Here is a 95,741-nt window from a genome sequence, read left to right as displayed (position 1 = left end):
CGGCCCGAGCGACTCGGCCAACTCCACGGCTTGGTGCTTGAACTCATCGGTGTAGCTACGACGGGTGATACGGGACATAAGGGGCCTCCAAGTGCGATCAAAGTATCGCTTCTTGGCGTCCGCTGACGGGGGGCCAGATCACATGGGCTCTAGGAAAGCGGCCCTTCAAGATGATCCAGTTCTGCGTGCATGACCAAGAGGGCGTGGATCGGTTCAAGCAGACCCTCAGCTCTATCGCCAAGGACGAAGGAATGCAGTTCTTTGATGGCAGCGCTGAATTGGATCGCCAGCTTGCCAGGGCAAAGGTGGACATGAAGCGCCCCGTCATCTACGTCGGAGTGAAGCGGGAAGATGGCTCTGGACTGGAGGCGGGGAATCTCGGATTGGATCGCTTCGAGATAGCTGTCGGCTTTTCTGAAGGGAAGATGCGCGCCCAGGCACGGTCATTTTCTGTCCGCGTCGAACGCGCTTTGGCAGATCGCTGGAATGTACATGTGGTTCCCCCGGACAAGGGCGCTGCGCCGACGGCGTGTCGGGCGGGAAGCGATCCTCGCTGAATGGCATGGCAGATGGCCGTTACCCTTCGGGCTGCAACCGCACCACCGCCTGCGCGCACAACGACTGGCAGGCCATGACCAACCCCTCCATCACCCGGTCGCCCACGTACTCTTCCGGTTCGCCGTTCTGGCGGGTGCGTTCCGCTGCCAGTAGCATTTCCAGCACTACCCGCAACCCGGTCAACGCGCAATCGGCGTCGGCCAGGGCGAGGCAGCGGCCGGGCAGCTGGTGACGCTCCGGCCAGGGTTGTCCGTCGGCCGCCGCACCGGAGCCGATGCGGTGGAGATTGGCAATGAAGGTGTTCCTGTCCACAGCAGGCGCAGCCGGTGGCGAACCGTCGTCGCCGGCGGTGTTGCGATAAGCGTGCAGATGCGGGAAGTCCGATTCGTTCATGGCAAGGCTCCGTGCAGGGCAATCGGTAGCCGCCACCCATAAAAGTGGCGGACGGTACGTGGTTCGAATCCGGGTTGGTCCCAAGCCGGTGGGCGCGAACGCCCCCACGCACCGCCCGCCATAGCCGGCAGACGGATTGCCAGCCGGCGCCACGGAATGTGGACGCCGACTGGCAAGCGCAATCACTCAGGACCAACTCGGGATTCGAAACCCGGCCACCCTTTTCCGGTGGCACGCCATCTGAGCCCCTGGCGCTGTGCAATGCCAATCAGAAGAGTTGCAAACATCACTCGATTGGAGACGCTTTCGGCATTCTCCCACGCTGTTAAGCACCGCCAGTGCTGGCTGGCGCGGTGATCCGCCCGCACCGTGCAATCTGCGACAGATGTCGAGGTTGGGGGACGTTAGGGAGCAAGGGGCGAGGGGCGATGACGACAGGCTCTGAAGGGAAGGGCCTGAGTCGAGCATGGCCCGCCGCTACAGGCGTCAAAGCGTGACGTGCGACTCGGGTTGACGTTCCCAGCCACCAAGCGCAGGCTTGTTCAGCACGTTTCCTAACCAGAAGGAGACTTATGACCGCGACCGCTTCGCTGCACCCCACCCCCGACACCCAGGGCCGTTCCCGCCTGTGGAGTGTGTTCTGGCTGCAGGGCGTCATTCCCAGCAACATTCTGTGGGCGGTAGCCCTCTGGGCCCTGGCCAACCAGCGCACCACGCTGCTGCTGGGGGTATTTGCCGTGCTGCTGCTCTATACCGGCTGGATCATCCCGGCGGTCTGGCGGGCGGCGCCCACCGCGCACAACCCCAACCTGGGCGTGGCGGCGCGCGGGTTGACCGTCGCCTGGGGGTTGAACACCGTGCTGGTGATCTTCTTCCTGACCCTGCAGCTGGTGGCTCAATAGAACTGAACGGGCTCGCCGCCACGGTCGAAGGCGGCGAAGCGGCCGATCTGACCGTCATGGATGGCGTTGACCATCAGCTTCAGCGGGCGCGCGGCTTCGTCGCTGTTGGGCGCGAAACCGCCACGGCCGTCCAGCGCCGCCACGAACACCAGGTCCCAGTCGACGCCGGTGGTGGTCGACTCGGTCGCCAGTGCCTGGAAGCTGGGCACCTCGGCCGGCAGCTTGTCCACGCACAGCACCGGCGACAGGGTGCCGCCCTCGCGGCGGTCATGCCGGTCGCGCTGGTCACCGGTGGGCGATTCGGGCAGCTCGGCGCGCACGAATACGAACAGCAGGCGTTGCGGTTCAGCCTGCTCGCCAGCGGCATGCAGCATTTGCTGGAAATCGTTCATCATCATGAGGGTTGTCACACGCCCGCTGCACGGAAAGCCGCATGCTGCCACAACGCCTGCCGCGCGGGGCCGAAGACGATTGATTTAAGTCATGCCCATGGAACTGAAGGCCGCGTACTCTGGCAATCGTTCCAGCAGGCGAGGGTATCCGGGCCGTTCCGGGCACAGGCAAGACGGTGGAGCAACAAGGTGGACCAGCCATGAGCCAACTCACCGACGGTTTCGGACGCAGCTTTCCGTACCTGCGCCTGTCGTTGACCGAAGCCTGCAACTTCCGTTGCAGCTACTGCCTGCCCGACGGTTACCAGGCCGATGGCCGCCCGCGCTTCCTGCAGGTGGATGAAATCGCGAGGCTGGTGCGTGCATTTGCCGCGCTGGGCATGAGCAAGATCCGCCTGACCGGCGGTGAGCCCAGCCTGCGCAAGGATCTGGACGAGATCATCGCCACCGTGGCAGCGGTGCCGGGCATCCGCAAGGTGGCCATCACCACCAACGGCACGCTGCTGTCGCGGCGCCTGCCAGGGTGGCACCGGGCCGGCCTGACCGCGCTGAACGTGAGCATGGACAGCCTGCAGCGCGAACGCTTCAAGACCATCACCGGGCATGACCGCCTGCCGGAGATCGAACAGGGCCTGGCCCTGGCGCAGGCGCTGGGCCTGCCGGCGATCAAGCTCAACGCGGTGCTGCTGCGTGGCCTGAACGACGACGAGCTGCCGCAGTGGATGGATTACCTGCGTGACCGGCCCTTCAGCGTGCGCTTCATCGAACTGATGCGCACCGGCGACAACGAAGCCTATTTCCCGCGCCACCACCTGCGTGCCGACGTGGTGATCGAGCAGCTGCTGGCCGCTGGCTGGCACGAGCGGCCGCGCGCCGCCGATGCCGGCCCCGCACGCGAGTTCGGCCACCCCGACCATCGCGGCAGCATCGGCATCATCGCCCCGTATTCGCGTGACTTCTGCAAGGGCTGCAACCGCCTGCGGGTGACCGCCAAGGGCGACCTGCGGCTGTGCCTGTTCGGCGAGTTTGGCGTGCCGCTGCGCCCGCTGCTGCAGCGCGATGAGGACCACGACGCGCTGCTGGCACGCATCACCACCCAGCTTGGCCTGAAAGCGGCCGGGCATGGACTGCACCAGGGCCAGACCGGGCTGACCCCGCACCTGGCCTCCATCGGAGGATGAGCAACACGATGAGTGGGGAATTGAACGCGGCCTTCCACATGGCCGATGTCCGCAACAAGCGCATCAGCCGCCGTCGTGCGGTGGCGGTGGGCGAGCTGCATGCCGGTCCGGTGGCCTATCCGCTGATTGTCGAGCGCCGCCTGCCCAAGGGCGATGCGCTGGTGATGGCCGAGATTGCCGGCCTGCAGGGCGCCAAGATGGCGTCGATGCTGATGCCGCTGTGCCACCCGCTGCCGCTGGAACTGGTGCAGGTGTTCTGCGCGCCGGTGCCGGAGCGGCAGGCGATCCGCGTGTGGTGCGAGTGCGCCAGCGAGGCGCGCACCGGCGTGGAGATGGAGGCACTGGCCGGCGTCAACGCGGCGCTGCTGACCCTGTACGACCTGAGCAAGCCGGTGGAACCGGCCCTGCGCATCGAAGGCATCCGCCTGCTGTTCAAGGAAGGCGGCAAGCGCGGTGTCTGGCTGCACCCCGACGGCATGGACGATGCTGAGCGCGCGCGTTTCAAGCCGCGTGCGCCGAAAGGCCTGGAGGGCGCGGCCTGCGCGGTGATCACGCTGAGCGATCGCGCCAGCGAAGGCATTTATGAAGATGTCTCCGGCCCGACCTTGGTGATCGGGCTGAAGAAGCTGGGGGGCGAGGTGGTAGCCGCCGAGGTACTGCCCGATGGCATCGAGCCGTTGGCGGGCCGCCTGCAGGCCTTGGCCGCCGAGGGCGTGCGCCTGTGCCTGTGTACCGGCGGTACCGGGCTGGGCCCGCGCGACCTGACCCCGGAGGCGCTGCGTTCGTTGAATGCGCGGCCGGTGCATGGCCTGGCGCAGATGGTGCGGGCACTCAGTGCACAGCACACGCCGATGGCCTGGCTGAGCCGCGCCGAGGTGGTGCAGCTGGGCAACATGCTGGCGTTCGCGCTGCCCGGCAGCCCGAAGGCGGCGGCGCAGTGCCTGGACATCCTGGCGCCGGTACTGGGCCACGCCCTGGCGATGGTCGAGGGTGGTGGCCACTGATGATTGCCTACAGCGATGCCTTGCAGCACCTGCTGGACGCGGCCACGCCGCTGCCGGCCGAGCGCCTGCCGCTGCATGAGGCCGGCGGCCGTACCCTGGCCAGTGACATCCACAGCGGGCAGTCGTTGCCGCCGTTCGACAATTCGGCAATGGACGGCTTCGCGCTGCGCGCCAACGGCGCGACATTCGAGGCCGGTACCGAATTCGCGGTGCAGGGCTGGCAGGCAGCCGGCGATGCCGGCGCCGAGGGCGGCGAGGGTGCCTGGGAAATCATGACCGGTGCGCGCATGCCGTCGGGGCTGGATACGGTGGTACCGGTCGAGAACGTGGACATCCTCGCCAGCGAGGAGGGACGCCCGACCCGCATCGCCCTGAAGGCATCGGTGAAGCCGGGCCAGCACGTGCGCCTGCGCGGCCAGGACGTGAGCGAAGGCGAGCGCGTGCTGCAGGCCGGGCAGGTGCTGGATATCAATGCGCGCACCCTGCTGCATGCCATCGGCGTGGGCCAGGTGGCGGTGGTGGCACGGCCGAAGGCTGCGGTGATCGCCACCGGCAAGGAGCTGGTGACCGAGGCGGCGCAGACGCTGGAGTCCGGGCAGATCCGTGACAGCAACCGGCCGTATCTGGTCGGTCGCCTGCAGGCCGCCGGTGCCGAGGTTGTCTGGCAGGGCACGGTGGGCGACGACGTGGCCGCGTTCAATGGGGTGCTGGATGAAGCGCTGGCCGCTGGCGCGCAGGTGCTGATCAGCACCGGCGCGGTGTCGGCTGGCCGCTACGATTTCGTTCCCGATGCGCTGCGCGGCCGTGGTGCGCGCATCGTGTTCCACAAGGTGGCGATCCGCCCGGGCAAGCCGCTGCTGTTCGCGGTGCTGCCCAATGGTGCGCTGTACTTCGGCCTGCCGGGCAACCCGGTCTCCGCTGCCGTGGGCCAGCGCTTCTTCGTCGAGCCGGTGCTGCGCCGTCTGTTGGGGCTGGCGCCGGAAGTCATGTTGCAGCTGCCGCTGCAGGCCGACGTGCGCAAGCCGCCGGGCCTGCGCTTCCACGCGCGTGCGCGGGTGGAAATGGACGGGCAGGGGCGCCTGAGTGCGCGCGTGCTGTCCGGGCAGGAGTCGTTCCGTTTGATGTCCATGCTGCAGGCCAACGCCTGGGTGGTGCTGGAGGCCGAGGGAGACCTGGCCAGCGCTGGCACCTTCGTGCGCGTGCAAGGCTGGGGTCACCACGAACCGGTGCAGCTGGTGAGCCAGGAGTCATGATGAAACAGGTGAATCTGCAGTTGTTCGGTGCGTTTTCCGATCTGGATGCCAGCCGCGAGATCGTCGTGGATGTGGCCGGTGGCACCGTGGCCGATCTGCGCCAGGCGCTGCGCGAGTTGCTGCCGGTGCGTTGGCCGGGTTTCCGTGCCGGCCTGCTGGATTATTCGGCGTTCGCCGATCAGCAACGCGTGCTGCGCGACCACGAGCCGCTGCCCGACGATGGCCGGGTGGCGATCCTGCCGCCGGTGAGCGGGGGCTGAGCGATGAGCGAGAAGATCATCGCGAAGGTGGTGGACCGCGCGCAGGCGGCGATCGATCCGGCCGAGGGCATCGCTGCGGTCTCCGATCCGGGCTTCGGCGGCATCGACGTGTTCATCGGCAAGGTGCGCGACGTCAACATCGGCCGGCCGGTGACCGGGATCACCTACGACCTGTTCGAGCCGCTGGTGTTGAACGAGTTCAAGCGCCTGGCGGCAGAGGTCGAGGCGACGTTCGGTCCGAAGCTGAAGCTGTATGTGGCCCATGCCAAGGGCCGGTTGGGCATTGGTGATGTGGCGGTGGTGGTGGCCGCCGGCAGCCCGCACCGTGACGAGGCGTTCCGCGCCTGCCGGCAGTTGATCGAGGTGGTGAAGCACCAGTGCCCGATCTGGAAGCAGGAGCATTACGAGGACGGCGACAGCGAGTGGAGCGAGGGCTGCAGCCTGTGTCACGCGGACAGCGAACCCGCACATGCCCATGATCATGCGCACGACCACGGGCATTGACCCCACCCTTCAGGGCAGCGCGGGGTTCAGTAGATCCACGCCATGCGTGGATGAGGGCTTTCCCGCGCATCCGGCCGGCGCAGCCACGCATGGCGTGGCTCTACTGCGGGGCATTCGGGCGGCCATGGGATTCAGTAGATCCACGCCATGCGTGGATGGGGCCTTTCCCATGCATCCGGCCGGCGCAGCCACGCATTGCGTGGCTCTACTGCAATGAGCATCAACGGCATCGTGCTGGCCGGTGGCCTGTCCACCCGGATGGGCCGCGACAAGGCACTGCTGCCGTGGCAGGGCCGCACGCTGCTGGAGCACATGCGGGGCCTGTTGATGCAGGCTGGTGCCGAACGGGTATGGGTAAGCGGTGACTATCCGGCCTTCGGTGGCATCCCCGATCAGATTGCGCGCTGCGGCCCACTGGGTGGGTTGCACAGCGTGATGCAGCAAATGCCCGATGGCCAGGCCTGGGTGGTGGCGGTGGACACGCCGTTGCTGGCACCACGGCTGCTGCAACGGCTGGCTGGGGTGGGTATGGGCGCATGCACGATCTTTGACGGGCATCCCTTTCCCATGCTGTTGAATGTGGACAATGCCACTCGTAGCGTGCTGGCCGCGATGCTGGATGATCCAGAAGGGACCCGCTCGGTACAGGCTTTCCAGCGTCGCCTGCAGATGCACGTGCTGGCGTTGGAAAGCGTTGACGAAGCCTGCCTGGTCAACTGCAATACCCCCGAACAATGGGAGGATGTTGCGTCATGAAAGTGCAGTTGCAGGACCAATCGGTACGGCTTCGCCTGGACGAGGCCGAACTGGCGCGCCTGCTGGCCGGTGAATCGGTCGAGAACATGACCCGCTTCGGCGGTATCGAGGGCTGGGGCATGGCGGTGTCGCTGCATGGCGGCGAGCAGCCGGTGCTGCTCGATGGTGGCAACTTCTGTCGCCTGGTACTGCCGCGCCCGGCCGTCGAGGCCTTGGCGGGACGGCTGCCGTGCCGCGATGGCCTGCCATTCGAGATTGCCCTGGAAGATGGCAGCCAGCTTCAGCTGCAGTTCGATGTGGACGTGCGCGACAGCGTGCGCCAGCGCGGGGTGACCCGCCGCAGCACCGCTTCATCGGTTTGACATTTGTCAGGGGCAGGGTGGAAACCGGCCCTTGATTGATCCAGATCAACCCCGTCGTCCGTGCTGCACGGCCTAATGGCTGCATGACGACGGGTCACAACTTGAAACGCAGTACCCACGTCATTCCACAGCCTTGGAGCCATGTATGACCGTCGGTAGCGATCCTGTTGTCCGCAGCACTGCCAGTCCCGGTCGCGTCATCAGCGACTGGACGCCGGAGGACCCCGGCTATTGGGAGCGCACCGGCAAGCGGGTCGCCACCCGCAACCTGGTCATCTCGATCCCCTCGCTTCTGCTGGCCTTCTCGGTCTGGGTGCTGTTCTCGGCGGTGTCGATCAGCCTGCCGAAGATCGGTTTCAACTTCAGCACCGACCAGCTGTTCTGGCTGGTGGCGCTGCCCAGCCTGTCCGGCGCGACCCTGCGCATCTTCTATTCGTTCGTGATCCCGATCTTCGGCGGCCGCCGCTGGACCGCGCTGTCCACCGCCTCGCTGCTGGCGCCGACGCTCTGGCTCGGCTTTGCGGTGCAGGACCCGGCCACCCCGTACTGGGTGTTCGTGGCCATCGCGATCCTGTGTGGCTTCGGTGGCGCGAACTTCTCGTCGTCGATGTCCAACATCTCCTTCTTCTACCCCAAGCAGAAGCAGGGCCTGGCGCTGGGCCTGAACGCCGGCCTGGGCAATGTGGGCGTGTCGGTGGCGCAGGCGGTGATTCCGCTGGTCATCACCGTGGGCGTGTTCGGTGCGCTGGGTGGTGCACCGCAGCCTGCAGTGGAGGGGGGCGCGCCGCTGTTCCTGCAGAACGCCGGCTTCATCTGGGTGCCGGCCATCGCGCTGTGCGCCATCGCGGCCTGGTTCGGCATGAACGACCTGACCAGTGCCCGCTCGTCGTTCTCCGAGCAGGCGGTGATCTTCCGCCGCAAGCACAACTGGTTGATGTGCTGGTTGTACATCGGCACCTTCGGTTCCTACATCGGTTTCTCGGCCGGCTTCCCGATGCTGGTGAAGAGCCAGTTCCCGGACGTGAACCCGCTGGCCTACGCCTTCATCGGCCCGCTGCTGGGCGCACTGATGCGCTCGGTGGGTGGCAGCATGGCCGACCGCTGGGGCGGCGCACGCCTGACCTTCTGGGTGTTCGCGCTGATGATCGCGGCAGTGTTCGGCGTGCTGCATTTCCTGCCCAGCGATGGCCAGGCCGGCAACTTCCATGGCTTCCTGCTCAGCTTCATGGCGCTGTTCGTGCTCAGTGGCATCGGCAACGGCACCACCTTCCGCATGATCCCGGTGATCTTCCGCACCCTGCATGAGCGCCGGTCGGCCAACGACAACGCCGAGGGCAAGGCCACGGCCGCGCACCAGGCCAGCATCGAATCGGCCGCGGTGGTCGGCTTCTCCGGTGCGATCGGCGCCTACGGCGGCTTCTTCATTCCCAAGAGCTACGGCTCGTCCATTACGTTGACCGGCAGCCCCGACATGGCGCTGTACGGATTCGTTGTTTTCTATGTCACCTGCCTGGCCGTGACCTGGTGGTGGTACTACCGGCGCGGTGCCGAGACACCCTGCTGACGACATGAAAACGCACCGCAGCCAGATGACACACACAGCCACGATGCCGATGTCTGCAAAGGGAGATCCCCGATGAGTTATTTCCTCGATCGCTTGCAGTTCTTCAAGCGTGACCCCCAGACCTTTGCCGATGGCCATGGATTTGCCAAGAGCGAGGGCCGTGACTGGGAAAACAGTTACCGCGCCCGTTGGCAGTACGACAAGATCGTACGTTCCACCCACGGCGTGAACTGCACCGGCTCCTGCAGCTGGAAGATCTACGTCAAGAACGGCCTGGTCACCTGGGAAACCCAGCAGACCGATTACCCGCGCACGCGCCCGGACCTGCCCAACCATGAACCGCGTGGCTGCCCGCGTGGCGCCAGCTATTCCTGGTACCTGTACAGCGCCAACCGTCTGAAGTACCCGCTGATCCGCGGCACGCTGCTGCGCCTGTGGCGCGAAGCGCGCAAGAGCAAGGCTCCGGTCGATGCCTGGGCCAGCATCGTGGAGGACAAGGAGAAGGCGCGTTCGTACAAGACCCGCCGCGGCATGGGCGGCTTCGTGCGCCTGCAGTGGGAGGAGGCCAACGAGATCATCGCCGCCTCCAACCTGTATACGGTGAAGCAGTACGGTCCGGACCGCGTGGTCGGGTTCTCGCCGATTCCGGCGATGTCGATGGTGTCCTACGCCGCCGGTGCGCGATATTTGTCGCTGCTGGGTGGCGCCTGCCTGTCCTTCTACGACTGGTACTGCGACCTGCCGCCGGCCTCGCCGCAGATCTGGGGCGAGCAGACCGACGTGCCCGAATCGGCCGACTGGTACAACAGTCGCTACATCATCGCCTGGGGCTCGAACGTGCCGCAGACGCGTACGCCCGATGCACATTTCTTCACCGAGGCGCGCTACAACGGCACCAAGACGGTGGCGATCTGCCCGGACTATTCCGAGCTGGCCAAGCTGACCGACCACTGGCTGCACCCCAAGCAGGGCACCGACGCGGCGCTGGCCTTTGCCTTCGGCCATGTGATCCTGCGCGAGTTCCATGTTGATTCGCCCTCGCAGTATTTCCAGGACTACTGCCGCCAGTACTCGGACATGCCGATGCTGGTGCGTCTGGAGCGTCGCGACGATGGCCGCCTGGTGGCGGGCCGCTTCCTGCGTGCCAGTGAGCTGGGCGGGCTGGGTGAAGCCAACAACCCGGACTGGAAGACCCTGGCCTACGACGAGAACAGCGGCCAGATCGTGGTGCCCAACGGCTCGATCGGTTTCCGCTGGGGCGAGAAGGGTCGTTGGAACATCGAGGAGAAGGCCAGCAATGGCGCCGATACGCGCCTGCGCCTGAGCTTGTCCGAGGCCAACGACGGCATCGAGGCAGTGAGCTTCCCGTACTTCGGTGGCATTGAAAGCGATGGCTGGACCGCTGCACCGGCCGAAGAAGTACTGGACCGCAACATTCCGGTGCGCCGGCTGGCCACGGCCGATGGCGGCGAGACGCTGGTGGCCACGGTCTACGACCTGCTGCTGGCCCAGTATGGCGTCGACCGTGGCTTTGGCGGCGGCAACGTGGCATCGAGCTTCGATGACATGGTGCCGGGCACGCCGGCGTGGCAGGAGCGCATCACCGGCGTGTCGCGCGCCGAGGTGATCGAGATCGCCCGCGAGTTCGCGCGTACCGCCGACAAGACCCACGGCCGATCGATGATCATCGTCGGCGCGGGCATGAACCACTGGTTCCACAACGACATGAACTACCGCGGCCTGATCAACATGCTGATCATGTGCGGTTGCGTGGGCCAGACCGGTGGCGGCTGGGCGCATTACGTGGGCCAGGAAAAGCTGCGCCCGCAGACCGGCTGGCAGCCGCTCGCGTTCGGGCTGGACTGGAGCAAGCCGCCGCGCCACATGAACGGCACCTCGTTCTTCTACTTCAACACCGGGCAGTGGCGTTACGAGAAGCTGCAGGTGGATGAACTGCTGTCACCGCTGGCCGATGCCAGCAAGTACGGCGGCAGCCTGGCTGACCTGAACCTGCGCGCGGTGCGCATGGGCTGGCTGCCGAGCACCCCGCAGCTGGACCGTAACCCGCTGCAGCTGGTACGCGAGGCCGAAGCGGCCGGCGTGGCCCCGGCGGACTACGCGCTGGGCAAGTTCAAGGATGGCTCGCTGGACTTCGCCTTCGCCGACCCGGACGCCAGCCAGAACCACCCGCGCATGATGTTCATCTGGCGCTCGAACCTGCTCGGTTCCTCGGGCAAGGGCCATGAGTACATGCTGCGGCACCTGCTGGGTACGCGCCACGGGCTGCAGGGCAAGGACCTGGGCGAAATGGGCGCAGTGAAGCCGCAGGAGGTGAAGTGGCGCGACGAGGCGCCGGAAGGCAAGCTGGACCTGCTGGTCACGCTCGACTTCCGCATGTGCACCACCGCGCTGTACTCGGACATCGTGCTGCCGACCGCGACCTGGTACGAGAAGGACGACCTCAACACCTCGGACATGCACCCCTTCATCCACCCGCTGTCGAAGGCGGTGGATCCTGCCTGGGAATCGCGCAGCGACTGGGACATCTTCAAGGAGGTGGCCCGCACCGTGAGCGAGATGGCGCCGGGCGTGCTGGGTGTGGAGAAGGACCTGGTGCTGGTGCCGACCCTGCACGACACCCCCAACGAGCTGGGCATGCCGTTCGGCGTGGCCGACTGGAAGAAGGGTGAGTGCGAGGCCATCCCGGGCCAGACCATGCCGTCGATGACGGTGGTGGAGCGTGACTACCCGAACCTGTACCGCAAGTTCACCTCGCTCGGCCCACTGCTGGACAAGCAGGGCAACGGTGGCAAGGGCATGAGCTGGGACACGAAGCACGAGGTCGAGTTCCTCGGCAAGTTGAACCACACCGTGCACGAAGAAGGCGTAAGCCAGGGCCGCCCGGCCATCTCGACCGCAATCGACGCGGCCGAAGTGATCCTGCACCTGGCGCCGGAAACCAACGGCCACGTGGCGGTGAAGGCCTGGGAATCGCTGGGCACCTTCACCGGTCGCGAGCATACGCATCTGGCGGTGGGCAAGGAACACGAAGCAATCCGTTTCCGTGACATCCAGGCGCAGCCGCGCAAGATCATCTCTTCGCCGATCTGGTCGGGCCTGGAAGACGACAACGTCAGCTACAACGCCGGCTATACCAACGTGCACGAGCTAATTCCGTGGCGCACGGTGACCGGTCGCCAGCAGTTCTACCAGGACCACGAGTGGATGATCGACTTCGGCGAGGCCTTCATGAGCTACCGGCCGCCAGTCAACACGCGCACGGTGGAGCCGCTGCTGAACCAGCGCCCGAACGGCAACAAGGAGATCGTGCTGAACTGGATCACCCCGCACCAGAAGTGGGGCATCCACAGCACCTACAGCGACAACCTGATCATGCAGACGCTGTCGCGCGGTGGTCCCATCGTGTGGATCAGCGAGGATGACGCGCGCAGTGCCGGCATCGTCGACAACGACTGGATCGAGCTGTTCAACGTCAACGGCGCGATTGCCGCCCGTGCGGTGGTCAGCCAGCGCGTGATGCCGGGCATGGCGATGATGTACCACGCCCAGGAACGCATCATCAACGTGCCGGGCTCGGAGATTTCCGGCACCCGTGGCGGCATCCACAACTCGGTGACCCGCATCATGCTCAAGCCGACCCACATGATCGGTGGCTACGCGCAGCTGGCCTATGGCTTCAACTACTACGGCACCTGCGGAACCAACCGCGATGAGTTCGTGATCGTGCGCAAGATGGACAAGATCGACTGGCTTGACGATGAACAAGGAAGTTCGAGTGTCGCGGGCGCAGGACGCGCAGGACGCGCAGGAGCGACGGGTGAGGCTGTTCCTGCGGCTGCGAAGGAGGTGGTGTGATGAAGGTCCGTGCACAGATCGCGATGGTGCTGAACCTGGACAAGTGCATCGGCTGCCATACCTGCTCGATCACCTGCAAGAACGTCTGGACCTCGCGCGAGGGCGTCGAGTACGCCTGGTTCAACAACGTGGAAACCAAGCCCGGCATCGGTTACCCGAAGGAATGGGAGAACCAGGACAAGTGGAACGGCGGCTGGGTGCGCACCCGCGCCGGCAAGCTGGTGCCACGCGCGGGTGGCCGCTGGCGCATGCTGGCCAAGATCTTCGCCAACCCGGACCTGCCGCAGATCGACGACTACTACGAGCCGTTCGATTTCGATTACCAGAACCTGCATACCGCCAAGGACAGCCAGCACCAGCCAACCGCGCGCCCGCGTTCGCTGATCAGTGGCGAGCGCATGCAGAAGATCGAGTGGGGCCCGAACTGGGAGGAGATCCTCGGTTCGGAGTTCAGCAAGCGCTCGCGCGACTACAACTTTGACCAGGTGCAGAAGGAGATCTACGGCGCCTTCGAGAAGACCTTCATGATGTACCTGCCGCGCCTGTGCGAGCACTGCCTGAACCCGGCGTGCGTGTCGGCGTGCCCCTCGGGCGCGATCTACAAGCGCGAGGAAGACGGCATCGTGCTGATCGACCAGGACAAGTGCCGCGGCTGGCGCATGTGCGTGTCGGCCTGCCCGTACAAGAAGATCTACTACAACTGGAAGAGCGGCAAGTCGGAGAAGTGCATCTTCTGCTACCCGCGCATCGAGATGGGTGAGCCGACCGTGTGCTCGGAAACCTGCGTGGGCCGCATCCGCTACCTGGGCGTGATGCTGTACGACGCCGACCGCATCGCCGAGGCCGCTTCGGTGGCCGCCGAGAAGGATCTGTACCAGGCCCACCTGGACATCTTCCTGGACCCGAACGATCCGGCGGTGATCGCCGCCGCGCGCAAGGAGGGCATCCCGGACAGCTGGCTGGAGTCGGCCAAGCAGTCGCCGGTGTACAAGCTGGCGATCGACTGGAAGCTGGCGCTGCCGTTGCACCCGGAATACCGCACGCTTCCGATGGTCTGGTACGTACCGCCGCTGTCGCCGATCCAGTCCGCCGCCGAGCGTGGCCGCGTGGGCATGAGCGGCGAGCTGCCGGACGTGGCGTCGCTGCGCATTCCGATGCGCTACCTCGCCAACCTGCTGACGGCCGGTGACGAGGCACCGGTGGTACGCGCGCTGGAGCGGCTGATGGCGATGCGTGCCTGGCGCCGGGCCAAGAACGTGGACGGCGTGGAAGACACCGCGGTGCTGGAGCAGACCGGGCTGAGCATCGCCCAGGTGGAAGAGATGTACCGCTACCTGGCCATCGCCAACTACGAGGACCGTTTCGTGATTCCGACCGGCCACCGCGAGTACGCCAACGACGCCTTCGGCGAGCGCGGCGGCTGCGGCTTCACCTTCGGCAACGGCTGCAATGGTGACAGCCCGGCCGACCTGTTCGGCCAGCGCAAGAGCACCACCTTCGTGGTGGACAAGGGGCCGAACCACCGCCGCAAGGAGGTGGTGTGATGAGCGTGCTCAAGCTGGTCGGGGTGCTGCTGGACTACCCCCGCGAAGAACTGTGGGAGCACGGCGAGGAACTGCTCGCCGCCTGTGACGACCCGGCGCTGAACGCCGCCCGCCGCCAGCAGTTGCGCAGCTTCGTGCAGCAGCTGCTGGCCACCGATGCGCTGGATGCGCAGGCGGCGTGGCTGGCCAGTTTCGACCGCGGCCGCTCGATGAGCCTGCTGCTGTTCGAGCACATCCATGGCGAGTCGCGCGACCGTGGCCAGGCCATGGTCGATCTGGTCGAAACCTACCGCCGCAACGGGTTCGAACTGGATGCACGCGAGCTGCCGGATTACCTGCCGCTGCTGCTGGAGTTCCTGGCCCATCGCCCCGGCAGCGAGGCCCGCGAGTGGCTGCACCACATCGGCCATATCGCCGGGATGCTGGCGGCACGTTCTGCCGAGCGTGAGCTGCCGCACCGGGTGCTTTTCGAGATCCTGGTCGAAGCCGGTGACGGCAAGGCCGATCTGCAGGCGCTGCGCCAGCGTGCCAGCGAGGAAGTCCGCGACGATACCGCCGAGGCCATGGACCGCTTGTGGGAGGAGGAGGCGGTGCGCTTTGGTGCCGAAGCCCCCGCCGAAGACTGCAAGCCGCCCGTGCGTTCGCCGGCCCGTCCTTCGCATCGAGAGGTCCAGCCATGAGTTATTCCCTGCATCAATTCGCCTTCCAGTACTACCCGTACATCGCCGTGGCGGTGCTGCTGATCGGCAGCTGGGCCCGCTATGACAAGGCCATGTACACCTGGCGCACCGGCTCCAGCCAGATGTTGTCGGACAAGGGCATGCGGATCGGCAGCAACTGCTTCCACATCGGCATCCTGGCCATCCTTGGTGGCCACCTGGTCGGCCTGCTGACCCCGCACGCGGTGTACGAGCACTTCATCACCTCGTCGCAGAAGCAGATGCTGGCGATGGTGGTCGGTGGTGTGTTCGGCGCACTGTGCTTCATCGGCATCAGCATCCTGCTGGTACGCCGCCTGTTCAATGCGCGTGTTCGGGCTACCGGCAGCTTCGGTGACACCCTGGTGCTGGTGTTGCTGTTCGCCCAACTGTGCCTGGGCCTGTACAGCATCCGCATCTCGTCCGGCCACCTGGACGGAGGGGTGATGGTGCAGCTGGCCGAGTGGGCGCAGCACATCGTGACCTTCCGTGCCGGTGCCGCTGATTACATCGAGGGCGTCAGCTGGGTCTACAAGATGCATATCTTCCTGGGCCTGACCCTGTTCCTGATCGCGCCGTTCACCCGCCTGGTGCACGTGTGGAGCATTCCGATCAGTTACCTGTGGCGGCCCTACCAGGTGGTGCGCCGCCGCCAGGCCACGCTGCGCTACGGTCCGCGGGAGTAAGCCATGGGCAGCCTGCCGAAATTCCTGCCGATCACCGTGATCGACTCCGCCGCACCGGTTCCCGCCGAGGCGCATTCGCACCACCATGACGCGGCGGCACAGGGGCCGCGCTCGCTCGGGCAGCCGGCACCGTGCCGGCTGTTCGTGGACGAGACCGCGATCAGCGAGGCTGACATCGCCCGCGAGATGCAGCACCACCGGGCGATGCGCCCGGAGCAGTCTCGTGCTGAAGCGGCACGTGCACTGGTGGTGCGTGAGCTGCTGCGCCTGGAAGCGCAGCGGCTTGGGCTGCAGGCGCCGGAGGGCAACCGGGTAAGCGACGAGGAAGTGCTGATCCAGCAACTGCTGGAAGATGCGATCGAAGACCGCGTGCCGACCGATGAGGACTGCCGGCGCTACTTCGAGCAGAACCCGGAGCGCTTCCGCTCGCCCGACCGCGTGCGCCTGCGCCATATCCTGCTGGCAGCGCCGGCCGACGACGTGGCCGGGCGCTTCGCCGCACGTACCGAGGGCGAGCGGCTGGTCGGGCTGCTGAAGGAGTCGCCGCACCTGTTCGCCGATCTCGCCTTGCGCCATTCGCGTTGCCCATCCAGCAGCGAAGGCGGCGACCTGGGCTGGCTGCAGCGCGGGCAGACCACGCCGGAGTTCGACCGCCAGGTGTTCCGCCTGCGCGAGGGCCTGGCCGGTTTCCCGGTGGAATCACGCTGGGGCTACCACGTGGTCTGCGTCGATGCCCGCGAGGAAGGCCAGCCGCAGCCGTTCGAGGCGGTGCTGCCGCAGCTGCGTGACTACCTGGAGCTGCAGGTGCGCCAGCGTGAAGTGCAGGCCTACCTGCTGCAGCTGCAGGAACGCTACCCGGTGCGCGGGCTGGATGAGATCGAAGCCGAAGCGGATAACGGCTGAACCCCCTTGAACGAGGAGAATTCATGAACCAGGCTCTTGCCCCCGCCAGTGCCGGGCAGCAGCAACGTGCGCTGTGGCTGAGCACGTTCGCCTTCACCGTGTGCTTTGCGGTGTGGATGATCTTTTCGATCATCGGCATCCAGATCAGTCAACAGCTCGGCTTGAATGACACCCAGTTCGGCCTGTTGATCGCCACCCCGGTGCTGACCGGCTCGGTCAGCCGGGTCTTCCTCGGCATCTGGTCCGATCAATTCGGTGGCCGCAAGGTGATGGTGCTGGTGATGCTGTGTGGCGCAGTGGCCACCTGGATGCTGACCTATGCGCAGACCTACACCCAGTTCCTGATTGCCGCGCTGTGCGTGGGCATCGCCGGCGGCAACTTCTCGGTGGGCGTGGCCTACGTCTCCAAGTGGTTCCCGGCCAGCAAGCAGGGCACCGCGCTGGGCATCTTCGGTGCCGGCAACATCGGCTCGGCGGTGACCAAGCTGCTGGCGCCGCTGGTGATGGTGGCGGCCGGCTGGACCATGGTCGCCAAGGTCTGGGCCGTTGCGCTGGCCGTCACGGCGGTGCTGTTCTTCCTCTTCAGCAAGGAAGACCCGTCGCTGGAGCAGCGCCGTCGCGAAGGCGTGAAGCCGGTGCCGTTCGCCGAGCAGATGGCGCCACTGAAGAACCTGCAGGTGTGGCGGTTCTCGCTGTATTACTTCTTCGTGTTTGGTGGCTTCGTGGCGCTGGCGCTGTGGCTGCCGCACTACCTGGTGGGCGCCTATGGCATGGACGTGGGCCACGCCGGCATGCTGGCGGCGTGCTATTCGATCCCGGCCAGCCTGTTCCGCGTGGTCGGTGGCTGGATGTCGGACCGGATGGGCGCGCGCCGGGTGATGTACTGGACCTTTGGCGTGTCGGCCATCTGCACCTTCCTGCTGGCCTACCCGGATACCGAGTATGTGGTGAAGGGCATCCATGGCCCGATCCACTTCCATCTGGCCATCGGGGTGGTGATGTTCACCGTGCTGGTGTTCGTGCTGGGCTTCTTCATGTCGTTGGGCAAGGCCGCGGTCTACAAGCATATTCCGGTGTACTACCCCAAGCACGTGGGTGCGGTGGGCGGCGTGGTCGGCATGATCGGTGGCCTGGGTGGCTTCATCCTGCCGATCGTGTTTGGCGCGCTGAATGACGCGGTGGGCATCTGGAGCAGCTGCTTCATGCTGCTGTTCGTGCTGGTGGCGGCTGCACTGGCGTGGATGCACTTTGCGATCCGTCGCATGGAACGCCGCCACTTCCCGCAGATCGATCGCGAAACCGATCTGCCCGAAGCCATCGATGCGGCCGCCGCCGAGCGGGTGCGCGGCGGGTGAAGGTGTTTGCCGGCCAGCGGCCGGCACTACCAGGACGGTGCGCCGTGCGTCCGTTGATCGGGTGCGCGGCGGGTGAGGGGTGCTGCCGGCCAGCGGCCGGCACTACCGAGTGGTGGGTGCAGGGGTAGTGCCGGCCGCTGGCCGGCAGGAACCATCAGATGCTCCGCGCTTGATTTCAATCAGGGCCACGCGAAGAGGAACGCCCGAAGATGTCTGCCATGAGCTTCCACGTTGACGAGAGCGAGGACACTGCGCTGCAGGCGGCATTGCTGCGGCAGCCCCGGCACGTGCTGTTTCCGCCGGCTGACCAGTTCAGCACCGGCTTTGGCGAAAGCGGGTGGCGCGCCGCCGTGCGCGCCAGCAACGAGCACCTGATTCCGCGTGGCTTGACGCTCGGCTTCCAGGCCGGCCGTGGCGGACGCGATGCGCCACCGCAGGCGTATCTGGATACCTTGCTGCTGGCGCTGCGGCTGCAGGCCGACGCGCTGGCCGAGGACCGTGAAGTGGTGGCGATGGTGCTGCAGCTGGGGCTGGCCGAGACGTTGCCGCCGCCGCAGCTGGGCCAGCTGCTGGATGCGGTGCCGCAGCACCTGCGCACCGTGGCGCGGCCCCAGGTGGAGGTGCGGCTGGACGCAGGCAGCGCGCTGGCGCCGGCGCAGCTGCGTGCGGTGGGCTGCACCCGCTTGAACGTGATCGATCGTGCCGATGCACCGGGGCCGACCCTGCTGGCACAGGCGCGACAGGTGGGCTTCACCGCGCGCTACTACCAGTTGCGGGTACCCGGCAGCGAGGACGCCGGCTTCATTGAACGGCTGCACGAGGTGCTGGCCGAGGCGCCGGAGCGCATCCTGCTGCCGGCGCCGTGTGCGCTGCCGGAACACCCCTCGGCCGTCCATTGGCTGCAGGCCTGGCGCCTGCTGCGCGCTGCGGGTTACGAACCGATTGGTGGCGATCACTATCAGCGCGGCGATCTGCCGAACCCGCACGGTCCGGGCGATGGCCAGCGCCATTGCGATCTTGCCGGTGTGCCACGCCGCGACCGCAGCGATTTCATCGGCCTTGGGCTGTCCGCCTGCAGCCAGATCGGCGAGGTGTTCTACCGGCTGGAGGACGAACTGGGCGAATGGCGTGCGCGGCTGCAGGCGGGTCACATGGGAGTCTCCGCCGGGCTGATCCTGTCCGAGGACGAGCGGTTGGTGGCCGAAGTGGCGCAGAGCATCGCCTGTGACCACGCCCTCGATGCGGCTGCCTTCGAGTGGCGCAACGATGAACCGTTCGAGGAATGTTTCGCCGAACAGCTGCCCGCGTTGTCGCCGTTGCTGGCACGCGGCTGGGCGCAGTGGGATGCGCGCGTGCTGCGCCTGGCCGAAGAAGGGCGCCTGCTGTGGCGTATGATGGCCGCATGCTTCCGGCCGGCGGCCGCCATCGCTTGAGTCTTGCCCCGATGTCTTCAATCCCGCCTTCGCAGGGCCGTCTCGGCCGGGCCACACCCAACCCCGCCGCCGCCGATGATGGCGACGCACTGCACTTCTGCAGCACCTGTGCGTTCTCCGACGCATGCATGTCGCAGGGTTACGACAAGACCGCACTGGGCGATCTGCACGTGCTGGTCGACCATGTCGGTCCGTTCCATGCGGGTGACTACATTTTCCGCGCCGGCGAATCGTTCGATTCGATTGCTGCGGTGCGCGCGGGCATGGTCAAGACCTTCGTCGATGACAGCCAGGGCAACGAGCAGGTGCTGGGCTTCAGCCTGCCGGGTGAAGTGATCGGCCTCAACGCGATCCACGGTTCACGCTTTCCCTGCAATGCGGTGGCGCTGGACACCGTGCACCTGTGCCGCATCTCGTTCCCCAAGCTCAGCCTGTTGGCCACCCGCATGCCGGGGCTGCAGGCCAAGCTGTTCAGCCTGCTCAGCGCGGAGATCGGCAAGGTCGCGACCCTGGCCGCCAACCACCGTACCGAAGAACGCATGGCCGCGTTCCTGCTGGACATGTCCGAGCGCTACGCGCGGCGCGGCTTTTCCGCCACGCGCTTCAACCTGACGATGGCGCGTACCGAGATCGCCAATTACCTGCGGATGGCGCCGGAAACCGCCAGCCGCGTGCTGCGCCGCCTGAGCGATGATGGGATCATCGCGGTGAAGCAGCGCGAGATCCTGTTGCTGCAGCCCGAGCGCCTGGCAGCGCTGGCGGTGGCCGACGAATCCGATCCGAACTGAACCTGGCCGGGAGCCGACGATGAAGCGAGCTGGACTGTTGGTGCTGGGACTGCTGGCCATGGTGCCGGCCTGGGCGGCCGACCTGACGGTGTCGGCGGCTTCGAGCCTGACCGAGAGCTTCCGCGAACTGGGTGCGGCCTATGAGAAGGCACACCCGGGAACCAAGGTCGATTTCAACTTCGCCGCCTCTGGCGTGTTGCTGCAGCAGATCAGCCGCGGTGCACCGGTGGATGTGTTTGCGTCGGCCGACGAGACCACGATGGACCAGGCCCAGCAGCAGAACCTGCTGGCGGCCGGCACCCGCGCGGTGTTCGCAGTGAATGCGCTGTGGGTGGTGGTGCCGCCGCAGGCCAAGGCGCCGCCGCGCGCGCTGAAGGATCTGGCCGGCACCGGCGTGCAGCGCATCGCGCTGGGCAACCCGGACAGCGTGCCGGTCGGACGCTATGCCAAGGGCGCGCTTGAAGCGGCCGGCCTGTGGCCGTCGGTGCAAGGCAGGATCATCACCACGCAGAACGTGCGCCAGTCGCTGGACTACGTGGCGCGTGGTGAAGTGGATGCCGGCTTCGTCTATGCCACTGATGCGCAGGCGATGCCGAACCGGGTACGCCGTGCTTTCGCGGTGCCGGTCTCCGGGCGCATCGCCTATCCGCTGGCGGTGACCAAGGCCAGCGTGCAGCCGGCCGAAGCCAGGCGCTTCACCGCCTTCGTGCGTTCGGCGCAGGGCCAGGCGATTCTGGCCAAACACGGATTCGGCAAGCCCTGAGGCATGGATCTGGACTGGAGCGCACTGGGGTTGTCGCTGAGGGTGGCCGGTTGGGCCACCGCCATCAATCTGCTGCTGGGCGTGGCACTGGGCGCGCTGCTGGCGCGTCGGCGCTTTCCTGGCCGTGAGCTGCTGGATTCGCTGCTGACCCTGCCGATGGTGCTGCCACCGACGGTGCTGGGTTATTACCTGCTGGTGCTGATCGGTCGCAACGGCCCGATCGGCGCGTGGCTGCAGTCGTGGTTCGGCATCAACCTGGTGTTCACCTGGCAGGCCGCGGTGATCGCCGCGGCGGTGGCCTCGCTGCCGCTGGTGTTCAAGCCGGCACGCGCGGCGTTCGAGGAAGTGGACAGGCAGTTGGAGCAGGCCGCACGCACGCTGGGTGTGTCCGAAGTGGCGGTGTTTTTCCGCATCACGCTGCCGCTGGCGTGGCGCGGCATTCTTGCCGGCCTGCTGCTGGCGTTCGCACGCGCGATGGGCGAATTCGGCGCGACGCTGATGGTGGCCGGCAGCATTCCGGGCCGGACGCAGACGTTGTCGATCGCCATCTACGAGGCGGTGCAGGCCGGCCAGGACGGCAAGGCCAATGCGCTGGTGATCCTGACCTCGGTGGTGTGCATCGTGATCCTGTTGCTGGCCGCGCGGCTGATAGGCGGGCGTCGGCGGGAGCTGCGCGATGTGGCTTGACCTGCGCGTGCAGCGCCGCCTGCAGGCCGCAGGCCAGGCATTCGTGCTGGACGTCGCGCTGCAGTGCACGCAACGGCAGGTGGTGCTGGCCGGGCCGTCGGGAGCGGGCAAGAGCCTGACCCTGAAGGCGGTGGCCGGGTTGCTGCGGCCAGGGCAGGGGCATGTACGCCTGCAAGGCCAGGCCGTGTTCGATGCGGCCACTGGCGTGGACGTGCCGCCGCAGCACCGTCGGCTGGGGTATGTGTTCCAGGACTATGCGCTGTTCCCGCACCTGAGCGTGCGCCAGAACGTGGCGTTCGGGCTGCAGAAGGGATGGTTGAATCCTCGGATCGGCCAGCGTTTCGACGCGGTGGAGCAGTGGCTGCACGCCTTCCGCATCGACACGGTGGGCGATCTGCTGCCCTCGCAGATTTCCGGCGGGCAGCGCCAGCGCACCGCACTGGCGCGGGCGCTGGTGACGCAACCGCAGGCGCTGCTGCTGGATGAACCGTTCTCCGCACTGGATCATGACCTGCGCCAGCACCTGCGGCAGGAGTTGGAAACGGTGCTGGACAAGACCGGCATCCCATTGTTGTTGATCAGCCATGATCCGCAGGACGTGGCCATGTTCGGCCAGCAGGTGGCGCGCATGGTGGACGGCCGCATCGTCGGCAATTGACCCGTGATGGACGCACCGGCGATGGTTGGTCACATCTGATGGTAGTGCCGGCCGCTGGCCGGCAACCACGGAATCCTGAGCAGCCGGCCAGCGGCCGGCTCTACCGTGATGCACAGGCAATGGTTGGCTACAGAGGCCGGCTCTACCGGTTCAAGGTCCGTGCGGTCCGTTGGTCATGGATCAGTACAACTCGCAGTGGGTGCGGCCTTCACCGCGCAGCGCGTCCCAGCGCCCTTCGCCACCGATGGCATCGACGGCCTCGCGCACCGCGCCTTCCAGGTGGCGCTTGTTGCCGCACAGGTACAGATGCCCGCCCCGGGCCAATACGTCGCGCACTTCGGCGGCACGCTGCTGCAGCACATGCTGCACATAGACCTTTTCGACGCCATCGCGCGAGAACGCGGTATGCAGGCCAGCCAGAACGCCCCGGGTATGCCAGTCCTGCAGCTGGTCGCGGTACAGGTAGTCGTGCTTGCTGTGCTTCTCGCCAAACACCAGGTGCACCTCGCGTGCCCAGCCGCTGGCCTGCAGTTCCTGCATCAGGCCCATCAACGGTGCAATGCCGGTACCGGTGCCGACCAGCAGCAGCGGTGCCTGGCCGGTATCGGGCAGGTGGAAGCCAGGGTTGGAGCGGCAGTACACGCGTGCATGATCGCCGCCATGCAGCAGGCTGCCGGTGGCAGTGCCGAAGCGCTCGCGGCCGCGCAGGGTGTAGTGCACTTCGCGCACGCACAGGCTCAGCTGGTCGTCGCACGGATGCGAGGCGATGGAATAGGCGCGCGGCAGCCGCGGTGACAGCAGCTCGCGCAGCCGGGCCAGCGGCACGCCGTCCGGCGTGGCGTGGTCCTGCAGCACGTCCAGCAGGTCCAGGCCATGCAGGTAGGCGTCCAGCTCGCGCTTCTGGCTGACCTTCAACAGGCCCTTCAATCCCTCGCTGCCGCTGAGCCTGGCCAGTTCGCGCAGCACGCCCTTGCTCAGCAGGCGCAGCTCGCGGTCATGCAGGGCGGCCACGGCGGCGGTGTCGCCGTACCAGGTGGCCAATGCCTGCAGCAGGGCAGGATCGTTCTCCGGCACCACGTGCAGGGTGTCACCCGCGCGGTAGGCCATGCCACTGCCGGCAATGTCCAGTTGCAGGTGCCAGGCGGCCGGGTCGCTGCTGTTCAAGCGGCGGCGTTCGAGAATGCGGGCGGCAAAGGCATTGTCTTCGCCATAGGCGGTGACCTGCAGGTGCAGGTCCTGGCCAGCGCTGAGGTCGCCACCCAGCACCTGGCCCAGCACCGGCTGCCATTGCTGGAAGAACAGCTCGTAGCCCAGGTCGGCATCCACGCGGTGCAGCAGCGGCTGCGCCTGGCGCTCGCTCAGCGCGGCATCCAGCGCCTTGGTGAAGCCGCAGAAGCTGGGATAGCCGGTATCACCGAGGCCGAACACCGCATAGCGCAGGCCGCTCAGCGTCGGGGTCTGGCGCAGGGTTTCGAAGAACCGCTCGCCATTGGCCGGCGGTTCGCCATCGCCGAACGAGCTGGAAATCGCCAGCAGCACATCGCCGTGGCCGAGACTGGCCACGTCGATGTCGTTGAACGGGAGCACCTGCGGCCCGTGCGGCTGCAGGCCCGCGCCCAGGCGCTGGGCCAGGGCGCGGGCGTTGCCCGACTCGGACGCAAAACCCACCAGCAGGCGGCTGAGGGGCGTACTGGTCGGGAGAGCGTTCACGCGGCCTCGTAGAAGTCGTCGAACTTCTCCTTGCTGAACTCGACCAGGTCGTAGTTCTGCATCAGGTCGTTCACCACGCGGCGGATGCTGATGTACGAGGTGATGTTGCCGTCGGTGTCGAACAGCGGCTGCACGGTGGTATCGACCACGTAGAGCACGCCGCCCTTGCCGAGGTTGGGCACGATCCCGGTCCAGGTCTTGCCGGCCTTGATGGTGTCCCACATGTCCTTGTAGACGGCCTTGGGTACGTCTGGATGGCGCACGATGCTGTGCGGCTGGCCGATCAGCTCTTCGCGGGCGAAGCCGGTGAGCGTGCAGAACAGGTCATTGGCGTAGGTGATGTTGCCCTGCAGGTCGGTGGTGGAGATCACCATGACGTTCTGCAGCGCATTCACGAGCTGGGCGTTGTCGGGGGAGTAGCTCATCGGAGGGTCCTTGTAGAGGCCGGCAGCGCCGGTGTGTTCGGGGCCTGCATAGGAATACGCCCGCGTGGCGGCGGGCGGTTTGACATTGGTCAAGCGGGTGGTTCGGCGGGCTGCGACCGGGTGTCGCAGGGACAATCTCTGTAGAGCCGAGCCCATGCCCGGCTCACGGGGCAAACGGGATTGCCAGCAGCCGAGCGCGGGCTCGGCTCTACGGGAGACACACAGGCAGGAGCCGGGCGCATGTCATGTGTACTGAGCTCATGACGCCTTGTCACAAAGAAATCGCCATGGCTTCACGGTTGATTGATCGCATGGAGGGCTATTGTCGTCCTGAGCCTCTCGCTGGCGTCCCCCACGTCCTGCGTCGACTTCCTTCCCAGCATCAGCGCCCGTCCGGGCGCCGCTGGCGTCTGTCTGCCTGAAGCATTTGAGATCATCCCATGGCCCGCGCCGCCCAGTCCGCTTCACCCGTTGCGATCTCTCCCGTCACGCCCGTGCCGATCGGCACCCGCCGCGGCCATTCGCAACCGTTGGATCTGCCGGAACTGGTGCAGCGCGTTTTGTTCGTTGCCACCGAGATGGCGGACTTCGTCAAGGCTGGTGGCCTGGGCGATGTGGCCGCGGCGCTGCCGCGTGCGGTGCGCGGTGCCTGTGATTCGCGTGTGCTGCTGCCCGGCTACCCGGAGGTACTGCAGCGCCTGCCACAGCTGCAGCGGGTGGGACAGGTCAGCGCGAGGGCGGGCCTGCCTGCGTGCGGGATCGGCATGGCAGTGCAGGCAGACGGCCTTCCGATCTACGTGCTGCTCTCGCCAGAGCTGTACGAGCGCGAAGGTTCGCCATACGTCGATGGGCAGGGCCAGGAGTGGAAGGACAACGCGGTTCGCTTCGCGACGCTTTCGCATGCGGCTGCGGAGATCGCGGCAGGGCGTGCCGGGCTGGACTGGTCGCCGCAGCTGCTGCACCTGAATGACTGGCCGGTGGCCATGGCTGCGGCCTACGTACGTTGGGACCGGACCGCCGTGCCGACCCTGCTGACGATCCACAACCTGGCTTACCAGGGGCTGTTTCCATACGCGCTGGCACCTGTGCTGGGCGTGCCGGCCGAACACCTGGATGAGCTGCACTTCCACGGTCAGATGTCGTTCCTGCAGGGCGGCATCACCAATGCCACGCGGCTGAACACGGTCAGCCTGCGCTACGCGCAGCAGATCACCGCCCCGGATGACGGCTGCGGGTTGCATGACCTGTTGGCACGGAGGGCGGCCGGCGGGCACCTCAGTGGCATCGTCAACGGTATCGATGCCAGCTGGGATCCGCGCCGCGATATCCATCTCAAGGCCCACTTCGGCATTGGTGAGTGGACCGGGCGCGCCACCAACGCGCATGCGGTGCGCAAGGCGTTCGGCCTGGCGCCGTCGACCGGCCCGCTGTTCGCGGTGGTCTCGCGGCTGGTGCACCAGAAGGGCCTGGACATCACCTGCGACGTGGCGCCCCAGATCGTGGCGGCCGGCGGCCAGCTGGTCATCATCGGCGGTGGCGAGCCGCAGGTGGAAGCCCAGGTGCAGGCGCTGGCCCGCCGCTACCCGGGGCGGGTGGGCGCCTTCATCGGGTTCGAGGAAGCGCTGGCCCGCCAGATGTTTGCCGGCGCCGATTTCCTGCTGATGCCTTCACGCTTCGAACCCTGCGGGCTGAGCCAGATGTACGCACAGCGCTTCGGCTGCCTGCCCATCGCGCACGCGACCGGCGGGCTGGTGGATACCGTCGAGGATGGCGTGACCGGATTCCTGTTCCATGGCGCCAACGCTGATGGACTGCGCCGCTGCGTGGAACGGGCGATGCGCACCTTCCGCCTGCCGGGCCTGCTGCAGGCCATGCGCCGCGCGGCCATGCTGCGGCCGGGTGGCTGGGATGCGGCCGGACGCGCCTATCTGGCCCTGTACCAGCAGACCTGCCAGGTGGCTGCATGAGCCACGACAGCCTGCATCTGGTCGCCCTGGAGGATGAAGCGATCACGGAGACGGGATTGGATCAGCGCATCGCGCCGGCCCTGGAGGACCTCGTCCACGCGCGCCCGGCCGATGCATTCGCCTGGCTGGGCCCGCATCGCCAGCCAGAAGGCGGACGCCAGCTGCGCGTGCTGGTGCCGCATGCGCAGCGCGTCGAGGTGATTGCAGACGATGGGCGGCGCTGGGACCTGTCTCCCGGCCCGTTGCCCGGCCTGTTCGAGGGCGTGGCCGGCGACGCGGCGATACCGCTGCTTGCCCTGCATTTCGAGCAGGGCGTGGAGCAGGTGCACGATGCCTATGCCTTCGGTCCACTGTTGGACGAAGCACTGCTGCATCGGTTCCATTCCGGTGATGCCGATGCGGCGCGGCAGCTGGGGGCGGTGCCGATGCAGGTGCAGGGCATCGCGGGCGTGCGCTTCGCGGTGTGGGCACCCAATGCCCAGCGGGTCGCGGTGGTTGGCGATTTCAATGGATGGGATGGCCGACGCCATCCGATGCGGCTGCGTCACACCGCCGGCGTGTGGGAACTGTTCCTGCCGGGGGTGCAGGCCGGTGCCCGCTACAAATTCCGCATCGTCGGCGCCGACGGCCGGGTGATGCCCGACAAGTTCGATCCGATGGCGCGCTGGGCCGAGCTGCCACCGGCCACCGCTTCGCGGGTGCCTTCGGCGGCGCCGACGCAGTGGCACGATGACGCATGGTTGGCGGCCCGACGCCAGGCCGGAACCTGCGCACCGCTGTCCATCTACGAAGTACATGCGGGCTCCTGGCAGCGCAGCGACGAGGGTGCGCCGCTGGACTGGGATGCCCTGGCCGACCGGTTGATTCCGTACGTGGCCGGACTCGGCTTTACCCACATCGAGCTGCTGCCGGTCAGCGAGCATCCCTTTGGCGGTTCCTGGGGCTATCAGCCGCTGGGCATCTACGCGCCGACGGCGCGCCATGGCACGCCGCAGGCCTTCGCGCGCTTCGTGGACCGCTGCCACCAGGCCGGCGTGGGGGTGATCGTGGACTGGGTGAGCGCGCACTTCCCGAACGATGCGCATGGCCTGGCCGGGTTCGATGGGACTGCGCTGTACGAGCATGCGGATCCGCGCGAAGGGGTGCACGCCGACTGGGATACGCTGATCTACAACTATGGCCGCAATGAGGTGGCCGCCTACCTGATCGGCAGTGCCTTGGAGTGGGTGGAGCGCTTCCATATCGACGGTCTGCGCGTGGACGCCGTGGCGTCGATGCTGTACCGGGATTACAGCCGGGCCGAGGGGGAGTGGATACCCAACGAGCAGGGCGGGCGCGAGAATCTGCAGGCGGTCGCGTTCCTGCGGCGGATGAACCAGACGCTGCGCGAGCGCTTCCCGGACGTGCTGGTGATCGCCGAGGAATCCACCGCGTGGCCGGGCGTGACCGCGCCGGTGGAAGCGGGCGGGCTTGGCTTCACCCATAAATGGAACATGGGCTGGATGCACGACACCCTGCAGTACCTGGGTCGCGATCCAGTCCATCGCCAGCATCACCACAGCGAGATCAGCTTCGGCCTGGTCTACGCCTTCTCCGAACGGTTCGTGCTGCCGCTGTCGCATGACGAGGTGGTGCATGGCAAGGGAGCGCTGCTGGCCAAGATGGCGGGCGAGCCGGCGCAGCGGCTGGCCCAGCTTCGCGCGTACTTCGGCTTCATGTGGGCGCACCCCGGGAGCAAACTGCTGTTCATGGGCGGCGAGTTCGGCCAGGGCCACGAGTGGTCGCACGATGCGGCACTGGACTGGGCACAGGCGGCCAGCAGTGAGGGCCAGGGCCTGTCGCGCCTGGTGCGAGACCTCAACGGTGTGCTCCGCGCCGAACCCGCGTTGCATCGCGACGAGCGCGACGAACGCGGTTTCGATTGGAGCGTGGCCGACGACAGCCGCAACAGCGTTTACGCGTTCATCCGACGGGATCCTGTCGGCAGCGGCCGCACCCTGCTGGTAGTGAGCAACTTCACCCCGGTGCGGCGCGAGGCGTACCGGGTCGGCGTGCCGCACCCGGGGCGTTGGACCGAACGACTCAACACCGACAGCGCGTACTACGGTGGCGGCAATAGCGGCAACCTCGGAGCGGCGCTTACCGAGCCCCGGCCGATGCATGGCCACGCCCAGTCGCTGCGGCTCACGCTGCCGCCGCTGTCCACGCTGTACCTGCAGGTTGATGCATGACGGGAGTGACGCCGCGCCTGGGCGCATGGCCTGTGGCCGGTGACGGGGTGGAGTTCCGCGTGTGGGCACCGGACGCAAGGACGATGGCGCTGTGCCTGAACGGCACGCAGCGGCCCATGCAACGCGACCCGGACGGCTGCCACTGGCTGCGAACACCGGCATCGCATGGCGACCGCTACCGTTTTCGCCTTCCTTCCGGCCTGGACGTGCCCGACCCGGCCTCGCGCTGGCAGCCGGATGGCATCGACGGCGACAGCGCGGTGGTGCTGGACAAGGACATGGTGCAACCCACGTGGCGCGGGCATGCCTGGCAGGACCTGGTGATCTATGAAGTACACATCGAGGCCGGCGGCGGCTTCGCGGCGCTGACCGCGCAGCTGCCGATGCTGGCCGCGATTGGCATCACCGCCATTGAGCTGATGCCGGTCGCGCAGTTTCCCGGCCAGCGCAACTGGGGCTACGACGGCGTGTTCCCGTATGCGCCGGCCCATGCTTACGGCGGGCCGGCAGCGCTGAATGCCTTCGTCGAGGCGGCACATGCCGCTGGGCTTTCCGTGTTGCTGGACGTGGTCTACAACCACTTCGGACCGCAGGGTAACCATCTGCGCCAGTACGCGCGGGGGTTCTTCCGTGATGACCGCAGTACACCCTGGGGCGAGGCCATCAACTTCCGCCAGCCCTGGGTGCGGCGCTTCTTCATCGACAACGCGCTGATGTGGTTGCGCGACTACGGCTTCGATGGGCTGCGCCTGGATGCGGTGCATGCCATCGATGATGAGCGCTTCCTGCAGCAGCTGGCCGAGGAGGTACACGCGATGGTGCCGCACGCGCACCTGGTGCTGGAGAACGAACGCAACCAGGCGCGATGGTTGCGCGGCGCCTACCAGGGGCAATGGAATGACGACTTCCACAACGCGCTGCACGTGATGCTGACCGGCGAGCAGGAAGGCTATTACGCGGCCTATGCCGGTCGCGCCGAAGCGCTGCTGGCGCGCTGCCTGGCCGAGGGATTCGCCTGGCAGGGCGAACCGGACCTGCGCGGCGATCCCCGCGGCGAACCCAGCGCCGACCTGTCTCCCGCGCGTTTTGTGGCATTCGCGCAGAACCACGATCAGGTAGGCAACCGTGCTTTCGGCGAGCGCTTGTCGATGCTGGTGGATCCGGCGCGGCTGCGTGCGGCGCTGGCGTTGACCCTGCTGACGCCGATGATCCCGCTGCTGTTCATTGGCGAACCGTGGCAGGCGCAATCGCCGTTCCTGTTCTTCACCGACTACGCGCCGCCGCTGGACGAGGCGGTGCGCGAAGGGCGTCGCCGCGAGTTCGCTGGTTTCAGCGCCTTTGCCGACGCCGCCTCGCGCGCGCGTATTCCCGACCCGAACGACCCGGCCACCCTGCAGGCGTCCTACACGTCGCCGCCCGGCGATGATCCCTGGTCGCAGCACTGGCTGCGCTGCACGAGCGGGTTTCTGGCACTGCGCAGGCGCTATCTGCAGCCCGGGTTGCTGCAGGCGCGGTCGTTGGGTGCGCGCGTGCTGGGCGAAGGCGCGGTGCAGGCGGGCTGGCAGCTGCCGTCGGGCCAGTGGTGGATCGCGGTCAATGTCGGCCCGTCGCCGGTGGTGCATGCGATGCCGGCCGGGGAGCACGTTGTAGGGCCGGACGCTGCCACGTTGCTGCCCGCAGGCGGCGGCGTGTTTGCCTGTTGGGTCGCCGCATGAGTACCGATGCGGCGGTTCTGGAGGCGGCACGGCGCGCGGGCCTGCTGGTCCGCTGGACCGACGTGGCCGGTGTCGAGCGCGAGGTCGCACCGGACGTGCTGCGCGCGGTGCTGGAGGCGCTGCAGGGCGATGCAGCGCCCGAGCACGGTGGCCTGCGCACGGCCTGCTGTGGACAGCTGCTGGCGATGCCCCAGGCGGCAGGCGCAGCGTGCTGGGTGGATGAGCAGGGCGCAGTGCTGCCGGCACACCCCGATGCGCAAGGGCGCTGGCGCGTGCCGGACCAGCCCGGCTACTGGCGGTGGCGCCAGGGCGGACGGCAACAGGCGATTGCGGTGGCACCACAGCGTGCCTGGTGGCCGCTGGGCTTGCTGCGCGGCTGGGGCCTGTCGGCGCAGGTCTACAGCCTGCGCGCTCGCGACGACGCCGGCATCGGTGACAGCGCCGGCTGTGCGCGATGGAGCGAACTGCTGCACCGTCACGGCGGCGATGCAGTGGCGTTGAGCCCGCTGCATGCCGGCTTGCCACCAGGGCCAGGCTACAGCCCCTATTCGCCCAGCGACCGGCGCTGGCTCGATCCGCTGCAGACCTCCCTGCCGCAGGTACTGCCGGAAGCAGCCGACGCCGTGCTGGCTGAAGACGAAGCACTGGCGACGGCCGTTGCAGCAGCCACTGCCGCGCGCCGCATCGACTGGCCGCACTCGGCGGCGTTGAAGTGGCGCTGGCTGCGCCAGGTGCGCCAGTGGCTGCGGCAGCAGGCGCCGGCTCAGTACGAACAGATGCAGACGTGGTGCGATGCGCAGGGCGAATCCCTGCTGCGCTATTGCCAGCACGCCGCCGACCGGTTCACTGGAAGCGCTGACGACCATGCGTTTGCGCAGTGGTTGGCGCGGCAGGGCTGGGCGCAGGTGCAGGCGGGATTGCGCGACGACGGCGCGTCGATCGGGCTGATCGCAGATCTGGCGGTGGGTTGCGCGCCGCAGGGCGTCGAGGCCCGGACCGGCGGCGACCATCTGCTGCAGGGCCTTGAGCTGGGCGCGCCGCCGGATGCGTTCAATCCGCTGGGCCAGGCCTGGGGTATCACCAGCTGGTCACCCTCCGCGCTGCAGCGCGAGGGCTTTGAGCCGTTCATTCGTGTGCTGCGCGCCGTGATGGCCGGCCGTGGTGGGCTGCGCATCGACCATATCCTCGGCCTGCAGCGGCTGTGGGTGCTTCCCTGTGGCTCAGGCGCCGGGCAGGGCGTGTACCTGCGCTATCCGTTCGATGATCTGATCAACCTGCTGGTTCTGGAATCGTGGCGGCATCGCTGCGTGCTGATCGGTGAAGACCTGGGCGTGGTGCCGCCGGGCATTCGCCAGCGGCTGGCAGCCCGCGGCATCCTGGGCATCGAGGTGCTGCCGTTCGCCCGCAATGGTGAGCACTTCCTGCCGGCGCCACGGTGGCGCCGCGACGCGGTGGCCATGCCCTCCACCCATGATCTGCCACCGCTGTCCGGCTGGCTGCACGGGCGCGACCTGCGCTGGCGTGCCCGCCTGGGTGAGCTGACCGGGCTTGCAGCGGCGTTGCACGCGCGCGCCAGTGAGGTGCAGGGACTGTCCGCAGTTGCCCGAGGCGAGGGCGCGACGCTGGAAGCGCGTGCGCTGTCGCTGGTTGCGCACGCGCCTTCGCGGTTGGCGTTGCTCCCGCTGGAAGATGCGCTGGGGAGCCGCGCGCAGGTGAACCTGCCGGGCACCGTCAACGGCCATCCGAACTGGCGCCGGCGGCTACCGCTGGCATGGGAACAGGACGCGGTTGACGCGCGTATTGCCAGGTTCAGCGCCACGCGGCGGAGGGAGCGGCGATGACTCCATTGCGTGCCACCGTACGCCTGCAATTGCATGCAGGCTTCGCCCTCGAGGCCGCCGCGATGCAGCTGCCGTACTACGCCGCGCTGGGCGTCAGCCATCTTTACCTGTCGCCGATCGCCGCTGCGCTGCCCGGGTCCACGCATGGCTACGATGGCATCGACCCGGCCCGCATCAATCCGGAACTGGGCGGCGAAGAAGCCTTCCGGCAACTGGCCACAGCGACGCGCGCGCACGGCATGGGCCTGATCCTCGACATCGTACCCAACCATCTGGCGGCGTCCCCGCACAGCCAATGGTGGAACGATGTGCTGATGCACGGGCGTCGAAGCCCGCACGCAGAATGGTTTGACATCGACTGGGAGGCGCCGGGCTGCGAGGGCCGGCTCTGGCTGCCTGCACTGGACCGGCCGTTGCACGACGCGGTGCGCGATGGCGTAGTGCGCGTGGTGGTGGACAACGCGCGTCCCGTGCTGCGCCACCATGGTCTGGCGTTGCCCTTGTCGCCGCGCAGCCATCCACTGGACCCCGCGCAGTGGCCGGCGTGGGCCGAGCGCTGCAACCGCAGCGTTGAACGGCTGCATACGCTGCTGCAGCGGCAGCACTACCGGCTGGCCTGGTGGCGCACGGCGGGCGATCAGGTGAACTACCGGCGCTTTTTCGATATCAACGAACTGGCCGCGCTGCGGGTGGAGCGCGACGACGTGTTCGAGGCGGTGCATGCGCTGCCGCTGCGGTTGGTACGCGAGGGATGGGTGGACGGCCTGCGTATCGACCATGTGGATGGCCTGTCCTCCCCGGGCGCCTACCTGCGGCGCCTTCGTGAATCGCTCGACGCAGCCTGTGCGGCCGGCGGTCGTGATCCGCAGGCGGTGAGCCTGCATGTGGAGAAGATACTGGCCGAGGGCGAGCAGCTGCCCGACAGCTGGGCCTGCGACGGCACCACCGGCTATGACTTCATGGACCAGACCGGTGCCTGGTTGCACGATCCGGCGGCTGCACCCGCGCTCTCGCGCACGTGGCAGGCGCTGGGCGGTGACTCGCGCAGCTTTGACCGGATTCAGCAGGACGCTCGCGGCATGATGTTGCGCCAGGGCCTTCACGCAGACTTCCAGCGGCTGCTGCGCAGTGCGCAGCAGGTCCTGCAGCCCCGGCTGGCCGAGGCCGATATCGGAGTGGCTGCGCTGGCACGCGCATTGGCTTCATTGCTGCGGCATTACCGCACCTACCGGCCCTATTCGCTGCAGGGGGCGGGTGAACGAAAGGCGCTGGTGGACGCTGCAGCTGCTGCGCGCGAGGCGCTGGACGGTGCGGCACGCGCCGCGCTGGATCTGCTGCTGCAGGCACTTCCCGGCCAGGCGCCGGCTGAAACCGAGCTGCGCGTACGGTTCGGGCAGCTGGCCGCGCCGCTGAATGCCAAGTCGGTGGAAGATACCGGGTTCTATCGCTATTTCAGGCTGCTGTCGCGCAACGAAGTCGGCAGTGATCCGCAGCGGCTGGGCATGGAGGGGCGCGAGCTGCTGGAACATGCAGCCGGGCGCCTGCGGCGCCATCCCAGGGCGCTGCTTGCACTGGCGACCCACGATCACAAGCGCGGGGCCGACAGCCGGGCACGGCTGGCCGTTCTCAGTACCTGCACGGTCGAGTGGCGGGACGCGGTGCGGCGCTGGAGCCGGATGGCGACCCGCGCCGGCGCGCCAATGCCATTGCCGGGTGCCGAGGCCTATGCGCTATGGCAGGCGCTCGTCGCCGCGTGGCCGATGCACGGTACCCCCGGCGCAGGCTTCGCATCGAGGATGGTGCAATGGCTGACCAAGGCGTTGCGCGAGGGCAAGCGGGTCAGCAGCTGGTCCGATCCCAACGTGGCCGTGGAGGAAGGCGCCGCGCAGTGGCTGCACGCGCTGCTGGATGGAGCGTCGTTGCAGCCGGTGCGGGAGGCGCTGGCGACCTTCGTGGCGCGCATCGCGCCGGCGGGCGCCTGCAACGGTTTGGCACAGCTGTGCCTGCAGCACTGCCTTCCCGGCGTGCCCGATCTTTACCAAGGCGGTGAAGGCTGGGACCTGAGCCTGGTGGACCCGGACAACCGGCGCGCCGTGGATTATCCAGCGCGGCAGGCGTGGCTGCGTGATGCGCGCGCGTGGCCCGCGCTGCTGGAGGACTGGCGGGACGGTGGGATCAAGGCATTTCTACTCCGGCGATTACTGGATTGCCGCCGCCGGCACCCGCAGCTGTTCCTGCACGGCGCGCTGCAGCCGCTGTCCGCGCCTGCGCGCTCACCGTGGCTGGCGTTCACGCGCAGGCATCAGGCGCAGATGCTGCTGGTGGTCGTGCGGCGTGGTTCGCCCACCGCCGTGCCTGGCCCAAGCCTGCATGCGCCGCGCGACGTCGGCAGCGATGTGACGCTGCGTGGGGTGCCGACAGGCCCCATGCGCAACGTCCTTGACGGGCGTATCGAACATTTCAACGCAACCACGGACGTGGCCAGGCTTCTGGCTGGCAGCCCGTTGGCGATATGGATCAACGAGGAGGCAGGTAGGGATGGACAGCAGGGAACGACGGCAGCGGATTGAGGCACTGGCCCACCAGATCTGGGAGGCAGAAGGGCGCCCGGATGATCAGCAGCAACGGCACTGGCACATGGCCGAGCGGCTGGTGGAGGCCGAGATTGCCGCCGCGCGCGGGGAGGAGGGCACCGATGGCGAGCCGTAAGTGGACGCAGACCTCGCGCGTGCGCGAAGGCCGGCCCTTCCCGCTGGGAGCGACCTGGGACGGGTTGGGTGTGAACTTCGCGCTGTACTCGCGGCATGCCACCCGGGTTGAACTCTGTCTGTTCGATGCACGCAACCGCGAAGTGGAACGCATCGCGCTGCCCGAGTACACCAACGAGATCTGGCATGGGTACCTGCCGGACGTGCGGCCGGGCCAGCGCTATGGCTACCGGGTGCATGGCCCCTATGCGCCGGAGGAAGGCCATCGCTTCAATCCCAACAAGCTGCTGCTGGACCCCTACGCCAAGCAGATTGTGGGCGAACTGAAGTGGGCCCCCCACCTGTTCGGCTACACCTTGGGCCACCGCGATGGCGACCTGAGCTTCGACCGCCGCGACAGCGCCAGCTACATGCCGCGCTGTGCCGTGATCGATCCGGCCTTCAGCTGGGGTGCCGAGCGAGCACCTGCCACGCCCTGGGACCGTACCGTGATCTACGAAGCGCACGTGCGCGGGCTGACCATGCAACACCCCGATGTTCCGCAGGCCGAGCGTGGCACCTTGTCTGCCCTGCGCCATGACGCAGTGGTCGACCACCTCAGCCATCTGGGCGTGACCGCCATCGAACTGCTGCCGGTGCACGCCTACGTCGATGACCAGCAGCTGCTCGAGCGCGGGCTGCGCAACTACTGGGGGTACAACACCATCGGCTTCTTCGCGCCGCAGCCGCGTTACCTGTCGCTGGGCACCGTGGCCGAATTCAAGCAGATGGTCGCGCGGCTGCACAATGCTGGCATCGAAGTGATCCTGGATGTGGTCTACAACCACACCGCCGAAGGCAATGAGCTGGGCCCTACGCTGTCCTTCAAGGGCATCGACAACGCCAGCTACTACCGCCTGGCCGATGATCGCCGCTACTACATCAACGATACCGGCACCGGAAACACGTTCGACCTGACCAATGCCGGTGCACTGCGCATGGTGATGGACTCGCTGCGCTACTGGGTGACCGAGATGCGGGTGGACGGCTTCCGCTTCGACCTGGCGACCATTCTCGGCCGTGAACGGCATGGGTTCGACGCCTCGGGCAGCTTCCTCGACGCAGTGCGCCAGGACCCGATCCTGAGCCAGGTGAAGCTGATCGCCGAGCCGTGGGACATCGGCCCGGGCGGCTACCAGCTGGGCCAGTTCCCGCCGGGCTGGGCCGAATGGAATGACCGTTTCCGAGATACGGTGCGCGCGCTGTGGCGCGGCGATGGCGGCCAGCTGGCGGAGTTCGCCACGCGCTTCACCGGCTCCGCCGACCTGTTCGAGCACCACGGCCGGCGGCCGTCGGCCAGCATCAATCTGGTGACGGCACACGATGGGTTCACGCTGCATGATCTGGTGAGCTACAACGACCGCCACAACGAAGCCAACGGCGAAGACAACCGTGATGGCCATTCGCACAACCTCTCCAGCAACCATGGCGTGGAGGGTGAGACCGATGATCCGGCGATCCTCTCCGTACGTGCGCGGCAGATGCGCAACCTGCTGGCCACGCTGCTGCTCGCGCAGGGCACGCCGATGCTGCTGGCCGGCGATGAGTTCGGCCATTCGCAGCAGGGCAACAACAACGCCTACTGCCAGGACAACCCGCTGAGCTGGATCGACTGGGAGCGTGCTGCGCAGCCGGCAGCCCAGGCGCAGGTGGCGTTCGTACGCCGGGCGCTGTCGCTGCGCCGACGCTATGGCCTGCTGCGCAGGAACCGGTTCCTGCGCGGCGAATACGATGAAGCGCTGGGCCTGCGCGATATCGACTGGCGGCATCCTGACGGCCGCAGCATGGAGGAAGCGGACTGGCATGACGCAGGGCTGCGTGCGCTGCTGATCGTGCTGGACGGCCGCAGCCCCGACAGCGGCCTGCGCGAGCCCGGGCGGCATGTCAGCCTGGCCCTGCTGTTGAACGCCGGGGAGCAGCCGCAGCGGTTCTGTGTGTCAGACGACGCCCTGTCGTTCCGGCGCGTACTCCTGCAGACCGACGAAACGCCGTTGGAGCCGGATGAGGAAGGCGCCTGGACGCTGCCGCCGCGCAGCCTGTGCCTGCTGGCGGCAAGCAGCAGCGCCTGATTGCTCTGCGGCGCTACTACGGTGCGCCGGGCGTTGCCCGGCGTACCGGTAGCTACCCCATCAGATAGCGCAACACACCCGCCGAGACCACGCCGATCAGCACGGTCGGCAGCATCGACAGCCGCGTGGCGGCCAGCAGGGTGATCGCCAGCGCGGCCAGGTCGGCCGGCTTGTCGGCGACGAAGTCCGGGGCGATCACCGAGATCAGCACGCAGCCCGGCGCGGCTTCCATTACCGTCACTGCGCGTTTGCTCAGCGTGCGGTTACGCAGCGCGAGGAAGCCGACGATGCGGGTCAGGTAGGTGGCGGCGGCCATCAGCACGATGGTCAACACCGAGGTCCAGTGGATCAGGCCGTTGAAGATCATGCCGCGTCCTCCGCCAGCAGCCAGGCAGCGGCCAGGCCGGCCAGGGCGCCGCTGGCCACGTACCACGCGCCCGGGATCAGGAGATAAGTGGCGGCGGCCACCACCAGGCTGACCAGCCACGGCCGTGCCGCCTTCATGCCCTGCCACATGCCGCGCAGCAGTACCAGGAATACGGCAGGGAAGGCCATGTCGAAGCCATAGGCGTGGATGTCGCCCAGCAGCGGCCCGATGATCGCGCCGAGTGCGGTGCAGGCCACCCAGACCGTGTACAGGCCGGCCGAGACGCCCAGGTAGTAGGCCAGGCTGAAGCCAAGCGCGCGCCGACGCGCATCGGCCACGCCCAGCGCCCAGCTCTCGTCGCACATGAAGAACAGCGCCGGCAGCACACGACGGCGCGGCAGGTGCTGCAGCAGTGGGGCCAGGCTGGCGCCCATCAGCAGGTGGCGGCTGTTGACCAGCGCGGTGATGGCCACGATCAGTGCGATGTGCGGTGGCGAGGTCCACAGTTCGACGGCGGCGAACTCCGAGCCGCCAGCGAAGTTGAGGCCGGTCATCAGCGGCACTTCCAGTGCGCTCAGGCCCTTCTGGGCCGCCTGCGCGCCGAGCACCAGGGCGAACGGAATGAAGCCGATCATCACCGGCACGGCGGCACGCAGGCCGCGCAGGAATTCGGCACGCGGGGCGGTGTCGCAGGCGTCGGGCAGGGGGAGGGTGGTACGGGCGTCCATGGAACGGCACAACGAGATGGGGGTGGCCCATGCTAGCGGGCCGATCGCGAAATCGGGTTGCGTTGATGCCACTGGATTCGCGATGATTGATATTCCATGCGGCCAGAGTCGACCAAGGCGAAATTTCATGCAGTACCAGCTCGACAACCTGGATCGCCGCATCCTCGACGCCCTGCAGCGCGACGGTCGACTGCAGAATCTGGAGCTGGCCCGTCTGGTCGGGCTGTCGCCGTCGGCGTGCCTGCGCCGGGTGCGGCTGCTGGAGGAGGGCGGCTACATCGACCGCTACGTGGCTTTGTTGAACGAGGCCAAGGTGGGGCGGGGCTTCACGGTGTTTGTGCGGGTGTGGCTGCGCGGGCAGGACGAGGACACCACCAACCACTTCATCAACAGCATCAAGTCTTTCCCGGAAGTGCTTGAATGCCATCTGATGGCCGGTGACTGCGATTTCCTGCTGCGGGTGGCGGTGGCCGACCTTGATGCCTACCGGCAGTTCCAGATGCAGCACCTGAACCGGATCGCCGGAGTGCAGAACACCAAGACCGAGATTCCGATGCAGCGGATCAAGCAGACGACTCAGCTGCCGCTTTGACGGATGGGGTTTGCGGCCGGGTTGTACCCGGTACCCCCAGGTAGTGCCGGCCGCTGGCCGGCAACCTCGGGAGCAACAGCCGAAGCAACAGCCGAAGCAACAGCGTGCATTCCGTGGGATGGCGGGGTGGGCCCGGTTGCAGGGGACGCCGTAAACCCCCAGTCCGGCCCAGCCGCTGGCGGCTGTGCGTTCGAGCGCTTGCGAAGCAATGCTTCGCAAGCGAAGCGCCCTCACCCATGGGGGCTTGGCCGCGGTATCCATGCCGCGGACACCCCCGCAACCGGACCCACCCCGCCTTCGACAGATTTCCACGATCTGCCGGAACGGCATGAGTTGCTCTTGGTAGGTGTCGACCTTGGTCGACACGTTTGGGTCGGCATGGGGTCGGATCCCGTTGCTTCGCAACGGGCTCTGACCCCTGCGCGTAGATAGCGTGGTCTGTTCGATTCATTGATTCCTGACGCGTGACTGGCTTCGCAGGTCATGACCCGGCGTCAGCCGTGGCGGCGGTCATCGCAATGACATGTGCCCCCGGTACGGTTTGAGCCCGCTTGCGGGTCGCGCGCGGGCCGGGGTTCCGGTCATGGTGCGCGTCCACTGCAGCTGCTGTCGCTGCCGAGGGTCATGTGTTCTACGTCAGGGGGCTGAATGGACACCATGCGGTCAGAACTTGGAAGGTGGCCATCGCCGCATGGCTGCTGCTGTCCTTTGCCGCTGCCGCACAGGACGCGGTTCATGCCTACGACATCCCTGCGCAGCCGCTGGAACAGGCGGTCGAGCGCTTCAGCGTCATCAGTGGGTGGTCGGTGATGTACCCCGGCGACCTTGCTTCGGGCCGCAGCAGCCATGCGCTGCGCGGGAGCCTGGCACCGCTGGCGGCGCTGGAATCGCTGCTGCAGGACACCGGGATCGAGGCCGAGGTGATCGGCGAGCAGCGCGTGGTGCTGCGCCGGGGCATGCCCTCGCCTGCGGAACCCGGTGTTGGCGCGGGGCTGCCCGAGGCCGAACGCCGGCGTCGCTACGGCGGGCTGCAGCAGCGGCTGCGTGCGGCGTTCTGTGACGACCCGGAGATCGCGCCCGGCCGCTATGCCGCAACGCTGCGCTTCCGCATCGACGGCGCGGGCCAGGTGAGCGAGCCCGAGCTGCTGTCCGGCAGTGGCAGTGATCGCCGCGACGCACGCCTGCTGCAGGCGATGCACGGCCTGGTGCTGGCGACCGAGGCCGCCGCGCTGCCACAGCCGGTGACGCTGCAGATCCGTCCTTCCGGCACCGACCACGACTGCGGCCGGCGCGCGCCCCTTCCATGACTTCAAGGATTCGGACATGAGCAACGGTACGGCCGGGGCGGTTGACCTGATGGACCACCTTCTGGGTGCCTACGACGAGCTGAAGCGCCGGTTGGTGCGCAAGCTCGGATCGGAAGAGCTGGCCGGCGACGCGCTGCAGGACACGTGGATGCGCCTGAGTGCGCGCCGTGACCGCCTGGACGCCGTGCAGAACCCTGCGGCCTACCTGCTGCGCATGGCGATGAACACCGTGATCGACCGCCAACGGGCAGACCACCGCCTGCTGAGCCTGGAGGAGGTGGATACGCTGATGGACATGGCCGACCCGGGGCCGGGGCCGGCGCAGGCGGCCGAGCTGGACTTCGCGCTGGAAGACATGGTCGGGTTGCTGCAGCGCATGCCCGAGCGCCGTCGCCGCATCCTGCTGGCAATCCGCGTCGATGGCCTGCAGCAGCGCGACGTGGCCGACCACCTCGGTGTGTCGCTGCGGTTGGTGCAGCGGGAGCTGAAGGCAGCCCAGGACTACCTGGCCGAACGCAGCGGGCAGGGGCGCCAGGTGCGGTTCTGAGCGACGGCATCCGTCTACACTTTGACGCCGAGCAGAACCCCGCAGCGTGCGGGTCCGGCATGAGCCCCCATGGATCCTGACGACCGCCCGCAACGCCCGCTGGATGCCGTCGAGCGTCAGGCCCACGCGTGGGTGGTGCGGCTGACCTCGGGCGAGGCGACCGCCGCCGACGGGCGCAGGTTCCGTGCATGGTGCGAGTCCGACCCGCGTCATCGTGAAGCGTTTGGCCGTGCGCGCCGGCAGTGGGAGCAGGTGCGGCTGGCCGGCGAGCAACTGCCCGCCGCCGCGCGCCAACCGGTCGCGCCGACGCCGGCCCAGCGCTGGAGCCGGCGCGCCTTCCTGGGCGCTGCGGTGGCGGCGCCAGCCAGTCTTGTGGTGGTGGCGGCGCTCCGCCCGCCGCTGGGATTGTGGCCCTCGGTGACGGCGATGACGGCCGATTTCCACACGAGCACCGGTGAACGACTACAGATCGCGCCCTTGCCGCAGCTCAAGATCGAACTGGATACGCAGAGCAGCCTGCGCCGCCGCGCGCACGCGCAAGGCGAAGGCTTCGAGCTGGTGCAGGGCCAGGCCGCGATCGAAACCGGCGCTGGCCTGCGCCTGGCACTGTTCGCGGGCCCGGGTTGCGTGATTGCCGATGAAGGTGCGGTGCGCCTGGACGTACGCAACACCCACGGCCAGGTACGCGTGACCTGCCTGCAGGGTAGCGCCCGCATCGAGCATCCGCAGGGCCGCCTGCAGCTGCAGGCCGGCCAGCAGACCCGGTTCGACGAGCGCCTCAGTGGCGTGGTGGCCGAGGCCGTAGCTTCGGAAGTGAGTGCTTGGACCGAAGGCATGCTGGTCTTCCGCCGCGCACCGCTGCACGAGGTGGTGGACGAGATCAACCGCTACCGGCGGGGCAGGGTACTGCTGGGTCAATCGGCATTGGCGCGCGCGCCGGTCAGCGGCCGCTTCCGCATCGATGATCCGGACGCGGCGCTGGAGCAGCTGCGACTGACGATGTCGCTGGATCTGCGTCGCTTTCCGGGTGGCATCGCCGTCCTTGGATAGATGAAGGCGCTGGCCGTGCGCGCCGCGCCGGGCTGTTGCAAGCAAGGAGAATCCAAGGATGCGCAACGAGACCATCGGTGTGCTCGATCTGCGCCGCAATCTGTCTGCATTGCTGGAAACCACCCAGCGAAGGCCCCTGATGGTGCATCGCTATGGTTCGCCCTGGGTGTGCGTGGTGTCTGACGCGCAGTGGCAGCAGCAGGCGGTGCTGCTGGACTTCAATCCGCAGTCACACCCATTGGCGATGCTGCTGCGGCTGCAGCAGCAGGAGATGCCCTTGGTCGAATCCGGGGCGCTGCCGCCTGCGGCGCTCGCACGCGCACTGCTGTTGGCGGGCATGCATGGCATCGACGATCTCACGCAGCTGCATGAGCAGGTACTGCATCATCGGCTCTGGCACTGGTTCGTGGCGGGCGCCCATGGGGTGATGGACGGCTGGCAGCTGCCCGCACTGCGCGTTGCGCTGGCGTCATGGTGCGATGACGTGGACATGACCGATGCACTGGTCGCATTCGCTGCCCGCAGCGACGTGGCGGTACTGGCCCGCCGTTGTGGGGGGGACGCACCGCGGCTGCAGCGCGAAGCCTGCAGGCGGATGACGCTGCGATGACGTTGCCGATGAAGCGCCACCGCGTGCACAGAGTTGCATTCGCGGTGTCGCTTCACCTGCCTTGCTGACGTCTTCTCCAGAGTACGACGCACCACGCGTCGCGGAGCACGGGCGGCGCAGATGGAAGACAGTCGCAGGATCAGCATGCTGGAGCTGGATCGCCACCTGAGCCAGTCGCTGGAGCAGGCGCGGCACACGCCCCTGAACGTACAGCGCTATGGGCGCTCGTGGGTCTGGGTGCTGTCCAGTGACGCCTGGGCGGATGCGGCGCGCTGGGCGGCACTGGACAGCAGTGCGCATCCACTGGCGGCACTTCGAAAGGCCCTCGACCTGCGGCTGTGGCCCTGGCCCGACGCGGCCATGGGCGCGCTGCCGCTTGGCACAGCCGATGCGCGACTGCTGCAACGTGCGGCCCTGCTGGTGATCGTGCGTGATCTCAACACTGCGCAGCGCGTGTACGACGACCTGCGCTACCACCAGGCCTACCGGATGTTCATTGGCCTCGACCACGGCACCGCGTGGTCGTCGACGCAGTGCGTGCGCCTGCTGCAGGCGTGCGTGCATCCGTTGCTGCGCGAGTGCATCGACCAAACACTGGCCAGCGTGCCGCCGCACCTGCTCGAGGCGGCACGCGTGCCGGCTGCACGTGCGCCCGCACAGGCAACCGCGCAGCGAATCGCAGGCGGATGTTTATCGTACTGACACATGCGCCGCTGACCATGGTGCAGCGGTCTCTTCCAGGATGACGAGGGCGGAACGATGGCAAGGCAGGCAGGTGGTTGCAGGGCTCGGCAGCAGGGCTTCAGCCTGATCGAGATCATGGTGGTGGTGGTGATCATCGGCATCCTTGCCGCGCTGATCGTGCCGCGGTTGATGGACCGTCCGGACCAGGCGCGCGTGGTGGCGGCGCGCCAGGACATCGCGGCGCTGATGCAGGCGCTGAAGCTGTTCAAGCTGGACAATGGGCGCTATCCCAGTGCCGAACAGGGGCTGCAGGCACTGGTGAAGCCGCCGCAGGGCAGCGGTGCGTTGCCGGTGACGCCGTATCTGGATCGCCTGCCGAATGACCCGTGGGGCCATCCCTACCAGTACCAGGTTCCAGGCACTCATGGCGACATCGATGTGTTCTCGCTGGGTGCGGACAGCAAGCCCGGTGGCGACGCCGGGAACGCAGACATCGGCTCCTGGCAGCTGTGAGGCGTGCTGATGGCAGCCCGGACCCGTTCGGTCTCGTGCATCCGCCAGCGTGGCGTGGCCGTGATCGTCGCCTTGCTGGTGGTGGCATTGGTGGCCGTGATTGCCACTGCGCTGCTGACCCGGCAGTCGGCGCAGTTGCGTGCGCTGCGCGGCGACCAGTTGCGCGCACAGGTACGCATGGCGGTGGATGCCACGCTGGAGCGTGCGGCGCAGCAGCTGCGTGAGGATGTCACGGAACAGCTGACCACGGTGCGCAGCGGGCGCTGGGCGCGCCCGTTGGAACTGCAGGCGCCGTTGCCGGTGCAGGTGCAGCTGGTCGATGCGCAGTCGATGTTCAACCTGCGCAACCTGCTGGCGCATGGCAGGCCGGACCCCGAGGCGCGGGGCGCGTTCGTCGCGTTGTGTGCCGGGCAGGGGCTGGACCAGGGCACCTGCGCATCCGCGGTGGATCACATCCAGGCGCGCCTGCGCGACGGCGATATGCCGGCGCAGGCGCCGCTGCCGCGCGAATCACTGATCGAACAGGCGCTCGCCGGCGCCGACCCGGTGGCGTTGCAGGCGCTGGCGCGGCGCACAGTGGTGTTGCCCGCGCAGACCCTGGTCAACGCCAACACCTGCGACCTGGGCGTCCTGCAGGCGGTGACGCCTGCGGTGGAACCGGCAAGGCTGCAGGCGCTGCTCGCTGAGCGCGACGCCGGCCACTGGCTGCTCAACCGCGGTGACATCGCCAACCGACTCCAACTGAGCAACGAACAGATGGCCGTGCTTCCGCTGGGTATCCATAGCGAGTGGTTCCTGGCCGTCGGCCGGGTGCAGGCCGACGGCAGCGCGGTTGACTTCCGCGCGCTGCTCTGGCGCGAGTACCGCGACGACGGGGTGCGTGTACAACGGGTGTGGACGAGGATCGGCGCATGACCGTGCAGCTTCGGGTGCGCCTGCCGGCGCTGGCGCACCTGCGCGCTGACAGCGCGGTGGACTGGGCGCAGCTGCACAAGGGCGAGGTGCTCGCCCACGGCCGCGACACGCTGGCGGCGCTGGGCCTGCGGCATCCGCGGGCCACGGTGCATGCCTGCCTTGATCCGAACGACCTGATCCTGCTGGAACTGCAGCTGCCGCCGCTGTCCGGGCGCCGCCTGCAGGCGGCGTTGCAGGGCGAGGTGGAGGCCATGCTGCTGGATGATCTGCTGGAGGTGGCGCTGGCCCACGGTGCGCAGGCGGCAGACGGTACGGTTCCGGTGGCCTGGCTCGGCCAGCAGGCCATCGCGCAGGCGCAGCAGCTGCTGGCCTCGTGTGCGCTGCAGCTGCAGGCGTTGTATCCGACGCCACTGCTGCTGCCTTGGCAGGACGGCCACGCCACGCTGCAGGTCAGCGGCGAGCATCTGCTGGTGCGCAGCGGGCGCGATCGGGGACTTGTCCAATGGTATGGCGGACGTGATGCGTCTGCGGTGATGCAGGCGTTGGCCACCCGCCTGCGACAGGCCGGCGTGCAGGCCGTGCAGTGGATCGATAGTGTGCCGCCGACGTGGCCGGACAGCCTGCCGGCCACCGCCGTCGCGCATGAACGGCAGGCCTGTGGCCCCTTGCCGGGTTGGTCATTGCCGCTGCCCGGCGCAGGCCGTCAAGCGCCGCGACTGGCGATCGGCCTGGCACTGGCGGCGGTGCTGCTGGCTGCACTTGGCCTGCAGTGGCAGGTCTCGCGTTGGCGGATCGAGGGTGAGGCGCTGCAGCAGGACATGGCACGGCAGTTCAGCGCACGCTTTCCGGAGATCACCGATGTGGTGGACCCGGTGTTGCAGGCAAGGCGAGCGCTTGCGGTTCCGCCGCCAGCGCCGCCGTTGCCGGCGCTGCAGCGTCAGGTCGCCAGCACGCTGCACGCGGTTCCGGAGCTGGCGGGGCAGGTGCACAGCCTGCACTACCAACCCGGGCAGGTGTACCTGGAGCTGGACGCTGATGCCCAGGCATTGGCCGACGATCCACAGCGGCTTGAGCACTGGCAGCAAGCGGTGCAGGCGCAGGGGCTGCAGCTGGCGCGCGATGCCGGTGGACGCCTGCGGGTGAGCGGAGCGGGACAGTGACGACCCGAACCCTGCGGCTGGGCGAGGGGCTGGCGGGCCTGCAGCAGCGCTGGCAAGGCCTGCCACCGCGCGACCGGCTGATGCTGTGGGTGATGGTGGTGGCGCTGCTGGTGGCGGGCCTGTGGTCGTTATGGCTGGAGCCCTTGCTGAAGCAGCGCACGCACTGGCAGGCCGAACTCCCACGGCTGCAGGCGCAGCAGCGCGCACTGGCACCGCTGCTGCGCGCCCGTGAGCGCCAGCAGCTGGCGCAGGGCCAGCATCCGACCCTGGCCGGGCTGCGTGACCAGATCAAGGCCGCCGGTCTGGCTGGCGGCCTGCATATCGAAGCGCGCGACGGGCGCTGGCACCTGCAGGTACGGGCCGTACCTGCCGATGCGCTATGGAACTGGCTGCTGCCGCTGCTGGCCGACCCGGCCATCGAGCTGCAGCAGCTGCAATTGACACGCACAGGGGATGCGAACATGCCGGCGGCACGGATTTCAGGACACATCGTGATGGTGGCCCCTGCGGGTGCCCATCCATGAGGGCGATGCGCAGCCTTGCCTGCAGTGCCGCATTGGCCCTGATCGTGGGCGTGGCCCACGTGCCGGCGCCGGTGGCGGCGCAGGACACAGGCGATGAGCCGGTGCAGCTGAACCTGGTGGATACCGATATCGGGGGCGTGCTGCGCATGGCGGCGCGCTTCACCGGGCGCCAGTTCCTGGTCGACCCACGCGTGACCGGCAAGATGACGGTGGTCTCCGATGGCCCGGTCAGCCGTACCCAGGCCTACCAGCTGCTGCTGGGCGCACTGCGCATGCGTGGCTTCGCCGTGGTCGAGAACGGCGGCGTCAGCCGGGTGGTGCCGCAGGCCGATGCCAAGCTGCTCGGTGGCCGGGTGGGTAGCGGTGGTGCAGGGGGCGAGATCGCCACACGTACGTTTGCGCTGCGCTATGAGAATGCGGCGGCGCTGGTGGCTGTGCTGCGGCCAATGATCAGCCCGGACAATCCGATCACCGCCAATCCAGGCAACAACACCCTGGTGATCACTGACTACGCCGACAACCTGGAGCGCATCGCGCGGGTGATCGCCAGCGTCGACACGCCGGCCGGCATGGACACCGATGTGGTGAAGCTGCAGCAGGGCATTGCCGTTGATGTAGCGGCGATGGTCGCGCCGCTGCTGGATGCGCAGGGCGCCGAGCCGAGCCAGAAGGTGGTGGTGATGGCCGACCCGCGCAGCAACAGCGTGCTGCTGCGCTCGGGCAGCCCCGGTCGCACCCGCCTGGCGCGGCAGCTGGTGGAGAAGCTGGACCGCGCCCAGGATGAGTCCGGCAACCTGCACGTGGTCTACCTGCGCAATGCCCAGGCCAACCAGCTGGCCGGTGTGCTGCGTGGCGTGGTGGCCGGACAGAGCGATGCACCGGCAATGGGCAGCAACGAAGGCATCACGCCGCTGCCGGGTGATGCCAACCGTTCCACGCCCACCCAGCCGTCGCAGCCGCAGCAGGCCAAGCCCGGAGGCAATGCGCTGGAATCGCAGCGGCTGGACCCGAGCCGCCGTGACCCGATCGATGCAGGAAGCACCGGCTTCAGCCAGAACGGCATTTCGGTACAGGCGGACGTGGCCACCAACACCCTGCTGATCTCTGCGCCTGAGCCGGTGTACCGCAACCTGCGGCGGGTGATCGACCAGCTCGACCAGCGCCGTGCGCAGGTGCTGGTGGAAAGCCTGATCGTGGAGGTCAACCAGACCGACGCGGCCGAGCTGGGCGTGCAGTGGATGCTGGGCAATGGCCGCACCTTTGGCGGCACCCACTTCGGTGGCGCCACCGGCGGCAGTGGCCTGAACACCGCCGCGCGCACCACGCTGGACGTGCTGCCCAAGGATGGCCTGAAGATCGGCGTGATCGATGGCACCATCAACCTTCCCGGCGTCGGCCAGATCCTCAACATGAAGGCGCTGGCTACTGCGCTGCAGAGCAAGGGCGGCGCCAACATCCTGTCGACGCCGAATCTGATGACGCTGGACAACGAGGCAGCCAGCATCATGGTCGGCCAGACCGTGCCGTTCGTCAGTGGCCGCTACGTGACCGACGGTGGCGGCGGCAGCAACAACCCGTTCCAGACCATCGTGCGCGAAGACGTGGGCCTGAAGCTGCGGGTGCGCCCGCAGATCTCCGAGGGTGGCACGGTGAAGCTGGACATCTATCAGGAAGTCAGCAGCATCGACGCGCAGAGTGCCAACAGTGCTGCCGGCATCATCACCAACAAGCGTGCGCTGGATACCAGCGTACTGCTGGACGATGGCCAGATCATGGTGCTCGGTGGCCTGCTGGAGGACAACGTCAGCCACGGCCGTGACGCCGTGCCGGGGCTGGGCAGGATCCCGGTGCTGGGGGCGCTGTTCCGCAGTGATACGCGCAAGCGTTCCAAGACCAACCTGATGGTGTTCCTGCGCCCGCACGTGGTGCGCGACCCCGCCGCTGGCCAGCGTTTGACCCGCGACCGCTACGACTACATGCGCAATGCGCAGGCCGGTGCACAGCCCGTGCAGAGCTGGGCGTTGCCGGCACTGTCGGCACCGCAGCTGCCGCCGCAGGACCTGGCTGTGCTCGGCCAGGGCAATGCGCGCGATGGCCAGGGCCAGCCGTCGCAGAACACCAGCCTTGCAGCGTTGTATCCGCCAGGCGAGGGCGACGCCCAGCTGGTGCAGTTCGCACAGGGACTGGGCCCGGCGCGTGCCAGCCGGGCTGTGGCGCAGGTGCGGGCACTGGGCCTGCAGGCCTACGCGGAGGCAACGCCGGGCGGGAGTGGGCAACGCCTGCGCGTGCGTCTGCCGCGTGATCCGGTGAAGTTGGATCCGGCATTGCAGCAGCTGCGCGGGCTGGGCTATACGCCGGAACTGGTAATCGGGCCGTGAGCGCCGTTATGCCGCTGCCGTACGCATGGGTGCGCAGCCACGGCGTGATGCTGTCCGAAGCCGGAGGCGAGCCGGTGCTGCTCGGCACGGCCGACACGGCAGCGTGGGCCGTGGCCGAGCTGCGCCGGCGGCATGGCCCGCTTCCGTTCCGGATGCTGGATGCGGCAGCCTGGCAGCAGCGCTTGGGCGAGCAGTACCGTGACGGCGGCGATGCTGCTGCCGTGGTGGGGGCCGCCGAGAGTGAAGTCGATCTGGACCGGTTGATGCAGGACATGCCGGAGGTCACCGACCTGCTGGATGCGCAGGACGATGCGCCGGTGATCCGCATGATCAATGCGCTGCTGGCACAGGCTGCACGCGACGGTGCCAGCGATCTGCATATCGAGCCGTTCGAGACCCATTCGGTGGTGCGCTACCGGGTGGACGGCACGCTGCGCGACATGGTGCAGCCTCGGCGCGCACTGCACGCAGCGCTGGTGTCGCGCATCAAGATCATGGCCCACCTGGACATCGCCGAGAAGCGGTTGCCACAGGATGGGCGCATTGCGATCCGCGTGGGCGGGCGGCCGCTGGACATCCGTGTTTCCACTGTACCGACCGGGCATGGCGAGCGCGCCGTGCTGCGATTGCTGGAAAAGGATGCCGGCCGCCTGCAGCTGCAGCGCCTGGGCATGGCCGATGACACCCTGGCCACATTCACCGGGCTGATCCGGCAGCCGCATGGGATCGTGCTGGTGACCGGGCCGACCGGCAGCGGCAAGACCACGTCGCTGTACGCCGCGCTGGGCCAGCTCGACAGCAGCACCAGCAACATCCTCACCGTGGAAGACCCGGTGGAGTACGACTTTGCCGGCATCGGCCAGATCCAGGTCAACGCGCGCATCGGCATGAGCTTTGGCACCGCCCTTCGCGCGATCCTGCGCCAGGACCCGGACACCATCATGATCGGCGAGATCCGCGACCTGGAGACCGCACAGATCGCCGTGCAGTCGTCGCTGACCGGACACGGTGTGCTGGCTTCGCTGCACACCAACGATGCGATCTCGGCGGTGACCCGCCTGGCCGACATGGGCGTGGAGCCATTTCTGCTGGCGTCGTCGTTGCGCGGCGTGCTGGCGCAGCGGTTGGTGCGGCGGCTGTGCACGCAGTGCCGGCGTGCCGAGGTGAACGGCGAAGGCCGAACCGTATGGCGCGCAGTGGGTTGCACGGCCTGTGCCAACAGTGGCTATCGGGGACGCACCGGCATCCATGAACTGTTTGTGGTGGACGACCGCGTGCGCGCACTGATCCATGAAGGGCAGGGTGAGCCTGCGCTACGCGAGGCGGCCCGGCGGGCCGGCATGCGGACCCTGCGGCAGGACGGCCAGCGCTGGGTCGACAGCGGGGTGACCACGCTGGAAGAGATCCTGCGCGTCACCGGCGACGATTGAGGCCTGCATGGCACTGTTCGACTATCAGGCTGCCAACGCGCAGGGCCGCATCGAGAAGGGCCAGGTGGATGCCGACAGCCCGCGCGGTGCGCGCCAGCTGCTGCGTGGGCGCGGGCTGACCCCAGTACAGGTGAGCGCGGCGCGCAATGCCGGCAGTGGCTGGGCTGCTCGGCGGTTGTCCGCCAGCGAGTTGGCCTGGGCCACCCGCCAGCTGGCCAGCCTGCTGGCGGCCAGCCTGCCGTTGGAAGGCGCCTTGAGTGCGGTGATCGAGCAGGCCGAACGCCCGCACGTGGCCCAGGCGCTCACCGCGGTACGCGCCGACGTGCGTGCCGGCCAGCGCCTGACCGTGGCGCTGGCAGCGCGGCCACGCGATTTTCCACCGATCTATCGTGCGCTGGTGGGGGCAGGTGAGGATTCCGGCGATCTGGCGCGGGTGATGGAGCGCCTGGCCGACTACATCGAGGAACGCAATGCGCTGCAGGCCAAGGTACTGACCGCCTTCATCTACCCGGCGGCGATCAGCCTGGTGTCGGTGGCGATCGTGATCTTCCTGCTCAGCTACGTGGTGCCGCAGGTGGTGACCGCGTTCGTGCAGGCGCGGCAGACGCTGCCGATGCTGACCCAGGTGATGCTGGCCGCCAGCGCGTTCGTACGCAGCTGGGGCATGTGGGTGGGGCTCGGCATCGCTGCGCTGGTGGTGGCCTGGCGGTTGGCCCTGCGCAAGCCCGGGTTGCGCCTGCGCTGGGACGCGATGCTGCTGCGGGTGCCGATGGTCGGGCGTTTCGTGCTGGGTGTGAACAGTGCGCGCTTCGCCTCGACACTGGCGATCCTGCTGGATGCGGGTGTGCCGCTGCTGCGTGCGCTTGAAGCTGCCCGGCAGACCCTGGGCAATGCGTTGCTGGCGCGCTGTGCCCATGACGTGTCCGCGCGTGTGCGCGAAGGTGCCGCGCTTGGTTCTGCGCTGAAGGTGCAGAAGGTGTATCCGCCGATCCTGGTGCACCTGGTGGCCAGTGGCGAGAAGACCGGTTCGCTGGCGCCGCTGCTGGATCGCGCCGCACAGACCATCTCGCGCGAGATCGAGCGTCGCGCGATGGCACTGACTGCGTTGCTGGAGCCGACCATGATCCTGGTGATGGGCGGCGTGGTGCTGACGATCGTGCTGGCGGTACTGATGCCGATCATGGAAATGAACCAGCTGGTGCAGTGATGCGCAACGCGCATCACGGGTAGAGTCGACTGTCCGTCGACTGCTTCTCAAGCGCACTTCGACAGGACCAGCGCTTCGCGCGCCAGTCGACCAACAGTCGACTCTGCCCGGTCGGCGTCTTCGATTCTCCACACAATCCTCCACACCTTTTTCCGATCTTCCACAGGTTTCTTAAGCGGCCTGTCATCGGCGCGGACCAGCATGGACACGTCGCCGCAGAGTGGGCTGGGAGGCCCTCGGCGGCAGCAGGCGTGTAGTGACCGTTCCTCCCTTGGTGTTTCCCTTCGCAGTAAACCCTTCAGGAGAAGATCATGAACAAGTACAAGACCCTGGCCGCGCTGGTTGCCACCGCGCTGCTCGCTACCGTGGGCGCCGCCTCGGCGCAGACCGTTACCGGCGGCGGTGCCTCGCTGCCGGCCGACCTCTACAAGGGTTCGGCCGACAGCATCCTGCCGGCGAACTTCACCTACGCCGTGACCGGTTCGGGCACCGGCAAGAAGGCGTTCCTGGAAAACAACTCGGCGCTGTTCTCGACCACCGGCACCGTGCATTTCGCCGGCAGCGATTCGGTGCTGAGCAGCACCGAGCTGAGCAACTACACCACCAACTTCAACCAGCCGACCAACGCCAACCGCTACGGCGCGCTGATCCAGGTGCCGTCGGTGGCCACCTCGGTCACCATTCCGTTCAACAAGGCCGGTTCGGCGGTGGACCTGAGCGTGGCGCAGATCTGCGGCGTGTTCTCGGGTGCGATCAGCGACTGGTCGACCATCGATGCCAACCGTAGCGGCCCGATCCAGGTCGTGTACCGTCCGGAAAGCAGCGGCACCAGCGAAATGTTCAGCCGCTTCCTGACCGCGGCCTGTGCCGCTGAGAACGCTGAAACCTCGAAGCTGGTGGGCGGCAAGTTCGCCATCAAGTCGACCTTCGCCGACCTGTACAAGCGCGACGTCAACGGCAACCTGCCGGCGTTCCTGGTGGCCGCCCCGACCACCGGTGGCACCTCGCTGTACAACACTGTCTACGCTGCTGAAGGCCGTATCGGCTACGTCGGGCCGGACGTGATCCCGAGCCTGACCGATGCGACCAAGGTCGCCAAGGTCAAGGGGTTCTCGCCGGACCAGGTGAGCGTGCAGGCCACCCTGGACACCGTCGCTCCGCCGACCGGCACCGATGCTGAGAACCCCGCCAACTGGGTGCCGGTGTTCGGCAACCCGTCGGCTGGCTATCCGATCGCCGGCTACACCAACCTGGTGATCGGCCAGTGCTACAAGGATTCGAGCGTCGCCACCAGCCTGCGCGGCTTCCTGGCCCGCCACTATCCGGCGACCTACACCGTCGCGTATGAGAAGTCGATCACCGACCACGGCTTCATCCCGCTGACCAAGGCCTGGCGCGATGCGATCCGCAACCGCTTCGTGCTGGCCAGCAGCACTGCCGGCCTGAACAACCCCAGCACCTGCGCCGGCATCGGTCGTCCGCTGTAATCCGCAGCACCGGTTGAATCCTGCTTGACGCGACGCCGGCCTCTGGGCCGGCGTCGCCATTTCCGCGACGGTGCCACCGTTGCAGCGTTTCGCTGTCGGCTTCGTGTGGCGTCACCCGTCTATCAGTGGCAGGGCATGCGTTGCGCGTGCCTCCCCGATCGCCACCGCAGCCGCGGCCCACCAGGTTGATGAGGTTCCGATGTCGCACCCGCTCCCGTCCGTTGTTCGTCCGGCCGCGTTGATGCGCCGCAATCATCCGATGGCGTGGGCCATCGCGGTCGCACTGGGGAGCATGGTGGCCCCGGCCAGCCAGGCGCAGCAGGCGTTCAGCCCGGGCTGGTTCGCCGAACGGGGCGCGGCCCAGGGCAGCGCGGCACAGAGTGGCCGGATGCCCAACGGCGTGCCGATCCAGTTCCAGTTGCCGGCCCAGCAGCAGGATGCAGCACGGCAGAAGTTGCAGCAGTCGATCGACAATCTCGGCACGGCGGCGCAGGCGATTGCCCTGCAGCAGCGACTGCAGGAACAGGCGCGGCAGGCGCGCCGCGAGGCTGGCTTCATCGTTGCCGATGGCCTCGGCAAGGACGGCCTGAGCGTCGACCAGAACCCGCTGACCCGTGGCTGGCTCAACGCGCGCGAGGCGATCCAGTCGCAGGGCAGCGACGGGCGGGTGCAGGTCACGGTCGAGCAGACCGCGGACAAGGCGATCCTGAACTGGGAGACCTTCAACATCGGCGGCAACACCACGCTGAACTTCCTGCAGAGCCCTGACTGGGCAGTACTGAACCGCGTCAACGATCCGCGGGCGCGGCCCAGCCAGATCCTGGGCCAGCTGAAGGCCAACGGCACGGTGTTCGTGGCCAACCGCAACGGGGTGGTGTTCGGCAACAACAGCCAGGTCAATGTCCGCAATCTGCTGGCGGCTGCAGCACGGATCAGCGATGCGCAGTTCCGCGACAATGGCCTGTACAGCCCCGACGCCAGCAGCAGCGCGCTCAGCGATGCATTCGGCAAGGTGGCGGTGGAGCAGGGCGCCCGCATCGCGACCCATGAGCCGACCAGTGCGACGCGCGGCGGTGGCTACGTGCTGCTGGCCGGGCACAGCGTGGAGAATGCTGGCCATATCGAGGCGCGCAAGGGCCAGGTGCAGCTCGCTGCAGGAGACAGTTTCGTGATCCGGCGCGGCGTGGGTACGGTCACCAACACCAGCTCCACCACCCGGGGCAATGAAATCGCGCCGCGCTTCATCGCTGGCAGCACGGCTGGCAGCGTGCGCAACACCGGCCTGCTGCGGGCGCTCGAGGGTGACGTGACGCTGGCCGGGCGCAGCGTCGAGCAGGCCGGTGTGGCCGTGGCCAGCACCACGCTTGCACAGCGCGGCACCGTGCATCTTCTGGCCTCGGCCAGTGATGCCGGCAGCAGCGTCACGCTTGCTGACGGAGCCACCACGGCGGTGCTGATCGAGGACGATGGCAAGACCACGGTGCTGGATACGCAGCGCGACGCCCTAATCAAGGAATCGGCCGAGCAGGACGCGATCCGCGCTGGCGCGCGTTCGGCAACCTTCGACAATCTGTCCCAGCACAATGATCGCCGGGACCAGTCGCGGGTGGAGATCGTCTCGGGTGGCAACATCCATTTCAGCGCGGATTCGCTGACGGTCGCCACGGGCGGCCAGATCATCGCCGATGCGGCGGCCCGTAGCTACGTGGACGATGCCGCGCGCGTGGACGTGTCCGGCGCAGTGGGCGTGCAGGTGTCGATGGAGAGCAACAATGTCCAGATCAAGGTGCAGGGCAACGAACTGCGCGATGCCCTGGACAACCGCGACAGCGGCAAGCTGACCAGCAGCGAAGTCTGGGTCGACCGCCGCAGGCTGGTCCACGTTCCGGCCGGTACCGGGGGCTACGAGGGTGAGCGCTGGTACGCCGCAGGCGGCCTGCTGGAAGTGGGGGGCTACCTCGACAACCAGGGGCACTCGATCGGCGAATGGGCTGCGCAGGGAGGCACCGTCCTGCTGGGCGGCAGGGAAGTGATCACGCAGGGGGGCTCACGCATCAACCTTGCCGGCGGCAGCCTGGATGTGCAGAGCGGCGTGGTCCGGCAGAGCTGGGTGCGCGGCGTTGATGGCCAGGTCTACCGCCTTGATGAGGCGCCGGCGGAGATGCTGTTCGATGGCCTGTACAGCGGCCATGAGGTGAAGCAGGAACGCTGGGGCATCACCGAGACCTTCCGTGATCCGATCGTATTCGCAGCGCAGCGGGTCGATAACGGGTACACGGTCGGCCGCGATGCAGGACGGCTGATCGTCTCCGCACCGACCGCGGTGCTGGATGGAAAGGTTGAGACTGCCACCTTCCAGGGCGCGCAGCAGAACCGCAGGCCGGAGGCCGCGCTGGACGGCTATGCACAGGCGCAGACGGCGGTCGCGCGCAATGCGCAGCTGTACCTGGGGCGCTACGACGGCCAGGGCCGCAGTGGTGTGTTCGGCTCGGATGTGCGCCTGGGTGACAAGGCTCCGACGAAGACGGCGTGGTCGCTGGCGGCTCCGGTCAACGAGGAGCGGCGTGACACGGTGTGGCTGGATATCGCAGCGCTGAGTGCCCAGCAGTGGGGACGGATCGACCTGGCGACCGCCGATCGCATCCGCATCGATGGCAGCCTTCGGCTTCAGGCAGGCGGACAGCTCAACCTGACCGGCAGCGAGGTGGAACTGGCAGGCGACATCGGCATTGCCGGCGGCCAGCTGTCGGCGGGCAACCTGCTGGATGTCCAGGGCCGGCCGACGGCGCTGCTGCACGATGGCCGCGCCCGCACCGCCATTGCCGACGGCACGCGGATCGATCTCTCCGGCGAATGGAGCAACGCGTCAGTGGCGATACCGCTCGATGCCAGCGGTGCCTGGACGGATGGCGGCCGCCTGAGCCTGAGCAACAGTCACGACGTGGTCGTGGGCGCCGAGGCAACGGTGGAGGTCGAGGCCGGCGCCGCGTTGGACCTGCGCGGCAAGGGCCGCGTCGGCAAAGGGGGCAGCGTCAGCCTGCAGGCCAACAGCAGCGCGGTTACGACCGACGGCAGTGGCCGGGTGCAACTGGGTGAGGGGAGCCGGTTCAGCGGCCGAGGTCAGGGCAGCGGTTCCTTCTCGCTGGGAACCGGTGGCCACGTTCGGGTGGGCGATGCCGACCTGGCGGGCGCGTCGCTGCGACTGGACCCCGGCCTGTTCGGCAGTGGCTTCGCGCAGTACGACATCAATGGCCACCACGGCGTGGAGGTGGCCGATGGCGCGCGGCTGATCGCTGCCCTGCCAGGCCTGCGCATGACCCAGGACGCGCAGATGGCAACCGATCGGGCGTCCGCACTGGTGGCGTGGGATGCGCCGCTGTACAGCGCTGATCCGTCGAGCGGGCGCGTCAGCCAGCGCGCGGGTGCGAGCATCAGCCTGCGTTCGGACCGCAACAGCGTGGGCGGCGACCTGCGGGTCGGCAAGGATGCACTGGTGGCGGTCGATCCAGGGCAGACGATCTCGCTGCTGGGTGCAGGCAACATCGATGTTGAAGGTACGCTGCGTGCGAAGGGCGGCCGCATCGTGATCGACGATGTGCGTCCGGAAAATGCGCTGTACGCCGGGCAGCGCACCGAACGCACCTGGCGTTTCGCCGAAGGCGCGCTGCTGGATGCCGATGCAGACGCGATTTCGCTGCCCGATGCCAGCGGCCGTCTGCGCGGGCAGGTGCGCGCGGGCGGACGCATCGAGATTGGCGGGGCGCTGGACTGGGAGACCACAGCATTCGTCGACAACCGACCACCGGAAGCCTTCGTGGTGGTCGAACGCGGTGCGCGCCTGCAGGCGCGGGGTGCGTCGGCCGAGCTGGATGTCGACGGCCAGGGCCGTGTGCGCGTGGACAGCGACGGCGGGCAGATCGTGCTGCGCTCGGCCAATGCGCTGTATCTGGAGGGCGGGATGGACGCGGCCGCCGGTGGTGCCGGTGCACGCGGCGGCACGCTGGGGCTGGCCTTCGGCGGCAGCATCCATGCACGTGGCGCCAGCGAGGAGGTGCTGCGGGCGCGTGCGATCAGCCTCAGCCAGCACAGCGCACCGGCGCAGCCGCTGCCGGCCGCATTGGAATATGGCCACGCCGCGTTGTCGGTCGAGCAGCTGCAGGCGGGCGGCTTCGACAACCTGTCCGTGTTCGGTGACATCCGCGCGGTCGGCGATGTCGACCTGCGCCTGGCCCAGAGCCTGCGCATCCACGGCCAGGGCCCTTCGAGCCTTGGCATGGCCGTGGATGACGGGCCGTCGTCGGCGTTGCGGCTGAGTGCGCCCTACGTCCGCCTGGCGCAGGCGCGCTGGGGCCAGCTGGCGGGCGAGAACCTGCAGGGCACCGCCGCGGTCGCTTCGGCCGGGCCGGAAGATCACGCGCTGGCCGTGCAGGCCGAGCTGATCGACATCCGCGACGTCACCTGGCTGCCGGGATTCAAGCACGTGGCGCTGGAAAGCCGCAGTGACGTTCGCCTGACCAACGGCATTGCCAGCAGTGGCAACACCAGCGCGTTGATGACGGCTGGTTCGATGGACGTGACCGCTGCGCGCCTGTACCCCACGACAGGCGCGGTCGGCACGCTGGTGGCCGGCGCGTCGGCGCAGACCGTGCAGACCGCTGATTACTGGGCCGACCCGGATGCCGTGCTGCGCATCCACGGCACCGGTGCGGCCACGAAGCCGGCGCCGGAATCGGCGCTGGGCACGCTTCGCTTGGTGGCCGCCACGGTGCAGCAGGGCGGCAACGTACAGGCGCCGATGGGCACGCTGCAGCTGGGTGGCCTGATCCAGAACGGAACCGTCGGCAGCCGGGTGGAACTGCTGCCAGGCAGCGTAACCTCGACCAGTGGCGCCGGCCTGTCGCTGCCCTATGGTGGCACCGTCGATGGTGTCGACTGGCGGGTCGGTACGCGCAGCCTGGGTTCGCTGACGCCGGCCGGCATCTCCTCGATGGGGGTGACCCTGAAGGCGAATGAGATCGAGGTGGCGCCGGGGGCCCTGCTGGACATGTCCGGCGGTGGTGAGTTGACCGGTGCCGCCTTTGTGTCAGGACGCGGTGGCTCCGTCGACGTGCTGCGCACGGCGTTGGCCGACGCCAATCCGCGCTATGAATTCAGTGCGTCGGGCAACCCGGTGTATGCGATCGTGCCGGGACGCGCCGGGGCGTTCGCCCCCAGCGGCGAAGAAGGGTTCGCAGCACCGGCAGTGGGCCAGCAGATCACCGTGCCGGCTGGCGTGCCCGGGCTGGCGGCCGGCACCTACACGCTGATGCCGGCAAGCTATGCGCTGCAGCCCGGTGCATTCCGGGTGGAGCTGGGCGCCACCGGCACCTCCGGCATCGTGCAACCGATTGCGACCGGCACCGGCACCTGGCGTGTGTCCGGGCAGCAGCGTACGGCGCTGGGCGCGGCAATCTCGCCGTTGCTCACCGACATCCTGCTGACGCCCGCCGCAGTGGTGCGCCGACACTCGGGCTACAACGAAACCTCCTACAACAGCTTCGCGCAATCGGTGGCCGACCGCCGCGGCGAGTCGCGTGGCTGGCAGACCGTCGATGCGCTCGGGTTGACCCTTTCGCTGGGCGAAGGTGCAGGTCGTGCGGCAACGCCTGCCATCCGCTTCGCCGGCACCGCGCGGTTCGACGCCGCTACCGACAAGGGGCGCGGCGGCACGCTGACGGCCACGTTGGCCAGCCCGGCGGTCGGTTCGCTGGAGATCGTCGATGGCAGTGCGCAATCGCAGGCGCGTGATCGCGGCGCTACCTTCAGCGACGACGCGCTCAATGCCTTCCTGCCGGCGCGGATGATGATCGGCGGGCAGTTCAACCAGGAGGCCTCGCAGGTGGCGGTGACCGGCCAGGCGCGCAGTGTGGCGGTGCGTTCCGGTGTCACCCTGAACGCACCGGAAGTGCTGGTGGCAGCGGCCTCCGGTGGCAGCGGCATCCTGGTCGAGGCCGGCGCGACCCTCGATACGCTGCCGTTCGCGTCCGCCAATGCGGACGCCAGCGCGACGCTGCCTTACCAGGTCGCCGGCGGCCTGCTGGCGGTGTCCAACCGGCGCCTGAACCTGATCAGCGGCACCACCGGCGTCGAGGCCGGTCCGGTGGCGATCGACATCGGGGGGTGCCAGGTGGCGTGCGACGGCCAGGCCCGGCTGGTTTCCGATGGCAGCATCGCGGTAGCGACCGATGGCACGCTGCAGATGCGCGACTCGGCCAGCTATGGCACCCGTCAGCTCGGCCTGAGCATGGCGGCGCTGAACCTCGGCAGTGCCGAAGCGATCGCACAGGCCGCTGCGGCAGGGGCGCTGCCCAGTGGCATGACCATGAACCAGTCCGTGCTGCAGCAACTGCTGCGCGGCAATGATGCGACCGGCGCGCCGGCGCTGGACACGCTGAGCCTGGTCGCTCGGGAGTCTGTCAACGTGTTCGGCAGCGTCGACATGGACGCGCGCGACAGTGCCACCGGCCGCAGTGGCCTGCAGACGCTTGTGCTCGGTGCGCAGGCCATCCGCGGCTACGGTGCGGCGACCGACCGCGCGCGCATCCTGGTGGACACGCTGGTCTGGGACGGCTCACTGGCGGCGAGCCAGGCGCCGGGCAGCGACGCGTCGGTGCCGCCGGCCGATCCGATGGTGGACCGGCTCGGCGCCGGGCAGCTGGACATCGTCACCCGCCAGCTGCAGCTGGGGCGTGCGCCGTTCAGCCGTCCCAGCTCTGAAGTCCCTGCGAACCGGCAGGTACTCGGATTCAGTGCGCTGAACCTGAGTGCTTCGGAGCAGCTGTCGTTCTCCGCGCAGGGTACGCTGGACGTGTTCCAGCAGCGCGGCGACTATCTGGCCGACAAGGGCTGGCAGTACAGCGGAGGCAGCCTGGGTATCGATACACCGCTGTTGACCGCCGATCCCGCCGCGCAGCTGCGCGTGCGCACCGGGGGCGACTTCCGCCTGCGCGGGGGCACCGGCAAGGCCGGTGGCGATGCACTGGGCAGTGAGCTGAGCATCGACGCCACCCGGATCGCGCTGGACAGCACGATCGCGCTGGCATCAGGACGGCTGTCTGCGAACGCGCGCGAGGGCATCACGCTTGGGAGCCGGGCGGCGCTGGATCTGGCCGGGCGCAAGGTCTCGCTGTACGACGTGGACAAGTTCAGCTGGGGCGGTGATGTCCTGCTGTCCAGCGACACGGGGGACATCCGCACCGATGTTGCCTCTCGCATCGATGTTTCCGCCCGCAACAACCGCGGCGGGCGCATGACGGTCACCGCAATGGCCGGCCGAGCGGATCTGGCCGGTGATCTGCAGGGCGCCGCCAGTGGCCGCTACGACGCCGGTGGCACGCTGGTGCCCTACGATGGTGGTGAACTTTTGGTGCGGGCACGCCAGCTGCAGGACTTCACCGGCCTCAACCAGCGATTGACCGCCGGCGGTGTCGGCGGCGGCCGCAGCTTCCAGATCGGTGAAGGCGATCTGCGGATCGGCGACGAAGTGAAGGCGCGCCGGGTCGACATCAGTGTCGACGCGGGCAGCCTGACCGTGGCCGGCCGCATCGATGCCAGCGGCGAGCAGGTCGGCAGCATCCGCCTGTACGCCCGCGATCAGTTGCAGGTGGACGGCACGCTGGACGCGCACGGTACCGGCCTGCGCGTGGACAGCCATGGCAAGATCATCGACAGTCCGAACCGGGCCACCATCACGCTGGGCAGCGCCGAGGGCGCCGTTGGTCTGGGCAGCGCGGCGCACCTGGACCTGCGTGCTGGCAGCGACGTTGCCGTCGGTGACGGCCCTGGACAGAACGACGGCATGGCGCGGGGCTCGCTGAAGATCGATGTGCCGCGGGTGGGCAGCAACGACGCGGCGATTGCCGCGGCCAATGGCCTGCGCATCGATGGCGCGGCCGACATCCAGCTCAATGGTGTCCGCCGCTACGACGATGCGCCCCTGGCCAGCACCGCCGATGTGCGCGGCAACCGCGCGCAACTGGTCACCCAGCAGTGGCTGGACCAGGTGGTCGATCCGCACAGCGTGGCCTGGATCGATGGTGCGCTGGGCAACGCGGACCTGCAGCAGCGCACGAGGGCGCTGGGCGATGTCCGCCTTCGTCCCGGCGTGCAGGTGCTGGCGCGGCGCAGCGACGCCAACCCGGAGGGCGACCTGACCATCGCTGGCGACATCGATCTGTCCGGCTACCGTTACGGCCCCGATGCAGACCGCGCCGATCCATCGCGGCGTGGCTTCGGCGAATCGGCCTCGCTGGTGCTGAGGGCCGAAGGCAACATCAACGTCTACGGCAGCATCAACGATGGGTTCGCACCGCCGCCGTCCACGCCGGATGAGGGTGGCTGGCAGCTGTATGAGGGGCGCAATGGCAGCGCGGGGCACACCCCCTTTGGCGGCGGGCTGGTGGTGCCGGTGGAAGGAGTGAAGCTGCAGCCCGGCACCGAGTTCCAGGCCGGCACCCGCCTGAACTATGACGTGCCGGTCGAATCGGTAACGCTTCCGGTCGGCACCGTGCTGCCCGCGCCGATGGTGATCTCGCAGACCCTGCGCCTGCCTGCGGGTACGGTGCTGGGTGCGGCGGTGACCACCGACTCCGGGCAGACGCTGGCCGCGGGCACCGTGCTGCAGGAGCCGCTGATGCTGGCGGCCGGTGCGCGGCTGGGGGCGGGCTTCCGCCTGCGCAGTGCGGTGCAGGTAGCGGCACAGGAGTGGCCCGCCGGCGCGGTGCTGCCGGTTGCGCTGCGCCTGGCACGCGAAGTCGCGCTCAAGGTGGGCGCGTACATTCCCTCGTTGACCAAGGTGGAGCTGCCCGGCGACGCGCCGGTGAATCTGCGGCCGGCCGATGCCGATGGCAACCAGGGGCGCAACTGGGCGCTGGCGCCGATGCTGGCCGAGGGCACCACCTCCTGGGACCTGACCGTGGTCGCCGGTGCCGATGCCGGGGCGGCCGATCCACGCAGCCGGCGCTGGGGCAGCGAAGGCAGCGTGGTGCTGGCCGATACCCACCAGGGCTCGATCGGCACGGTCAAGACGGAAATCATCTGGGTGGGGGATCGCGCGCTGACCGAGCGGGCATCGCTGGACTGGATCGGCGACACCTCCTATGCGGGCCGCCCGATCGCAGAGCTGGCCGACATGTTCGGCTTCACCGAAGACGAGTTCTGCGCGATGTCGGCCGACTACTGCGGCCCGGCCCCCCGCCAGGTGGCCGCGCAGGGCTCGCTGGATTACTGGGGCGACGAGTCCTACGTGGGCACCCCTGCGAAGGACTTCGCCGCGATGTTCGGCATGACCGAAGACGAGTTCTGCAGTACCGCGCCCACCTACTGCGCCGGCGGCGGCACGCAGACCGAAGTGACCACTTACGGCAAGCGTGCGGGCACGCCGGCGTGGAGCGTACTGCGCACCGGCAAGGGTGACATGGAGCTGCTCGCTGCCGGTGACGTCGTGATGAAGTCGGGCTTCGGTGTCTACACCGCCGGCACTCCCACCGCGCTGGGTGGGGGCCGCGACGCTGCCTTCAATTCGCCCCGTGCAGCGGCCCCTTGGAACACCGCACTGCTGGGGCCGAACCTGGTGCCGGGCCGCTATGACGCTGCGATGGCAGGCTACCAGGCCTGGTATCCGGATCGTGGTGGCAATCTGCGCGTCGAAGCCGGGCGCGATATCGTCGGCGACGCCTGGACCGCGCGCGCAGAGTCGGGCAGCAGTGAGCGCGACTGGGCGCTGTACTCCAGTGCCGCGGTCGGCAACTGGCTGTGGCGCCAGGGCACCGGCGGCACGGCTGGGGTGGAGCCGGTGCCGACCAGCTGGTGGGTGAATTTCGGTACCTACACCAACGTTTCCGCTGCCGCTGGCAGCTCTCCACGGATGGTCGGCTTCACCGGCTTCGGCACCTTGGGCGGCGGCGACCTGACGCTTGAGGCCGGGCGCAATGCCGGCGTCCGCGATCCGATGGGCGACGCGCTGGGCTCGCTGAGCGCACCGCGCTCGGGCGCGATCATCGCGGCGGTGGGATCGACCGGCCGGGTCAGCGATGGCCAGCTGCACCTGACCGGCGGCGGCGACCTGCGGTTGCGCATCGGTGGCGCACTGAATCCGAACCTGCAGGCGACGATCTCCAGCCTCAATCCCTCCAGGGCGGGACAGAATCTCGACCTCAACGGTACCCTGACCAATCTGCGTGGCAGCCTGCAGCTCGATGCCGGGCGCATCGGTGCAATGGGCGTCACCCTGGAAAGCTACGCGACGCTGGGTCAGCAGCGCGCCGCAGACCTGTTTGCGCCCGACGCCGCCCGCGCGATGGGCGGACCGGTGCTGGTGCTGGGCGATGCGGGCGCGCAGCTGCAGGCACGGGGCGATGTGGTGCTCGGCGGGGTCGCCGATGCAGGCCGGGTTCCGCTGGCCAACTACAGCGCGGTGCTGCAGGACGATGGCGCGCACGCTGCAGGCAGCACGTGGTTCTCCCTGTGGACGGCCAACACGGCCGTGGATCTGTTCAGTGCCGGTGGTGACCTCGCGCCAGGCCTCGCCGGGCCGGATAACGTGACCGGCAGCAATCTGTGGCGCGAGCAGGTCCAGCTTGTTGTGCGTGGCGGTGATGATCTGCTGAATTACTGGCTCTATCCTTCGCGCTTCAGCGCCATTGCTGCGCAGGGCGACATCAAGCTGGACCGGATCAGCGTCACGCCGGGGACGCAGGATGTGATCCTGCTGGCACCCTCAGCAACGGGACGGTTGGACGTCCTGGCCGGTGGCAGCATCCTCGCCCAGCGTGGCGCGACCCAGATCGCGCGCTCGGGTGCGGACGCGCGGCTGCCGGGACCCTTCGACCCCGCATTCCTGGCCCAGCAGGGGGATTCCGGCGGCAATGTGATCCGCTCGCGGCACAACCTTTCGGTCGATGGCAATACCGCCTCGCCAGAAGCGTCGCTTCCGCTGTTCGCATTCGGTCCCAATACTCCGCTGTCCACTGTGTCTGTGGCACTGGCGCCGAGCCGCTTCTACGCGGTGCAGGGCGACATCATTGGTCTGGCCAGCGGCGCCCGGCGCACGCTGGATCCCAACGCGGGGCAGCGCACGCAGTTGAACTGGTTCGAGGCCGCCGGCGCCGTGCAACTGCGGGCAGGCCGGGACATCCTCGGGGCGTCGATGACCGCGTTGAACAGCGCGCCCACCGACATCACGGTGGTGGCGGCGGGCCGCGACATCGTGCATCTGAACGCGACCGTCGCCGGCCCCGGCAACACCGAGATCAGTGCCGGCCGCCAGCTGCGCCAGGAGGATGCGGGCAGCATCGTCAGCCTCGGTGGCATCGTGCAGGGCGACACCCGTGCCGGCGCCAGCATCGCGCTGACGGCCGGCAACCAGCAGATCGATTTCGCGGCCCTGCGTGCACGCTATCTGGATCCCGCCAACCTTGCCGATCCGGCGCAATCGCTGGCGTCGCAGCCGGGCAAGGCAGTCAAGGTGTACGACCAGGAGCTGAAGCAGTGGCTGCAGCAACGCTTCGGCATGATTGCCGAAGGCGACGGGGCGCTGGCCGCGTTCGACGCGCTGCCGCAGGAACAGCAGCACATCTTCCTGCGCCAGGTCTATTACGCCGAGCTGCGCGAAGGTGGACGGGAATATACCGATGCAGAAGGGCCCCGCTTCGGCTCCTACCTGCGTGGGCGCGAGGCCATCGCCACGCTGATGCCAGACAAGGCTGCGACCGGTGCGACGATCGACCGTACCGGCGATATCGTGATGTACGGTAGCTCCGGCGTGCGTACCGAAGCGGGCGGCAACATCGAGCTGATGGCACCGGGTGGGCAGATCGTGATCGGTGTGCAGGGTGTGGTGCCCCCGGCCAGTGCCGGACTGGTGACCCAAGGGCAAGGCGACGTCCGGCTGTTCAGCCAGGACAGTGTGCTGCTGGGCCTGTCGCGGGTGATGACCACCTTCGGCGGCGACATCCTTGCGTGGTCGGAGCAGGGTGACATCAATGCCGGTCGTGGTTCGCGCACGACCTTGCTGTACACGCCACCGCGCCGTGTCTATGACGGCTGGGGCAATGTGATTCTGTCGCCGCAGGCCCCGGCCAGCGGTGCTGGCATCGCCACCTTGAACCCCATCGCCGAAGTGCCGCCGGGCGACGTCGACCTGATCGCTCCGCTGGGCACCATCGATGCGGGCGAGGCCGGTATCCGCGTCTCCGGCAACATCAACCTGGCCGCACTGCAGGTGCTCAACGCGGCCAACATCCAGGTGCAGGGCGAGAGCAAGGGCCTGCCGGTGCTGGCATCGGTCAACGTCAATGCGCTGGCCGCGGCCAGTGCCGCAGCCAACAGCGCCAGCCAGGCGGCACAGGACGTGATGCGCAAGAGCCAGGACGATGCACGGCGCAACCAGCCGTCGGTGATCAGCGTGCAGATCCTGGGCTTCGGCAGCGGCACCAGCAGCATCAAGCCGCCGGCACCTGGCAACACCGCCAACAGTGGTTACGACGCCAACAGTGCCTTCCAGTTCCCGCAGGCGAGTCGCGACGAGGGCACACAGCGCCGCTAGGCATCGAGCGATCCCGGTAGATGCCGACCTTGGTCGGCACACAATGCTGCGAACGTGGCCGGTAGTTGATCCACGCCATGCGTGGATGCGGCTGAACTGCAGGAACGGACAGCATCGGGCCAGCCGCCAGGGAACGGTGGCGGCCCCAGCCAGGACGGCACGGAGGGCAGGGAGCGGCCATCGGCGGTGAGGACCACCGACACGGCGCCGCCGGGCGCAGGAAAGCGCCCGGCGGCAGTAGGCGCGCGCGAATGTACCCCGGTCGTTGCCGACCCTGGTCGGCAGCAGCGAACGAATCCTAAAGCTCCAGCACCCGCCGGTAGCTCAGCGGCCCACGCACATCGCGCAGTCCCAACCGCAGTTCCAGCCCGGTGGCCGGCAGCACCTCGCCTTCGCTCGGCAACAGCGCCCACCCAGCGCCCGGCTGCCAGGCGCGTACCTCGAACCGCTGCACATCCCTGGCCACCGCGATGCCTTTCGACGGCTCAGGCGCGGGCAGGGGGTACCGATCCGTCGCAGCGCCACTGGCCCGCCACAGCGTATTGCCCTGCCGCCACCAGCGCACCCGCTGCCAGCGCCGTCCATCACTGCCGACACTGCGGGTGATCTCCAGCGCAAAGCTGCCATCCGGGTGCCGTTCGCTTACCAGGGACGGAGGCAGCAGCCGCTGCGGTTGATCGGCCGGACGCACTGCACCATTCATCAACGCGTCGTCCGCGCGCATCTCGATATCACGCTGGAACTGCTGCAGCACGCGCAGAGCTGTCGTGGTCTCGGCATCGGCCCGGCGCAGCCGCTGGTCGCTGCTGGCCACGCTGTCCAGCGCACGCCAGCAGATCAGCGCCAGCACACCCATGATGGTGATCGCGATCATCACTTCGATCAGGGTGAAGCCACGTGCGGCGTGCTTCATGGCGCTGCTGTCCACGGTAGCTGCATCCGCGCCAGCGACTGCCGCGGTGCATCTTCGGCCACCACGCTGAGTTCCAGTTGCGGCTGTCCGTCACTCCCCGTGCCGAGATGTTGCAGCACCAGGAACGTGCTGCGTCCCTGCACGCAGCGCTGCCGTGCATCCTGGGGCGGCTGCGCGGCCAGGCGCAGCTCCTGCCAGCGGTCCTGCGCGCACATCAGTGCCAGCCGTCGATCGCGCAGGCGCGACTGATCGTCGGTGGCCACCGCCACCGAACGCATCACCGCCGCCAGTGCGATTGAAACGATCGCCAATGCGATCAGCACTTCGATCAGGGTGAACCCGTGCCCGTTCCGCTTCACTGCACGACCTGCAACTGTCCGCTGCCATCATCGCGAAGACGCAGTTGCCGGCCCTGCAACGACAGCGTCACTTCCCACGCCACGCCAATCCATTCGGGGCTCAGTTCAATCGGCGTGGTCGGTTGCACGGCGATGCCCGCCGGTTGCCATTGCTGTGGGCGCAGCAGGTCATCGCGCTGCACGTCCACCCAGCGGCTGCCTTCGCGGCGGCTGAAGCGATAGCCGGCGGCGTCGGCCTGCCAGCGCAGGGGGCGGCCATCGATACGCGCCTCGTCGCGCGCCACCTGCAGGCGCTGCGCCAACCGTTCGGCTTCCTGTCGCAGCTGCCGGCCCGGGTCGAGCAGGCTGCCCAGGCCCAGCCCGATGCCCGCCGTGCAGATGCCGATGATAACCAGCACCACCATCAGTTCCAGCAGGGTGAAACCACGCGGCACGCGCTGCATCGACGTTGCCTCCTGTCCGGGTCGATGCCTGCCAGCGTAGGCCCGCATGATGAAACAAAAGCGTCAGCCGCACCTGCTAGCGTAGGCGGACACGAACGTGGCGATGGTGCGGAACATGGACGGCTGGCGCTGGGATCGCAATCGCATGTTGACCCTGCTGGCGGCGGCGCTGCTGCTGGCCGTGGTGGCCTACTGGAGCGTCACCCTGTCTGCGGTGGCGCCGGCGGCCGTGGCCAGCGAGGCGAAGACCGAGGCGGCGGTGCGGCCGTTGGCCGATGCGGTGGCAAGCCTGCCGCTGGTGCGACTGTTGTCCCCCGGCGCAGTGCAGACCGAGGTGGTGGTGCTGGGTGTGATGGCTGGCGACCACGCACCGCTTGCGCTGCTTTCGGTGGATGGGCGTCCAGCCGAAGCCTACGCGCCGGGCCAGCGGTTGGGGCCCTGCACGGTGCTGGCCAGCATCAGTGCCGATACGGTGGAGCTGAACCAGGCAGGGCAGTCGCGCAGCCTAGCGGTGCCCACGCTGCCACCGGTGCCGAGCGATGGCATCGTGCCGGCTGCCCCGAAGGGGGGCTTCCCGTAGGGCCGAGCCCACGCTCGGCTGCCTTTGCATGGGTGTTGAAGGACACGCAGGAGGAGCCGAGCGTGGGTACGGCTCTACAGCCGTGCAGGCTCAGCGCGCAGGTCGCTGCGGCACCACCGAGCGCCCGAACGCATCGCCCATGCGCTGCCGCGTGCCTTCCAGGTTGTACTGCATCAGCTGGTTGCCGGGCTGCTGCATCAGGCGTTCGGCTTCGGGGAGCGCTGGCGGCTTCGCCGGCCTTGTCGCAGGCGCCAGCTTGCGTTGCAGGCAGTCCCAGGCCGGAATCCGCTCGCCGTTGACCTGCACTTCGATGCAGGGCGCAGCTCCTTCCTGCATCTTCGCCTCGTCGGCGCGACCCGATGGCAGCGCCAGCAGCAGGGCGAGGGTGAGCGCAGCGCGCAGGACCGGCATCAACGATTCACGCATCTCGACTCTCCCGCAGCAATCGATGTTCTGCAACGAAGACGGGTGGCCAAGGCAGGGTCCGCCTGCGTGCGTTGCGGCGCTGTCAAAAGATGACAGTGCTGTCACAAAACTGTTGGCGGCTTTGACGCGATGTACACGTCCTGTTGGTAGATCCACGCGCCGCTCCCTGGCCCCTCCCTTCGATACGACGCGATGCCTTCGATGACTCCTGTCCCGTGCCGAGCCGTTCGCCTTCCGCTGCGCCTGCATCCGTTGACGCTGGCACTGGCAGCGCTGCCGTTGTCGATGCCGCTGCTCGCGCAGGAGGCCGCACCCGCGCCCAGCGTGAACATCAACGAATACATCGTGCGAGGCAACACGGTGCTCGATCCGCGGGAGATTGAACGGGCGGTGGAACCGTTCCTCGGCCCGGGCAAGACCCTGGCCGATGTCGAGAAGGCGCGCGATGCGGTCCATGCGCTCTACCAGCAGGCCGGCTACCAGTCGGTCTACGTCGAGCTGCCCGAGCAGCAGGTCAGTGGCGGCGTGGTGCTGCTGAAGGTGCAGCAGACGCCGATCGGCCAGCTGCGCGTGGTCGGCACCCGCCACGAATCGCCCGAACGCATCCGCGAACGCGTGCCGGCGCTGGCCGAGGGCAAGGTGCCGGATTTCGACCAGGCGCAGAAGGAACTGACCGCGCTGAATGAAGGCGGACGTCGCCAGGTGATGCCATTGGTGCGCGAGGGCCAGGTGCCGGGCACGATGGATGTGGACCTGCAGGTCGAGGAGAAGTCGCCGTGGCGTGCCAGTGCGTCACTCAACAACGACCATAGCGCCGACACCGAGAAGCTGCGCCTGAGTGCATCGCTGGCCTACGACAACCTGTGGAAGCGTGGGCACAGCGCCAACATCGGCGTGTACCTGGCGCCGGAAGACACGAAGCAGGCCAAGGTCTTTTCCGCCTCGTACACAATGCCGTTCGAAGGCACGCCGTGGAGCCTGGAAGCCTCCGGCTACAGATCCGACAGCCGCGTGTTGAATGCGGGCGGGCAGGTCGGCACCGGCACCGGCACCAATGTGATCGGCAACGGCCATTCGATCGGCCTCAAGCTCAACTATCGCCTGTCCGGCAGCAGCCAATGGTGGCGCCAGCTCAGCCTCGGTGTGGATTTCAAGGACACCGAGGAAGATACCCAGATGGGCAAGGACAGCCTGAAGACGCCGCTGAAGTACGCGCCGATCACCCTGGCCTTGGTCGGCGTGCGCCAGGGCGAGCACGATCAGCTGAGCATCAACACCCAGCTGGTGGCCGGTACCCGCCGCCTGTTCGGTTACGGCAGCGACGCCACTGCGTTCGGGCAGAAGCGCTACTGGGCCGACCCGAGTTTCGTGGCCTTCAAGGCCGACGTGGCCAACACACATACCTTCGGCAGCGACTGGCAGTGGTATGCGCGCGGGTCGCTGCAGGTAACCGATGCGCCACTGGTGTCGGCCGAGCAGTTCGCCGCAGGTGGCATGTACACCGTGCGCGGCTACCTGTCGGCCGAGGCGATCGGCGATTACGGCGGCCTGGCCAGCCTGGAATGGCGCACCCCGGCGTGGTCGCTGTGGCGCGGCACCGACCTGCGTGTCTACAGCTTTGCCGATGCGGCCTACCTGCGCCTGCGCCAGCCGCTACCCGAGCAGCGTGACAAGTACAACCTGGCCTCGGTCGGCCTGGGCGCGCAGCTGCGCCTGGGCGAACACCTGCAACTGCGCCTGGACTACGCCTGGCCGTATGCCGATGGCCCGGTCACGCGCAAGGACGACCCGCGCCTGCATTTCAACATCAGCACAAGTTACTGACCCTTCCCTTGAACATGCGTTCTCCGGAGACCCCTCGCATGGACCGTTTGCTTTCCCGAGTGTTGTTGCTGCTGGCCGCGCTGGTTGCTCTGCCGGCGGCTGCGGCCGATGCCAATTGGTGGCAGGCCGAATGGAAGTACCGCAAGCCGATCACCATCGACGCCGGCCCGCAGGGCGCGGGCCTGGCCGGTGACCCGGGCCGCACGCCGCTGCTGCTGCGCCTGCATACCGGCAACTTCGGCTTCGACGGCACCCAGGACGCGGGCAACGACCTGCGCTTCGTCTCGGGTGATGGCCGTACCGTGCTGGCCCACCAGATCGAGCAGTTCGATTCCAGGATGGGCATGGCCCTGGTCTGGGTGGATGTGCCGGCGGTCAGCGCCGCAGCGCCGCAGACCATCTGGATGTACTACGGCAATGAAAAGGCCCCGGCCAGCGGCAACGGCCAGCAGGTGTTCGATCCGGACTACACGCTGGTCTACCACTTTGCCGAGGCCAATGCACCGGCACGCGACACCACCGCCTATGGCAACAATGCCGGTGCCGTGGTGCCGTCGTCGGAAGGTTCGGTGATCGGCCGCGGCGTTCAGTTGGGTGCAGGCCCGCTGCCGCTGCCGGCCAGCGCATCGCTTGCACAGGAGGCGGGTGCGCCGTTCACCGTTTCGGCCTGGATCAAGCCAGGCAGCAACACCGCTGCGCAGGCGATCTACGCCCGTCGTGACGGCGCTTCCGAACTGGTGCTGGGCATCGAGAACCGGGTGCCGTTCGTGCAGCTCAACGGACAGCGCAGCACGCCGGCACAGCCGATTCCGGAAGGGCAATGGGCGCACGTGGCGCTGACAGCGGAGAAGGGCTCACTGCAGCTGTACCTCAATGGCCGCGTGGTCGCCCAGATGAGCGGCGAGCTGCCGGCGCTGGGCACCACGCCGGTGGTGGGCGCCGATGCTCCTGGCGCGGTGCAGCCGCTGGCCAATTTCGAGGGCGCACTGGATGAGCTGCGTATCTCGCGCGTGGCACGACCGGCGGCACTGCTGCTGGCCGATGCCACCGCACAGGGTGCCGATTCGCGGCTGATCAGCTACGGCGCCGACGAGCAGTCCGCCGGGCAGAGCCACTTTGCCTTCATTCTCAAGGCGATGCCGTTCGATGCCTGGGTGGTGGTGGCCATCCTCGGCCTGATGATGCTGCTGTCGTGGGCGATCATGATTGCCAAGGGACGCCACTTCGGCCGCACCAGCAAGGCCAATGCGGTGTTCACCGAGAGCTTCGGCAAGCTGTCCGGCGTGCCGCTGCGCACCCTGTCCGACATGGACCGCCAGGGCAAGGCACCGGCCGCGATGCACGATGGTTCGTTGTGGCGCATCTACCAGGTGGCCATCGATGAAATGCAGCAGCGCCACCAGCGCGACGGCAACAGTGGTTACCTCAGTGGCGCCACCATCGCGGCAATCCGCGCGTCGATGGACGCGGTGATGGTGCGCGAGCAGGAAGCGATGGCACGGCGCATGAACTGGCTGTCGACCACCATCGAAGGCGCGCCGTACGTGGGCCTGTTCGGTACCGTGATCGGCATCATGCTGGTGTTCGTGGTGGCGGCGATGGCCGGCGCGGTCGACATCAACTCGGTGGCACCCGGCATGGCCGCAGCGTTGCTGTGTACGGCGGCCGGTCTTGGCGTCGCGATCCCGGCACTGTTCGGCTACAACTACCTGGGCGCGCGTGCCGAAGCGATCGGTGCGGACATGGCGGTGTTCATCGACGAGTTCGCCGCGCGCCTGGCCGAAGAGCAGGACGGGCGCGGCCCGGCCGCGGTCCAGGGCTGAGGGCGCGTCATGGGCCAGAAGGCGAAGTTCGGCATCAAGAAGCGCGAGAAGGGCATCAACGTGACGCCCTTCGTCGACGTGCTGCTGGTGGTGCTGGTGATCTTCATCCTGACCAGCAACGCGTCCATCCCCGGCATCGAGGTCAACCTGCCAAAGGCCAGCAACGCCGTGGCGCTGGAGAAACCGAAGACCAAGGCGATCACCATCGACCCCAGCGGCCAGGTGTTCCTGGATGCGTACCCGGTGACGATGGCGGAGCTGGAAGACCGCCTGCGTACCGAACGCGCGACCACGCCGGATTTCCCGGTGATCGTGCGCGGCGACGCGCAGGTGCAGTATGCCCGCGTGGTCGAGGTGCTGGACCTGCTGCGGCGCCTGGAGCTGGCCCAGGTGGGCCTGGTCACCGGCAAGGCGCAGGGCTGAGGCATGACCGCCCATCAACCCCCTCGGCCGGAGCCCGGCATGCGTGGTCGCTCGTTGCTGGTGACCGTCGCGCTGGTGCTGGTCGCGTTGCTGGTGCTCGGTGTCGCACTGTGGTGGCTGCTGTTCAGGGACACCGCCAGCACCCGTCGGCCGGTGGTGCAGCCGCCGATGCTGGCGTTGCCGCCACCGCCACCGCCCCCCCCGCCGCCGCCGGAAAAACCGCCGGAGCCGGAAACGCCGCCGGAAGAGACGATGCCCGAGCCGGAGCCGCTGGATCAGCCGACGCCGGCCGAAGAGCCGACGCCGACCCCGGACAACACCGATCCGGTGACGATGAATGCCGACGCGCAGGCCGGTGGCGACAACTTCGGCATCCAGTCCGGCAGCGGCGGCGGTTCGTCCGGCGTCGGTCGTGGCGGTGCCGGCAATGCCACCTATGGGCGCTACCTCGGCTACCTGATGCAGCAGGCGATCTCGCGCGACGACAAGGTCAAGCGCCTGGCGTTCCAGCTGCAGGTGAATGTGTGGCTGGCCAGCGATGGTCGCCTGGAAAAGGTCGAGCTGGTGCGTGGCAGTGGCAACGAGGAGGCCGACGCGGCCGTGCTCGATGCACTGCGTCGCATCGGCAAGGTCGACCAGGCACCGCCGCCGTCGCTTGATTTCCCCGCCCGCGTCCTGATCCAGGGCCGCCGGCCCGGGGCCTGATTCCCCGACCTCCGTGATTTCCCTTCTTTCGATGAGAACCGTGATGAACGACCACGTCCGCGCACGAACCGATTCCCGCCGCCCGCGGCCGGCCCGACGGGCGCTGCTGTGCTGCGCCGTGCTGCTCAGCCTGGCCGCCCCGGCCGGCGCGATGGCCGCCGAAACCACCATGGTCAAGCTGATCAAGGGGCTGATCGCCAGCGGTGCACTGAAACCCGAAGACGGCCAGGCATTGCTGGTGCAGGCGCAGGCCGAAGCAGCGGCGTTGCAGCACACCGCGGCCGCCGGGACCCCGGCCGCCAGTGGTGGCGTGGCCCTGGAGGCCGGTGACGTGCGCGTGCCGTACGTACCGCAGAGCGTGCGCGACGGCATTCGTGACGAGGTGCGCCAGGAGGTGATGACGCAGGCCAGGTCCGAGGGCTGGGCGGCGCCGAACGAAGTGGCTGAGTGGACCAAGCGCATCAAGGTCACCGGTGACATGCGGGTGCGCAGCGAGTCGCGCTTCTTCTCCGAACGCAACAGCGACATCGTCAGTAACTGGTCGTCGATCAATTCCGGCAACGGCTTCGACACCAACACCAACACCAACCTGCAGCTGCCGCCGCTGCTGAACACCCGCCAGGACCGCCGCAACCTTTGGCGCATCCGCGCTCGCCTGGGCATCGAGGCGACCATCGGCCAGCACACCACGGCCGGCGTGCGCCTGGCCAGTGGCAGCAGCAATGGCCCGGTGTCAACGACCGAGCAGCTGGGGGGTGGCCTGAGCAAGAAGGACGTGTGGCTGGACCAGGCCTGGCTGGCCTACAGCCCGGCCGATTGGGTGACGGTGCGCGGCGGCCGCTTCGGCAATCCGTTCTGGACCAGCGATACGCTGTTCTCCAACGACCTGAACTTCGATGGCCTGGCCGCCAACCTGCAGTACGACTTCGACGACGGTGACCTTGGCCTGTTCGGTAATCTGGCGGTGGTACCGCTGGAGTACACCTCCGACAGCGCGCCCAGCCAGAGCCGGGTCAAGACGCCGAACGAGAACAAGTGGCTGTCCGGTGCGCAGGTGGGCGTGGACTGGCGCTTCAACGACGACAACGCGCTGCGCGCGGCGCTGGGCTACTACGACTTCAAGAACATCAGCGGCCGCCTGTCCTCGCCGTGCGCGCTGTACGCAGGCGCGGTCGGCTGCGACACGGACTGGTCGCGCCCGGCCTTCATGCAGAAGGGCAACACCCTGATGCTGATCCGCGACATCGCACGCAACCCGCTGGATCCAGCCAACACGCCCACCCCGCAGTATGTCGGCCTGGCCTCGGCATTCCGCCTGGCCACGCTGAACCTGCGCTGGGATACGCAGCTGGCCCAGGGCATCGGCCTGCGCCTGGATGGCGACTACATCCGTAACCTGGCCTACGACAAGCAGAAGATGTTCATCCGCGCCAACAACGGCATCGTCAACAACTACGGTGCCGGTGGCACCGCCGGCATCGATACGTTCCGCAGCGGCGACACCGCCTGGATGGTGCAGGCCACCTTCGGGGCCGCCGACCTGAAGGAGAAGGGCCAGTGGCAGGCGCTGCTGGGCTACAAGCGCATCGAGGCCGATGCGCTGCCGGATGCCTACAACGACCCGAACTTCCACCTCGGTGGCACCAACGCCCGCGGCTACTACGTGGGCGGCGCCTACGCGCTGGACGCGCGCAGCTGGATCAGCGGCAAGTGGATGGCGGCCAAGGAAGTGTCCGGTGCTCCACTGTCGATCGACGTGTTCCAGCTGGAGTTCAATACCGGGTTCTGAGTGACGGCGTGATCTGGATCACGTAGTGCGTGGCGGGGGCGCAGTGATGCGCCCGTCTAGGGAAAGGAGACCACGCGTTGCACATAAGGAGGAGTGGATGAGCCGTCGCAAGCTGTTCGAAAGTTCCGAACCGTCCAGTCGATCGCTGGGCATCGGGCCGGCCTATGTCTCGGTGGAGGGGCTGCGCCAGCACCTGGCGGAATTCCTGCTGTATGCAGGCCGGCCGGTGGTGATCATGCGCGGGCGCAGCGAAGTGGGTTACTTCCTGCCGGCGCGCTGCTGGCGCCAGCGTGACGACGATCCGCTGGCGGCGGCCGCCGCCGACCAGCTGCTGGACGCGGCCGGGTTCCAGGCCGAGGATATCCAGCAGGTGGAGCAGGAATTCAACGCGATGCGCCAGCGCACCGTGCTGCATTCACGGCGCTGAGCGGCCGCCGGGCATGGCCCGGCGCTACCCGATGGCCCCGCGCCGCTCCGGTAGCGCCGGGCCATGCCCGGCGAGCGTCGTCTGTAGATCCACGCCATGCATGGATGGGGTTACGCCGCGACCCCGCGCTCACTGGTGATGCGTGCACCTTCGCGCATCACCAGGGTCACCGGGGTCTTCTCCACCACCTCCAGCAACCGCTGCCACTGCGCATCACTCAGCTCGGCGCTGGCATGCAGCACGCGGTGCACGTGGAAACGTCCATCCTCGTCACGTTCCGAGCGCAGCTCGGCATGGAACTCGCCCAGCTCCCAGCCCTTGCGCTGCGCATACATGCGCAGGGTGATGGCGGTACACGCCGCCAGCGAGGCCAGGTACAGATCGAACGGTGCGAAGCCCTTGCCCTGGCCGCCCAGCGAGGCGGGCTCGTCCGCATCCACATCGAAGCTGCCGTTGCTGATGTGGTGCAGATAGTTGTCAGCGGTCGAAACAATGCGTGCGTAGGCCATCACGTTCTCCATCTGTCTGCGGCGCCAGCCATGCTCGACTGCGCCAAAAGGCGGCGCTGGCCAGGACCGGCGCCGCCACCCAATCACTCGGTACGATCGTACGAGAACTGGATGCCCGCGGTACCACCGGTTTCAATGAAGAGATTCATGAAGGCCGGCACCGTTGCCGAGCGGGCCCAGTCGCGCTGCAGTTCGCAGAACAGCTGCGGCACGCTGATCAGCTGGCCACCGGCCTGTTCGATGCGGCGCAGTGCGGCATCGTGCGCGGCCAGCGAGGTGCCGCCGACGGCGTCGACCACCACATACACCTCAAAGCCTTCCTTCAACGCATCCAGGGCCGGGAAAGTCAGGCACGCCTCGGTCCACAGCGCGGTCATGATCAGCTTGCGGCGGCCGGTGGCTTCCACCGCCTTGCGGAACTCGACGTCCTCCCAGGAATTGATGGTGGTGCGGTCGTAGGTGGGGTAGTCGCCCAGCACCTTGCGCAGCTGTGGAATCGGCGGCTTGTTCAGGCCGGTCTTGACGTTGACCGTCGAATGCACGATCGGCAGACCGTAAGCCACTGCGGCCTTGGCGGTGCCGACAATGTTGTTGACCAGCAACTGGCGGTCCATCGAGGCGATGGAGTTCACCTGCACCGGCTGGTAGTCGATGATGATGAAGGCGGAATTCTGCGGGGTCAGCAGATGATCGCTGGCCGGGTCGCGGATCGGTTCACTGGACATGATGGATCTCCTGTTCAGGGGGGGAGCCGGCGGCTGGCCGGCACGAGGGCCACTCAACTGCGCTGCGAATCCAGCGGTTCATGGTTCTTCTGCACGTCCCGGGCCTTCAGGTAGCTTTCGATCAGCAGCTGGTAGTTCGGGAAGATCTTGGTGTAGACCTCGGCCCACTGCTCGGCATCGTCGCGGTTCCAGCTGCGCTGGATCTCCGAGGCGACCGCAGCGGTGTCCATCGGCACCACGCCGGCCTGCACCACGCGGGCCAGGGTGATCTCCTCGGCCATCTTCGAGTAGGTACCGGAGGCATCGATGACCGCGAACACCTGGTAGCCATCGGCAACGGCGGCAATCGACGGGAAGGCCATGCACACGCTGGTGATGGTGCCGGCAATGATCAGCTGCCTGCGGCCGGTGGCCTTCACCGCAGCAACGAAGTCCGGGTTGTCCCAGGCGTTGATCTCGCCCTTGCGTGCCACGTACTGGGCATGCGGGGCCGCGTCGTGGATCTCCGGGATCAGCGGGCCGTTCGGGCCCTGCGGTACCGAGGCGGTGGTGATCACCGGCATCTTTGCCAGCGTGGCCATCTTCGCCAACGCGGTTGCATGCGCGCGCACCGAAGTGAACGGCATGTCACCAATGGTCTGGAACAGGCCGCTCTGGTGATCGATCAGCAGCATCGCGGCGTTGTCTGGATCGATCACCGGACGGGCACCGTTGAAGTTGGCGGGGGTACTCATGGTCAGTCTCCTGGGGAGGTTGGGCGATGGCCCGATGGCTGTGGCGGGCCGCAGCCCGCCGCGTTGAAGTGTTCAGTGCGCGATCCGGCCGAAGCGACCACTGTTGAAGTCGTTGACCGCCTGCGCGATCTCGGCCTGGCTGTTCATCACGAACGGGCCGTAGCCGACCACCGGTTCGTCGATCGGTTCGCCGCTGAGCAGCAGCACAGTGGCGTCACTGTCGGCATCGACGAACACGTCTTCGCCACTGCGGTCGAAGGTGACCAGTTGCGCCTCGCCGACCGGCGGACCGCCGTTGATCCGCACCGTACCCCTCAGCACCACCAGCGCCAGCGTGCGGCCCTCGGCGACCGGCAGTTCGGCGTGGCGGCCCTGCTGCAGGCGGATGTCCCAGACATCCATCGGCGTGTGGGTGCGCGCCGGGCCGGGGTGGCCGTCGAAGCGGCCGGCGATGACCCGCACGCGGCCGGCGCCATCGGGCAGATCCACCGAGGGAATCTCTGCGTCGAGCAGGGTCTGGTAGCCCGGTGCGCCCATCTTGTCGCGTGCCGGCAGGTTCACCCACAGCTGGACCATGTCCAGCGTGCCGCCGCGCCTGCTGAACGCCGGTGTGTGGAATTCCTCATGAAGGATGCCGGAGGCCGCCGTCATCCACTGCACGTCACCCGGGCCGATGGTGCCGCCGGCGCCGGTCGAATCGCGGTGCGCGACCTCACCCTCATAGACGATGGTGACGGTCTCGAATCCGCGGTGCGGATGCTGGCCGACGCCACGCGGGGTATCGCTGGGGGCGAAGGTGTAGGGGCCGGCATAGTCCAGCAGCAGGAACGGGCTCAGGTGCTGGCCGTGGGTGTTGTAGGAAAACAACGAGCGGGCGGGGAATCCGTCGCCCACCCAGTGCGGGCGGGGGGCGCTGTAGGTACCGGTGACACGCTTCATGGCGATCTCCTGGCCGGGGTTGCCGGCCGCTGTTCTTCGTTGCGAAGACGATATCGCCGCGACAATATGGCCGGTAGATGCCAGTATTTGCCGTCATAGTCCTATCTGGTGAACAATGGTCGCAGGCCATGAGCCGCAGGAGATCGCCCCGTGTTCATCGCAGATATCCGCCGTTGTGACCTCAACGACCTGTTCTACTTCGCCATGGTGGTCGAGCACGGCGGCTTCTCGCAGGCCGGTCGGGCGCTGGCCATGCCGAAGTCGAAACTGAGCCGGCGCATCGCGCTGCTGGAGGAACGGTTGGGCGTGCGCCTGATCCAGCGTTCGACCCGGCGCTTCTCGGTCACCGAGGTCGGCCAGGACTACTACCGCCATTGCAAGGCCATGCTGGTCGAGGCCGAAGCGGCCGAAGAAGCGATTGCGATGTCACGCGCCGAGCCGCGCGGCACCATCCGCCTGGCGTGCCCGATCGCGATCCTGCATGCGCGCATCGGCGCGATGCTGGCTGATTTCCTGGCCCTGTACCCGCAGGTGACGGTGCAGCTGGAGGCCACCAACCGGCGCGTGGATGTGGTGGGCGAAGGCATGGACGTGGCGATCCGGGTGCGGCCGCCGCCGCTGGAGGACAGTGACCTGGTGGTTCGCGTGCTGGCGCGCCGGGTCTGGTGTACCAGTGCCAGCCCGGCGCTGCTGCAGCGGCTGGGCACGCCGCAGGTGCCGGCCGACCTGGCGATGATGCCGACCGTCGATCTGGCATCACCCAGCCAGCAACACGCCTGGGAATACACCGGGCCGGGCGAGGTGCTGGCCAGCGTGCACCATCGCCCGCGGCTGGTCAGCGATGACATGATCGCGTTGCGCACTGCCGCGGTGGCAGGGGTGGGGTTGTTGATGTTGCCGCGGATGATGATCACCGATGAGCTGGCCAGTGGCGCGCTGGTGCCGGTGCTGCAGGACTGGGTGCCGAAGCACGGCATCGTGCATGCGGTGTTCCCGTCGCGGCGGGGGCTGCTGCCAGCGGTGCGCGCGTTGATCGATTACCTCGCCGAGCAGTTCGATGCGTTGCAGGAGCCGTAGATCCTCCATCCACGCCATGCGTGGATGATGCTTTCGTGGTGCCGCTTGCCGCTTGCCGCTTGCCGCTTGCCGCTTGCCGCTTGCCGCCTGCGGCTGCGGCTGCGCAGCCCACAATCCACGCCCGGACCGTCGCCATCACGCCCATCATTCCCCGGTCCGGCCTTGGCACCTATGTCTCCCAATGCCCTGGCGCTGGTCGAGCTGCTGATCCGCGAGCGCCGTGCGTTGTCCCGCTTCATCGCACGCTATCTCGACCCGGCCAGTACCGAGGACACCCTGCAGAACCTGTACCTGAAGGCCAGCAGCGTGCCCGGCGACCCGCCCATCCTGGAGCCGCGCGGCTATCTGTACCGGATGGCCTACCATCACGCGCTCAATCGCAGCCAGGCCGATGCCCGCGAACGCCGTGCCATGGCCGAGTACGCCGTCGACATGGCCGAGGCCAGTCGTGATGGTGAGGCGCAGGTACTGGACCAGGCGCAGCTGCGCGAGATCACCCAGACCATCCTGGCCCTGCCGGCCCAGGTGCGCGAGTGCTTCGTGCTCAACCGCTACCTGGGCCTGAGCGAGCGCGAAATCGCTGCGCGCCTGGGAATCTCCAAGAGCCTGGTCGGCAAGCATGTGCTGCGCGCAGCGCTGCTGATCCAGCAACAGCAGCGGGGAATGGGCCGATGAGCGGCGATTGCCGTGGGCAGATCATGCCCGCCGTTGTCACAACAGGAAAGCGCACCCGTTCGCGGTGCGGCAGGCCACAACCATGACCACGTCCGAACCCTCGCCGCGGCAGGCCAGGCAGGCGTTGCGCTGGGTGATACGGTGCAGTGCAGGCCCGCTGCCGGAACGCCAGCAACGCAGTCTGCGGCGCTGGCTGCAGGCTGACCCCCGCCACGCACTGGCGTGGCGCCAGCAACAAGCCTTCTGGCTGCGGCTGGACGCTGCCGGGCCCGAAGTGCTGGCCGCGCTGCCCGAACTGACCGCCGATCGCCAGGGGCTGCGTCCGATCGCACCGCGCCGCCGGCTGCCGTGGCTGCTGGCCAGCGCAGCGGTGATGGTGCTGATGGTCGCGGCCGCGCCCCACGCATTGCTGCTCGCGCGCAGCGACCTGCGTAGCAGCACTGCGCCGCGCGTGGTGCAGCTGGACGACGGCAGCACGGCGGTACTCGATACCGGCACCGCGCTGGCACTCGCGTTCGATGGCCAGCAGCGGCGCGTGCGCCTGCTGCGCGGGCAGGCCTGGTTCCAGGTGGCGCATGAGCAGCGACCGTTCCAGGTCGAGGCCGGCGGTGGCCGGATCCGCGATATCGGTACGGCGTTCAGCGTGTCGATGCAGGGCGCCACCATTACCACCGAAGTCAGCGAGGGCGTGGTCGATGTGCGCCCGGGCGATGGCAGCGTGCAGCGCCTGCGTGCCGGGCAGGTGCGTGCGTTCCGTGACGGGCGCTGGCTGCAGCCGCTGCAACAGACCGCGCCGGAGGCAATGGCGCCGTGGCGCCGTGGTGAGGTGGTGATCGACGGTCTGCCTGCCGCGCAGGCCATCGCCGATCTCGGCCGCTACCGGCGTGCCCCGGTCTGGGTGGTGGGCGGGCAGGGCGCACGCGTGCGGGTCAGCGGCCTGTTCCATCTGCAGCAGCCGGAAGCGGCCATCGATGCCGTGGCCGCGCAGGCGGGACTGCGCGTGCAGCGCTTGCCCGGTGGTGCATTGCTGGTGTGGTGATGCAGCTGCGGAGCATGGGCGAACCGGCCGCATGAAAAAACAGGAAAAAACCGTGGGCAGTCATCGCAGCCCGCTGTCTATAGAGGTATAGCCAGAGCGAAACCGCGTTTCTTCTCAAGCCAGACACACCACCGGCACCGGACGTGCCCGTGGTCCCGCCCCGCTTGAGGAGTTCCTGTCCATGCCGTCCACGGCATCCGCCTGTCACCGTCGCGTTACCGTCCTGGCCCTGGCCATTTCCACTGCATTGCTGCCGCTGGCCTGGGTGCCCGTGGTGCAGGCGCAAGCGGCGGAGGCCGCATCGCTGCGCAGTTACGCCATTCCGGAACAACCGTTGGCCGATGCCGTGCGCAGCTTTGGCCGCCAGGCCGATGTGCAGGTGGTGTTCCGCAGTGACCTGGTGGAGGGCCGTCGCTCCAGCGCGGTGAGCGGCGAGTACAGCCAGATGCAGGCCCTGCAGCAGCTGCTGCGCGGAAGCGGCGTGCGTGCGCAGCGCGGCACCGATGGCACCTGGAGCCTGCGCGCCGCAGCGGAGGCGGGGGAAGGGGGAGGGGACGGGGTGCGGGTGACCGAAACACTGGACGTGGCCGGTCGCCTGCAGACGGAAGGGGGCGAGGCCCGCGATCGGCGTGGCTACGACGATGTGTTCGCGCTGGACATGACCACCGCGTATTCGGGGCGCGACCGGGTGGAGCGCTACCGTGGCGCCAATCCGGCCGACGTGGTCAAGGATCTGGTCGGTGTGTTCAGCGGTGATGCGCGCAACAGCGGCGCGCTGGACATCAACATCCGCGGCATCCAGGGGCCGGGGCGGGTGCCGGTCAGCATCGACGGTGGCGAGCAGGCGCTCACGGTCTGGCGCGGCTATAACGGCGTCAGCAACCGCAACTACATCGATCCCAACCTGATCGGTGGCATCCAGGTCATCAAGGGGCCAGGGCTGGTGCGCGATGTGCACAGCGGGATCGGCGGCGCGCTGGTGATCAAGACCATCGACGTCGATGACATCGTGGAAGCCGGTGAGCGCTTCGGCGGGGAGCTGAAGATCGAAGGCAGCAGCAATGCGGTGGCGCCACGCCTGCCGCGGCTGCATACCGGCGAGGATTACCGCACGGTGCCTGGGTTCCCGCAGGGCTCGCCCTCGGCACCGTATGCCGACAGCACGCTGCTGGTGCCGGTGAAGTCGCGCGGTTCTGAAACCAATGTGTTCGCCGGGGAAGACCAGGCCTGGCGGCTGGCGCTGGGCCTGCGTGGCGAACACGTGGACCTGATGGCGGCCTATGCCTGGCGCAAGCGCGGCAACTACTTTTCCGGCACCCGGGGCGCGGCTTACTACGACCAGGATCCGCGCGAGCAGTTCGAGTACAAGGGCCTGGACTACATCACCACGCTGGCGCGCTACTTCGAGCCTGGCGACGAGGTGCCCAATACCTCCAGCGAGCAGGAATCGTGGCTGCTGAAGGCGACCTGGCAGATCAACGAGGACCAGCAGCTGCGCGCGACCTGGCGGCGCACGCTCTCGCACTACGGCGAGATCATGCCCTCGCGCATCCTGTCCGCGCCCGACTACGGTCGCATCCAGTGGCCGCTCAGCCGCGTCGATGCCGATGCCTGGAACCTGGAATACCACTGGCAGCCCGCCGGCAGCCGCTGGCTGGACCTGCGTGCCAACCTGTGGCGCACCGAAACCACCAGCGATACGTACACCGCTGGCGGCTTCCCCAATTTTGCCAGCAACCCCGACTGGAACCCCGGCAGCAGCCCGATCCTGCGCAATACCGCGCTGGCCAATGCCCGCAACGACCGCACCGGCCTGACCCTGAGCAACCGCTTCGCGTTGCATCCCACCCTGGACCTGACCGTGGGCGGCAACTGGCAGTTCGAGAAACTGCGCTCGGCGGACCCGTACTTCGGCGTCAGCGATGGCTGGCGCATGTACCCGCGCGCGGGGCGCCGCCAGGAAGGCGAAGGCTACCTGGTGCTGGACTGGCGGCCGGTGGATTTCCTCTCCCTGAGTGCCGGCGTGCGCTACGCGCGCTATTGGGCCTTCGATGATTTCCTGCAGGAACACCCGGAGCTGATGACCACCTCGGTGTCCCCCAAGGAGGCCCGCTACCGCGTCAACGAGCTGCCCGAACGCCCGGCCAGCCTGCAGGGCGAGATCGACGCCATCGAGTCGCAGCGCGAGTTCTGGGACAGCATCGGCATGGGCTTCATCGTTGATGATCTGCTGAAGGGCCTGCTGAGCAGGTACGAGACGCCGGTGGCGGTGGAGCACACCATTCCGTGGCTGCCGGATGCGGACGGCAACTACCGCCGTGCCAGCAACCCCTGCCTGAATGGCGAGGTGGCGGCCATTCCCGGGCTGTTGCCGGTGCAGGGTGCGCAGATCCTGTGCAGCATCCAGAGCGGGCGGCCGCAGACGGTGTCCGGGCGCAATGAGCGCAGGCGCGACCATGCATGGCTGCCGACCTTCTCGGCCACCGCGCATTTCTCGCCCAATGCGCGCGCCTACGTCCGTTACAGCGAGGCGGTGCGTTTCCCCAGCATGTTCGAGAGCACCATCGCGTTCTCCAGCAGCCTGAACCCGCTGTACCCGCTCAAGCCCGAGCACGCCTACAACTACGAAGTGGGCTACGTGCACAACCTGTCGGCGCTGTTCGGCAACACCGCTGATGCCGACGTGAAGCTGGCCTACTACGTGCACAAGACCCGCAACGTGATCGAGCGCGACGGCAATTTCCTGTTCGACAACCTGGACAAGCAGCGCATCCGCGGCGTGGAGCTGCAGGCGCGGTTCGACAACCGTCGCTTCTTCACCGACCTGGGCATCAGCCGCACGCTGGAAAACAAGGTCTGTGACGAAAGCATGGCGGTGCAGCTCGATGCACTCGCCGGCAAGGTGCCCAACTGCGTGCAGGACGGCTTCGTCAGTGGCTACCTGCTGACCCAGGCCATTCCCCGGTTGTCGGTGAACGCGTCGCTGGGCACCCGGCTGTTCGATGAGCGCCTGGAGCTGGGCAGCCGCATCGTGCATTACCAGCGCCACCAGAACCCGGACCTGCAGGCCTACCGTGACCGCCTGTACGCCGGCAGTGGTGGCCTGATCTGGCAGAACGTGCCGTTCACCTGGGGAAACATCACCACCGTCGATGCCTACGCGCGCTGGCGCATCAACGACCATGCCAGCGTCGAGCTGGTCGGCACCAACCTCGGCAACCGCTACTACGTCGACCCGGCCACGCGCTCCACGCTGCCGGCGCCAGGGCGCACGCTGAAGCTCGGTGTCACCGCGCGCTTCTGATGACCTGTTCCGTTGTTGTACCCGTAGTTCCCTCAACCCAAGGAGTAGTTCCATGAAGATGATCTCCCGTTCCGTACTGGCCGTGGCCGCCACCTTCGCCCTGGCCGGTGCTGCCCAGGCTGCCGACATCGTCGGTGCGGCCAGCGCGGCCACCGATGCGCAGCTGTACGTCAAGGTCGGTGCTTCTGAAGTCAACGGCGGCCCGCACAGCGCAGGCAAGGCCGGTATCGGTGTCGGCACCGTCTCCAACGCCAAGCCGGTCGACTTCCAGGGCCTGGCCGCCTACTCGGCCCCCACCACCGTGGGCAACGTGACCGTACGTACGCTGGCCATGCCGATCACCGGCACCCCCGGCAACCATGCCGGCATGGGCCACTTCAACTTCGTCAAGGTGGGTAGTGGCGATGTGTGGTTCGGTGAATGGTCCAAGGATGGCGCCGCGGGTGGCTTCAACAACCGCCAGGTGTACTTCGCTGGCGACCGTGCGGGCACCACCTTGCCCAGCGGCACCGCCACGTACGCGGTGGCCGGCCTGAACAAGTTCAACGGCAGCAACCTGCTCAGCGGCACCTTCGCCGCGAACTTCGGTACCGGCAAGCTGACCGGCGGCCTGACCGGTGGTGGCCAGACCCTGGCGATCAGCGCCAACATCAACAGCGCCGATGCGTCCTTCGCCGGCACCGCCGTGGCCAACGGTTCGGTCACCGGCAACAGCCAGGGCCAGTTCTTCGGCGCCAACGCCGCCACCCTGGCTGGTATCGCTACGTTCGCCGGCAACAGCCAGTACGACACCGCCTTCGGCGGCAGCAAGAACTGATTGCCACGCCCCTGACGGGGCAGGGCAGGGACAAGCCGCGATCCGCCAGTCCCTGCTTCGGCCCGCTGCATGCACCGCCACGGATCGCCCATGCGCCACCCCATTTTCCTTGTGTTCCTGCTGCTGGTTGCCGCCGACGTGCGCGCCGAGCAGGACGATCTGCGCCGCGTGCTCGAACAGGGCAGCGAACTGCGCCACCAGCAGCAGGACCAGCAGCGCCTGCAACAGGCCGAATCGCAACGGCCGACGCTCACCATCGATGGCAAGACCGTGCGGGTGGAGCGCACCGTCGATGATCTCGGCCAGGCCCTCTACCTGTCGTTGCAGTACCAGCAGTGGCCGGCCGCCGCGGCGTTCCTGGCCGAATACATCGAGCTTCCGGGACACGATCCGCTGCTGCGCCACTATGCGCAGGGTGCATTGGCCCGCGTGGCCGGTGACCATTCGCGCGCTGCACAGCAGTACGAAGCGCTGCTGGCAGCGCAGCCGGACTTCCTGCCCGCCCGCCTTGAACTGGCGCGCGTCTATGCCGAAGACCAGCGCGACAGCGCGGCGGTGGCATTGTTCGGTGCAATCAAGGCCGGTATCGACAGCAACGATCCGGCCACCGCGGGTGTGCGCGCACGCGTGGACAGCTACCTGGACGCGTTGCAGGCACGCAGGCGCTGGAAGGGTGCGGTCGCCGCCGGGCCTGCATGGAGCGACAACATCAACCGCAGTTCGGCCAGCAGCACCTGCCTGTTCGTCGTCGGCGACACCTGCCTGATCGAACGCACGCTGCCCGAAGCGCAGCGCGCCACCGGCCTGGACTACGACGCCAACCTGGAACGGCGATGGGCGTTGGCCGGCCATCATGGACTTTACGTGCGCGGTCTCGCTTTCGGTCAGGCATGGCGCGGGTACAGTGCATACAACGAGCTCAACGCCAGCGTGCAGGCCGGTTACAGCTGGCGCAGTGCACGGCACACCCTGCAGCTGGCGCCGAGCTATGACTACCAGGCGCTGGGCAACCACGCCCTGCAGGGCGGCAGTGGCGTGCACGGCGAGTGGCAGTACGCCCTGGACGGGCGCAGCCTGCTCAAGCTGGAGGCCGACTGGAAGCGCCAGCGCTATAGGCGGCCGGGCCTGGCTGACAACTACGATGGGGATCTGGCAGCGCTGTATGCCACCTGGTTCTGCGCGCTCAACCCACGCTGGACCCTGTTTGCGGGCATGGACCTGACCGACAGCAGCGCAGCCGACCCGGCCAACGGCTATCGCCAGCGCGGCCTGCGGCTGGGCGCGGCACGGCAGTGGAGTGGCACCACGGCCACGCTGTTCGTGTCGTTGCGTCACCGTGACTATGATGCCTGGAGTCCGTTGCTGCAGGCGCGCAGGCAGGACGACGAACAGAACCTGATCGCCATCGTGCGCAGCGAGCAGCTGGCGGTGGGCGGGCTGGTGCCCAGCCTGAGCCTGCGCTACGCCCGCATCGACAGCAACGTTGGTTGGCTGTACAGCCATGAGCGCAGCCTGCTCAGCCTGAAATGGGAGCGTGCGTTCTGAACGCACCGCTGCAATGCCGGAGTGAATGCGCCGCGGCTGCGATCTTCATCGATCATCACGCGCCCTTGTAGCCCGGTTCGCGCATCCTACGGCCGTTGCGGCGGAGGTGGGCCGCGTGTATCGAGGAGCGCCGGTCGTGCTGGAAGCGGGCAACAAGCCAGAAGGCCTGAAAGGGTTGAGAGTACTGGTGGCGGAAGATGAATTCGCCATCGCGATGTTCCTGGTGGACTACCTGGAGCTGAAGGGTGCGCAGGTGGTGGGGCCGGCCGGGGACCTGCAGGCACTCGGCCGGCTGCTGGATGACAACCCCATCGATGTGGCCCTGCTGGACATCAACCTCGGTGGTGAACAGGTGTACCCGCTGGCCGACCGGCTGGCCGAAGCGGGTACGCCGTTCATGCTGACTTCTGGCTACGATGACAACCTGCCCAGCCGCTTTGCGGATGCGCCCCGCTGCACCAAGCCCTATCACATCGAGGCCCTGGTCCAGCAGCTGGCGGGACTGGTGGCGACGCCGCAGGCCTCTGCGGGCATCGCCTGATTGCGCGGTATGTCGCGTCGCACCGAAGGCCTCCAGGCCGCTGAGCGCCCGGCGGGCATGCCGCCGTCGCTGCAGGCGCATGCGCGCCATGACGGCATGGCCGCCCGGATTGCCCATCACGATTGGTCATCCACGCCACTGGGCGCGATCGAGCGATGGCCACCGCACCTGCGCGCCACGATCGACCTGATGCTGGCGCATGGCTTCCCGATGATCGTGCTGTGGGGCGAGCAGCTGGTGCAGCTCTACAACGATGGCTATGCCGAGATCCTGGCTGACAAGCATCCTGGCGGACTGGGCCAGCCGACGCGCGAGTGCTGGCCCGAGGTCTGGCACATCAACGGCCCGATCTACCAGCGTGTGTGGCAGGGCGAGACCATCACCTATGAGGACAAGCTCTATCCGCTGGCGCGACGGGGGCGCTTGGAGGATGTCTGGTTCACCATCACCTACAGTCCCATACGCGGAGAGGACGGGTGCATCAGCGGCGTGCTGGTGACCATGTTCGAAACGACGGCTGCGCACGTGGCGCAGGCGGCCCGCGAACGCGAGGAACAGAGGCGCCGTGAGAGCGACCGCCGGTTGGCGCTGGCCTTCAAGGTGCTGCCGGTGGGTGTCTGCATTGTCGACGCCGACGGCAACCTGCAGCTGTCCAACGACCAGATGCGGACCTATCTTCCCACCGGCAAGGTGCCCTCCACGGATCGCCCCAACCACTATCGGTGGCAGGGGGTGCATCCCGATGGCTCGCGCATCGAACCCCACGATTTCGCCATCGCCCGCGCCCTGCGGGGGGAGACGATGGTCCCGGGCCTGGAGTTCCAGTTCATCCATGACGACGGGCGCGCGCGCTGGACGCGCGTCGCCGCCGCACCGCTGCGTGATGCCGATGGCGGGGTGAGTGGCGTGTTCGCGATCGCCGTGGACATCGACGACCTCAAGCGTGCCACCGAGCGCCAGTCGGTGCTGCTGGCCGAACTGCAGCATCGCGTGCGCAACATCATGTCGACCATCCATGCCATTGCCTGGCGGACCCGCGTATCGGTCGGCAGCGTGGACGAGTATGCCGAGCGCCTGTGCGCGCGGCTGATGTCACTGGCGCGCACGCAGAGCCTGTTGACCCGTGGCGCCAATGTAGGGGTCTGCCTGCGCGGCATGCTCGAGGAGGAGATCGCGGCGCAGACACCGGCGGCCGCCGCCTATCATCTGCAGGGTGAGGATGTGCTGTTGCCACCGAAGGCGGCCGAAGTACTGTCGCTGGCCATCCATGAGCTGGCCACCAATGCGCTCCGGCACGGCGCGCTGGCCCACGGGGACGGGCGGGTCGATGTCTGCTGGCACCTGCAGGTGCAGGACGGGCAGCCGTGGCTGGGCCTGCACTGGTGCGAGCGCCATGCCGAGGTGGAGGGGTGGGAGATGCCACGCCAGCGAGGCCTGGGCCGGGTCCTGATCGAGCAGCGGGTGCCCTATGAACTGGCCGGCAGCGGCGAGCTGAGCTTTACCCCGCAAGGCCTGGATGCCTGGATCCGCTTCCCGCTGCGCGAGCGCGACAGCCTGCTGCAGACCGACGCCCCCGACGCTGGGGCGCCGGGGTGAAAAGGGATTTATCCCCAATTTGGCCAAATTGGGTATAGTGGCTGTCATCCACCCTGTCTGGAGCCGTGCCATGACCCTGCCGCTGGATCTGCCTGGCCTTGAAAAAGCCCCGGCCTCGTCGGTGAAGACCCGGGGCTGGCCGAGCCTGATGCGCACCGTGCGCGAAAAGCAGGCGCTGGTCATCACCAACCACAATCACCCGGAAGCGGTGATCGTGGACATCCGCACCTACCAGGAACTGCTGGCCAAGGCTGCGGGTGGCGATGCCGGTGAGCGCAACGAAGAGCTGCTGCGCCTGCGCAGCGAATTCGACCAGAAGCTGGCCGGGCTGCAGCGCGGGGAGGGGCTGGGCAAGGTGCTGGGCCAGCCGATCCGCCGCGGCCGCAAGGTCACTCTCGGCCGTCCACTCTGACCGATGGGGCGGATCCTGGTGCTGGCCGGCGTCAATGGCGCCGGCAAGAGTTCGCTGCTGGGCACCTGGCTGGACGCCGATGGGCTGAGCTGGTTCAACCCGGACTCGTTCACCCGTCGCCTGGTCGACGCCGGCTGGCCGCTGCCGGAGGCCAACGCCGAGGCCTGGCAGGAGGGCACCCGCCGCCTGCGCCAGGCCATGGCCGATGGCACCGACTTCGCCTTCGAGACGACGCTCGGCGGCAACACCATTCCGCGCCTGCTGCGTGAGGCCTGCGAACGGCATCAGGTGGCGATCTGGTTCTGTGGGCTGGCCGATGTCGAACTGCACATCGCCCGTGTGGCTGCACGTGTGGCGGCCGGTGGCCACGATATCCCGGAGGAGAAGATCCACGCGCGTTTCGATTCCGCGCGCGCGAACCTGCTGGAGCTGCTGCCGCACCTGGCCGAGCTGCACGTCTACGACAACAGCGCGCCGGCCGACGCGCAGGGCTGCGTGGTGCCGCTGCCGGTACTGGCCATGGCTGCAGGCGAACTGCAATACCCGATTGCGGTAGCCGACCTGCTGCACACGCCCGGCTGGGCCAAGCCCATCGTGATGCGTGCGATGGAATTGAACAGCCCGCGCGATTGAGGGCGCGTGCGTTGTAGCGCCGAGCCCATGCCCGGCTGATCCCCGAAGAGCAGCCGAGCGCGGGCCCGGCTCTACAACGCCGGCTTCACCTGCTCGGGCTCTGAAGCCTCCGGCAGCGGCGGCAAGGTCGGGTCCACCGTCACCGGCGCATCGCTCTTCAACAGCGCAGCCGCTTCCCGTTCGCTGCCGACCGCCGGCGGTGAACCGCGCAGCGGCAGGCCGGCGGTCTCCCTCACGAACAGCATGGTCACCAGCCCGATCACCGCCGCGCCCATCAGGTAATAGGCCGGCACCAGCGGGTCGCCGGTGCGTTCCACCAGCCACGCGGTCACCAGCGGCGTGGTGCCACCGAACAGCGACACCGACACGTTGAAGGCGATCGACAGCGCGCTGTAGCGCACCGGGGTGTAGAACAGCGCCGGCAGCGTGGACGGCATCGAGCTGGTGAAGCACACCAGTGCCAGCCCCAGCAGCATCAGGCCGAGGAAGATCAGCCCGTCGCTGCCGCTGCCGACCAGCAGCAGGCACGGAACGGCCAGCACCAGCAACGCGATGCACGCACCGATGATCATCGGGCGCCGGCCCAGCCGGTCACTGAACAGGCCGCCGACGATGTTCAACGGCATCATCACCAGCATCACGATGATGATCAGCAGCAGGCCCTTGCTCTCGGCATAGCCCATGGTGACGCTGAGGTAGCTGGGCATGTAGGTCAGCAGCATGTAATCGGTCACGTTGAACACCAGCACCAGGCCCATGCATACCAGCAGCTGGCGGCCATGCACCTGGAACAGGGCGCCCAGCCCGGGCCGGTCGTGTTCGCGCTTCTCGGCCTCCTCGGCGAAGGCGCGGAACGCCGGGGTTTCCTCCAGCTTCATGCGCATGTACAGGCCGAGCAGGCCCAGCGGGCCGGCCACCAGGAACGGAATGCGCCAGCCCCAGTCCAGCATCTGCTCGCTACTCAGCAGCATGTGCAGCGCGGTGACCGTACCGGCGCCGGCGATGTAGCCGCCCAGCGTGCCGAACTCCAGCCAGCTGCCCATCAGGCCGCGGTTGCGGTCAGTGGAATACTCGGCGATGAAGGTGGCCGCGCCCCCATACTCGCCACCCGTGGAAAAGCCCTGCACCACGCGCGCCAGCAACAACAGCACCGGCGCCCAGATGCCGATGCGCTCGTAGGCGGGAATCAGGCCAATGGCGAACGTGCCCAGCGCCATCAGGATCATGGTGAACGCCAGCACTTTCTGGCGGCCGTAGCGATCACCCAGCGGCCCGAACACCAGGCCGCCCAGCGGCCGCACCAGGAACGCTACGGTGAAAGTGGCGAAGGCGGCGATCACCTGCGCGGTGGGATTGCTGGAGGGGAAGAAGACTTGGCCGATGGTGACGGCAAGATAGCCGTACACACCGAAATCGAACCATTCCATCGCGTTGCCCAGTGCAGCGGCGCCAACGGCGCGCTTGAGCATGGGTTTGTCGACCACCGTGATCTCATCGACCTTCAGGTGGCGGCGGCGCTTGAACCAGCCGAAATGGGCGTATGCATCGGAGTTGTCCTGCATGGGGACTCCTTGTTTGGTAAATGCAGTGCGGAATAGACGGTGTGGTGTGTCCCGGGAAACGGAAACGGCGATGCGGGCGCAGGTGGTGCACGGGTATCGGGGCAAGGAGGAATTGCGCACGCACGGCGCCACGCGCACGACAACGCGCCGCCGTAACGGTGGACATGCGGAAACAGACCGCTGCAGCCGCGCGATCAGCGGCCAGCGGTCACATCAGCGTGGGAATGCAGGCAGAGCGCCTGCGGGCGTCATCCGCCGGGATCCAGCGCGAGGCGATGGAAGGGCAGGGCGGGAGCCATCGTGGCAAGCGAAGCGCCGGTCGGCAGTGCTTCCCACGCAACAGGTGCGCCCGTCACGTAGTGGGTCGTGTCGATCATCCGTTCATCATAACGGCATCGGCGTGAGCATGCAGCGAAGCGGGCTGATCTGCACGCTGTGTTCCATTACGCCTGTTCATCCGCACTGCATGCGATGACATGCGTTGAACGAACTCTGGCCGCAGCCCTCACGTAGCGCTGTCTACGGTAGTGCCGAACGCAATCGAGAAGGAGCATCGCATGACCCGTCGCATTCCCGAAGGCACGCTGATCATCGTCGCCGACGGTGGTTCGGCTCGCGTGTTCACCAACGTCGGCAGCGAACATCAGCTGGCGTTGAAGCAGGAAGGCGAACTGCGCCTGCAGGACATCAGCGAGCAGGGCGTCTCCGGTCAGGGCCCGGCCGGTGCGGTGCCGAAGGACATGTCCATCTCCCAGCTCAACGAGGCGACGTTCGCCAAGCAGGTGGCCGAGCAGCTCAACGAAGATGCCTTGAACAACCGCTATGCACACCTGGTACTGGTGGCCGACCCGACCACGCTGGGCCGTATCCGCCCGCTGCTGCACAAGGAGGTCCAGGCCCGCCTGCTGGGCGATATTGCCAAGGACCTGACCAATTCGCCGGTGGAGGACATCCAGAAGGTCTTGGCGGGGTAACGACCATGCCGTTCATGCGTGACTACCCTGCGGCGGAGCCCGCCGGCGCGGACGTGGAAGCTCAGGCGGGCTGGCTGCTGCTCGAGTTCGGTGCACCCTGGTGTGGTCACTGCCAGGCCGCGCAGCCCGCACTCCAGGCGTTTGTGGACGCCCACGATCTGGTGCATTGGAAGATCGAGGATGGCAAGGGAAAGCCGCTGGGGCGTGCTTTCAAGGTAAAACTGTGGCCCACCGTGGTGCTGCTGCATGACGGCCAGGAAGTGGCGCGCGTGGTGAGGCCAGTCGACAGCGCCGACCTCGCCACCTTGCAGGGCGCATTGCTAGATTGAGCGCAGCAATCGCTGCGTGCGGTGCGCACGGCACCGAGCAGGCTCGGCTGCATCGCGGTCTAGTGATAGGTCACCATTTCTGCCTCCGCACGCAGCTTCTGCAACAGGCACCGCCCATGCTGGCTCAGCATGACCATCGCGTTGGCGATCTGCCTGGCGTCGTAGCCCATCGGCGCGGGAGGTTTCGGCTCGGGGCCGTACTGTTCGCCGACGAGGATGGCCATCCCTTCGGCACTGTTGAGGGCGTGTTCGATGCGCTGGAACAGCGACTCCATGGCCGGGCTGAGCGGACGTTGGGTCATGCGGGAACTCCTTGGGAAGCGAGGGCCACCGCAAGGGTGGCGGGCGGTGCGAGGTTGGAACTTCGGCTGAGCTACGAGAAAAGCCGGAGGGCCATGCGGCCGCCGCACACCGCCCGCCGTAGTTACGGCAAGCAGATCTCGTAGCTCAAAACGGGGTTCCAATCCCGGCAGCGGGATGTCCGCTGCGGCGCCATCCTGGGCAGATCGAGGCGCTGCGCACCAATTGATGGTTCGTCTCGCTTTCTCCCGCTCCGAAGGCGCGGTCTTTCAGAAGTGCTTGTGTGGACATCCATTGCCGTATTGGCACCGATCGGGAAGCGGGAGACCGCAAGGCTATGAGGCGACTCGTCGTCCGGCCATGCAATTACGTGCAAATCATCGTGCCGGTTCCGGCGGCCGCACTGCAGCATGCGACAGGGCAGGGCCGGTGCTAGGATCGGACTACCACCTGAATCGATCCAAATGCCGATGCCCATGCTGGACCGTCGTTTCCTGATCGCTTTCGCCGCGACCGCCGTGCTTGCCTCCGGGGCAGCGCTGGCGGCTCCGGCGACATCCGCCGCCGAACGCGCCTATGGCTCGGTCGACCCGTTCATCGGCACAGGCGGAGAAGGCCATACCTACCCGGGGGCCACGGTACCGTTCGGCATGGTCCAGCTCAGCCCGGACACGCGCATCCAGCCGCGCGAAAAGGCCTACGGTTGGGCGGCCGGCTACCGCTACGACGACAGCAGCATCGTCGGCTTCTCGCACACGCATTTTTCCGGCACTGGCCATTCCGATCTGGGCGACATCCTGCTGATGCCGTTCACCGGCAACCCCGGCCTGGAGCGCGGCGATCCGGAGAAGCCACGCAGCGGTTACGCCTCACGGTTCCGCCACGCTGACGAGAAGGCCGAGCCGGGCTACTACGCGGTCACCCTGGACGACTACAAGGTGCGCGCCGAGCTGACCACCAGTGCGCGCGTGGGCGTGCATCGCTACGCCTTCCCCAAGGGCACCGACGCCAAGGTGCTGCTGGACATGCGCACCAGCATGTACGACTACCCGGGCAAGGTGCTGTGGTCGCGGGTGCGGGTGCGCGCCGACGGCACCGTGACCGGCTTCCGCGAAACCCGCGGCTGGGCGCCGGGTCGCCAGCTGTTCTTCGCGATGCGCTTTTCGCGCCCGCTGGCTGGCCATGAACTGCACAACACCGAGCAGGACATCGTCTACAAGGGCTTCCCGCCGCCGGGCGAGAAGGACCCGGCGCAGCGCGCACAGATCGAGGGTCGCCAGCTGGTCGGCACGTTCGCATTCGGCAAGCTCGACGCACCGCTGGTGGTGAAGGTGGCCATTTCGCCGGTCAGCGAAGCCGGCGCGATCGCCAACCTCGACGCGGAAGTGGCTGACTTCGATTTCGACCGCGTGCGTGCGCAGGCGAAGCAGGAGTGGACGCAGGCGCTGTCCGTGCTGGACATCGACGCGCCGGAACATGCGCGGCGCAGCGCCTATACCGCGCTGTACCACACGATGCTGGGGCCGACGCTGTTCATGGATGCCGATGGCCAGTACCGCGGTTCGGACAACGCAGTGCACAAGGCCGACGGCTTCACGCACTATTCGACGTTCTCGCTGTGGGACACCTATCGCGCGCTGCACCCGCTGCTGACGCTGGTGCAGCCGGAGAAGCGCAACAGCGACTTCGTCAATTCGATGCTGGCGCACCATGAGCACAGCCCGTACGGCATGCTGCCGGTGTGGTCGTTCCATGGCCTGGAAGACTGGTGCATGATCGGCTACCACGCCGTGCCAGTGATCGCCGATGCCTACGTGAAGGGCATTCGTGGCTTCGATGCCGACAAGGCATTGAAGGCAATGGTCGAGACCGCCAATTACGGCCCCTACGACGGCATCGCGCAGTACCGCGAGCTGGGCTACGTGCCGATCGATGAGGAGGGCGAAGCGGCCAGCAAGACGCTGGAATACGCCTTCGACGATTGGACCATTGCACGCATGGCGCAGGCGATGGGCAAGGCCGATATCGCGGCGACCTTCGACAAGCGCGCAGGCAACTGGCGCAATGCCTTCGACAAGGACACCGGCTTCATGCGCGCGCGCAAGCGCGATGGCAGCTTCCGCACGCCGTTCGACCCCAGCGCCAGCGGCTACGGCACCGACTACACCGAAGGCAACGCCTGGCAGTATTCGTGGTACGTGCCGCAGGATGTGGCCGGGCTGGCCGCCGCGCACGGCGGCAGCGACAAACTGCTCGCGCGCCTGGACGAAGTGTTCAACGCCAAGGTGGATCCGTCGATCTTCGAGCACATGGAAGACATCACGGGACTGATCGGCTGGTACGCACATGGCAACGAGCCCAGCCACCACGTGGCCTACCTGTATTCGTACTCCGGACAGCCGTGGCGCACGCAGGCGCGCCTGAAGCAGATCATGGATACCCAGTATGCCGACCGCCCCGATGGCCTGGCCGGCAATGATGACGTCGGCCAGATGTCGGCGTGGTATGTGTTCACTGCGCTGGGCTTCTACCCGGTCGCGCCGGGCTCGGGCGAATACATTCTTGGCCGTCCGTTCCTGCCGAAGACCGCGATGCGACTGCCGAACGGTAGGACCTTCACCATCGTGGCCGAGGGACTGGATGACAAGCACACGTATGTGGGCAGCGTGACGTTGAACGGCACGCCGTTGCAGCGCACCTTCCTGCGCCATGACGAGATCCTGGCCGGTGGCGAACTGCGCTTCAGCATGCAGGCCGAGCCGAACAAGGACTGGCCGGGACAGGGCGCGCAGGCGCCGTATTCGATGAGCCGGTGATGCGCACTCGGTAGGTGCTGACCTTGGTCGGCACGCTTCACGGGTGACCAGGAACCTGTAGAGCCGAGATCCTATGTTCGTGGTCAAGCCTGCTGGAAGCAGGTTTGACCCACTTTCAGCATGGCCGGGTCAAAGTCCCGGCCGCTCTTGAAGACGCCCCAAGCGATCCTGGCCAGCTTTCTGGCGAGAATGTTG

Annotated in this window: 80 protein-coding genes and 1 pseudogene; 63 read left to right on the top strand and 18 right to left on the bottom strand. The window is 67.7% G+C overall.

Going from position 1 to position 95,741, the window contains the following annotated elements:
- Window positions 1–170: 170 nt before the first annotated feature.
- Window positions 171–557 carry a hypothetical protein gene (locus tag AC5P66_RS17565; protein ID WP_049438305.1) on the top strand — a complete coding sequence of 129 codons (387 nt, stop codon included), beginning with the start codon at window positions 171–173 and terminating at the stop codon, window positions 555–557.
- Between the two features lie 19 nt (window positions 558–576).
- Here the strand turns inward: AC5P66_RS17565 and AC5P66_RS17560 are convergent, their stop codons facing one another.
- Window positions 577–951, bottom strand: coding sequence for a hypothetical protein (locus tag AC5P66_RS17560; protein WP_099495783.1), 375 nt, complete (start codon window positions 949–951; stop codon window positions 577–579).
- A gap of 572 nt (window positions 952–1,523) precedes the next feature.
- On the opposite strand from AC5P66_RS17560, the gene AC5P66_RS17555 reads away from it, so the two are divergent.
- Window positions 1,524–1,853 carry a hypothetical protein gene (locus tag AC5P66_RS17555; RefSeq protein ID WP_005416862.1) on the top strand — a complete coding sequence of 110 codons (330 nt, stop codon included), beginning with the start codon at window positions 1,524–1,526 and terminating at the stop codon, window positions 1,851–1,853.
- Here the strand turns inward: AC5P66_RS17555 and AC5P66_RS17550 are convergent.
- Window positions 1,847–2,251: a ribonucleotide reductase subunit alpha gene (locus AC5P66_RS17550; RefSeq protein WP_099495782.1), complete on the bottom strand. Its 405-nt coding sequence runs from the start codon at window positions 2,249–2,251 to the stop codon at window positions 1,847–1,849. The genes AC5P66_RS17555 and AC5P66_RS17550 overlap by 7 nt on opposite strands.
- Before the next feature lie 194 nt (window positions 2,252–2,445).
- Here AC5P66_RS17550 and moaA point away from each other — a divergent pair, with 194 nt between their 5' ends.
- From moaA to AC5P66_RS17455, 19 genes are all read left to right on the top strand, one after another.
- On the top strand, window positions 2,446–3,426 hold the full coding sequence (gene moaA / locus AC5P66_RS17545) for a GTP 3',8-cyclase MoaA (RefSeq protein ID WP_495216528.1): 981 nt from the start codon (window positions 2,446–2,448) through the stop codon (window positions 3,424–3,426).
- 8 nt (window positions 3,427–3,434) lie between these two features.
- Window positions 3,435–4,430, top strand: coding sequence for a bifunctional molybdenum cofactor biosynthesis protein MoaC/MoaB (gene moaCB / locus AC5P66_RS17540; protein ID WP_099495780.1), 996 nt, complete (start codon window positions 3,435–3,437; stop codon window positions 4,428–4,430).
- A complete protein-coding gene (locus AC5P66_RS17535; RefSeq protein ID WP_111096225.1) occupies window positions 4,430–5,683 on the top strand; it encodes a molybdopterin molybdotransferase MoeA in 1,254 nt (417 codons plus the stop codon). The genes moaCB and AC5P66_RS17535 overlap by 1 nt, the downstream gene beginning before the upstream one ends.
- Window positions 5,683–5,943 carry a MoaD/ThiS family protein gene (locus tag AC5P66_RS17530; protein ID WP_099495778.1) on the top strand — a complete coding sequence of 87 codons (261 nt, stop codon included), beginning with the start codon at window positions 5,683–5,685 and terminating at the stop codon, window positions 5,941–5,943. The genes AC5P66_RS17535 and AC5P66_RS17530 overlap by 1 nt, the downstream gene beginning before the upstream one ends.
- 3 nt (window positions 5,944–5,946) lie before the next feature.
- Window positions 5,947–6,447: a molybdenum cofactor biosynthesis protein MoaE gene (locus AC5P66_RS17525; protein WP_075677996.1), complete on the top strand. Its 501-nt coding sequence runs from the start codon at window positions 5,947–5,949 to the stop codon at window positions 6,445–6,447.
- A gap of 213 nt (window positions 6,448–6,660) precedes the next feature.
- The gene (mobA, locus tag AC5P66_RS17520; RefSeq protein WP_099495777.1) at window positions 6,661–7,203 is read left to right on the top strand and encodes a molybdenum cofactor guanylyltransferase; all 543 of its coding nucleotides are present in this window, start codon (window positions 6,661–6,663) and stop codon (window positions 7,201–7,203) included.
- The gene (locus tag AC5P66_RS17515) at window positions 7,200–7,565 is read left to right on the top strand and encodes a DUF7009 family protein (protein WP_099495776.1); all 366 of its coding nucleotides are present in this window, start codon (window positions 7,200–7,202) and stop codon (window positions 7,563–7,565) included. The genes mobA and AC5P66_RS17515 overlap by 4 nt, the downstream gene beginning before the upstream one ends.
- A 145-nt stretch (window positions 7,566–7,710) precedes the next feature.
- Complete coding sequence (locus AC5P66_RS17510) at window positions 7,711–9,129, top strand: NarK family nitrate/nitrite MFS transporter (protein ID WP_049439035.1); 1,419 nt, start codon at window positions 7,711–7,713, stop codon at window positions 9,127–9,129.
- 72 nt (window positions 9,130–9,201) lie between these two features.
- Entirely contained in the window at window positions 9,202–13,005 is a 3,804-nt protein-coding gene (locus AC5P66_RS17505; protein WP_495216527.1) for a nitrate reductase subunit alpha, read from the top strand.
- Complete coding sequence (gene narH, locus AC5P66_RS17500; protein WP_049439033.1) at window positions 13,005–14,549, top strand: nitrate reductase subunit beta; 1,545 nt, start codon at window positions 13,005–13,007, stop codon at window positions 14,547–14,549. The genes AC5P66_RS17505 and narH overlap by 1 nt, the downstream gene beginning before the upstream one ends.
- Window positions 14,549–15,229, top strand: coding sequence for a nitrate reductase molybdenum cofactor assembly chaperone (gene narJ, locus AC5P66_RS17495; RefSeq protein WP_263467724.1), 681 nt, complete (start codon window positions 14,549–14,551; stop codon window positions 15,227–15,229). The genes narH and narJ overlap by 1 nt, the downstream gene beginning before the upstream one ends.
- Complete coding sequence (narI, locus tag AC5P66_RS17490) at window positions 15,226–15,933, top strand: respiratory nitrate reductase subunit gamma (protein ID WP_010485313.1); 708 nt, start codon at window positions 15,226–15,228, stop codon at window positions 15,931–15,933. The genes narJ and narI overlap by 4 nt, the downstream gene beginning before the upstream one ends.
- Window positions 15,934–15,936: 3 nt before the next feature.
- On the top strand, window positions 15,937–16,836 hold the full coding sequence (locus AC5P66_RS17485; protein ID WP_099495775.1) for a peptidylprolyl isomerase: 900 nt from the start codon (window positions 15,937–15,939) through the stop codon (window positions 16,834–16,836).
- A gap of 23 nt (window positions 16,837–16,859) precedes the next feature.
- The gene (locus AC5P66_RS17480) at window positions 16,860–18,191 is read left to right on the top strand and encodes an MFS transporter (RefSeq protein WP_012480466.1); all 1,332 of its coding nucleotides are present in this window, start codon (window positions 16,860–16,862) and stop codon (window positions 18,189–18,191) included.
- A gap of 218 nt (window positions 18,192–18,409) precedes the next feature.
- On the top strand, window positions 18,410–19,624 hold the full coding sequence (locus tag AC5P66_RS17475; RefSeq protein ID WP_010485316.1) for an oxygen-independent coproporphyrinogen III oxidase: 1,215 nt from the start codon (window positions 18,410–18,412) through the stop codon (window positions 19,622–19,624).
- Window positions 19,625–19,635: 11 nt separating this feature from the next.
- Window positions 19,636–20,412 (top strand): helix-turn-helix domain-containing protein, encoded by a 777-nt coding sequence (locus AC5P66_RS17470; protein ID WP_010485317.1) that lies wholly within the window; start codon window positions 19,636–19,638, stop codon window positions 20,410–20,412.
- Window positions 20,413–20,431: 19 nt separating this feature from the next.
- Window positions 20,432–21,175 carry a molybdate ABC transporter substrate-binding protein gene (gene modA, locus AC5P66_RS17465; RefSeq protein WP_099495774.1) on the top strand — a complete coding sequence of 248 codons (744 nt, stop codon included), beginning with the start codon at window positions 20,432–20,434 and terminating at the stop codon, window positions 21,173–21,175.
- A gap of 3 nt (window positions 21,176–21,178) precedes the next feature.
- Window positions 21,179–21,862 carry a molybdate ABC transporter permease subunit gene (gene modB, locus AC5P66_RS17460; protein WP_099495773.1) on the top strand — a complete coding sequence of 228 codons (684 nt, stop codon included), beginning with the start codon at window positions 21,179–21,181 and terminating at the stop codon, window positions 21,860–21,862.
- The gene (locus tag AC5P66_RS17455) at window positions 21,852–22,520 is read left to right on the top strand and encodes a sulfate/molybdate ABC transporter ATP-binding protein (protein WP_099495772.1); all 669 of its coding nucleotides are present in this window, start codon (window positions 21,852–21,854) and stop codon (window positions 22,518–22,520) included. Before modB ends, AC5P66_RS17455 begins: the two co-directional genes overlap by 11 nt.
- A gap of 180 nt (window positions 22,521–22,700) precedes the next feature.
- Here AC5P66_RS17455 and AC5P66_RS17450 read toward each other — a convergent pair whose 3' ends face one another.
- The gene (locus AC5P66_RS17450; protein ID WP_263467723.1) at window positions 22,701–24,230 is read right to left on the bottom strand and encodes a diflavin oxidoreductase; all 1,530 of its coding nucleotides are present in this window, start codon (window positions 24,228–24,230) and stop codon (window positions 22,701–22,703) included.
- The gene (locus tag AC5P66_RS17445) at window positions 24,227–24,655 is read right to left on the bottom strand and encodes a PAS domain-containing protein (RefSeq protein WP_049413578.1); all 429 of its coding nucleotides are present in this window, start codon (window positions 24,653–24,655) and stop codon (window positions 24,227–24,229) included. Before AC5P66_RS17445 ends, AC5P66_RS17450 begins: the two co-directional genes overlap by 4 nt.
- Before the next feature lie 440 nt (window positions 24,656–25,095).
- Between AC5P66_RS17445 and glgA the strand changes: the two genes are divergently transcribed.
- Genes glgA through glgX form a run of 7 tightly spaced genes read left to right on the top strand, consistent with a single transcriptional unit; the run spans window position 25,096 to window position 37,225 of the window.
- Entirely contained in the window at window positions 25,096–26,622 is a 1,527-nt protein-coding gene (gene glgA, locus AC5P66_RS17440; protein ID WP_262223189.1) for a glycogen synthase GlgA, read from the top strand.
- The gene (locus AC5P66_RS17435) at window positions 26,619–28,853 is read left to right on the top strand and encodes a 1,4-alpha-glucan branching enzyme (protein ID WP_099495769.1); all 2,235 of its coding nucleotides are present in this window, start codon (window positions 26,619–26,621) and stop codon (window positions 28,851–28,853) included. Before glgA ends, AC5P66_RS17435 begins: the two co-directional genes overlap by 4 nt.
- The gene (gene treZ, locus AC5P66_RS17430; protein WP_099495768.1) at window positions 28,850–30,568 is read left to right on the top strand and encodes a malto-oligosyltrehalose trehalohydrolase; all 1,719 of its coding nucleotides are present in this window, start codon (window positions 28,850–28,852) and stop codon (window positions 30,566–30,568) included. The genes AC5P66_RS17435 and treZ overlap by 4 nt, the downstream gene beginning before the upstream one ends.
- Window positions 30,565–32,409: a 4-alpha-glucanotransferase gene (locus AC5P66_RS17425; RefSeq protein ID WP_134709740.1), complete on the top strand. Its 1,845-nt coding sequence runs from the start codon at window positions 30,565–30,567 to the stop codon at window positions 32,407–32,409. Before treZ ends, AC5P66_RS17425 begins: the two co-directional genes overlap by 4 nt.
- Complete coding sequence (gene treY / locus AC5P66_RS17420) at window positions 32,406–34,979, top strand: malto-oligosyltrehalose synthase (protein WP_099495766.1); 2,574 nt, start codon at window positions 32,406–32,408, stop codon at window positions 34,977–34,979. The genes AC5P66_RS17425 and treY overlap by 4 nt, the downstream gene beginning before the upstream one ends.
- Window positions 34,948–35,118: a DUF2934 domain-containing protein gene (locus tag AC5P66_RS17415; protein WP_080352942.1), complete on the top strand. Its 171-nt coding sequence runs from the start codon at window positions 34,948–34,950 to the stop codon at window positions 35,116–35,118. Before treY ends, AC5P66_RS17415 begins: the two co-directional genes overlap by 32 nt.
- Entirely contained in the window at window positions 35,105–37,225 is a 2,121-nt protein-coding gene (gene glgX, locus AC5P66_RS17410) for a glycogen debranching protein GlgX (RefSeq protein WP_049439021.1), read from the top strand. Before AC5P66_RS17415 ends, glgX begins: the two co-directional genes overlap by 14 nt.
- A gap of 52 nt (window positions 37,226–37,277) precedes the next feature.
- Here the strand turns inward: glgX and AC5P66_RS17405 are convergent, their stop codons facing one another.
- Complete coding sequence (locus tag AC5P66_RS17405) at window positions 37,278–37,592, bottom strand: AzlD family protein (RefSeq protein ID WP_005409898.1); 315 nt, start codon at window positions 37,590–37,592, stop codon at window positions 37,278–37,280.
- The gene (locus tag AC5P66_RS17400; RefSeq protein ID WP_049413561.1) at window positions 37,589–38,320 is read right to left on the bottom strand and encodes an AzlC family ABC transporter permease; all 732 of its coding nucleotides are present in this window, start codon (window positions 38,318–38,320) and stop codon (window positions 37,589–37,591) included. Before AC5P66_RS17400 ends, AC5P66_RS17405 begins: the two co-directional genes overlap by 4 nt.
- A 127-nt stretch (window positions 38,321–38,447) precedes the next feature.
- Between AC5P66_RS17400 and AC5P66_RS17395 the strand changes: the two genes are divergently transcribed.
- From AC5P66_RS17395 to AC5P66_RS17325, 15 genes are all read left to right on the top strand, one after another.
- Entirely contained in the window at window positions 38,448–38,912 is a 465-nt protein-coding gene (locus AC5P66_RS17395; RefSeq protein WP_005413654.1) for an Lrp/AsnC family transcriptional regulator, read from the top strand.
- 626 nt (window positions 38,913–39,538) lie between these two features.
- Window positions 39,539–40,219 (top strand): STN domain-containing protein, encoded by a 681-nt coding sequence (locus AC5P66_RS17390; RefSeq protein ID WP_099486052.1) that lies wholly within the window; start codon window positions 39,539–39,541, stop codon window positions 40,217–40,219.
- A gap of 16 nt (window positions 40,220–40,235) precedes the next feature.
- Window positions 40,236–40,766, top strand: coding sequence for an RNA polymerase sigma factor (locus AC5P66_RS17385; RefSeq protein ID WP_005416809.1), 531 nt, complete (start codon window positions 40,236–40,238; stop codon window positions 40,764–40,766).
- A gap of 69 nt (window positions 40,767–40,835) precedes the next feature.
- Complete coding sequence (locus AC5P66_RS17380; protein WP_049435293.1) at window positions 40,836–41,816, top strand: FecR family protein; 981 nt, start codon at window positions 40,836–40,838, stop codon at window positions 41,814–41,816.
- Between the two features lie 58 nt (window positions 41,817–41,874).
- Entirely contained in the window at window positions 41,875–42,426 is a 552-nt protein-coding gene (locus AC5P66_RS17375) for a hypothetical protein (protein ID WP_049440015.1), read from the top strand.
- A gap of 120 nt (window positions 42,427–42,546) precedes the next feature.
- Window positions 42,547–43,128, top strand: coding sequence for a hypothetical protein (locus tag AC5P66_RS17370; protein WP_049440017.1), 582 nt, complete (start codon window positions 42,547–42,549; stop codon window positions 43,126–43,128).
- 57 nt (window positions 43,129–43,185) lie between these two features.
- Complete coding sequence (gene gspG, locus AC5P66_RS17365; protein ID WP_049440019.1) at window positions 43,186–43,623, top strand: type II secretion system major pseudopilin GspG; 438 nt, start codon at window positions 43,186–43,188, stop codon at window positions 43,621–43,623.
- A 9-nt stretch (window positions 43,624–43,632) separates the two neighbouring features.
- Window positions 43,633–44,538, top strand: a complete 906-nt coding sequence (gspK, locus tag AC5P66_RS17360) for a type II secretion system minor pseudopilin GspK (RefSeq protein WP_495216525.1) — start codon at window positions 43,633–43,635, stop codon at window positions 44,536–44,538.
- Window positions 44,535–45,698, top strand: a complete 1,164-nt coding sequence (gspL, locus tag AC5P66_RS17355) for a type II secretion system protein GspL (RefSeq protein WP_495216524.1) — start codon at window positions 44,535–44,537, stop codon at window positions 45,696–45,698. Before gspK ends, gspL begins: the two co-directional genes overlap by 4 nt.
- Window positions 45,695–46,222: a type II secretion system protein M gene (locus AC5P66_RS17350; RefSeq protein WP_495216523.1), complete on the top strand. Its 528-nt coding sequence runs from the start codon at window positions 45,695–45,697 to the stop codon at window positions 46,220–46,222. Before gspL ends, AC5P66_RS17350 begins: the two co-directional genes overlap by 4 nt.
- Window positions 46,219–48,600: a type II secretion system secretin GspD gene (gene gspD, locus AC5P66_RS17345; protein ID WP_495216522.1), complete on the top strand. Its 2,382-nt coding sequence runs from the start codon at window positions 46,219–46,221 to the stop codon at window positions 48,598–48,600. The genes AC5P66_RS17350 and gspD overlap by 4 nt, the downstream gene beginning before the upstream one ends.
- The gene (gene gspE / locus AC5P66_RS17340; protein ID WP_049413923.1) at window positions 48,597–50,030 is read left to right on the top strand and encodes a type II secretion system ATPase GspE; all 1,434 of its coding nucleotides are present in this window, start codon (window positions 48,597–48,599) and stop codon (window positions 50,028–50,030) included. The genes gspD and gspE overlap by 4 nt, the downstream gene beginning before the upstream one ends.
- 7 nt (window positions 50,031–50,037) lie before the next feature.
- The gene (gspF, locus tag AC5P66_RS17335; protein ID WP_049413921.1) at window positions 50,038–51,237 is read left to right on the top strand and encodes a type II secretion system inner membrane protein GspF; all 1,200 of its coding nucleotides are present in this window, start codon (window positions 50,038–50,040) and stop codon (window positions 51,235–51,237) included.
- 311 nt (window positions 51,238–51,548) lie between these two features.
- A complete protein-coding gene (locus AC5P66_RS17330) occupies window positions 51,549–52,724 on the top strand; it encodes a substrate-binding domain-containing protein (RefSeq protein ID WP_263467714.1) in 1,176 nt (391 codons plus the stop codon).
- Window positions 52,725–52,923: 199 nt separating this feature from the next.
- Entirely contained in the window at window positions 52,924–65,307 is a 12,384-nt protein-coding gene (locus tag AC5P66_RS17325) for a filamentous hemagglutinin family protein (RefSeq protein WP_495216521.1), read from the top strand.
- A gap of 298 nt (window positions 65,308–65,605) precedes the next feature.
- Here the strand turns inward: AC5P66_RS17325 and AC5P66_RS17320 are convergent, their stop codons facing one another.
- The 3 genes from AC5P66_RS17320 to gspH are packed head-to-tail and all read right to left on the bottom strand — an operon-like array spanning window position 65,606 to window position 67,022.
- Window positions 65,606–66,220: a PulJ/GspJ family protein gene (locus AC5P66_RS17320; protein WP_049413933.1), complete on the bottom strand. Its 615-nt coding sequence runs from the start codon at window positions 66,218–66,220 to the stop codon at window positions 65,606–65,608.
- Window positions 66,217–66,579, bottom strand: coding sequence for a type II secretion system minor pseudopilin GspI (gene gspI / locus AC5P66_RS17315; protein WP_099495757.1), 363 nt, complete (start codon window positions 66,577–66,579; stop codon window positions 66,217–66,219). The genes AC5P66_RS17320 and gspI overlap by 4 nt, the downstream gene beginning before the upstream one ends.
- On the bottom strand, window positions 66,576–67,022 hold the full coding sequence (gspH, locus tag AC5P66_RS17310) for a type II secretion system minor pseudopilin GspH (protein WP_049413914.1): 447 nt from the start codon (window positions 67,020–67,022) through the stop codon (window positions 66,576–66,578). Before gspH ends, gspI begins: the two co-directional genes overlap by 4 nt.
- 103 nt (window positions 67,023–67,125) lie before the next feature.
- Here gspH and AC5P66_RS17305 point away from each other — a divergent pair, with 103 nt between their 5' ends.
- On the top strand, window positions 67,126–67,602 hold the full coding sequence (locus AC5P66_RS17305) for a general secretion pathway protein (protein WP_181452452.1): 477 nt from the start codon (window positions 67,126–67,128) through the stop codon (window positions 67,600–67,602).
- A gap of 90 nt (window positions 67,603–67,692) precedes the next feature.
- On the opposite strand, the gene AC5P66_RS17300 is transcribed toward AC5P66_RS17305, so the two are convergent.
- Window positions 67,693–68,028, bottom strand: coding sequence for a hypothetical protein (locus AC5P66_RS17300; RefSeq protein WP_111096243.1), 336 nt, complete (start codon window positions 68,026–68,028; stop codon window positions 67,693–67,695).
- A gap of 201 nt (window positions 68,029–68,229) precedes the next feature.
- Here AC5P66_RS17300 and AC5P66_RS17295 point away from each other — a divergent pair, with 201 nt between their 5' ends.
- From AC5P66_RS17295 to AC5P66_RS17270, 6 genes are all read left to right on the top strand, one after another.
- Window positions 68,230–69,852: a ShlB/FhaC/HecB family hemolysin secretion/activation protein gene (locus tag AC5P66_RS17295; protein WP_134709729.1), complete on the top strand. Its 1,623-nt coding sequence runs from the start codon at window positions 68,230–68,232 to the stop codon at window positions 69,850–69,852.
- Between the two features lie 38 nt (window positions 69,853–69,890).
- Window positions 69,891–71,675 (top strand): DUF2341 domain-containing protein, encoded by a 1,785-nt coding sequence (locus AC5P66_RS17290; protein ID WP_111096245.1) that lies wholly within the window; start codon window positions 69,891–69,893, stop codon window positions 71,673–71,675.
- A gap of 9 nt (window positions 71,676–71,684) precedes the next feature.
- The gene (locus AC5P66_RS17285) at window positions 71,685–72,098 is read left to right on the top strand and encodes an ExbD/TolR family protein (RefSeq protein ID WP_049413909.1); all 414 of its coding nucleotides are present in this window, start codon (window positions 71,685–71,687) and stop codon (window positions 72,096–72,098) included.
- 39 nt (window positions 72,099–72,137) lie between these two features.
- Window positions 72,138–72,803, top strand: a complete 666-nt coding sequence (tolA, locus tag AC5P66_RS17280) for a cell envelope integrity protein TolA (protein WP_262223203.1) — start codon at window positions 72,138–72,140, stop codon at window positions 72,801–72,803.
- A gap of 43 nt (window positions 72,804–72,846) precedes the next feature.
- Entirely contained in the window at window positions 72,847–74,592 is a 1,746-nt protein-coding gene (locus AC5P66_RS17275; protein ID WP_049413905.1) for a putative porin, read from the top strand.
- A 97-nt stretch (window positions 74,593–74,689) separates the two neighbouring features.
- Complete coding sequence (locus AC5P66_RS17270; RefSeq protein WP_005416760.1) at window positions 74,690–75,019, top strand: hypothetical protein; 330 nt, start codon at window positions 74,690–74,692, stop codon at window positions 75,017–75,019.
- A gap of 110 nt (window positions 75,020–75,129) precedes the next feature.
- On the opposite strand, the gene AC5P66_RS17265 is transcribed toward AC5P66_RS17270, so the two are convergent.
- From AC5P66_RS17265 to AC5P66_RS17250, 4 genes are all read right to left on the bottom strand, one after another.
- A complete protein-coding gene (locus AC5P66_RS17265) occupies window positions 75,130–75,528 on the bottom strand; it encodes an OsmC family protein (RefSeq protein ID WP_049411600.1) in 399 nt (132 codons plus the stop codon).
- Window positions 75,529–75,611: 83 nt separating this feature from the next.
- Window positions 75,612–76,253, bottom strand: coding sequence for a hydrolase (locus AC5P66_RS17260; protein WP_111207451.1), 642 nt, complete (start codon window positions 76,251–76,253; stop codon window positions 75,612–75,614).
- A 53-nt stretch (window positions 76,254–76,306) separates the two neighbouring features.
- Window positions 76,307–76,987: a hydrolase gene (locus AC5P66_RS17255; RefSeq protein WP_099485578.1), complete on the bottom strand. Its 681-nt coding sequence runs from the start codon at window positions 76,985–76,987 to the stop codon at window positions 76,307–76,309.
- A 72-nt stretch (window positions 76,988–77,059) separates the two neighbouring features.
- Window positions 77,060–77,926 carry a pirin family protein gene (locus AC5P66_RS17250; RefSeq protein ID WP_099485580.1) on the bottom strand — a complete coding sequence of 289 codons (867 nt, stop codon included), beginning with the start codon at window positions 77,924–77,926 and terminating at the stop codon, window positions 77,060–77,062.
- A gap of 150 nt (window positions 77,927–78,076) precedes the next feature.
- On the opposite strand from AC5P66_RS17250, the gene AC5P66_RS17245 reads away from it, so the two are divergent.
- The 10 genes from AC5P66_RS17245 to AC5P66_RS17200 all read left to right on the top strand — a co-directional run bounded on the left by AC5P66_RS17245 (window position 78,077) and on the right by AC5P66_RS17200 (window position 89,565).
- Window positions 78,077–79,003 (top strand): LysR family transcriptional regulator, encoded by a 927-nt coding sequence (locus AC5P66_RS17245; RefSeq protein WP_111207453.1) that lies wholly within the window; start codon window positions 78,077–78,079, stop codon window positions 79,001–79,003.
- A 171-nt stretch (window positions 79,004–79,174) separates the two neighbouring features.
- A complete protein-coding gene (locus AC5P66_RS17240; protein WP_049411585.1) occupies window positions 79,175–79,678 on the top strand; it encodes an RNA polymerase sigma factor in 504 nt (167 codons plus the stop codon).
- An 82-nt stretch (window positions 79,679–79,760) separates the two neighbouring features.
- Entirely contained in the window at window positions 79,761–80,717 is a 957-nt protein-coding gene (locus AC5P66_RS17235) for a FecR family protein (RefSeq protein WP_111207455.1), read from the top strand.
- Window positions 80,718–80,898: 181 nt separating this feature from the next.
- Complete coding sequence (locus AC5P66_RS17230; protein WP_414485858.1) at window positions 80,899–84,021, top strand: TonB-dependent receptor; 3,123 nt, start codon at window positions 80,899–80,901, stop codon at window positions 84,019–84,021.
- A 52-nt stretch (window positions 84,022–84,073) separates the two neighbouring features.
- Window positions 84,074–84,838 carry a Slam-dependent surface lipoprotein gene (locus AC5P66_RS17225; protein WP_049411579.1) on the top strand — a complete coding sequence of 255 codons (765 nt, stop codon included), beginning with the start codon at window positions 84,074–84,076 and terminating at the stop codon, window positions 84,836–84,838.
- Between the two features lie 90 nt (window positions 84,839–84,928).
- Complete coding sequence (locus AC5P66_RS17220) at window positions 84,929–86,383, top strand: surface lipoprotein assembly modifier (RefSeq protein WP_495216520.1); 1,455 nt, start codon at window positions 84,929–84,931, stop codon at window positions 86,381–86,383.
- Between the two features lie 136 nt (window positions 86,384–86,519).
- Window positions 86,520–86,924: a response regulator gene (locus tag AC5P66_RS17215; protein ID WP_049440048.1), complete on the top strand. Its 405-nt coding sequence runs from the start codon at window positions 86,520–86,522 to the stop codon at window positions 86,922–86,924.
- Between the two features lie 9 nt (window positions 86,925–86,933).
- Window positions 86,934–88,520: a sensor histidine kinase gene (locus AC5P66_RS17210; protein WP_049411572.1), complete on the top strand. Its 1,587-nt coding sequence runs from the start codon at window positions 86,934–86,936 to the stop codon at window positions 88,518–88,520.
- Between the two features lie 70 nt (window positions 88,521–88,590).
- Entirely contained in the window at window positions 88,591–88,932 is a 342-nt protein-coding gene (locus AC5P66_RS17205; RefSeq protein ID WP_049411569.1) for a type II toxin-antitoxin system prevent-host-death family antitoxin, read from the top strand.
- Window positions 88,933–88,935: 3 nt separating this feature from the next.
- Window positions 88,936–89,565, top strand: coding sequence for an ATPase (locus tag AC5P66_RS17200; protein WP_049411566.1), 630 nt, complete (start codon window positions 88,936–88,938; stop codon window positions 89,563–89,565).
- 71 nt (window positions 89,566–89,636) lie between these two features.
- Here AC5P66_RS17200 and proP read toward each other — a convergent pair whose 3' ends face one another.
- Both proP and AC5P66_RS17190 read right to left on the bottom strand, forming a co-directional pair.
- Window positions 89,637–91,127, bottom strand: coding sequence for a glycine betaine/L-proline transporter ProP (gene proP / locus AC5P66_RS17195; RefSeq protein ID WP_262223207.1), 1,491 nt, complete (start codon window positions 91,125–91,127; stop codon window positions 89,637–89,639).
- Window positions 91,128–91,375: 248 nt separating this feature from the next.
- Complete coding sequence (locus AC5P66_RS17190; protein ID WP_258014899.1) at window positions 91,376–91,504, bottom strand: hypothetical protein; 129 nt, start codon at window positions 91,502–91,504, stop codon at window positions 91,376–91,378.
- 180 nt (window positions 91,505–91,684) lie between these two features.
- Between AC5P66_RS17190 and AC5P66_RS17185 the strand changes: the two genes are divergently transcribed.
- The gene (locus AC5P66_RS17185) at window positions 91,685–92,101 is read left to right on the top strand and encodes a host attachment family protein (protein ID WP_049411560.1); all 417 of its coding nucleotides are present in this window, start codon (window positions 91,685–91,687) and stop codon (window positions 92,099–92,101) included.
- Window positions 92,102–92,106: 5 nt separating this feature from the next.
- Entirely contained in the window at window positions 92,107–92,430 is a 324-nt protein-coding gene (locus tag AC5P66_RS17180) for a thioredoxin family protein (protein WP_262223208.1), read from the top strand.
- A gap of 59 nt (window positions 92,431–92,489) precedes the next feature.
- On the opposite strand, the gene AC5P66_RS17175 is transcribed toward AC5P66_RS17180, so the two are convergent.
- Window positions 92,490–92,732 (bottom strand): hypothetical protein, encoded by a 243-nt coding sequence (locus AC5P66_RS17175; protein ID WP_049411555.1) that lies wholly within the window; start codon window positions 92,730–92,732, stop codon window positions 92,490–92,492.
- A gap of 462 nt (window positions 92,733–93,194) precedes the next feature.
- On the opposite strand from AC5P66_RS17175, the gene AC5P66_RS17170 reads away from it, so the two are divergent.
- Window positions 93,195–95,546: a GH92 family glycosyl hydrolase gene (locus AC5P66_RS17170; protein WP_495216518.1), complete on the top strand. Its 2,352-nt coding sequence runs from the start codon at window positions 93,195–93,197 to the stop codon at window positions 95,544–95,546.
- Window positions 95,547–95,629: 83 nt separating this feature from the next.
- On the opposite strand, the pseudogene AC5P66_RS17165 reads toward AC5P66_RS17170, so the two are convergent.
- Window positions 95,630–95,741, bottom strand: a pseudogene (locus tag AC5P66_RS17165) (IS110 family transposase); the annotation flags it as partial.

Source organism: Stenotrophomonas sp. YJH_SMC_122, from assembly GCF_059369535.1.
This window is presented reverse-complemented; position numbering and strand designations above follow the sequence as displayed.

What these genes read in the sequence shown, in the direction of transcription:
- proP (WP_262223207.1), bottom strand. Translation starts at nt 91,127, where the DNA reads ATGCAGGACAACTCCGATGCATACGCCCATTTCGGCTGGTTCAAGCGC.
- AC5P66_RS17270 (WP_005416760.1), top strand. Translation starts at nt 74,690, where the DNA reads ATGAGCCGTCGCAAGCTGTTCGAAAGTTCCGAACCGTCCAGTCGATCG.
- AC5P66_RS17325 (WP_495216521.1), top strand. Translation starts at nt 52,924, where the DNA reads ATGTCGCACCCGCTCCCGTCCGTTGTTCGTCCGGCCGCGTTGATGCGC.
- AC5P66_RS17320 (WP_049413933.1), bottom strand. Translation starts at nt 66,220, where the DNA reads ATGAAGCACGCCGCACGTGGCTTCACCCTGATCGAAGTGATGATCGCG.
- narJ (WP_263467724.1), top strand. Translation starts at nt 14,549, where the DNA reads ATGAGCGTGCTCAAGCTGGTCGGGGTGCTGCTGGACTACCCCCGCGAA.
- AC5P66_RS17185 (WP_049411560.1), top strand. Translation starts at nt 91,685, where the DNA reads ATGACCCGTCGCATTCCCGAAGGCACGCTGATCATCGTCGCCGACGGT.
- AC5P66_RS17220 (WP_495216520.1), top strand. Translation starts at nt 84,929, where the DNA reads ATGCGCCACCCCATTTTCCTTGTGTTCCTGCTGCTGGTTGCCGCCGAC.
- AC5P66_RS17300 (WP_111096243.1), bottom strand. Translation starts at nt 68,028, where the DNA reads ATGCGTGAATCGTTGATGCCGGTCCTGCGCGCTGCGCTCACCCTCGCC.
- AC5P66_RS17170 (WP_495216518.1), top strand. Translation starts at nt 93,195, where the DNA reads ATGCCGATGCCCATGCTGGACCGTCGTTTCCTGATCGCTTTCGCCGCG.
- AC5P66_RS17285 (WP_049413909.1), top strand. Translation starts at nt 71,685, where the DNA reads ATGGGCCAGAAGGCGAAGTTCGGCATCAAGAAGCGCGAGAAGGGCATC.
- AC5P66_RS17525 (WP_075677996.1), top strand. Translation starts at nt 5,947, where the DNA reads ATGAGCGAGAAGATCATCGCGAAGGTGGTGGACCGCGCGCAGGCGGCG.
- gspG (WP_049440019.1), top strand. Translation starts at nt 43,186, where the DNA reads ATGGCAAGGCAGGCAGGTGGTTGCAGGGCTCGGCAGCAGGGCTTCAGC.
- AC5P66_RS17555 (WP_005416862.1), top strand. Translation starts at nt 1,524, where the DNA reads ATGACCGCGACCGCTTCGCTGCACCCCACCCCCGACACCCAGGGCCGT.
- AC5P66_RS17290 (WP_111096245.1), top strand. Translation starts at nt 69,891, where the DNA reads ATGGACCGTTTGCTTTCCCGAGTGTTGTTGCTGCTGGCCGCGCTGGTT.
- modA (WP_099495774.1), top strand. Translation starts at nt 20,432, where the DNA reads ATGAAGCGAGCTGGACTGTTGGTGCTGGGACTGCTGGCCATGGTGCCG.
- AC5P66_RS17515 (WP_099495776.1), top strand. Translation starts at nt 7,200, where the DNA reads ATGAAAGTGCAGTTGCAGGACCAATCGGTACGGCTTCGCCTGGACGAG.
- AC5P66_RS17375 (WP_049440015.1), top strand. Translation starts at nt 41,875, where the DNA reads ATGCGCAACGAGACCATCGGTGTGCTCGATCTGCGCCGCAATCTGTCT.
- AC5P66_RS17455 (WP_099495772.1), top strand. Translation starts at nt 21,852, where the DNA reads ATGTGGCTTGACCTGCGCGTGCAGCGCCGCCTGCAGGCCGCAGGCCAG.
- AC5P66_RS17255 (WP_099485578.1), bottom strand. Translation starts at nt 76,987, where the DNA reads ATGAGTACCCCCGCCAACTTCAACGGTGCCCGTCCGGTGATCGATCCA.
- AC5P66_RS17210 (WP_049411572.1), top strand. Translation starts at nt 86,934, where the DNA reads ATGTCGCGTCGCACCGAAGGCCTCCAGGCCGCTGAGCGCCCGGCGGGC.
- glgX (WP_049439021.1), top strand. Translation starts at nt 35,105, where the DNA reads ATGGCGAGCCGTAAGTGGACGCAGACCTCGCGCGTGCGCGAAGGCCGG.
- AC5P66_RS17480 (WP_012480466.1), top strand. Translation starts at nt 16,860, where the DNA reads ATGAACCAGGCTCTTGCCCCCGCCAGTGCCGGGCAGCAGCAACGTGCG.
- AC5P66_RS17370 (WP_049440017.1), top strand. Translation starts at nt 42,547, where the DNA reads ATGGAAGACAGTCGCAGGATCAGCATGCTGGAGCTGGATCGCCACCTG.
- AC5P66_RS17530 (WP_099495778.1), top strand. Translation starts at nt 5,683, where the DNA reads ATGAAACAGGTGAATCTGCAGTTGTTCGGTGCGTTTTCCGATCTGGAT.
- moaA (WP_495216528.1), top strand. Translation starts at nt 2,446, where the DNA reads ATGAGCCAACTCACCGACGGTTTCGGACGCAGCTTTCCGTACCTGCGC.
- AC5P66_RS17415 (WP_080352942.1), top strand. Translation starts at nt 34,948, where the DNA reads ATGGACAGCAGGGAACGACGGCAGCGGATTGAGGCACTGGCCCACCAG.
- AC5P66_RS17550 (WP_099495782.1), bottom strand. Translation starts at nt 2,251, where the DNA reads ATGATGATGAACGATTTCCAGCAAATGCTGCATGCCGCTGGCGAGCAG.
- AC5P66_RS17200 (WP_049411566.1), top strand. Translation starts at nt 88,936, where the DNA reads ATGGGGCGGATCCTGGTGCTGGCCGGCGTCAATGGCGCCGGCAAGAGT.
- AC5P66_RS17395 (WP_005413654.1), top strand. Translation starts at nt 38,448, where the DNA reads ATGCAGTACCAGCTCGACAACCTGGATCGCCGCATCCTCGACGCCCTG.
- narI (WP_010485313.1), top strand. Translation starts at nt 15,226, where the DNA reads ATGAGTTATTCCCTGCATCAATTCGCCTTCCAGTACTACCCGTACATC.
- AC5P66_RS17425 (WP_134709740.1), top strand. Translation starts at nt 30,565, where the DNA reads ATGAGTACCGATGCGGCGGTTCTGGAGGCGGCACGGCGCGCGGGCCTG.
- AC5P66_RS17560 (WP_099495783.1), bottom strand. Translation starts at nt 951, where the DNA reads ATGAACGAATCGGACTTCCCGCATCTGCACGCTTATCGCAACACCGCC.
- tolA (WP_262223203.1), top strand. Translation starts at nt 72,138, where the DNA reads ATGCGTGGTCGCTCGTTGCTGGTGACCGTCGCGCTGGTGCTGGTCGCG.
- AC5P66_RS17445 (WP_049413578.1), bottom strand. Translation starts at nt 24,655, where the DNA reads ATGAGCTACTCCCCCGACAACGCCCAGCTCGTGAATGCGCTGCAGAAC.
- glgA (WP_262223189.1), top strand. Translation starts at nt 25,096, where the DNA reads ATGGCCCGCGCCGCCCAGTCCGCTTCACCCGTTGCGATCTCTCCCGTC.
- gspL (WP_495216524.1), top strand. Translation starts at nt 44,535, where the DNA reads ATGACCGTGCAGCTTCGGGTGCGCCTGCCGGCGCTGGCGCACCTGCGC.
- AC5P66_RS17565 (WP_049438305.1), top strand. Translation starts at nt 171, where the DNA reads ATGATCCAGTTCTGCGTGCATGACCAAGAGGGCGTGGATCGGTTCAAG.
- AC5P66_RS17510 (WP_049439035.1), top strand. Translation starts at nt 7,711, where the DNA reads ATGACCGTCGGTAGCGATCCTGTTGTCCGCAGCACTGCCAGTCCCGGT.
- AC5P66_RS17240 (WP_049411585.1), top strand. Translation starts at nt 79,175, where the DNA reads ATGTCTCCCAATGCCCTGGCGCTGGTCGAGCTGCTGATCCGCGAGCGC.
- treZ (WP_099495768.1), top strand. Translation starts at nt 28,850, where the DNA reads ATGACGGGAGTGACGCCGCGCCTGGGCGCATGGCCTGTGGCCGGTGAC.
- modB (WP_099495773.1), top strand. Translation starts at nt 21,179, where the DNA reads ATGGATCTGGACTGGAGCGCACTGGGGTTGTCGCTGAGGGTGGCCGGT.
- AC5P66_RS17225 (WP_049411579.1), top strand. Translation starts at nt 84,074, where the DNA reads ATGAAGATGATCTCCCGTTCCGTACTGGCCGTGGCCGCCACCTTCGCC.
- AC5P66_RS17265 (WP_049411600.1), bottom strand. Translation starts at nt 75,528, where the DNA reads ATGGCCTACGCACGCATTGTTTCGACCGCTGACAACTATCTGCACCAC.
- AC5P66_RS17400 (WP_049413561.1), bottom strand. Translation starts at nt 38,320, where the DNA reads ATGGACGCCCGTACCACCCTCCCCCTGCCCGACGCCTGCGACACCGCC.
- AC5P66_RS17180 (WP_262223208.1), top strand. Translation starts at nt 92,107, where the DNA reads ATGCCGTTCATGCGTGACTACCCTGCGGCGGAGCCCGCCGGCGCGGAC.
- AC5P66_RS17175 (WP_049411555.1), bottom strand. Translation starts at nt 92,732, where the DNA reads ATGACCCAACGTCCGCTCAGCCCGGCCATGGAGTCGCTGTTCCAGCGC.
- gspD (WP_495216522.1), top strand. Translation starts at nt 46,219, where the DNA reads ATGAGGGCGATGCGCAGCCTTGCCTGCAGTGCCGCATTGGCCCTGATC.
- AC5P66_RS17305 (WP_181452452.1), top strand. Translation starts at nt 67,126, where the DNA reads ATGGTGCGGAACATGGACGGCTGGCGCTGGGATCGCAATCGCATGTTG.
- AC5P66_RS17330 (WP_263467714.1), top strand. Translation starts at nt 51,549, where the DNA reads ATGAACAAGTACAAGACCCTGGCCGCGCTGGTTGCCACCGCGCTGCTC.
- AC5P66_RS17205 (WP_049411569.1), top strand. Translation starts at nt 88,591, where the DNA reads ATGACCCTGCCGCTGGATCTGCCTGGCCTTGAAAAAGCCCCGGCCTCG.
- AC5P66_RS17295 (WP_134709729.1), top strand. Translation starts at nt 68,230, where the DNA reads ATGACTCCTGTCCCGTGCCGAGCCGTTCGCCTTCCGCTGCGCCTGCAT.
- narH (WP_049439033.1), top strand. Translation starts at nt 13,005, where the DNA reads ATGAAGGTCCGTGCACAGATCGCGATGGTGCTGAACCTGGACAAGTGC.
- AC5P66_RS17470 (WP_010485317.1), top strand. Translation starts at nt 19,636, where the DNA reads ATGTCTTCAATCCCGCCTTCGCAGGGCCGTCTCGGCCGGGCCACACCC.
- AC5P66_RS17475 (WP_010485316.1), top strand. Translation starts at nt 18,410, where the DNA reads ATGAGCTTCCACGTTGACGAGAGCGAGGACACTGCGCTGCAGGCGGCA.
- AC5P66_RS17260 (WP_111207451.1), bottom strand. Translation starts at nt 76,253, where the DNA reads ATGTCCAGTGAACCGATCCGCGACCCGGCCAGCGATCATCTGCTGACC.
- moaCB (WP_099495780.1), top strand. Translation starts at nt 3,435, where the DNA reads ATGAGTGGGGAATTGAACGCGGCCTTCCACATGGCCGATGTCCGCAAC.
- treY (WP_099495766.1), top strand. Translation starts at nt 32,406, where the DNA reads ATGACTCCATTGCGTGCCACCGTACGCCTGCAATTGCATGCAGGCTTC.
- mobA (WP_099495777.1), top strand. Translation starts at nt 6,661, where the DNA reads ATGAGCATCAACGGCATCGTGCTGGCCGGTGGCCTGTCCACCCGGATG.
- gspH (WP_049413914.1), bottom strand. Translation starts at nt 67,022, where the DNA reads ATGCAGCGCGTGCCGCGTGGTTTCACCCTGCTGGAACTGATGGTGGTG.
- AC5P66_RS17235 (WP_111207455.1), top strand. Translation starts at nt 79,761, where the DNA reads ATGACCACGTCCGAACCCTCGCCGCGGCAGGCCAGGCAGGCGTTGCGC.
- AC5P66_RS17405 (WP_005409898.1), bottom strand. Translation starts at nt 37,592, where the DNA reads ATGATCTTCAACGGCCTGATCCACTGGACCTCGGTGTTGACCATCGTG.
- AC5P66_RS17385 (WP_005416809.1), top strand. Translation starts at nt 40,236, where the DNA reads ATGAGCAACGGTACGGCCGGGGCGGTTGACCTGATGGACCACCTTCTG.
- AC5P66_RS17435 (WP_099495769.1), top strand. Translation starts at nt 26,619, where the DNA reads ATGAGCCACGACAGCCTGCATCTGGTCGCCCTGGAGGATGAAGCGATC.
- AC5P66_RS17535 (WP_111096225.1), top strand. Translation starts at nt 4,430, where the DNA reads ATGATTGCCTACAGCGATGCCTTGCAGCACCTGCTGGACGCGGCCACG.
- AC5P66_RS17505 (WP_495216527.1), top strand. Translation starts at nt 9,202, where the DNA reads ATGAGTTATTTCCTCGATCGCTTGCAGTTCTTCAAGCGTGACCCCCAG.
- gspK (WP_495216525.1), top strand. Translation starts at nt 43,633, where the DNA reads ATGGCAGCCCGGACCCGTTCGGTCTCGTGCATCCGCCAGCGTGGCGTG.
- AC5P66_RS17380 (WP_049435293.1), top strand. Translation starts at nt 40,836, where the DNA reads ATGGATCCTGACGACCGCCCGCAACGCCCGCTGGATGCCGTCGAGCGT.
- AC5P66_RS17190 (WP_258014899.1), bottom strand. Translation starts at nt 91,504, where the DNA reads ATGATCGACACGACCCACTACGTGACGGGCGCACCTGTTGCGTGGGAA.
- AC5P66_RS17230 (WP_414485858.1), top strand. Translation starts at nt 80,899, where the DNA reads ATGCCGTCCACGGCATCCGCCTGTCACCGTCGCGTTACCGTCCTGGCC.
- AC5P66_RS17485 (WP_099495775.1), top strand. Translation starts at nt 15,937, where the DNA reads ATGGGCAGCCTGCCGAAATTCCTGCCGATCACCGTGATCGACTCCGCC.
- AC5P66_RS17250 (WP_099485580.1), bottom strand. Translation starts at nt 77,926, where the DNA reads ATGAAGCGTGTCACCGGTACCTACAGCGCCCCCCGCCCGCACTGGGTG.
- gspF (WP_049413921.1), top strand. Translation starts at nt 50,038, where the DNA reads ATGGCACTGTTCGACTATCAGGCTGCCAACGCGCAGGGCCGCATCGAG.
- AC5P66_RS17275 (WP_049413905.1), top strand. Translation starts at nt 72,847, where the DNA reads ATGAACGACCACGTCCGCGCACGAACCGATTCCCGCCGCCCGCGGCCG.